The sequence below is a fragment of the Clostridium sp. 7_2_43FAA genome, assembly GCF_000158375.2.
GTDB classification, from domain to species: domain Bacteria; phylum Bacillota; class Clostridia; order Clostridiales; family Clostridiaceae; genus Clostridium; species Clostridium tertium.
Genome location: NZ_JH815222.1, coordinates 303649 through 418991, shown reverse-complemented (window position 1 = coordinate 418991; position 115343 = coordinate 303649). Strand labels below are relative to the sequence as shown.

At 27.3% G+C, this 115343-nt stretch carries 108 protein-coding genes and 1 other annotated feature (2 of these 109 only partly in view); of the genes, 15 read left to right on the top strand and 93 right to left on the bottom strand.

Features of this window, described 5'->3' with window-relative positions; all coding sequences use genetic code 11:
- From yidA to CSBG_RS03455, 20 genes are all read right to left on the bottom strand, one after another.
- Positions 1 to 485, bottom strand: the 5' portion of a protein-coding gene (gene yidA / locus CSBG_RS03545) for a sugar-phosphatase (protein ID WP_008677141.1). Its footprint begins 328 nt before the window's first position; only the first 485 of its 813 coding nucleotides appear in the window; its start codon is at positions 483 to 485; the stop codon falls past the left edge of the window.
- 100 nt (positions 486 to 585) lie between these two features.
- On the bottom strand, positions 586 to 855 hold the full coding sequence (locus CSBG_RS03540) for an ATP cone domain-containing protein (protein ID WP_008677140.1): 270 nt from the start codon (positions 853 to 855) through the stop codon (positions 586 to 588).
- Positions 856 to 901: 46 nt separating this feature from the next.
- Positions 902 to 1471 (bottom strand): EAL domain-containing protein, encoded by a 570-nt coding sequence (locus CSBG_RS17660; RefSeq protein WP_051005274.1) that lies wholly within the window; start codon positions 1469 to 1471, stop codon positions 902 to 904.
- Positions 1472 to 1517: 46 nt separating this feature from the next.
- Positions 1518 to 1895 (bottom strand): GGDEF domain-containing protein, encoded by a 378-nt coding sequence (locus CSBG_RS17655; protein ID WP_271845689.1) that lies wholly within the window; start codon positions 1893 to 1895, stop codon positions 1518 to 1520.
- Positions 1896 to 1911: 16 nt separating this feature from the next.
- Positions 1912 to 2391, bottom strand: coding sequence for a PAS domain S-box protein (locus tag CSBG_RS03530; protein ID WP_035284979.1), 480 nt, complete (start codon positions 2389 to 2391; stop codon positions 1912 to 1914).
- A gap of 5 nt (positions 2392 to 2396) precedes the next feature.
- Complete coding sequence (locus tag CSBG_RS03525) at positions 2397 to 2696, bottom strand: hypothetical protein (RefSeq protein WP_035284977.1); 300 nt, start codon at positions 2694 to 2696, stop codon at positions 2397 to 2399.
- A gap of 248 nt (positions 2697 to 2944) precedes the next feature.
- Entirely contained in the window at positions 2945 to 4390 is a 1446-nt protein-coding gene (locus CSBG_RS03520; RefSeq protein WP_008677138.1) for a DEAD/DEAH box helicase, read from the bottom strand.
- Positions 4391 to 4683: 293 nt separating this feature from the next.
- Positions 4684 to 5286 carry an HAD family phosphatase gene (locus CSBG_RS03515; RefSeq protein ID WP_008677136.1) on the bottom strand — a complete coding sequence of 201 codons (603 nt, stop codon included), beginning with the start codon at positions 5284 to 5286 and terminating at the stop codon, positions 4684 to 4686.
- 85 nt (positions 5287 to 5371) lie between these two features.
- Positions 5372 to 7033 carry a multicopper oxidase gene (locus CSBG_RS03510; protein ID WP_008677135.1) on the bottom strand — a complete coding sequence of 554 codons (1662 nt, stop codon included), beginning with the start codon at positions 7031 to 7033 and terminating at the stop codon, positions 5372 to 5374.
- An 83-nt stretch (positions 7034 to 7116) separates the two neighbouring features.
- Positions 7117 to 7617 carry a DedA family protein gene (locus CSBG_RS03505; RefSeq protein ID WP_008677133.1) on the bottom strand — a complete coding sequence of 167 codons (501 nt, stop codon included), beginning with the start codon at positions 7615 to 7617 and terminating at the stop codon, positions 7117 to 7119.
- 109 nt (positions 7618 to 7726) lie between these two features.
- The gene (locus tag CSBG_RS03500; protein WP_035284973.1) at positions 7727 to 8764 is read right to left on the bottom strand and encodes a M42 family metallopeptidase; all 1038 of its coding nucleotides are present in this window, start codon (positions 8762 to 8764) and stop codon (positions 7727 to 7729) included.
- A 371-nt stretch (positions 8765 to 9135) separates the two neighbouring features.
- On the bottom strand, positions 9136 to 11445 hold the full coding sequence (gene gshAB / locus CSBG_RS03495; protein ID WP_008677128.1) for a bifunctional glutamate--cysteine ligase GshA/glutathione synthetase GshB: 2310 nt from the start codon (positions 11443 to 11445) through the stop codon (positions 9136 to 9138).
- Complete coding sequence (locus CSBG_RS03490) at positions 11429 to 12757, bottom strand: MATE family efflux transporter (protein ID WP_008677126.1); 1329 nt, start codon at positions 12755 to 12757, stop codon at positions 11429 to 11431. Before CSBG_RS03490 ends, gshAB begins: the two co-directional genes overlap by 17 nt.
- 20 nt (positions 12758 to 12777) lie before the next feature.
- The gene (locus tag CSBG_RS03485; protein WP_008677124.1) at positions 12778 to 13101 is read right to left on the bottom strand and encodes a metalloregulator ArsR/SmtB family transcription factor; all 324 of its coding nucleotides are present in this window, start codon (positions 13099 to 13101) and stop codon (positions 12778 to 12780) included.
- Positions 13102 to 13322: 221 nt separating this feature from the next.
- Positions 13323 to 14120, bottom strand: coding sequence for a RelA/SpoT domain-containing protein (locus CSBG_RS03480; protein WP_008677122.1), 798 nt, complete (start codon positions 14118 to 14120; stop codon positions 13323 to 13325).
- Between the two features lie 45 nt (positions 14121 to 14165).
- A complete protein-coding gene (locus tag CSBG_RS03475; protein WP_008677120.1) occupies positions 14166 to 16199 on the bottom strand; it encodes a YgiQ family radical SAM protein in 2034 nt (677 codons plus the stop codon).
- Positions 16200 to 16537: 338 nt separating this feature from the next.
- Positions 16538 to 17332, bottom strand: a complete 795-nt coding sequence (locus CSBG_RS03470; protein WP_035284968.1) for an ABC transporter permease — start codon at positions 17330 to 17332, stop codon at positions 16538 to 16540.
- Positions 17313 to 18212 carry an ABC transporter ATP-binding protein gene (locus tag CSBG_RS03465; RefSeq protein ID WP_008677118.1) on the bottom strand — a complete coding sequence of 300 codons (900 nt, stop codon included), beginning with the start codon at positions 18210 to 18212 and terminating at the stop codon, positions 17313 to 17315. The genes CSBG_RS03470 and CSBG_RS03465 overlap by 20 nt, the downstream gene beginning before the upstream one ends.
- A gap of 103 nt (positions 18213 to 18315) precedes the next feature.
- The gene (locus tag CSBG_RS03460; protein ID WP_008677117.1) at positions 18316 to 19869 is read right to left on the bottom strand and encodes a HAMP domain-containing sensor histidine kinase; all 1554 of its coding nucleotides are present in this window, start codon (positions 19867 to 19869) and stop codon (positions 18316 to 18318) included.
- Entirely contained in the window at positions 19869 to 20537 is a 669-nt protein-coding gene (locus CSBG_RS03455) for a response regulator transcription factor (protein WP_008677116.1), read from the bottom strand. Before CSBG_RS03455 ends, CSBG_RS03460 begins: the two co-directional genes overlap by 1 nt.
- A 420-nt stretch (positions 20538 to 20957) precedes the next feature.
- Here CSBG_RS03455 and CSBG_RS18450 point away from each other — a divergent pair, with 420 nt between their 5' ends.
- Entirely contained in the window at positions 20958 to 21113 is a 156-nt protein-coding gene (locus CSBG_RS18450) for a hypothetical protein (RefSeq protein ID WP_008677115.1), read from the top strand.
- A 78-nt stretch (positions 21114 to 21191) separates the two neighbouring features.
- On the opposite strand, the gene CSBG_RS03450 is transcribed toward CSBG_RS18450, so the two are convergent.
- The 15 genes from CSBG_RS03450 to CSBG_RS03380 all read right to left on the bottom strand — a co-directional run bounded on the left by CSBG_RS03450 (position 21192) and on the right by CSBG_RS03380 (position 41936).
- Positions 21192 to 22526: an MATE family efflux transporter gene (locus tag CSBG_RS03450; RefSeq protein ID WP_035285616.1), complete on the bottom strand. Its 1335-nt coding sequence runs from the start codon at positions 22524 to 22526 to the stop codon at positions 21192 to 21194.
- A 197-nt stretch (positions 22527 to 22723) separates the two neighbouring features.
- A complete protein-coding gene (locus CSBG_RS17650; protein WP_008677113.1) occupies positions 22724 to 23422 on the bottom strand; it encodes a hypothetical protein in 699 nt (232 codons plus the stop codon).
- A gap of 207 nt (positions 23423 to 23629) precedes the next feature.
- Positions 23630 to 25315 (bottom strand): FUSC family protein, encoded by a 1686-nt coding sequence (locus CSBG_RS03440; RefSeq protein ID WP_008677112.1) that lies wholly within the window; start codon positions 25313 to 25315, stop codon positions 23630 to 23632.
- A gap of 274 nt (positions 25316 to 25589) precedes the next feature.
- The gene (locus tag CSBG_RS03435; RefSeq protein ID WP_008677111.1) at positions 25590 to 28472 is read right to left on the bottom strand and encodes a VWA domain-containing protein; all 2883 of its coding nucleotides are present in this window, start codon (positions 28470 to 28472) and stop codon (positions 25590 to 25592) included.
- Between the two features lie 14 nt (positions 28473 to 28486).
- Positions 28487 to 30274 carry a BatA and WFA domain-containing protein gene (locus CSBG_RS03430; RefSeq protein WP_008677110.1) on the bottom strand — a complete coding sequence of 596 codons (1788 nt, stop codon included), beginning with the start codon at positions 30272 to 30274 and terminating at the stop codon, positions 28487 to 28489.
- A 12-nt stretch (positions 30275 to 30286) separates the two neighbouring features.
- Complete coding sequence (locus CSBG_RS03425) at positions 30287 to 31171, bottom strand: DUF58 domain-containing protein (RefSeq protein WP_008677109.1); 885 nt, start codon at positions 31169 to 31171, stop codon at positions 30287 to 30289.
- Positions 31172 to 31174: 3 nt separating this feature from the next.
- On the bottom strand, positions 31175 to 32158 hold the full coding sequence (locus tag CSBG_RS03420) for a MoxR family ATPase (RefSeq protein ID WP_008677106.1): 984 nt from the start codon (positions 32156 to 32158) through the stop codon (positions 31175 to 31177).
- Between the two features lie 12 nt (positions 32159 to 32170).
- Complete coding sequence (locus CSBG_RS03415) at positions 32171 to 33718, bottom strand: hypothetical protein (protein ID WP_008677104.1); 1548 nt, start codon at positions 33716 to 33718, stop codon at positions 32171 to 32173.
- 4 nt (positions 33719 to 33722) lie between these two features.
- A complete protein-coding gene (locus tag CSBG_RS03410; protein ID WP_008677102.1) occupies positions 33723 to 34616 on the bottom strand; it encodes an ABC transporter permease subunit in 894 nt (297 codons plus the stop codon).
- Between the two features lie 14 nt (positions 34617 to 34630).
- Complete coding sequence (locus CSBG_RS03405; protein ID WP_008677100.1) at positions 34631 to 35554, bottom strand: ABC transporter ATP-binding protein; 924 nt, start codon at positions 35552 to 35554, stop codon at positions 34631 to 34633.
- Positions 35554 to 37962: a hypothetical protein gene (locus tag CSBG_RS03400; RefSeq protein WP_008677097.1), complete on the bottom strand. Its 2409-nt coding sequence runs from the start codon at positions 37960 to 37962 to the stop codon at positions 35554 to 35556. Before CSBG_RS03400 ends, CSBG_RS03405 begins: the two co-directional genes overlap by 1 nt.
- A gap of 352 nt (positions 37963 to 38314) precedes the next feature.
- The gene (locus CSBG_RS03395) at positions 38315 to 38533 is read right to left on the bottom strand and encodes a hypothetical protein (RefSeq protein ID WP_008677094.1); all 219 of its coding nucleotides are present in this window, start codon (positions 38531 to 38533) and stop codon (positions 38315 to 38317) included.
- A 159-nt stretch (positions 38534 to 38692) separates the two neighbouring features.
- Positions 38693 to 39400: a hypothetical protein gene (locus CSBG_RS03390; RefSeq protein ID WP_008677092.1), complete on the bottom strand. Its 708-nt coding sequence runs from the start codon at positions 39398 to 39400 to the stop codon at positions 38693 to 38695.
- 620 nt (positions 39401 to 40020) lie between these two features.
- Positions 40021 to 40938, bottom strand: a complete 918-nt coding sequence (locus CSBG_RS03385; RefSeq protein WP_008677088.1) for a DUF2935 domain-containing protein — start codon at positions 40936 to 40938, stop codon at positions 40021 to 40023.
- 185 nt (positions 40939 to 41123) lie between these two features.
- Positions 41124 to 41936, bottom strand: coding sequence for an arginine deiminase family protein (locus CSBG_RS03380; protein WP_008677087.1), 813 nt, complete (start codon positions 41934 to 41936; stop codon positions 41124 to 41126).
- A 186-nt stretch (positions 41937 to 42122) separates the two neighbouring features.
- On the opposite strand from CSBG_RS03380, the gene CSBG_RS03375 reads away from it, so the two are divergent.
- Positions 42123 to 42944: an alpha/beta hydrolase gene (locus tag CSBG_RS03375; RefSeq protein WP_008677085.1), complete on the top strand. Its 822-nt coding sequence runs from the start codon at positions 42123 to 42125 to the stop codon at positions 42942 to 42944.
- 92 nt (positions 42945 to 43036) lie between these two features.
- Here CSBG_RS03375 and CSBG_RS03370 read toward each other — a convergent pair whose 3' ends face one another.
- Positions 43037 to 43861 (bottom strand): MerR family transcriptional regulator, encoded by an 825-nt coding sequence (locus CSBG_RS03370; protein ID WP_008677083.1) that lies wholly within the window; start codon positions 43859 to 43861, stop codon positions 43037 to 43039.
- An 89-nt stretch (positions 43862 to 43950) separates the two neighbouring features.
- Here CSBG_RS03370 and CSBG_RS03365 point away from each other — a divergent pair, with 89 nt between their 5' ends.
- On the top strand, positions 43951 to 45303 hold the full coding sequence (locus CSBG_RS03365; RefSeq protein WP_008677079.1) for an MATE family efflux transporter: 1353 nt from the start codon (positions 43951 to 43953) through the stop codon (positions 45301 to 45303).
- Positions 45304 to 45377: 74 nt separating this feature from the next.
- Here the strand turns inward: CSBG_RS03365 and CSBG_RS03360 are convergent, their stop codons facing one another.
- The 5 genes from CSBG_RS03360 to CSBG_RS03340 all read right to left on the bottom strand — a co-directional run bounded on the left by CSBG_RS03360 (position 45378) and on the right by CSBG_RS03340 (position 50246).
- A complete protein-coding gene (locus CSBG_RS03360; protein ID WP_008677078.1) occupies positions 45378 to 46103 on the bottom strand; it encodes a glycerophosphodiester phosphodiesterase in 726 nt (241 codons plus the stop codon).
- Between the two features lie 17 nt (positions 46104 to 46120).
- Complete coding sequence (locus tag CSBG_RS03355) at positions 46121 to 46552, bottom strand: DUF2809 domain-containing protein (RefSeq protein WP_008677076.1); 432 nt, start codon at positions 46550 to 46552, stop codon at positions 46121 to 46123.
- On the bottom strand, positions 46549 to 47649 hold the full coding sequence (locus tag CSBG_RS03350; protein ID WP_008677074.1) for a peptidase S41: 1101 nt from the start codon (positions 47647 to 47649) through the stop codon (positions 46549 to 46551). Before CSBG_RS03350 ends, CSBG_RS03355 begins: the two co-directional genes overlap by 4 nt.
- Before the next feature lie 273 nt (positions 47650 to 47922).
- Positions 47923 to 49398, bottom strand: a complete 1476-nt coding sequence (locus CSBG_RS03345; RefSeq protein ID WP_008677072.1) for a multicopper oxidase domain-containing protein — start codon at positions 49396 to 49398, stop codon at positions 47923 to 47925.
- Between the two features lie 230 nt (positions 49399 to 49628).
- Positions 49629 to 50246: a superoxide dismutase gene (locus tag CSBG_RS03340; protein WP_008677070.1), complete on the bottom strand. Its 618-nt coding sequence runs from the start codon at positions 50244 to 50246 to the stop codon at positions 49629 to 49631.
- Between the two features lie 347 nt (positions 50247 to 50593).
- Between CSBG_RS03340 and CSBG_RS03335 the strand changes: the two genes are divergently transcribed.
- Entirely contained in the window at positions 50594 to 52360 is a 1767-nt protein-coding gene (locus tag CSBG_RS03335) for a sulfite exporter TauE/SafE family protein (RefSeq protein ID WP_008677068.1), read from the top strand.
- 201 nt (positions 52361 to 52561) lie between these two features.
- On the opposite strand, the gene CSBG_RS03330 is transcribed toward CSBG_RS03335, so the two are convergent.
- The 11 genes from CSBG_RS03330 to CSBG_RS03280 all read right to left on the bottom strand — a co-directional run bounded on the left by CSBG_RS03330 (position 52562) and on the right by CSBG_RS03280 (position 60549).
- On the bottom strand, positions 52562 to 53935 hold the full coding sequence (locus CSBG_RS03330; protein ID WP_008677066.1) for an ATP-binding protein: 1374 nt from the start codon (positions 53933 to 53935) through the stop codon (positions 52562 to 52564).
- A complete protein-coding gene (locus CSBG_RS03325) occupies positions 53936 to 54619 on the bottom strand; it encodes a response regulator transcription factor (RefSeq protein WP_008677064.1) in 684 nt (227 codons plus the stop codon).
- Positions 54620 to 54699: 80 nt separating this feature from the next.
- On the bottom strand, positions 54700 to 55089 hold the full coding sequence (locus tag CSBG_RS03320; RefSeq protein ID WP_008677062.1) for a zinc-ribbon domain-containing protein: 390 nt from the start codon (positions 55087 to 55089) through the stop codon (positions 54700 to 54702).
- A gap of 281 nt (positions 55090 to 55370) precedes the next feature.
- Positions 55371 to 55568 (bottom strand): hypothetical protein, encoded by a 198-nt coding sequence (locus tag CSBG_RS03315; protein ID WP_008677058.1) that lies wholly within the window; start codon positions 55566 to 55568, stop codon positions 55371 to 55373.
- Between the two features lie 242 nt (positions 55569 to 55810).
- Complete coding sequence (locus CSBG_RS03310; protein ID WP_008677056.1) at positions 55811 to 55984, bottom strand: (2Fe-2S)-binding protein; 174 nt, start codon at positions 55982 to 55984, stop codon at positions 55811 to 55813.
- A gap of 285 nt (positions 55985 to 56269) precedes the next feature.
- A complete protein-coding gene (locus tag CSBG_RS03305; RefSeq protein WP_008677054.1) occupies positions 56270 to 56800 on the bottom strand; it encodes a 2-oxoacid:acceptor oxidoreductase family protein in 531 nt (176 codons plus the stop codon).
- Position 56801: 1 nt separating this feature from the next.
- On the bottom strand, positions 56802 to 57551 hold the full coding sequence (locus tag CSBG_RS03300; RefSeq protein WP_008677053.1) for a thiamine pyrophosphate-dependent enzyme: 750 nt from the start codon (positions 57549 to 57551) through the stop codon (positions 56802 to 56804).
- 1 nt (position 57552) lies between these two features.
- On the bottom strand, positions 57553 to 58620 hold the full coding sequence (gene vorB / locus CSBG_RS03295; RefSeq protein WP_008677051.1) for a 3-methyl-2-oxobutanoate dehydrogenase subunit VorB: 1068 nt from the start codon (positions 58618 to 58620) through the stop codon (positions 57553 to 57555).
- Positions 58621 to 58630: 10 nt separating this feature from the next.
- Positions 58631 to 58840: a 4Fe-4S dicluster domain-containing protein gene (locus CSBG_RS03290; RefSeq protein ID WP_008677049.1), complete on the bottom strand. Its 210-nt coding sequence runs from the start codon at positions 58838 to 58840 to the stop codon at positions 58631 to 58633.
- Positions 58841 to 58854: 14 nt separating this feature from the next.
- Complete coding sequence (locus tag CSBG_RS03285; protein ID WP_008677047.1) at positions 58855 to 59520, bottom strand: hypothetical protein; 666 nt, start codon at positions 59518 to 59520, stop codon at positions 58855 to 58857.
- 114 nt (positions 59521 to 59634) lie between these two features.
- A complete protein-coding gene (locus tag CSBG_RS03280; RefSeq protein ID WP_008677045.1) occupies positions 59635 to 60549 on the bottom strand; it encodes an AEC family transporter in 915 nt (304 codons plus the stop codon).
- Between the two features lie 537 nt (positions 60550 to 61086).
- On the opposite strand from CSBG_RS03280, the gene CSBG_RS03275 reads away from it, so the two are divergent.
- Complete coding sequence (locus tag CSBG_RS03275; protein ID WP_008677042.1) at positions 61087 to 61665, top strand: manganese efflux pump MntP family protein; 579 nt, start codon at positions 61087 to 61089, stop codon at positions 61663 to 61665.
- Between the two features lie 174 nt (positions 61666 to 61839).
- On the opposite strand, the gene CSBG_RS03270 is transcribed toward CSBG_RS03275, so the two are convergent.
- The 5 genes from CSBG_RS03270 to treC all read right to left on the bottom strand — a co-directional run bounded on the left by CSBG_RS03270 (position 61840) and on the right by treC (position 66195).
- The gene (locus CSBG_RS03270) at positions 61840 to 62367 is read right to left on the bottom strand and encodes a putative immunity protein (protein WP_008677040.1); all 528 of its coding nucleotides are present in this window, start codon (positions 62365 to 62367) and stop codon (positions 61840 to 61842) included.
- A gap of 62 nt (positions 62368 to 62429) precedes the next feature.
- Positions 62430 to 62840, bottom strand: coding sequence for a peptide deformylase (locus CSBG_RS03265; RefSeq protein ID WP_008677038.1), 411 nt, complete (start codon positions 62838 to 62840; stop codon positions 62430 to 62432).
- Between the two features lie 161 nt (positions 62841 to 63001).
- A complete protein-coding gene (locus tag CSBG_RS03260) occupies positions 63002 to 63298 on the bottom strand; it encodes a DUF3784 domain-containing protein (protein WP_268875678.1) in 297 nt (98 codons plus the stop codon).
- 383 nt (positions 63299 to 63681) lie between these two features.
- Positions 63682 to 64512: an ROK family glucokinase gene (locus tag CSBG_RS03255; RefSeq protein WP_008677034.1), complete on the bottom strand. Its 831-nt coding sequence runs from the start codon at positions 64510 to 64512 to the stop codon at positions 63682 to 63684.
- A 33-nt stretch (positions 64513 to 64545) separates the two neighbouring features.
- Entirely contained in the window at positions 64546 to 66195 is a 1650-nt protein-coding gene (treC, locus tag CSBG_RS03250) for an alpha,alpha-phosphotrehalase (RefSeq protein ID WP_008677032.1), read from the bottom strand.
- 423 nt (positions 66196 to 66618) lie between these two features.
- Between treC and CSBG_RS03245 the strand changes: the two genes are divergently transcribed.
- Positions 66619 to 68310, top strand: a complete 1692-nt coding sequence (locus CSBG_RS03245; RefSeq protein WP_235840769.1) for a trehalase family glycosidase — start codon at positions 66619 to 66621, stop codon at positions 68308 to 68310.
- 99 nt (positions 68311 to 68409) lie between these two features.
- Here CSBG_RS03245 and CSBG_RS03240 read toward each other — a convergent pair whose 3' ends face one another.
- Together CSBG_RS03240 and CSBG_RS03235 are read right to left on the bottom strand one after the other, a co-directional pair.
- Complete coding sequence (locus tag CSBG_RS03240; RefSeq protein WP_008677027.1) at positions 68410 to 69135, bottom strand: UTRA domain-containing protein; 726 nt, start codon at positions 69133 to 69135, stop codon at positions 68410 to 68412.
- Positions 69136 to 69233: 98 nt separating this feature from the next.
- Positions 69234 to 70652 (bottom strand): PTS transporter subunit EIIC, encoded by a 1419-nt coding sequence (locus tag CSBG_RS03235; RefSeq protein ID WP_008677024.1) that lies wholly within the window; start codon positions 70650 to 70652, stop codon positions 69234 to 69236.
- A gap of 564 nt (positions 70653 to 71216) precedes the next feature.
- Between CSBG_RS03235 and CSBG_RS03230 the strand changes: the two genes are divergently transcribed.
- Complete coding sequence (locus CSBG_RS03230; RefSeq protein WP_008677022.1) at positions 71217 to 71792, top strand: hypothetical protein; 576 nt, start codon at positions 71217 to 71219, stop codon at positions 71790 to 71792.
- Between the two features lie 370 nt (positions 71793 to 72162).
- Here the strand turns inward: CSBG_RS03230 and CSBG_RS03225 are convergent, their stop codons facing one another.
- From CSBG_RS03225 to CSBG_RS03185, 9 genes are all read right to left on the bottom strand, one after another.
- Positions 72163 to 72459 carry a prenyltransferase gene (locus CSBG_RS03225; protein ID WP_008677021.1) on the bottom strand — a complete coding sequence of 99 codons (297 nt, stop codon included), beginning with the start codon at positions 72457 to 72459 and terminating at the stop codon, positions 72163 to 72165.
- 867 nt (positions 72460 to 73326) lie between these two features.
- Positions 73327 to 74220 carry an AraC family transcriptional regulator gene (locus CSBG_RS03220; RefSeq protein ID WP_008677018.1) on the bottom strand — a complete coding sequence of 298 codons (894 nt, stop codon included), beginning with the start codon at positions 74218 to 74220 and terminating at the stop codon, positions 73327 to 73329.
- A gap of 217 nt (positions 74221 to 74437) precedes the next feature.
- The gene (locus tag CSBG_RS03215) at positions 74438 to 75280 is read right to left on the bottom strand and encodes an aldo/keto reductase (RefSeq protein WP_008677015.1); all 843 of its coding nucleotides are present in this window, start codon (positions 75278 to 75280) and stop codon (positions 74438 to 74440) included.
- 427 nt (positions 75281 to 75707) lie between these two features.
- Positions 75708 to 76565 carry a GNAT family N-acetyltransferase gene (locus CSBG_RS03210; protein WP_008677014.1) on the bottom strand — a complete coding sequence of 286 codons (858 nt, stop codon included), beginning with the start codon at positions 76563 to 76565 and terminating at the stop codon, positions 75708 to 75710.
- Positions 76565 to 77326 (bottom strand): DUF2087 domain-containing protein, encoded by a 762-nt coding sequence (locus tag CSBG_RS03205; RefSeq protein WP_008677012.1) that lies wholly within the window; start codon positions 77324 to 77326, stop codon positions 76565 to 76567. The genes CSBG_RS03210 and CSBG_RS03205 overlap by 1 nt, the downstream gene beginning before the upstream one ends.
- A 164-nt stretch (positions 77327 to 77490) precedes the next feature.
- The gene (locus CSBG_RS03200; RefSeq protein ID WP_008677009.1) at positions 77491 to 78309 is read right to left on the bottom strand and encodes an ABC transporter permease subunit; all 819 of its coding nucleotides are present in this window, start codon (positions 78307 to 78309) and stop codon (positions 77491 to 77493) included.
- Complete coding sequence (locus CSBG_RS03195; protein WP_008677007.1) at positions 78309 to 79190, bottom strand: ABC transporter ATP-binding protein; 882 nt, start codon at positions 79188 to 79190, stop codon at positions 78309 to 78311. The genes CSBG_RS03200 and CSBG_RS03195 overlap by 1 nt, the downstream gene beginning before the upstream one ends.
- A gap of 11 nt (positions 79191 to 79201) precedes the next feature.
- Positions 79202 to 79633: a DUF3021 family protein gene (locus CSBG_RS03190; protein ID WP_008677004.1), complete on the bottom strand. Its 432-nt coding sequence runs from the start codon at positions 79631 to 79633 to the stop codon at positions 79202 to 79204.
- A gap of 14 nt (positions 79634 to 79647) precedes the next feature.
- Positions 79648 to 80085, bottom strand: a complete 438-nt coding sequence (locus CSBG_RS03185; RefSeq protein WP_008677003.1) for a LytTR family DNA-binding domain-containing protein — start codon at positions 80083 to 80085, stop codon at positions 79648 to 79650.
- Positions 80086 to 80452: 367 nt separating this feature from the next.
- Between CSBG_RS03185 and CSBG_RS03180 the strand changes: the two genes are divergently transcribed.
- Entirely contained in the window at positions 80453 to 81805 is a 1353-nt protein-coding gene (locus tag CSBG_RS03180; RefSeq protein WP_008677001.1) for a [Fe-Fe] hydrogenase large subunit C-terminal domain-containing protein, read from the top strand.
- Positions 81806 to 81916: 111 nt separating this feature from the next.
- Positions 81917 to 82396, top strand: coding sequence for a flavodoxin family protein (locus CSBG_RS03175; RefSeq protein WP_008676999.1), 480 nt, complete (start codon positions 81917 to 81919; stop codon positions 82394 to 82396).
- Positions 82397 to 82519: 123 nt separating this feature from the next.
- Here the strand turns inward: CSBG_RS03175 and CSBG_RS03170 are convergent, their stop codons facing one another.
- A complete protein-coding gene (locus tag CSBG_RS03170; protein WP_008676996.1) occupies positions 82520 to 84445 on the bottom strand; it encodes a glycosyltransferase in 1926 nt (641 codons plus the stop codon).
- Positions 84446 to 84642: 197 nt separating this feature from the next.
- On the opposite strand from CSBG_RS03170, the gene CSBG_RS03165 reads away from it, so the two are divergent.
- Entirely contained in the window at positions 84643 to 85644 is a 1002-nt protein-coding gene (locus tag CSBG_RS03165; RefSeq protein WP_008676994.1) for a glycosyltransferase, read from the top strand.
- A gap of 128 nt (positions 85645 to 85772) precedes the next feature.
- On the opposite strand, the gene CSBG_RS03160 is transcribed toward CSBG_RS03165, so the two are convergent.
- A complete protein-coding gene (locus CSBG_RS03160) occupies positions 85773 to 86021 on the bottom strand; it encodes a TIGR04540 family protein (protein ID WP_008676993.1) in 249 nt (82 codons plus the stop codon).
- A 286-nt stretch (positions 86022 to 86307) separates the two neighbouring features.
- Between CSBG_RS03160 and ahpC the strand changes: the two genes are divergently transcribed.
- Both ahpC and trxB read left to right on the top strand, forming a co-directional pair.
- Positions 86308 to 86871: an alkyl hydroperoxide reductase subunit C gene (gene ahpC, locus CSBG_RS03155; RefSeq protein ID WP_008676992.1), complete on the top strand. Its 564-nt coding sequence runs from the start codon at positions 86308 to 86310 to the stop codon at positions 86869 to 86871.
- A 145-nt stretch (positions 86872 to 87016) separates the two neighbouring features.
- Positions 87017 to 88687 (top strand): thioredoxin-disulfide reductase, encoded by a 1671-nt coding sequence (gene trxB, locus CSBG_RS03150; RefSeq protein WP_008676991.1) that lies wholly within the window; start codon positions 87017 to 87019, stop codon positions 88685 to 88687.
- 224 nt (positions 88688 to 88911) lie between these two features.
- Here the strand turns inward: trxB and CSBG_RS03145 are convergent, their stop codons facing one another.
- From CSBG_RS03145 to CSBG_RS03110, 9 genes are all read right to left on the bottom strand, one after another.
- A complete protein-coding gene (locus CSBG_RS03145) occupies positions 88912 to 90213 on the bottom strand; it encodes a dicarboxylate/amino acid:cation symporter (protein ID WP_008676990.1) in 1302 nt (433 codons plus the stop codon).
- 249 nt (positions 90214 to 90462) lie between these two features.
- Positions 90463 to 90703 (bottom strand) — a binding site (T-box leader).
- 141 nt (positions 90704 to 90844) lie between these two features.
- The gene (locus tag CSBG_RS03140) at positions 90845 to 91894 is read right to left on the bottom strand and encodes a galactose ABC transporter substrate-binding protein (RefSeq protein WP_008676988.1); all 1050 of its coding nucleotides are present in this window, start codon (positions 91892 to 91894) and stop codon (positions 90845 to 90847) included.
- A 28-nt stretch (positions 91895 to 91922) separates the two neighbouring features.
- The gene (locus tag CSBG_RS03135) at positions 91923 to 92894 is read right to left on the bottom strand and encodes a substrate-binding domain-containing protein (RefSeq protein WP_008676985.1); all 972 of its coding nucleotides are present in this window, start codon (positions 92892 to 92894) and stop codon (positions 91923 to 91925) included.
- The gene (locus CSBG_RS03130; RefSeq protein ID WP_008676982.1) at positions 92891 to 94684 is read right to left on the bottom strand and encodes a sensor histidine kinase; all 1794 of its coding nucleotides are present in this window, start codon (positions 94682 to 94684) and stop codon (positions 92891 to 92893) included. The genes CSBG_RS03135 and CSBG_RS03130 overlap by 4 nt, the downstream gene beginning before the upstream one ends.
- A 10-nt stretch (positions 94685 to 94694) precedes the next feature.
- On the bottom strand, positions 94695 to 96305 hold the full coding sequence (locus tag CSBG_RS03125; RefSeq protein WP_035284954.1) for a response regulator: 1611 nt from the start codon (positions 96303 to 96305) through the stop codon (positions 94695 to 94697).
- Between the two features lie 380 nt (positions 96306 to 96685).
- Positions 96686 to 96850 carry a hypothetical protein gene (locus tag CSBG_RS18440; protein ID WP_008676978.1) on the bottom strand — a complete coding sequence of 55 codons (165 nt, stop codon included), beginning with the start codon at positions 96848 to 96850 and terminating at the stop codon, positions 96686 to 96688.
- A 22-nt stretch (positions 96851 to 96872) separates the two neighbouring features.
- Positions 96873 to 97895 carry a galactose/methyl galactoside ABC transporter permease MglC gene (gene mglC / locus CSBG_RS03120; protein ID WP_008676977.1) on the bottom strand — a complete coding sequence of 341 codons (1023 nt, stop codon included), beginning with the start codon at positions 97893 to 97895 and terminating at the stop codon, positions 96873 to 96875.
- A gap of 16 nt (positions 97896 to 97911) precedes the next feature.
- Positions 97912 to 99411, bottom strand: a complete 1500-nt coding sequence (gene mglA, locus CSBG_RS03115) for a galactose/methyl galactoside ABC transporter ATP-binding protein MglA (protein WP_008676975.1) — start codon at positions 99409 to 99411, stop codon at positions 97912 to 97914.
- A gap of 85 nt (positions 99412 to 99496) precedes the next feature.
- Positions 99497 to 100543 (bottom strand): galactose ABC transporter substrate-binding protein, encoded by a 1047-nt coding sequence (locus tag CSBG_RS03110; RefSeq protein WP_008676973.1) that lies wholly within the window; start codon positions 100541 to 100543, stop codon positions 99497 to 99499.
- Between the two features lie 214 nt (positions 100544 to 100757).
- On the opposite strand from CSBG_RS03110, the gene CSBG_RS03105 reads away from it, so the two are divergent.
- The 3 genes from CSBG_RS03105 to CSBG_RS03095 all read left to right on the top strand — a co-directional run bounded on the left by CSBG_RS03105 (position 100758) and on the right by CSBG_RS03095 (position 103111).
- On the top strand, positions 100758 to 101660 hold the full coding sequence (locus CSBG_RS03105; protein WP_008676971.1) for a prenyltransferase: 903 nt from the start codon (positions 100758 to 100760) through the stop codon (positions 101658 to 101660).
- 93 nt (positions 101661 to 101753) lie between these two features.
- Entirely contained in the window at positions 101754 to 102323 is a 570-nt protein-coding gene (locus tag CSBG_RS03100; RefSeq protein WP_008676968.1) for a LemA family protein, read from the top strand.
- 2 nt (positions 102324 to 102325) lie between these two features.
- Positions 102326 to 103111 (top strand): TPM domain-containing protein, encoded by a 786-nt coding sequence (locus tag CSBG_RS03095; RefSeq protein WP_008676967.1) that lies wholly within the window; start codon positions 102326 to 102328, stop codon positions 103109 to 103111.
- A gap of 95 nt (positions 103112 to 103206) precedes the next feature.
- Here CSBG_RS03095 and CSBG_RS03090 read toward each other — a convergent pair whose 3' ends face one another.
- The 14 genes from CSBG_RS03090 to CSBG_RS03025 all read right to left on the bottom strand — a co-directional run.
- Positions 103207 to 104373: an AI-2E family transporter gene (locus CSBG_RS03090; RefSeq protein ID WP_008676965.1), complete on the bottom strand. Its 1167-nt coding sequence runs from the start codon at positions 104371 to 104373 to the stop codon at positions 103207 to 103209.
- Between the two features lie 246 nt (positions 104374 to 104619).
- Positions 104620 to 105420 (bottom strand): zinc transporter ZupT, encoded by an 801-nt coding sequence (gene zupT, locus CSBG_RS03085; RefSeq protein WP_008676963.1) that lies wholly within the window; start codon positions 105418 to 105420, stop codon positions 104620 to 104622.
- 61 nt (positions 105421 to 105481) lie between these two features.
- Positions 105482 to 106249 carry a TIGR02206 family membrane protein gene (locus CSBG_RS03080; protein WP_008676962.1) on the bottom strand — a complete coding sequence of 256 codons (768 nt, stop codon included), beginning with the start codon at positions 106247 to 106249 and terminating at the stop codon, positions 105482 to 105484.
- A 115-nt stretch (positions 106250 to 106364) separates the two neighbouring features.
- The gene (locus CSBG_RS17645; RefSeq protein ID WP_008676961.1) at positions 106365 to 107051 is read right to left on the bottom strand and encodes a hypothetical protein; all 687 of its coding nucleotides are present in this window, start codon (positions 107049 to 107051) and stop codon (positions 106365 to 106367) included.
- Positions 107052 to 107173: 122 nt separating this feature from the next.
- Positions 107174 to 107404: a hypothetical protein gene (locus CSBG_RS03070; RefSeq protein ID WP_008676960.1), complete on the bottom strand. Its 231-nt coding sequence runs from the start codon at positions 107402 to 107404 to the stop codon at positions 107174 to 107176.
- Between the two features lie 120 nt (positions 107405 to 107524).
- On the bottom strand, positions 107525 to 107761 hold the full coding sequence (locus tag CSBG_RS03065) for a DUF1292 domain-containing protein (RefSeq protein ID WP_008676959.1): 237 nt from the start codon (positions 107759 to 107761) through the stop codon (positions 107525 to 107527).
- A 77-nt stretch (positions 107762 to 107838) separates the two neighbouring features.
- The gene (locus CSBG_RS03060) at positions 107839 to 108279 is read right to left on the bottom strand and encodes a hypothetical protein (protein ID WP_008676958.1); all 441 of its coding nucleotides are present in this window, start codon (positions 108277 to 108279) and stop codon (positions 107839 to 107841) included.
- A 71-nt stretch (positions 108280 to 108350) separates the two neighbouring features.
- Positions 108351 to 109679: a hemolysin family protein gene (locus CSBG_RS03055; protein ID WP_008676957.1), complete on the bottom strand. Its 1329-nt coding sequence runs from the start codon at positions 109677 to 109679 to the stop codon at positions 108351 to 108353.
- 221 nt (positions 109680 to 109900) lie between these two features.
- Positions 109901 to 110332 (bottom strand): Fe-S cluster assembly sulfur transfer protein SufU, encoded by a 432-nt coding sequence (sufU, locus tag CSBG_RS03050; RefSeq protein ID WP_008676955.1) that lies wholly within the window; start codon positions 110330 to 110332, stop codon positions 109901 to 109903.
- A 5-nt stretch (positions 110333 to 110337) separates the two neighbouring features.
- Positions 110338 to 111567 (bottom strand): cysteine desulfurase, encoded by a 1230-nt coding sequence (locus CSBG_RS03045; protein WP_008676953.1) that lies wholly within the window; start codon positions 111565 to 111567, stop codon positions 110338 to 110340.
- Positions 111560 to 112666, bottom strand: coding sequence for a Fe-S cluster assembly protein SufD (sufD, locus tag CSBG_RS03040; RefSeq protein WP_008676952.1), 1107 nt, complete (start codon positions 112664 to 112666; stop codon positions 111560 to 111562). Before sufD ends, CSBG_RS03045 begins: the two co-directional genes overlap by 8 nt.
- Complete coding sequence (gene sufB, locus CSBG_RS03035; protein ID WP_008676951.1) at positions 112666 to 114075, bottom strand: Fe-S cluster assembly protein SufB; 1410 nt, start codon at positions 114073 to 114075, stop codon at positions 112666 to 112668. Before sufB ends, sufD begins: the two co-directional genes overlap by 1 nt.
- Positions 114076 to 114091: 16 nt before the next feature.
- The gene (gene sufC, locus CSBG_RS03030) at positions 114092 to 114844 is read right to left on the bottom strand and encodes a Fe-S cluster assembly ATPase SufC (protein WP_008676950.1); all 753 of its coding nucleotides are present in this window, start codon (positions 114842 to 114844) and stop codon (positions 114092 to 114094) included.
- Positions 114845 to 115083: 239 nt separating this feature from the next.
- On the bottom strand, positions 115084 to 115343 hold the 3' portion of the coding sequence (locus CSBG_RS03025; protein ID WP_008676949.1) for an HsmA family protein. The gene runs 133 nt beyond the window's last position; only the last 260 of its 393 coding nucleotides appear in the window; the start codon falls outside the window, past its right edge; its stop codon occupies positions 115084 to 115086.

The window sequence follows — 115343 nt, the reverse complement described above, 5'->3', positions numbered from 1 at the left end:
CCTAATATCTCAGGTTCATCTATCATCATGATTTTTATCATAACTTCATCATCTGCTATAGAATCTATATTCATTTCATGAATTTCTATATTATTAATTTGAGCTTCTACTTCTGTATATTTGCTACTTTTAGGAGTAATTAATCCTTTCTTTTCCCAGAAAGCATGAATATTTACACCTAACTCATCACTTAAATTTTTTAAGTAATGTAAATCAGCACCATTTAATGCTACTTTATTTATTGCTTCTTTATTTTTTGTTTTTTGAACTAGAGCTCCATTATAGCTAAGCACATAATCTTTTTCTGTTAACATATCTAATTCTTCTAAATATCTTGAAACACCTTCTATTGGCCTTCCAGTTGCTAAAACTACTGTAACTCCCTTGTCTCTTGCTTCTTGGATAGCTTTCTTAGTTCTGTCAGATATACTTTTATCTTCTCTAAGTAAAGTTCCATCCATATCCATAGCTACTAACTTATACATTTGTAATCCTCCGTTTATAATTAAAGTTAATTGAATTATATCATAACAATAACTATAAATGAATTTATTATATTCATCTTAAATTCTTCTCTGTTATATTTTATTTATCAAATTCAACATAAGCCCTTAAAATAGAATTAAAACCATCTCTTTTTAAAATTTCAAAAATTGTACCTATTACTTCATAACTAGAAGTAACTAAGGAATCTTTTCTAACCTTTAATAATACTTTTTCAACATCATTTACTAGTATGTTTAAATCTGATTCGTTTACCATTGTTCCAGAATCTCTTGCAGCATTTTCTATACTAGTTTTAACTTTTCTAATATTAAATTTTTCAATTCTTCCATCTTTTTTTACTATATTCATAAAGAACCTTCTTTCTATAATAAATTAATTTTAACTTAATTAAAACTTAAATTAAATTTGTCACTGCTACTTCTTTAAAACAAGTTTCTATATTATTAATATTTAATATAAGTTTATAAAAATCATTTAAATTCAAAGGTTTACTTATATAATATCCTTGAATTTTATCATACTCTATATTTTTAAGTAATTCAAACTGATTTTTCATTTCAACTCCTTCACAAACAACATCTAAACCTAAAGTATGTGCTAAGTTAATTAGAGTTTTAATAATAGCAAATGTTTTTTTGTCATTTTCTACACTTATCAGTAAACTTCTATCTATCTTTAGAGTATCTAATGGTAAAGTTTTTATATAATTAAAAGAAGAATATCCTACTCCAAAGTCATCTAAAGCTATATTAAAGCCAAGTTTTCTTAATTTATTTAATATCTTTACAGTAGACTCAATTTTATCTATTATTTCATCTTCAGTAATTTCTATCTTTATGAAATTAGGATTTACATTACTTTCATTTACTATACTCATAACTCTTTCTAAAAAGTTAATTTGCTTTAAAGCAGTATATGATATATTTACCGAAACTTTAAAATCTTCTTCAGTTAAGCTTCTCATTTTTTCACAAAATTCACATGATTCTTTTAATACAAATTCATCTATCCTAATTATATCCCCATTTTTTAGCTAATGGTATAAATTTTGTTGGTGAAATTATTCCAGTAGGACTAATCCATCTACTTTCGAGATTTAAATCTTCTAACATTTCTTCTGAAAATATCTTATATTTATTTCCACCTTCTTGTTTTCCTTTATACATAGATATGTCAGCATACTTTAATAAAGTAAATACATCTTCAGCATGATCTGGATAGGAGCTTATTCCTATACTTGCTTTTAAACTAAAATTATATTTATTAAATTGAATATTTTTATTTAAAAGTTTTAATGTCTCCTCTGCTATGTCATTTATATTATCTAAATAACTTTCTCCTCTTTTAACCACTATAAATTCATCTCCGCCTAGTCTACCAACAGTTATATCATCAGAATATAAATCAATTTGTCAAAGTATCATAATTAGCTAAATAAGTCATATCCTCAGAATATTTTTTTATCTCGGTAACATCGTTTACTATTATTGAAAAATATCCCTTATTAAGTGAGTACACCGATACAACTCCCCACTTATCATCTACTATGTTTATCTCTTGTGCAATACACTCTGATTTTGAATCCTTTATTCTTGTTAGAATTTCTAATATTTTATCTTTGTCTCTAGAAAAATTTTGATATATATCAGATAATTTATTATTTATGATATCTTCCTGTGAAAGACCTAATAGCTCTGTCCCAGCAAAATTAACATCTATAATAACTCCATCTATATACTCTCCTTCATTATTCATTATTTCTTTTAAATGGAAAAATGAATTAGACATTGCATTTAATATATTTGTATAATTTTTTTCCTCTTCCTGCAAATGAATTTCTGTATTTATAAGCTTATCTAATACTATATTGATTTCATCATCCAACTTACTTATTTCATCATCTTTAAAATTATTATTTTTTTATCTGTTGTTCTTATCAATTTTCCCATGGATTTTTCTATTAATTCTAATCTTTTTATTATGTTTTTATTAAAAAACATATAAAGTCCTATATTTATTAATGTTAATAAGAGTAATATTAAAAATAGTGTTAATCTATAATTTATAATTATTTCTGCTGAATTTTCCTTTAGTTTATAAACTATAAATATGAATATTGCACTAATAATAATTGATAGTAATAATGTGGAATAGAATAACAGTGTTGCTATTTTTCTCGAAAGCTTCAATTTGTTCACATCCCAATTCATTATTTTTTCTTACTATAATTATACAATTTTTCGTGTATACCATTCAAGTTTTTTAAATTTATATTTAAAGATATTAGATACAACTTATTTAATTAAAACTATATTAGATTTTTAATAAATTACAAATACCATTGATTCTAATATAAAATAAAGGAATGACTCGTAAAGGCTTTTTAAACTTTTACAAATCATTCCTTTATATACATAAATATTAAGAATTATATCTTTTAATTTTTAGCTTTGCTTAACTTAGCAACTTTTCCCTTTAATCTTATTTCCTTATATCTTTTTAATATTAAATTACCTTTACCATTTAAAATATCAACAAAAGAATGCCCATCTTGAACATCTATTATTCCAATATCTTCTCCTGTTAATTCTTCTAAATTACTAAAGGCACCTACTATATCAATATTTCTTATTTTCTTCTTTTTTCCTGCTGTTATATGTATCTTAGTAACTTCGTTGTGAATATTCTTCTTAACATTTGTTTTATTATTATAATCATTTTTTTGACTTTCAAAAAATCTTTTTCTTCCTTCTATTATTTCTTCATATTCGAGAAGATTAGCTTCTTCTATACTGTAATTTATATATTCTTCGATTTCATTTAAAAATCTTCTTTCTCCTTTAGATACTAAAGATATTGCAAGTCCTTTTTTATCGCCTCTTCCACTTCTTCCTATTCTATGTACATAACTTTCTTTTTCAATTGGAACTTCATAATTGAATACATTAGTTATATGGTTTATATGTATTCCCCTTGCTGCAACATCAGTAGCTACAAGTACTTTAAATTCTTTATTTTTGAAATTCTCCATAGTTGCTAATCTATCTTTTTGATCCATATCTCCATGTAATTCCTTAACACTAATTTTTTCTTTCTTCAATAAAGAACTTAAATTTCTAACTGAATCCTTAGTATTACAGAAAATTATTGCTGATTCATCTGTAAATGCATAAAGTGATTTTAATAAATACTTAAACTTTTCTTCTCTATCTACATTAAAATATTTTTCAGAAATTTTATCTCTGTTAAATACCTTTGATCTTATATTAAGTACAGTTGGATTATTCATATAATTTGAATATAATCCCTCTATCTCCTTTGGAATTGTAGCTGAAAATAATGCTGTATTTTTTGATTGTGGTAGCTTATCTAATACATCTGTAATTTGATCTATAAATCCCATATTTAGCATTTTATCAGCTTCATCTATTATTACAAAATCTATGTCATTTATATCTAAATTTCCTCTTTCAATATGATCTATAACCCTTCCAGGAGTTCCACATACTATATGTACTCTTTGTTTTAACTCTCTTATTTGTTCATTAAAAGGCTGTTTTCCAAAAATGGCCGCACACCTAACTTTTTTCAATCTCCCTATATTTGATATATCTTCTTTTACTTGAATTGCAAGTTCTCTTGTTGGGACTAATATTAAAGCTTTCACCTTATTTTCTTCCACATTTACTAATTCACATAAAGGAATACCAAAGCTTGCTGTTTTTCCACTTCCTGTTTGAGATTTTACTACTAAATCCTTTTTATCTAATATATATGGAATAACTTCTTGTTGAACTTCAGATGGCTTTTCAAATCCTAAATTCTTTAATGCTTTAAGAATTTCTTCACTTAAATTCATATTCTCAAATTTATCTATCTTCATTAAAATACCTCACTTTTTTTAATACTGTTATTTAAATATATTTCCTAATAAACCTATTTACTGTTATTAAATAGTATTATTTATTTTACCCCATAGCACTAATTTTAACAATGCTAGTTATTTATAATAAGATGTTTTAAAAACAACCTAAAAAAAGTAAGTACATATAGTTTTTACTATTTCATTACTTTTCTCCTAATAAACGTAAATTTATATAATTACTTTAAACTAAAGAAATAAAAAATAGAAACTATTCTTAAAAGTAACTTTAAATATAGTTTCTATCTTTCCTATTAAATATTTATATTTAAATTCTTTAAATCACTTCTCAGTTTTTCTGGAGTTTCAAATAATAAAGTATTAATACTAAGTTTCTCTGCTCCCTCTATGTTTAATTTTGTATCATCAATAAATATAGATTCTTCTGCTATTAAATTATATCTTTTTAATATTAGCTTATATATTTCTTCTTCAGGCTTAATCAACTTTTCTTCGTAAGATACTACCCCACCATCAAATAGCTCAAAAAAATTATTTTTCCTTCTCACATCTTTAAAAGCTAAATCATGAAAATTAGATAAATAAAATATCTTATATCCATTATTCTTTAAATCTTTTAGAATTTCTATAGTTTCTTCAATAGGTTTTAATATATTATACCAATCTTCAAAAACTAATTTAATATCATCTCCATACTTACTATTTCTATCAATTATTTTATTAATTGCTTCATTTTCTGTTATAGTACCTCTATCTAACATAACCCATTCTTCACTTTGAAAAATTTCTCTATATAAATCCTCTATTTTTTCCTCTGTTATCTTTTCTTTTAAATATTCTTTTGGATTAAAACTTAATAATACATTTCCAATATCAAAAATTATATTTGTATACATATATCCTCCCATTATCTTTACTTTATAAAAAACAGTAGATAGATACTCTACCTACTGTCCAATTATTTTAGATAACATTATTATATCATTTTACACAATTACATTCTACAACTTTTAAAGGTCTCATCATTTCATAGTCTTCATGCTCTAAGAAATGACAATGCCATACATAATTACCTGCATAACCTTTAAATTGCATTATAATTCTAGTTACTTTTCCTGCCTCAGAATCTACTGTATCTTTGAATCCTCTTTCATAATCATGAGGCTCTTCTTTTGGTCCAGTATAAATTACTTCACCTGTATTATTATAAGCCTCAACATCAAAAGGCCTTCTCCAAAGAATTTTAAATTGAATTAAATGGATGTGAATTGGATGAGGCACAGGCATTGGGTTTATTAAATTCCATATTTCAATACTATCAAGTTCAGGTTTCTCAGTAACAGGATCACTCCAAGTCATATTATCAATCATAAGCATAGGCCTACCATAACGATCAGTCATAGCTCCAAAAGATACTTTTCTTTTTCTTCTTACTAAACCTTTATTTAGTGGGTGTACCACTCTAAGAGTACTTGGAACAACGCTTGTATCTTCGCCTTGTAATGGCTTTACAACATTAAATCTCATAATCATATTAGTTCCTGATATATCAGCATTAGTATCGTCATTCATTAATATGATTCTTTCTCCAACATGTTGTGAAAAATCTATTATAATATCAATTCTTTCAGCTGGCATTAACTTAAATGATGTTAGGTTAACAGGTTCTTCTATTAATCCTCCATCAGTACCTATTTGAATAAATTCTTCATTATTAGAAAGTCTCATAATATATTGACGTCTATTTGAAGCATTTAAAATTCTGAATCTATACTTACGAGGCTCAACATCTAAATACGGCCAAACTTTACCATTTACTACTATTGTATCCCCAAAGAATCCAGGTACTATTGACGGAAATACACTAACTGGAAATGGTGGAACAGCTGGATAAAATAATTCTCCTTCTTCAGTAAAGGATTTATCTTGTACTAAAAGAGGAACTTCATATTTCCCCTTAGGCAAATTTAATCTTTCTTCTAATAAATCTCTAAGGATATAAAAACCTGCAAGACCTGCATATACATTTAATCTTGTTTGTCCCATGGCATGATCATGATACCATAGTGTAGTCCCTGATTGATAATTTGTATATTCGTAAACTTTTCTAGTAAACTCAGGTCCTGTAACTTTAAATCCATTAGTGAACCAAGCTTCTGGATGTCCATCACTACTACTTTCAACCTTTGCTCCGTGTAAATGAACAACAGTTTTACCTTCTGGGTCATCTACTGTTCCATGCAAGGTTGTATCATAAGGTAAAAAATGCTTATCAGGCAATTTATTATCCCACAATACATGGGTACTTATATTCTTAAATGCCTCTATTGTTGGACCAGGATATAATCCATTATATCCCCATATCTTGGTTGGTGGAAAATATGATGAAAAATAATGTTCTGCTTCTTTCATGGTAATATGATAATGTTTTTCATTATCTTTATACTCATTATTAGGGTCATCTATAGGCTTTGCTGTTTCAGGAATCAGCAATTTATCTATGAATTTTGGAATTGTAAAAGGATCAGAAGGATTAACTATAAAACATATATTATCATTACAACACTTTACTTCTACTTTATCTTCTGCATTTTCTTCTAGCTCAATTTTCGAAGCTTTTTCATTTGGTTCGCTTGAAACCATATATCTCACTCCTTAAGCTAATTTATAATATAATATATTCACTCTTATGTAAAATGTTCTTTTTATAGTAACCTTTTATTTCTTTACATAAACCAACTTCCAAAAGCATATCCTGCATATATGAATACTGCATTCCATATTGCTATACCAATAGTTGAATAAATAGAAAAATTTATTATATTCATTCTAAACATTCCAGCAACGAAAGGTATTAAAGTTCTTCCTACTGGAATTAGTCTAGTTATTAAAACTCCCTTGTCCCCATAATTTTCTATGTAAAAGCATACCTTATCAATAGATTTCCGAGCCTTTGGAAACTTATTGTATACCTTAGTTAGTATTGGTTTTCCAAACCAATAAGATATACCAAATAAAACGTAGCTTGCTAACGCACCTGCCAAAACAGATATTGCTAATGCTACAAAAAAGTTAATTCCTGACTTTGCCACAGCTATCCCTATAGCTGGCATTATTATAGCAGCTCCTAATCCTGGAAAATTTAAGTATTCTAAAAATATAATTATAAATAAAAATATTAAGCCATATCTTGCAAAATATTCTATTACTATTTGAATATTATCCATTTCATCTACACTCCAAGCTATATATGTTGATGACTTTTATTTTACCCTATCTTTCTTAAAATTAAATATTGTTTTCCTTAATTTTTACTTAATTATACTTTTATATTATTTAGTTCATTAAATATGCTACAAGTAACTTTATTGTATTTTCTAATCCTTCATAGTGTGTTCTTTCCATTCCATGTGATGCATGAACCCCTGGTCCTATAAGTGCTCCCCTTATATCATTTCCTCCTCTTAAGGCAGCTCCTACATCTGATCCATACATTGGATAAATGTCTACTGCATATTTTATATCATTTGTTTTAGCCAATTCTATAAGAGATGTAACCATATTATAATCATAAGGTCCACCGGAGTCTTTCGCACAAATTGATACATCATATTCAGTACAACTTAAATCATCTCCAATACATCCCATATCTACTGCTATCATTTCAGTTATATCCTTTGGAATATATGAGGCTCCATGCCCAACTTCCTCATATATAGAAATAAATAACTTTGTTGTGTACTTAGGGGTTATTTTTTCTCTATTAAAGATTTCTAATAATCCCATTAATGCAGCTACACTACCTTTATCATCTATAAATCTTGATTTTATAAATCCACTTTCAGTTATTGTTGTTTTAGGATCTATAAAAATAAAATCTCCAGGACATATTCCAAGCTCTTCTACATCCTTTTTTGAAAGCACCTTTTCATCAATTCTAACTTCCATATTTTCTGGATCACGTTTCTTTTCCTTACTATCCGGATAAACATGAGCTGCTGGACTTGTACTTAAAAATGTTCCTGTATATATTCTTCCATCTCTAGTTCTTATCTTACAATATTCACTATCTAAAGTTGGGGGAATTGGACCTCCTAACAAAGTGAACTTTAGTGTTCCATTATTAGTAATAGACCTAACCATTGCTCCTAATGTATCTACATGAGCTGCAAGTCCTATAACTTTATCATTACTTTTTCCTGGTATTGTTATTATTCCACATCCCTTGTTTGTTGTTTCAAACTTATATCCAAAACTCTTTGAAATTTCCTCAATCACCTTAATAATATCGAAACAAAATCCTGTTGGACTATCAAACTCCAATATTCTTTTAGCAGTATTTAATACGTATTCTTTATTAATACTATATTTCATCATTATCACTCCTCATTCCTTTTATATCGCTTAAATCTATCATTTAAACCTTGGCGATATAAAGTAAAATAAATATTCTCTATCCGTTTATTTTACTATATTTTCTTATTGTATTTCCATATTTATATAATATTTATACATACTTTCTCTTTCTAATATTACCATTAATCTATTTAATATTATTCTTTAATATATCTATTCTTATATACATTACTCAAAGACCAACAATCTATAGGTATCCATTAATGAAATATTTTGCAGTTGTCAAAGTAATCTACAATAGATAGTTGATATTTTTGTAAATGTAACAAAATAAATAAAAGAACTTCTCTACAACAATTTAGTTAAGAAAAGTTCTTTTTATTTGATATCTATTTATTTAATAATTCAAGAGTATTTAGTATTTCCTTTGCAATTTCTCTTTCTTCTCCTTTATAAGGATATGAATGTATATGAATAGCAGGATTAAAATTAAGTTCAATTATTGCATAGCTTGTGTTCTCATCATTGTAATCCTCTAACATCATATCGACTCCACAAATATTAGCACCAACTGCCTTTGCTGATTCAATAGCTATATCTTTAAACTTTTGTGGTATTAAATCTGTATAATCTATACTGTCTCCACCTGTACTAATATTGGAGTTTTCTCTTAGATATACAATTTCACCTTCATTAGGAATATAGTCAAAGTCTTTTCCTTCTTGTTTTAAGAATAACTTTGCATGATCATCTAAATTTATTTTTTCTAATGGAGTTTTATAGCCCTTTCCTCTAAGTGAACTTTTATTTTTTTCTTCAACAAGTTCTTTAATTGTACTTTTGCCATTTCCAATAACATTTGCTGGCACTCTATGAAGAATTCCAGGCACTTTATCTCCTATTACTAAAAATCTATATTCTTTTCCTTTAATAAATTCTTCAACTAAAACTGTGTTGTCACTTGCAAAAGCTATTTCAAAAGCCTCTTTGATATCTTCTTCCTTTGCTCCATCCTTAAATATTGATATACCAATTCCGAAGTTAGTTGACTTTGGTTTTACTACTATAGGTTTATCAACAAATTTTTTAATATTTTCTATAGCATCTTCTAAAGAAAAGAACTCAAAACCACTTGGAACTTTTATATTATTTCTATTTAAAATTTCCTTTGTAACAACTTTATTTTCCATCATTAAAACTGTTATATAGCTATCTTTTGAAGTTTTAGTTGCTTGCTTTACATATTCAATATGATTACCTTTCTTTAATGAAATAAAGTTTTCACTTCTATCTATTACATCAACCTTTATTCCTCTTTTCATAGCTTCCTTCATCAATATTTGAGTTGAAAGCTCTAAATCTTCAAATCCTTCTAATTTAAATCTATTTTTATAAGCATCTTCTCGATATTCTTTAGCTAATTTTAAATGACTTTCTATAAATCCTTCTTCCTTTACCATTTCAGAAATTCTGGCCGCATAAGTTAATTTAGGATCTAATACTTTTTCTATCATGCTATTAATTATTTCTTCTTTTCCTAAACATAGCTCATTATTCATATTTTTAATTTCATTTAATATTTGAATAGCCCAATCATTTTTAGATATAGTTTTCCCATCTTTATATAAAGTTACATCCATTTGTCCATACATAGAAATTATATTTTGATTATTTTGAGCTTCTTCTTGCCAGTTCTTATAATCACTTTCTTCTTTAACAAGTAAGTATATAGTAAATATATTTATAAAGTTTAAATCATCTAATGATATTCCAGCCTTATTAAATGGATTTATATCTATACTTCTTATCTCAAGATAATTTATACCATCATCTAATAATGAATCTAAAAATCTAGTGTTATCTATTGCTTTTAGTCTTATTTGTGTATATAACTCTTTATGACTATCTATAAGCTTATCATCTATAAATCTATATACGCTTGAAACATAATCCTTAACTGAAGTATATTCTGGATATAAATCTATAGGATTCTTATATCCACATTCACTATTTCTATAAGATATGGCTCCATCATTAGTAAAACTATCAGTTGCTATCTTATTTAAATCTACTACACATTTTTCTCCAAATGTCTTATGCATAATAGTTGTTCCACCTAGAAGATATATAAGTAACCATCTGTATCTTAAATAATTTCTAACTACCTTTAAATAGATATTATCTCTAAAGTCTCTGTAACTTTCTTCTTTTCCAAGAACTCTATATAAATCTTTTATTAATTCTTCATTAAAAGAAAAATTATAATGTATTCCAGATATTAATTGTTTTTTTCCACCATACTTTTTTAAAAGTTTTTTTCTATAATCACTTGCTCCTTTGCCAGTACCGCACTTACCATAATCTGCAACAGGAATTAAATCATCCTCTGGAATGTCGCATGGCATAGATTGTGGCCAAAGATATTCATCTTTAAGTTCTAATGCTGTTATATCATAAAGAGAATTTAAAAAGCTATAAACCTCTTCTAAAGTATTTAAAGTTGGTGTTATGAGCTCAATTTGACTTTCTGAAAAATCAGTAGTTATATATGGATGACTTATCTTGCATTCAAATACTTCTGGATGCTTAGTTAAAGCTAATTCACCATTTTCATTTACTCTTAATGTCTCACGCTCTACTCCAAAATTTCCTCTTAATAATTTATTTCTATATTCAAGTGATTTAATCACATTTAACATCTTTATACTCCTTCCATATGCTAAATTTATAAATGATATAGGCTGTAGAACCTTTTAAAATACTTGATATTGATATTCCCCACCATATTCCACTTACTCCTATATATCTTGTAAGCACTAATGCTAGTGGAATTCTAAGTATAGTAAAAATTATACTTATAAGCGCTGGTATTTTAGGAACTCCAAGCCCTGTAAACACACCGTTAGATATCATTTCTATAGTTGCAAATATTTGTGAAAATCCTATTATTCTTAAATAATCACTTGCAATTACAATAGTATTATTTTCTCTAATAAATATCTTTACTAATACCTCTGGAACAAATATAAATATTATACTTACAAATAAAGCATAAATCATACCTATTCCTATTGCAGTATTATATCCTTTGTTTATTCTGGTATACTTTTTAGCTCCGTAATTTTGTCCAACAAAACCAGCAATAGCTCCATTTAATCCACCTACAACCATATAAACTATAGATTCTATTTGTAGACCTATTTTTTGAGCTGCTATTGCATCTGAACCAAATACTCCTATTAATCTAGCTAAAATTATATTTACTAAAGTAAATAATACTCTTTGAAAAGACATAGGAAGTCCTAAAATAGTTATTTCTTTAATCTTCTTATAATCCAATCCATTTCTAAAATTAATACTAAATAAGTTCCTTGCCTTTATTATAAATAATATAAACATAATTCCATTTGCTATTAATGTTCCAAGAGCAGCACCTGTAACTCCTAGATCCATACCATATATAAATAGAGGATCTAAAATCATATTTATAACTACTCCTATTGCACTTATATTAAGAGCACTTTTATTAACACCAAAACTATTAAAAATTCTGATATATAATGTATTGAAAAATGAAAAGAAAAGCATTGGCGAACTTATAGCTAAATATATATATGCTTGTTTTTCAACTATAGTATTACCTAAATTTAAAAACTGTATAAAGTTCTTTCCAAGAAAGATTAATACTAAACAATATATTAAGCTGACAGCTCCATTTAATATTACTCCATTAGATATATACTCTTCTACCGCCTTATTATCTTTTTTCCCTATAGAGTGTGCAACCTTTATTCCTGTCCCTATGATAACAAAAGCATTAATTGAATATCCAAGTCCAATAAAAAAGCTAGAAGATCCTATACTCGCTACTGCATCACTACCTAATCCCCCTACCCATAACATATCTATTAAGTTATAGGTAAATTGTAATAGAGAACTACCTATTATAGGTATTGCTAAGGTTATTAATACCTTTAACACATTACCTTTAGTTAAATCAACCTTTTTCATATTTCTCTCCATATTAAAAATTATTCATTCTTATCAATGCACTTTGAACTACATATACATCTTTGATTGTTAGTTAAAATACTATTCAAAAATCTCATAAGTTCGTCACATGATTCTACATCCAAACTATAATACATCCATGTTCCTTCTTTTCTACATTTCACTACTCCACAATCCATCAAAACCTTCATATGATGTGATAATGTTGGTTGGGTAAAATGAAAATTTTCTAAGATTATACAAGCACATTTTTCACCTGTAGATAACATATCTACTATCTTAACTCTATTTATTTCACCTAGTGCTTTAAATATTTTTATATTCTTCTCATAGTTTTTAATCATTACACCCTCCTTACATAGACAAGTATCTATATATAATTTATATAATATATAGATAGTTATCTATTTACAACACATTTAAATATAGATTATTATCTATGTTTAGTCAATATATAATCTGTAATATCTTGCGAAGCAAAATGGTGAAAGAATGAAAAAATTAAGAAAAAAATCTTCTTCTATTTCAAAAAAGGCAGATTTGAATTATTAAATCTGCCTCTTTTCTATTTTAAACTTTTTAATCTTTCTATTTCTTCCTGTTGCTTTTTTATCACATTTAAAAATTCTTCTTCTTTATTAAACCATTCTTTACTTAAATCATTTATCAAAGAAGCCATTTCATCCGCACTTCCTGCAATTCTATTAAATAAAAGAAGATTTGATTTTAGGATTTCAGGTATCTCAACATGAGAATATCTAAGTCTATGATCTATTTCTCCATATCCTTCTTCGAATATTGTTCTTACTTGAATTTCAGCTATAACTTTTTCGTTAGTTGGATAAAATTCTACTAAGTAGTGAACTGACCTATATCCTGATATTCTTGATCTAACCTCAATATCTAATTCTTCAAACTTCTTAGTATTATCTCCTTCTCTAACATTTGCAGTAACCTCTATAACCTTCCAAGTCTTAGTGATAAATTCATGAATATCCTGCCACTGATCTTTAAATATATGTATAACTCTAATTCCAATTAAATCATTTATTTCATTTTTATAATTATCTAAAGTAAATTGAAAGTCTTCACCATATTTTAATTTTCTATCTTCAGTTTTTCTTATGATTTTTTCAATTAATCTATCTGGATCTTTTATCCTTGATTTCACTGAATGAATCATTGGCTGAGAACGTAAAATATTAGATATAAAGTCTGCTTGATTCTCATAAGAAACTTCATAATCTACAAAATCATTATAAATATCTTTTAAAACTTCGATGTCTATATTATTTTCTTTTATTATCTCTTCTACCTGTGGATATTTTAATATGAATTCATCTATCCTAAAACTCTTTTTCATTTACTTCTTCCCCTTTAGCTATAGGATTATTGTAGTAGTTTAATTTTATCTACCTTTTCTACTATTGCTCTTGCTACTTCTTGACTTTGGTCCTTTACCTTTAAAATCTCCAAATTTTTCTTTTGCCGCACCTTTGTTATTTATAGACTTTGAATTTGATTTACTATTCATTTTTGAAGCTGACTTTGAAGAAGATTTTGACTTAGAGCCTTGTTTACCTCTATTAGAACTTCCCCTTGCTATTGCTTCTTCCTTTTTCATCTTAGCCATATATCTATCAGCTTTTGATTTTATTAAGCATTTAGGACCATTCCCTATTAAGTCTTCTCTTCCTGCTTTGACTAAAGCATCATGAACTAAGTTATAGTTCTTAGGATTTTTAAATTGAAGAAGTGCTCTTTGCATAGCTTTTTCTTCTCTTGTCTTTGGAATATATACTTCTTTACCAGTTATAGGATCTACTCCTGTATAGAACATAGCTGTTGATAATGTTCCTGGTGTTGGATAAAAGTCTTGAACTTGCTCTGGCTGATATTTTGTATCTCTTAAATATTCAGCTAATTCTATAGCTTCATTTAATCCACTACCTGGATGACTTGACATTAGGTATGGAATTAAATATTGTTCTTTACCTAATTGCTTGTTAATCTTAAAGAACTTTTCTCTAAATCTATCATAAGTATCACCTGAAGGCTTACCCATATATTTTAAAGTATTAGCTGCAACATGCTCTGGAGCAACTTTTAATTGTCCACTAACATGATGTTCAACAAGTTCTCTAAAGAAAGTATCATCTTTATCTGCCATTATATAATCATATCTTAATCCTGAACGAACAAAGGCTTTCTTTACTTTAGGAAGCTTTCTTATTTTTCTAAGTAATCCTAAGAATTCACTATGATCTACTATTAAGTTTTTACATGGCTTTGGAGTTAAACATTGCTTACTCTTACATGCACCTATAGTTAACTGAGTTTTACAAGCTGGTTTTCTAAAGTTTGCTGTTGGACCTCCAACATCATGTATATATCCCTTAAAATCTTTAAGATTAGTTATTTCAACAGCCTCATCTAATATAGATGATTCACTTCTACTTTGAACTGCTCTTCCTTGATGGAATGTAATTGCACAAAATGAACAGTTACCAAAACATCCTCTTGAGCTTACTATACTAAACTTAACTTCTTCTAAAGCTGCAATTCCACCAAATTCATCATATATAGGATGACATTCTTTAGTGTATGGAAGTGCATAAACCTTATCTAACTCTTCTCTTGTAAGAGGCATTTCTGGTGTATTACAAACTACATATCTATCTCCATGTTTTTGTACAAGAACTTTCCCTCTTACAGGATCTTGTTCTTCATATTGTATTTTAAAAGCTTCAGCATATTTCATTTTATCTTTTGTAACTTCTTCTCTTGAAGGTAATAACTTATAATCTCCATAAATTTCATCTAATGAATCTATAGTATATGTAGTTCCATTTACATGTCTTATGTACTTTGCTTCAAACCCATCATTTAAAGCATTTGCAACTTCTACAATTTGCTTTTCACTCATCCCATATGTTATAAGATCTGCTCCACTATCTATAAGTATTGAATTTCTTACATTATTATCCCAATAATCATAGTGAGCTAATCTTCTTAAACTTGCTTCAAGTCCACCTATAACAATATTTATATTTTTATAAGCTTCTCTTATTTTATTACAATAAACTATTGTGGCTCTATCTGGTCTTGCTCCCATTTTTCCACCAGGAGTATAAAGATCTTTTTCCCTTCTTCTCTTGCTTACAGTATAGTGGTTAACCATAGGGTCCATATTTCCACCATTAACTAAGAAAGCAAGCCTTGGTCTTCCAAGCTTCATAAAATCGTCTGTACTATGCCAATCTGGCTGTGGGATTATACCAACTTTATATCCTGCATCTTCTAATACTCTTGAAATAATTGCTGTTCCAAAACTATGATGATCTATATAGGCATCCCCTGTTACTATAATGAAATCACATTGTTCCCATCCACGTTCTTGCATATCTTCTTTACTGATTGGTAAAAATCTGTTATTTGACATTTAAACACCCACTTTTTTAAAATTGACAATTGATACTTGAAATCTTCGCATTTATCCTCTACATATCAATATTAACATTACGTCTAATGATTATAACATTTTAAAACAATTAAATCATTTATTTTTTCATATTTTATTGATTTACATAATATTACTAGAATTAGCATTTAAATATTGAATTCATAAATAAAAAAAAGTAGATAATTAAAATAATTATCCACCTCCTTTTAAACTTTATTAACATAACTTGTATTTATATCTGTTGAATAAATGTAAATTCTTATAAGTCTATATTTATATTACTATAGGAATATAGTCATTATCTGTAAAAAGTTTCACTACTTACTCACTGAAACTTTATCACCATGACTATATCTAGAATCATGATTTATAGCTAAAAATAAGACTATAAATGCTATTGCAGTAAATAGCACTAAAGATTGTATATATGGCATAAAGTTATAACTCCCACTTTTCCAAAAATCAATAAATTCTCCACATATATAGGTTGTTGGAAATAAATATGCAACCTTCATTAATGGTTCTGGAAAATCCTTTGCTTGAACTCCAAACATTCCACTTAGTATCATTATTGCAAAATATAGTGTCATTGTTATGGCATAGGTTGGACCAAACTTTTTAAAAAATAAAGATATTCCATGAGCTAATGCAAAAAATATTGTAGCAAGAAAATATAATGAAACTATTAAAATCATAGCTGAACTAAAGGATGGAACTTGTACTTTTAATGCTGAAAATGATGCTATTACATAGATAATCAATGCTATTGTCATAAAAATTAAATAAGCTAAAACCTTAGAAACAATAAGTGTTTTTTCACTATATCCAAATAACCTAAACCTAAGAGGGATACTTTTTTCAAGCTCTTGTGAAAACGTTGCTGAATATCCTATAAATACAGTAGCTAATGGAATCATTAAGCTATTACTTATGAAAATACTAGTCATTATAACTTCTCTAAATTCTTCTGGAGCTTTTCCACCAATTATATTTCCTAAAAAAATAGACATAAATATTGGAAATATAACTCCAAATATTACTGCAAATATATTTCCTACTAAATTTCTAAACTCATATTTCACTAAATTATATCTAACTAATTTTGCTTTCAACTTTTTCACCTTCCTCTCTATAAATATCATTTTTATTCTTTGCATTAATACTCATTATTTCTATATCTGAATTACTTCTTTTAAAGCTTATATCTTTTTCAATTAGAAGCTTTGATACTTCTATTTCTTCCTCTATACTCAAACAAGAAATTGCTATTAAGTGCTTTGGTGATTTTATTTTTCTAAAATCCTTTATAATTTTAACATTTTCTTTTGTATTTGATAAAATTATTATTGATTTCCCACAATACTTTTTAAACAACTCTTCTTTATTTCCAAAATCAATAACTCTTCCTCTTTCTAATATTAATATTTTGTTAGTTAATTGCTCTAACTCTTCGTAATAGTGAGATACAATACAAATTGTTGTATTTTTATTTCTATACCATTCTTCAATTTTACTCATTAATTGTTGTCTTGTTTCAAAATCAAGTCCAGAAGTAACTTCATCAAAGAAAACTAAAGGTGTATCTTGAATTAAAACTAGTATTATTGTAAGCCTTTGCTTTTGTCCTCCAGAAAGTACACTATACTTTTTATTTAAACAATCATTAAAATTAAAGAAATTTATTAATTCTTGTAGCTTCTTATTCTTATTAATTCTTGTATCTAAAATAGCTTCTATTATATGCTTCACTGCCATCGTATCTACATAATTATTTCTTTGCATATGTGCAGACATTTGCTCTGGTTTTATATTTGTATTAATAGATCCATTATAGTTAATAAGTCCTAAAATTGATTTTACCAAAGTAGTCTTACCAGCACCATTTGAACCTATTATTCCAATTCTATCCCCTGCTTCAAATTTAATAGGAGATTTTATTAATAAAGCTACTTCTTTTCCATATTTCACTTCTAAATTATTTATAGTAATCATTATTGCTCCCCCTTTTCCCTAACTTCTATACTATAAGTATATTATCCTGGTATGAATTTCCTATGAATTTAATATGCAAATTTTCTGTAGCTTTAATTCATATTTAGATAAAACTTAATATAGCCTCTACTCCATTACTTATATTATTAATTTCTATCTTATATCCTAATAAGTTTGAATAATAATATGCTATATAAAGCCCTAAGCCATTCCCCCTACTTTCTGAATTACTTGATACAAAAGCATCAAATATATTAGGTAAAAGTTCTTCATCTATATGTGATCCGTAATTTATTATTTTTAAACTGTCATCACTTAATATTATTTTTATATCATTTTTTTCACTTGTGTAGTTAATAGCATTAGTAATCAAGTTATCTATAATTTTATACATCAAATGATAATCTGTATCTAAAGTAATGTTATTTATTTTGCTTTCTACATTAATGAATTTTTCTTTTATTTGAATTTCATGTTGATTTATTATTTCATCTATTAAATCCTTTATATCTATCATTTTTTTATTTAAATCTTTATTATTAAGATTTAATATTTCATCAATAATCTTCCTTATTGCTTGAAGTTGAACCTTAACCTTAGGTAAATGCTCTTTAGTATTTTTATATTTACCAACTTCATCTATCATACTTTCAATAAGTAAAAGTGAAGCTGCAACTGGTGTCTTTAATTGATGTGAAGATGCTCTTAAGAATACATCTTGCCTCTTATTTTCAGCAATTAATAATTTATTTTTTTCTTCTAAACTTTTAAAACTTTCATTCAATTTAATATAAAGTTCATTTAATGTATTACCTAAAACTGATATCTCATCTTCTCCCTTAATTTCAATAGGATAAACATTACTTATATTATTATTTTTCATAAACTCAGCATGATTCGCTAGCTTCTTTATCGGAATTATTATTTTTCTTGAAAAATAATATGTTGAAACTAATATTATCAATATAAGTACTGATACTATCATAGGTAAGCTTTGAAATACTATTGATGTGATTTCTTCTATTTTAGGTGTCATTACAGAAAGTAATGATAAAATAATGTCTTCATTACTAATTGTTATAGCGGAATAAAATGTATAATAATTTATACCATCAAAACTATTAAACTCATATATAATAGTATCATCAGAAACAACATTCATCTTGTATGATGACTCATTAAATGGATTCTTATTATTACTTTCAATAAATTTAAATTCCACAGGAAGTTCTTGAATAAAAGTATTTTTATTAAAACTTTTCTTTATAGTGTCAAAAAATTTACTTTCATAATTTTCAACTTCCTTGGCTTCATCAATATTTTTAGTGTAATATCTAACATCATCTAATAGATTTACTAAATCAATATCTTTTATAGTGATTCTAGATGTTCCAAAACTATTTGATGCATATATACTATTACCATCTGATGGTATTCTTACACTTACTGTTCCTGAAGGATTCGGTGAATATATATTATTATAATTTTTATCCTTAATATAATTTTCTTGAATTTTTTTTATAGATTGATAATGACTTTTACTTAAATGATCAATATATAATGAAGGTAACATAACTACAAAATAAATTATTATTAAAGTTACAATTCCTCCTGAAAGTATAAAACTATAGATGAATGTTTTTTTAGATAAATTCATCAAACGACCTCCTTATTAAACTGATACCCTACACCAATTACAGTTTTAATATAATTATGAGGTAACTTTTTTCTTAAGTTTTTAACATGAGCATCTATTATTCTGTCATTTGAGATATAATCTTCATTAAATATTTTCATTATTAATTGTTCTCTATTAAAGACTCTATTAGGCTCTTTCATTAATGTTTGTAATAATAAAAACTCACTTAGAGTTAAATTTAAACTTTGTCCATTATAATAGGCTTGATATGTTTTATCATCTATATAAAATTCATTATTATAATTATCTGATATTTTCTCAGTAAGACTTCTTCTTAAAACAGCTTCAATCCTCTTTAATAGTAATAAAGGTGAGAAAGGCTTAATAACATAATCATCCGTTTTCAAATTAAAAGCCTTAAGTTGTGTTTGTTCATCTCCAAGGGCTGTTAACATAATTGTTGCTATATTATTCTTGCTTTGATTTATATATTCAAGTACTTCTAACCCAGTAATTTTAGGAACCATTATATCTAAAATAGCTAAATTAAAATCCTCTTTCTTTAATTGCTCTATTGCTTCTTCACCATTACATACACAGGTAACTTCATATCCTTGCATCTTCATATATTCAGTTGTAACATCTAATATATTAGGTTCATCTTCTAAAAATAATATCTTAATCATATTCCCTCCGTGTATAAAATAAAATTTATATACAATCATTATACATTATATGGAATAATTCTTATAGGAAAATGCATATATTAAGTTCTCCTTAATTACACCTTCAACGTAGCTCGCCGTAACTTACATATATTTACTTGAAAAGTAAAGCAATTGAATCATCTATTTTTTTGTAAACTTTTATTACAAATCTTATATTTTTTAGCTTTTTGCTATCTAAGTAATAGATAAAAATCTCCTTTCAAAATCTATCAAAAGCAGTAAATTCAATACTTTAAAAAGATATAACGAAACGTGATACCCTTTGCAAATCAAAATATGGATAATATTAAATTTATTTCTTCTTATCTTAATGAACTAATAATTTTTATTAATCTCCTAATACTATAAAGGTAATATTATTTTAGGAGGGAAAAACTTATGAAAAATGATAATAAAAGAACTCATTCAAAAGAAAATGTTCTAAGAAATGGGACAAAAACTCAAAATCAACAAGCAAATAGTTCATATAACTTTACAGTTGAAGAACCAGCTCTTAATGAAAGTGGAGTTGAAGCCAAAAAAAGAGGCTTCTAAAAAAGCTGTCTTACGACAGCTTTTTTTTAATTGATAATGGACAATTAAGGAAAAAACTCCTTACGGAGTTTTTAAAATTCAATTTATTATATCTATAGACTTCATTTTCTTAAAATAATAAATTCCTAGTGGAATTGCTGCTGAAAGCCATGCAACTGGGTCAGCTAAACATATTCCTGTATATCCTATAAAACTAGGTAATGTGAAAGCAACAACTGCTCTTGCTATAAGCTCGAAAGCCCCTGCCATCATTGGCACAAAAGATTCTCCCATACCTTGAAGTGCATTTCTATATATAAATATTAGTCCTAATGGTATAAAGAATATAGCAGAATAGTTAAGACATTCTTGAGCATATGCTAAAATGCTTGCATCTGGATTTTCAATAAATAATCCTACGAAGAATTTACCTCCAAATACTAGTATAATACCTGCAATAATACTTGTAATTACAGATATTTCAGTACATTTCTTTACACCTTCTTTAATACGTATGTAATTTTTTGCTCCTAGGTTTTGTCCACAATATGTTGCCATAGTAACACCAAATGTTATAGCTGGTTGCATTACTATTTGTAATACTTTTGATGCTGCTGTATATGCTGCGATTGCTGAAGAGCCAAAAACATTTAAAGCTCCTTGAACAGTCATAATACCAATAGCTGTTATAGAAAATTGTAGGGCCATTGGTATTCCAATTTTTAAATGCTTTTTGTAAACTCTACTCTTAACTTTAAAGTCTTCCTTTTTCAATCTTAAAATCTTATATTTTTTATAAGTATAAATTATGCATAATAATCCTGAAACTCCTTGGGAAATAATTGTTGCCCATGCAGCTCCAGCTACTCCCATTGAAAAATTAACTATAAATACTATGTCTAAAACTATATTTAATATAGATGCAACTATTAAGAAATATAAAGGAGTTTTACTATCTCCTAGGGCCCTTAATATACCTGCTATTATATTGTAAACTACAGTAGCTATAGTTCCAGCATAAATTATTATTATATAAGCATTTGCATCATCTATTATATTATCTGGAGTATTCATTAAATGAAGCATAGGCTTTGCTAATAAAACACTTACTAAAGTAACTATACCTGTTGCTATTAATGCTAACACTAATGCACTTGCTACAGCCTTTTTCAAACCTTCTTCATCTTTTGCTCCAAATTTTTGAGATACTAAAACAGCAAATCCACTAGTTAAGCCAACAACAAAACCATTTATTAAAAATGACATAGACCCTGTAGATCCAACTGCTGCTAATGCATCTACCCCTATAAACCTACCGACTATGATAGTATCTACCATGCTATAAAATTGTTGAAATATATTTCCTATAAGTAGTGGTATTGAAAATAATAGTATTAATTTAACTGGATTTCCAGTCGTCATATCCTTTGTCATATTTCTTGCCATAACTTTACTAATCTCCTATAAATTTATTCTCGATTATATAGAATACCATCTTTCCTAAGAATTATAAAGCATTTTAAATTTTCTATATAAAATATTTCTTTTATAAACTTTTACATTATGTTAAGTAAATTAAAGTAAGTATTAACTCGATGAGCTAATACTTACTTTAATGCTTAAATATTAAATTATCTTCTACTTCTATGGCGTTTACTGCTTGAAGAACGTCTTCTACCGTTATTTGAGCTTGAATTTGAATTAACATTATTATTCATACCGCCACCATTCATAGCATTAAAAAGCATACCTAATGGATCCATTTGTGAGTTTCCATTATTATTCATATTGCTAGCATTATTATTTGAAGAAGCATTAGTTTGACTGCCTCCACCCATTAACATACTCATTAACTGGTTCATATCTATACTACCATTACCTGAGTTCCCTTGCTGAGCACCTGGATTTGCTCCATTCATTCCCAGTCCATTCATAATCGTTGCCAAAGGATCATTTGCATTATTACTTCTATCATTTCTACTATTGCCATTATTTCTATTATTAGCGTTGCCCATATTTTGATTTGGCATATTCATACCATTTCCGCCCATAAGCATACTTAACAATTGGTTCATACCATTTCCCTGACCATTCATTCCATTACCGGCACCATTCATGCCTCCCATTCCATTCATCAGCATAGATAACGGGTTATTATTGCCTCCATTCATTTGATTTTGGCCACCCATAGGTCCACCCATCATAGAACCTAATAGCATATTCATAAGTGGATTTCCTCCACCTAACCCTCCTAGTGGATTTCCACCTCCACCCATGTTAGGCATTCCGCCTCCCATAAGCCCTCTAAAAAGCATATCCATCATTTGCATATGGTTTTCTCCTATTAAATTATTGTTACTATATAAGTATTTATCTCTATAGCGTTTTGCTACATAAATATAAAATTTAATATTTAATTAATTAAATAATCTAAAAAATAAGAACAACATCTATGTTATATCTTTAAGTTAACATAGATGTTGTTCTCATTTTTATATTTTTCTAAGTCTAAATTCACTAATTAATATACTTTACTTTTATCTACTTCTATCCCTGAAATTTATATAGCTATTATACAGCTCATTTACTTCTTTTCTTTTACTATTAAAAAGCTCTCTTATTTGCATCCTATCATTTTCATTACTTGAAAATTTCATCTTATCTTCAATAAAGCCAGTTATTAAATAAAGATTTCTTATACTATAATCATTATGTTCTTTTGAAATATCTTCTTTCATTTGATTTATTAGTGAATCATATATTTCAACTAAGTATTTATGCATATCTTTAATTTTATATGGCAATATATATTTATTGGCAAGAAGTGTTAGTATCGCTCCTATAATAACAAATAGTACTCTATTAAATACCATCTGAGTAGTTCCTCCAACTATAGCTGCAGAGGCAACGGCAGATACTGTAACACAAATCATTTTTCCTCTATAGTTCTTTGTAAAAGGATCTAAATAACCTGCTAATAATATAATAGCACTTCTAGCAGTTTGATTCTTAACTAATCCAAAAGCTATTAATACTATTAATCCACCAATTAATGTTGCTTTAATTCTATCTTTAACCCTTGTATAAGAAACTTCTGAATAAGGTTGTATTAATGAAAATATAGTAAAGCTCATCCATCTACCTTCTGATAAATTAAGATATTGTGCTAAAAACACTGTAAATGCACCTACTATACCAAGTCTTATTGAATATCTAACCTTTGCTGAATCTATATTGAAATTTCTTTTTAAAACCGTTATTTTATGAAAATGATGTGGAATATCATAATCCTTTTTTACATAATCCTTTTCTTTTTTGCTTAATATATTTATTTCTCTAACTTCTCTTATAAGAATATTTATTAAATCTATAAATTCATTTATATAAGCTTTATCTATTTCATCATTGTATATATGATTTTTAAGAATTTCTATATTACTTGATTCAAAATCTCTATTTTTTATAATTATGACTTCATTATATACATCATCTAATAAGTCTTTATATATGTCTTTATTTTCTAATTCATTTATAGAATCTAATAAGATATTAATTCTCTCTAAAGCCCATAATATATCAGTGCTTATAGTTGCATCATTAGTTAAGTAATATTCATCTACTCTTTTATCAAATATTATACCTTTTAATGAATTTATTAACCCTATAATATTTATATTTTCCTCGTCAAAATTCCTATCTTCTTGTATTGCTTTAATTTTAAGTAAAATATTGTCACTAATACTATCTAATATTCTACTACCAGCTTTAAACACCTTATCCTTATTAAATATAAATTGAATCAACATTATAAAAACAGAGCCAAAAATTAATGATAAAAATCTATTAAACAGTACTTCTCCTTCTGCTGGATAAAATAACATGAAAAAGTATTGAAGTCCAAATGGTACTACTAGAGATCTTTTTAAATTATAACTAAACAAATATCCTATTATAAAAAGTGCTAAGAAGTTAACCAAAATACCTATCCATATATTTTGAATTGCTAAAAATGAAAAAAACAAAGTAAATAAATTTACTGTTAATATTTTTGTAAAGTTCTTAAAAGGTGCTGCTGTTAAATCTTTTTCCATAAATGTTAATGCAGTTGTTATTATTGTTACTCCTACTAAAGTGTTTCCTTCACCAAACAAAGACTTAAAAATAGTAACAAATAGAATTATAGATACAAATATTATTGTGTTTGTTATTATTTTTTTTCTCATAAGCATCCTCTCCTTTTTTACATACAATAAAAAATACTATCACAATAAAATACTAAATTCAATAACGTCTATTTTTTTAACTTTTCTTTAATATTCTCATTAGTAAAAATAATTATTACCTTCTATAAAAAAACATCTAACAATACCTTTTATAGTAAAACTCACGTCCCAATGATTTTATAAATTTCAGTAATATATAAAATAAAGAAGCTGTCGTAGACAGCTCCTTTAATATAAGATATAAATTTTTAAATATGCAATAGCTACTTTATCACTATATCTTCTTTCTATCGCTCTTTTTCTTAAGAAGAGCACTTGTATCTAATGATTCTTTCTTTGGAACTTCTTTCTCTAGATTTTTCTTTGATCTTTTGCTTCCTTTTTCTTTAATTATTTTTCCTTTGTTTTCATTTTCTTTATTTAAATTTTGCTCATCATCTTCAACACTTATTTTAGTGTTAATTTTATTTTTTCCCTTACTATTTTCTGGTGATATGATATTTTCTTTAATAGCTTTCTTTTCTTCTTTTATCTTAACTTCATTATTTTTTATAGAATTAGTATTTTTAGCTATTTTTTCTTTTTTAACTTTATCTTTTCTCTTCTTAAAGAATCTAACTAAATCTATATTTAATCTTCTATAAGCTATATCAAGCATAAATAATAAAATACTTATTACTATTAATGGAGTTGTTAAATTTATCTTTTTATATTCTCTTTGAAGCTTTCCTTCAAAAACTTCTTCTGGCTTGTTTATAAAACTTCCCTTTGTTTCTTTAACTACTACATCTAACTTTTCTCCATTAGTATTAAATTTATATTCATCTGAATATTGAAGAGCAAATGCTCCTTTATAATTATTTTTTACCTCTCCACTTTCCTCTTCTCTTATACTAAAATTATAAAATCCTAATGAGTCTAGTGGAATACTAGCTTCAAATTTTCCTGGTTCAACTTGGCTTAATTCGAATTCCCCTTCTTCGCCATTTTCTCCATTGTATATCCCTTTAACCTTTGCATCCTTAGATATCTTATCATTGTAAAATTCTACTTTTGCTTCATTTCCTTCTTGGCTAATATTAAGCTTTCCTTCTTCGCCATACTTTGGAATAGTAAAGTAAACCATATTTTTTATAAGTTGTGGTCCATACTCCCAAGCTAAATAGTTTTTACTCCATTGTCCACTAACATCTGATGTAAAACTTACTGTTCTCCCTATTCCATATTGCATAGCTGCAAGTATTGGTTCGTCATGATTAGAGCTTAATATTTCAACTGCATTTTCTTTTATAGATGTTCCTATATATCCAAGTAAACTTGGGATTCCATCTGATGTTCTTACTCCTGCTAATATTTCATGGTTACTTAATATCTTAGGAGTAAATTCTTCATTTATTATATATGTCCCTGCTGATAAAAGAACTTCCTTTGCAAATATTCTAGGAATATCAGTATATATATCTGTATAATAACTTCTTCCTTTTCCTATTGAAGCCAGTTGATTTAAAAGACCTGCATTAGCCCCTTCACCAACTGCCACTGTTGAAAGAGTAATATTATTATCAATAAAGTTTTGAAGAAGAGTAGCATAATTATCTAATCCATATCCATCTTGACCATCAGTTAATAATATTGTGTGCTTTATTTTAGCACTACTTTGCATTTGCATATTATAACCTTGTTCAAGAGCAGGATAAATTGATGTTCCTCCTCTTATTTGAATCCCTGAAATAAGTTCCTTTATAGCTTCTTTATCTCCAACCTTTTGCAATGGTACAACCTCATCATAAGTATCATCAAAGGCTATTACTGATATTTCATCTACTTCTCTTAAGTTTTCTAATGCCTTCATTGCAGCTTCCTTAGCTAAAGTTAACTTACTAACTCCACCACCTTCAGCACTCATACTACCTGATTTATCTATTATTAAGTTGATACTTATTGCAGGAACTTCATTTTTTCCTCTCTTATCCATATAAACAGGCAATACTTTTTCAAGTGAAGTATCTTTATATCCTCCAAGAGCATAAGAATCTTCACCGCCAAAAGTTATTAATCCACCACCATAGTCTTTTACATAAGCTTCTATATTATCCATAAAGCCATTGCTCAAATCATCTCTATGGACATCATTTAAAACTATTGATTTATATTCTAATAATTCATTTAAAGTACTTGGTGATGCACTTGGAGCTATTTTTTTAATATTAGCACCTGAATTTGATAATATTCCTTCTAAAGCTTCCGAATCGCCTTTAACTCCATTAATAAGAAGAATATTAGGCTTATCCATTACGTTTGTAAAAGTACTAAATTCATTATTAACTTTATTTGTATCTCCCTCTGCTTCTACTAAAACTCTATAGCCCTTAAATCCACCTGAGCTTTGCTTATCTTTAAATACAAAGGAGTTCTTTCCTTTTTGTATTTGTACCTGCTGCTCACCTACTTTATTTCTTCCTGAAAATAATGTAAGCTTTGCCTTTGTTGCATAATTTGATTTTATATCAATAGAAACCGAAAACTCCTCTCCTACTGATATATTATCTGGTACCTTAACATTATCAACGTAAATTTCTTCGCCTTTTTCTCCTGTAATTTTATATACTTTAAAATCTATTTTTTGTTCATTTATTAATGGTGTAGACTTTAATATATCACCTTGATTTTCTTCACCATCGGTTATTAAGACTATTCTTTTAGACCCACCTCTTTCAAATAATCCTAAAGCACTTTCTACTGCTTCTTGAATATTTGTTGCTGTAACCACTGGCTTTTCGTCTATAGATTTATATTCCTTTTTCTTATTTAGAACTTTATCAATTTTTGAATTATCTCCAAATAAAACTACTCCAGCTTTATTTCCTCTTGGCATTGACTCTATAGCTGTAGATATAAAATCTTTCCCTGATTCTTCAAAGTCACTTGCACTCTCTGATACATCCAATAAGAATACAGTTGATATATTTCTACCTTTTAAATTTATAGTTATATTTCCAAATGCTAATATTAAAAGCGTAAAAACTACTATTCTACTTATAAATATTGCAATTTCATTTTTACTCCATGGTTTATATTTTTTAAAGCTATAATACATAAAGGCAAAAATTATTGGAATCAATATTAAAAAGTATAAATTTCCTATTTCTATTTTCATCTCTTCTTTGCCTCCTAATTTCCTCTCTTATACATAATCCATTCAAAAGCTACTACTGAAATAGCTAATATTACAAGTAATGGAGAAAGATTTAAACCTCTTTTCAAATCAGCCTTTGCATCACTTATATTTTCACTTTCACCAATATTATTTATATTAGTGTTACTTTCCTTTTCTGATGGAAAGTTAACTGAAAATAATTCTTTTTCTTCTAAAACATTTAGCTTATAAATCCCAAGTTCACTCTCTTCTTTTATCTCATCACCTGATTTTATTTCTAATGTATTTCCACTTGGATATGTTAAAGTAATATTATTATCTAAGGATACACCTTTAGCTATTATTTTTTCTCCAGCTTTAAAGTTGCTTTTATACACCATTCCACTTGATATTAAATTTTCTCCTAATTCATACATTAATACAGGAAATTCCTTTTTAAGTGCAAAATCACTATTGTGAAGATCAAAAGATAAAGCAGCTATTTTTCTTCCATCAACTTCTCCCTTAAAACCTATATAATTATCATCTATATTTAAAAAACCTCTTCCGTAATAAGGAATTTCTATTGCATTATACTTAGCAGCAGTAAATGTTGTATCTTCTAAGTACTTTGAAAGTTCTCCTATAACAGCTTTAGCCTCTCCCCCTTCGCCACCTGAAACAACATTAAAGAATTCATTTGAAGCTGGATTAATAAATAGTATGCTTCCTTTCGATGGCATTATATCAGGAGTAATATTATCAAATACATATAAATCATATGCATCTGCACTTGTTAAGTTTGATGCATCATTAGTCTTATATACTTCTATATTTTCAATACTACCAAAGGCTCTTTCTAAAAATACATTTTGTTCTGTAACTATAAGAACCTTATTTACCTTTTTCTTTCCTACAACATGGCTATAAGTGTTGTCCCCTAAAATCATATCTTTTCTAGATAATTCTCCCTTTAAGACTTCACCATTTATTTTAGGTAAATCAAAAGTTAATGTTTTATTTTCTCCTTCTTGTAATTGCAAGCTTTCAACAGCAGCAAGTTCTTCTCCATCATAAAGCGAAAAATCTCCTTCATAAACTCCTGTTCCTCTATTTGTTATAGTTGCTATAACTCTTACCTTATCCTCTAGGAATTTATGAGATACATTGTCTACAGATGCATTTACCCCTGAATTTGCTAATGATACAACCTTTCCATTTACATCACCTAACGAAAGTTCTTTATCTGTAAAAGCTATAACTTCATATTCTTCTTCAATTCCTTGGCCTATTGCCTTTATAAATGATAAAGTATCATTTATATCTCCAGTATTATAGCTTTGAGATATTGAATCAATTATTTCATTAGAAACTTCTTTATTAAAATCTCCATTTTGAAGTAAGTTACTACTTCCATCAAAGCTTATTATAAAAGTATTAGTATCATCCTTTGTTGATTGTAAAAACTCCTTAGCAAGGGCTTTGCTTTCATCAAGCCTAGTATTATTTCCATATTCAGCACTCATGCTTGCAGTATTATCTAATACTAAAATAATATTTTTATAACTTTTACCTCCAAAGTTTAAAAAAGGTCTCATTAAACTAAAAATAAGTAAAAGTAATATTATTATTTGTAAAAGTAACATAATATTTTTTCTTAGCTTTTCCCATGGAGTATTCGCTCTAGTATTTTTATAAACTTCATTCCACAAAAGTGTTGAAGATATAACCTCTTCTTTATACTTTCTTTTTAATATATAAAGCATTATTAAAAGAGGAATTGTTATTAATAAGAATAAGGGCCATAAATTTGTAAATCCCATAACATAATCCTCCTAATACAATACTCTTTTCTTGCTAAACTCACCTAATATTATCTCTTCTATTTCCATAGATGAATTTACACTTATAAATTTACCACCATATTTTCTTGTAATATCCTCAATAGATTTTTTATAAGATTTTAAAGTATTTTTATACTCTTTTATCAAACTTGGAGTTAAGCTCATTTTTACATTTTCTCCTGTTTCGCTATCTATAAAGGTAATTTCATTATTAAACTCTGGATCAATTTCTTCATTTGATAATATTTGAACTAGTATTATATCTTGCTTTTTAAAAGCTAAATACTTAAGAGCATCTTCTAAATCTTTTAATCCATCATTATTTAAAAAATCAGATATCACTACAGATACACCTCTAGGAGTTAATGGTCTCTTTTTTATACTACTTGTAAGATCTGTTTTACCATCAAATTCAATATTTTCTAACTCTTTTAATATCCTTTGAAAGGCTTTGTTTCCAGCTGCTGATTTTATACTTTGTATATCACCATTATCCATAGTACTTATATTTACTCTATCTAGATTATTTAAGGCAATATAGCTTAGAGCAGCAACAACTTTCAATGCTGTATCTTTTTTGTTTTCATTTCCATAATCCATTGACTTACTTTTATCAACAAAGAAATTAAAAACACCTTCTCTTTCTTCCATAAAAACCTTTATAAAAAACTTATCAAATCTACCATATGCATTCCAATCTATTCGTCTAAAATCATCTCCTGGAGCATATTCTCTATAATCAGAAAACTCTACAGAAACTCCTTTTGCTTTTGACTTTCTTCCTCCTTGTGTTCCTGAGGAAAGCTTAAAATTTATATTCATATTTATTTTATTTAGCTTTTTAAAAAAGTCCTCATTAAATATCCTTTCACTCATTTTTTACACAACCTTTAAATCTTCTAGTATCTTATCTATAATACTTTCTTCTGTTAAACCTTCTGTTATAGCATCAAAATTTAGTATTATTCTGTGCCTTAAAACTGGATAAGCTAAAGCCTTAATATCGTCAAATGATACATTTAATCTACCTTCCATAACAGCTCTTACTTTTGCCCCGCTAATAATACCTTGTGCAGCTCTTGGACTTGCTCCTGCCTCTACATATCTCTTAACAAACTCTGAAGCTTCTGGAATTTCTGGATGAGTTGCTAATATAAGCTTTAATGCAAATTCTTTAACTGCTTCTGCAAGTTTTATTTCTCTAATTGCTTCTCTTATCTTTAATATTTCATCACCTTCAAGTACAGCATCAATTTGAACTTTATTATTAGTTAATGTTAAATCCATAATTTCTTTAAGCTCTTGAAGATTTGGAAAATCTACATTTAACTTAAATAAGAATCTATCTAATTGTGCTTCTGGAAGTGGATATGTTCCTTCTTGTTCTATTGGATTTTGAGTTGCAAGCACCATAAATGGTTTTGCCATTTCATAAGTTGTCTTACCAACTGTTACTGTTTTTTCTCCCATAGCTTCAAGTAAAGCAGATTGAGTTTTAGGAGTTGCTCTATTTATTTCATCTGCTAATAGTAAATTTGTAAATACAGGTCCTTTTTCAAATTTAAATAAAGTTTTATCATTTTCTTTAACTACTATATTTGTTCCAACTACATCTGCTGGCATCAAGTCTGGTGTAAACTGTATTCTAGAAAAACTTAAGTTTAATACCTTTCCAATTGTCTTTACTAATTGAGTTTTTCCCATTCCAGGCATACCTTCTAAAAGCACATTACCATCTGCAAAAATAGCAATTAAAACATTTCTGATTATATCTTTTTGTCCTATTATCCCTTTTGATATTTCTTCTTCGCATATTCTTATTTTCTCTGAAACTTCTATAATTTCTTTTTCACTTATTTCCATCTTTCTCACCTCTTAGTTTAATCCTTCAAAATAATCCTTTATAAGATCTTTTAAACTTTCTGGAAGATTACTATTATTTGCACCTTCTAATGCACTGTTAGTATAATCTCCTATTACCTTATCGTAATTTATTTTATTTCCATCTAAATTAAATCCATTTTCAGTTTCTATAGTTTGGGAATTTCCCTCTTGATTTTTATTTCCAGTTAGATTTTCATCATTTCCTACTTCTCTTCCAGGGATATATATTTGCTCCCCTCCTTTATTTTCTAAATCATTTTCTGTACCTTCATTACTTCCCATATTCCAGCCAGTTCCACTTCCATTTCCGCTTCCGTTTCCACTTCCACTACCTGATCCATTTCCTTCGCCTTGTCCTTCGCCCTCTCCTTGACCTTGACCTTCGCCTTCACCTTCGCCTTCTCCTTCTTTATCTCCAGGCTTCTTTCCACTACTATTATTTTGTGAATTTTGAATAGCCTCCTTTAAACTTTCTGCATCAAGCTTTCCATCTAAAACTGAATTTGAAGCTTCACTTAAGGCCTCTGAAAGATTTTCATCGCTTACACTATTAGCAGCATTTGCAAGAGCTTTTGATAAATTATTCAGCTCACTACTGCTCATATTTCCCAGGGATTTTTTTAAGTATCCTAAAGCCTTTTCTAATTTTTCTTTATCCTTAGACAATATTGCATCTGCAATCTCTTTACCTTCCTTCTTTTTCATAAGCTCATTAGTCAATTTATTTAAGTCTTTCTTTGCGCCTTCTTCTTTATCTTTATTAAACTCATCTAATAAATTCTTCTGAGTCTTTTCTATAGCAGATTTACTTTTATCATTCTTTGCTTCATTCTTTTTATCTTCTAGCTTCTTTTCCATTCTTTCTAAAGTTTTATTTACATCAAGCTTCTTTTCGCTTTCCTTTAACTCCTTCTTTGCATCTTCTAATATCTTTTTTATAGCTTCTTTTTCTTCTTCAGTTAATTCTTCTGATTTTTCAACTAACTTCTTTTCTTCTTCGATTTTTTTAATAAATTCCTGTTGATATTTATTAAATTCTCTAATTGAATTAGCTTCTTTTTTAGCTGAAGTATCTATAAATGAAGTCATAAAACACATTATTATTAATCCTAAAACCATAAATATTTGCTTTTTATCTACAGTTATTTTTAAATTATCTTTTATCCTAAAATTTTTAATAAAAGATACAGTATCTTTCTTTTGAGCAATTGAAATATTATCTTCTTCATTTATTAATTCTAAAGATGTTGTAACTCTTTCATTTAATCCTTTTGAATCAACTATTAAAGCAACACTTTTTTTACCAGGTGCTTTTATAAATCCATATATTATTATTGAAATTAATCCTAAAGCTAAAACACTAAGAGAAACTTCTTCTACATATGGAAATGTTATAAATAAAGATATTAATAATAAGCATAAGATTAAGCATAGTAGGTATTTTAAACCTACTATGCTCAAGTTTATTATGAAGTTCGCCCTAATTCTTTTTGATGCCTTTTTTATAAAGGTTAATATTTCATTATTTAAAGAATTCATAGCTTTACTCCTTTACTTTATTCTTTGTCTTAATCTTTACCTTCTTATTTCTTTTTCTATTTAGTGGATTTAACCTTCTAGCTGCTAAATATAAGAATATAAAAGTTAATATTCCTTGAATTCCTATAGAAATATATTCAGCATATTTTGAAATTCCTATTTCTGTAAGCATATAAAGAAAATCATTTCCAAGTCCTACTTGATTTGAAAGCATGCTTCCAAAACCAACTGCTGGGCTTAAGTATACTATAGGTGATATTGTTGGAGGTGTAGTAATTGGACCTCCACTTAACCTCAACATAGTAATAATAAAAATTACATAAGCTATAACTATAGTACCTACAAATATAAATAATACTATTGCATAGGTTAAAGCTGTTGCAACTTTTGATGTCTTAGCATATGTTGAAACAAATACTCCTATTGCCCCAACAAATATTGTATTAATAATAAATGATAATATAAGCACTAATATATTACTTATTTTCACTCCACCAATTAAAGCACAAATTGCATATAAAGGTATCGTACATACTATTAACATTATTACCTTAAGTGATGATGCTAATAGCTTACCAATTATTATTTGAAATGGACTTAATCTAGTTGATAGCAGTATATCTAATGTTTGCTTTTCTCTTTCTGAACATATTGAAGTTGCTGTTAATGATGGTACTATAAACATTAAAAGTACAGCTTGAGCAAATGCCATACCTATATAAAGTATTATTGAGCCTTGCATATTCAATCCACTTGCATAAATCTCATTACTATAAATATTGTAAAATAATAATGTTCCTGCTGATAAAATAGCTATATAAATAAGCAACATAATTGTAAATCTAGGCGTTCTTACAGTTAATCTGCTCTCATTTCTTAAAACTGGATTCAATCTCATTTTAACTCCCCCCTCTAATTATCATCCTCTGTAATTTGTATAAATACATCTTCTAAATTACCAACTGCTTTAGCAAAACCTATTACTGATACATCTTGTGTAACTAAAGCCTTTAATATTTCCTTAGCTTCCTTTTCGCCTCCTGCTACACTAGCTGTAACCTTGTTTCCATCTAATGAAATTTCCTTAACATCTGGTATTTGTTTTAGAACCTCTATTGCTTTTTCTGGATCTTCCATAACAGTTATATTAATAGGGGCTGTACCTGAAGCTCTAAGCATAACTTCTTCAACAGTTCCTTCACATACTATAGATCCATTTTTAATTATTCCAATCCTAGTACATATTTCTCCAAGTTCAGAAAGTATATGAGAAGAAACTATGATTGTCTTTCCCATTTCCTTAAGATTTTTTAATATTCCCTTCATCTCAAATCTTGCTCTTGGATCCATACCTGAAGCCGGCTCATCCAATATTAACAACTCTGGATTATGAACTAAGCACCTTGCTAAACATAACCTTTGTTTCATACCTCTTGATAACCCATCTACATTTGCATCCCACTTATCTTGTAGATTAACAAGTTCTAGTAAATCCATAGATAACTTTCTAGCTTCTTCACCAACAATACCATATATTGAAGCATAAAATTCTAAGTATTCTATAGCTCTTAAATTATCATAAACACCAAAAAAGTCTGGCATATATCCTATTTTATCTTTTAATTCTTTATTATTTTTTATTGCATCTATTCCATCTACATAAACTTCACCACTATCTGGGGAAAGTAATCCAGAAACTATTTTCATGGTAGTGCTTTTTCCTGCTCCATTTGGACCTATAAATCCAAATATCTCACCTTTTTCTATTTCTAGGTTTAATCCATTTAAAGCTTTAAAGTTACCATAAGATTTTTCAAGGTTCTTTATAACTAGCATTATTTTTCCCTCCCCTTAACAGTTATTCGTGGAACCATTGATTGACCTTTCATCTCATCAACAGTTACCTTTATTTTCATAGTATTATTTTCAATATAGTTTTCAATATCCTTTATCTTTTCAAAACCTTGAGATAATGTTATCTTTTCATAATCACTAGTTTTATAATTATATATAAACTTCTCTCCATTTTCTCCACCATTATAACCATATCTATCAACACCAGACTTTACTATAACTTCTGTTACAGCAATGTTATCATCAATTTTATAGTCAAATATAATATCACCTTGACCATATATATATCCACTATATTCATCTAAATGAACATTTGAAGATGAGTTAACTGAATCAACTTTATATGAGAAGAATCCATCAGGGAAGTTTAAAGTTCCATCTTTACTCTTAAAATCAATATCTACATCTTGGATTATTGCTGTTGTATCGAATTTTGATATAGACTTTTTACCAAAATCTATTCCGTATTCTATAGATAAATCAGTAATGGCAATAAGTTTTATTTCTTTATTTATATATAATTCATCAGAAACCGACGCTAATAAACTTGATGTTCTTAAAATATTTTTATACTCTTCAGTCTTTAACTTTTCTTTATCATTCCATCTTGCATCATAATATTTTTGATTCAAGGTATCTGAATAAGCTTGAAGTCCAGCTCCTCCAGATGTAGCTGCTCCTTCTATCGCCTTTTCCTCACCTTTAGGTAACTCTCCAAGGTCCCATACATTTTGTCCTGCAACTAAAATTAATTTATTTATATTTTTATCTAAATTGTTTTTTACAACTCCATTTAAATTCCCATCAGATAAATTAAAGTTTGAATCAATCTTAGGAATAACTTGTTCCTTGCCTATAACTTCAAAAGTTTTCATATCTAATGCATCGCTATCAGCAAATGTAAAATAAGAATTATTTCCCTTATAGGTTGTTTTTACTCTTAATCTATCTTTTATTTCTTCTTCTGGATTACCATAATAGTGCGTATCTTGTGTAATATAGTTCATAGTTACATCTTCTGGCTTTTCTATAATTACATCTTCCTTATATTTTGTTCCTATCCCTATATATCCCTTTGCTAATCCTTTGCCATCCTTATCTACTGAAACTATATTGTTTTGATTTAAAATTACATCATTAACTCTTGTTGATGAACCCATAAAATAAATAACTAAGGCAAATACAATTGATATTGCTGGAATAGCTATCCAAGTTAAATCTCTTTTATTTAACTTCTTTAAAACTATATAAAGTACAACACCTATAATTAATGCATATAAACCAAATACTACTATTAATGACTTAGTTCCTACTATTTCATTTATCGGGATACTTTGCATAAGCTCTCTTGCTCTGTAATACCCCTGTCCCATATATCCACCATTCATATTCTTATCAAAAATACCATTTGCTGCATCTGTAAGAATTAGACTTAAGAATTTACTTGCATCTTTTGATGATATTAATGGTTCTAGCCCTAAATCAAAAGTTGTTATTAGTATTTCACCTCTACCTTTTTCGATAGAATAAACTAATGGCTTTTCTGATGTCCCATTTTTAATTTTTGCATCTTTAACTTCTAAATTAGAAGTTATAAGTTTTAAATTATCTTCTACTAAAGTTAAATTTTCTTCTTTAACCCCATTAGATTTTACTTGTAAAAAGTCTTTATCAATACTTCCTATGGTTTTTGATTCATTAGCACCTGCACCTAATATTAAAGTTCCACCTTTATTAATCCATGAATTTATTGCATCATACTGCTCTTTTTTTAAATTAGACATATTATAGTTATTTATTATAATTGCATCTAATCCATCTATGTTTAAATTATTTTCTCCTATTATGTTTTCATCAAGATATACGTTTTCAATTGTTCCTTCAAATCCTCTACTTGAATCAAACTTTACATTACCAATATATCCAAGCGAAGTAGCATCATCAGTTAAAACTCCTGTAAATAAATTTGTTTCTGTTACTCTTCCATTTGATATTAATGTCTTCTTTTGAGATAAAACTTTTCCATCTTCAACAATATTAACTGTCATTTTACTTGAATTTTCTAATACCTTTACAGGTATTGTAACTTTACTTATTTCACCTTTAGTTAATGAAACTTCTTTACTATAAGCATCATAAGTTCCCATATTGGAACTAGCTACTCTTACTTCTATTTCACCTATAAAATCTCTTTCTAAGCTATTAACTTCTACTGTTACAGGTATATATTTCATAGCTCTATACTTACCTTGAATTCCATAACTAACTTTTATTTCGTAAGCTTCTGATTCGCTAGTTTTAGCATTTACTGTTATATTAGTAAAAGAAAAACTTATAACTATTAAAGCTATAAAAGTACTTATCATACTCTTTTTTAAAAATGACTTCATTACTATTCCCCCTAGGTTACATATTTTTAATCATATGTCTTAATTGTATCCTAATTAATATAACTTTCTCTTAACAATTTCTTAAAATTTTCTTATTTTTAACATATACTGTAAAATATAACCATTATATAAACTTATTATCTAAAATCTCAAAAATAATTACTATACACATATTTATATTCCATATTAAATTTCTAAAATATCATCTTTTGCTTATGGATATATTCATTTAATACTTCCCCATTAAATCTTAGAAATTATATAATAATGTATTTTAAAAATTTTTTTATTATTTCTCCACAAAAAAACAATCTCTACCATACCTTAGAGATTATTTTAATTTTATATATTTTTATTTTCTATATCTTTCTTCCAACTTATTTATATCTTCTTTATTATCTACCCATTCTTCCATATATCCGCAATTACAACATAAATATCTTGAAATATTTACAGTACCATTTAGAAACCCTGCTGGAATATTATTCCCCGTTCCATATATACCAGTTTCACCAGGTATTCTTAAGATTTTCTCACCGTTACATTTAGGACATATCTTTTTATTTTCCATAGCTTAAGACTCCTTTTAAATTTATTTATGTAATATTTATCTCAATATACAAACATAAAACCATTTATAAAAACTGATAGAATAAATCTATTAATTAAACTTTTTCTATAAAACTCATATATATATATATATTCTAAAAATTATTTAATATTAATTTAGTTAATTGCTAATATTAAATAACTCATACATATCATTTTTTCTGTCTTCATGAAAATCTATTGTATAAATATCAAGGTATGTCTTTTCTACATTTCTAATAATATCCTTTTCTAAAAGAACATTATTTACTTTAATCAAATTTTTTAAATCATAATTGTCTCCAAATACTCCGTTTGTAATATTAACTTTATATCCATCATTAAAATGAATTTTATAATAAAAACTCGGATATTTTCTATTTCTCCACTTTATTCCTATATCTCCTTCTTTTATATCAGAATAGCTATATTCCTTTTCTAAAGACTTTATAATATTATGTTTTTTAATTTTATTTTCATAAAAGATCGTATATTTATTTAAGCTATAAATAAAAAACAATATTAAAGAAATCAAAATAGAATAAAAAATTCTAGAACATAATTTATTTTTTCTTTTACAAATTATATCCCTTGTCCTTATTTTTATCTTTATTTTGAAGTAAATCATTACTAATATTATTGCTGGAATTAATAAACATACTATATTATCAAATATCTTCGTTGTTATTAATAAATAGTTGTCATTAAATGCTTTAATAAAACTTTCAATTAAATAAGATACTCCAATAAAATGTAAAACAAATATTATTACTATTAAAATAAAAATCCCTAGTCTCTTAAAAAATTCTCCTATTGATCTTGCTTCAAAAAGCCAATTGTATTGATACATAAATAGCTCCTATTTAAAATTCATTATACTTTCTATTTCCTACTTAAAATTAAATAAATAAAAATACTCATACTTACTGAATATGTAATACTTCTAATTATTGTAGCAGAAATGCTTTCTCTTCCGAAAAGAATTTTAATTATAATATCAACTAAAACTAGGACTACAACTAAAAAGAATATTAATAATCTATTTTTACAACATTCTTCATCCTATTATAATTTACCATAACTGTGAAAAACACTAATGAACTTATCGCAACACTTACCACATATCGAATCAAAATGTTAAGATCTATCATTACCTCACTTGCCTCTTCTGAAACAATTTAATTATTTAATAATATAAAAATATTTACTAATAATCTAATACTTAATAATTAGAATTGATTTTCTTCTCGTTAATTATATATATTTATTTTAAAAGAACTTTTAATTATTGTAAATACTTACATATATTCAACAAATTAAATATAACTATATATATTTACATTTAATTTACACATTGATTTCTTATAATTAAAATAACCACCCAAACAGGTGGTTACTCTAATATATTCACATATAATTTTCTTATTGCCTCTTCTTATGTATGTCAATTTTTATTAAAATCAACTTCAATTAAATCCTATTTTCATAACTTTTAAGTAATCTTATATAATGATTTGCTTCTCTTAATACATGATCAGCCATAAGTGGAAGCATCATGGATTTTATTTTACACTCATCAATTCCTTCTGTACCTGATTTTTTAAAATCTCTAAAATTAATAGTTTCTGTTAATGTATTATCAGTAACTCCTAACATTCCTGTAGAATCCATATCCATAGTACTTTGAATTAAATCATTATATACCTTTACAAATTCATCTGCTGTTCTTATTAGTTTTCCTTCAGAAGGGTCTAATAATCCTCTTATAAAAGAAGCATGTTCAAGCATAATATGGTCCCAAAACAACTCAGCATCCTTAATATTTTTTTCTTCAATATCTTGATCATTTTCCAAAGAATAAACATATGAACGATATAATTTTGCTTCATGTATTAAGTGATCTAAAAATGTAGGATAACTTGCCGTAAATATATTACATGCTAGTACTTCATTTAAAACCTTTGTTTTAAAATCTATTAAGCAATCAAGTAATTTTATAGCCATACTATTAAGCCTCTTCACAGAACTTTTTGTCTTATTATCATAATCTTTATGATTTTTTCCCTGTAGTTTTGTCTCTATAATTGTTATTTTAGAATTTATTTCTATACCAGTATAATGTTCTGTTTTTCTTTCTGTACTTAAAGTGTAATCAGTATAAAGTTCTCCTGAATCTAATACCTCTTCTCTAATTCTTCCATGACTTAATTTTATAGTATCTAATAAAAGTTTTTCAAATTGTAGTTTATAGTTATCAGCTTCTTTAGCAAGCTTAACATTTTTAGGGGTAAATCCAGCCTCTAAAAAAATAGCATGCTCTTTCATAATTCGTGCATAAAATAAATGTAATTCTAAAGATAAAAAAATATATCTTTTACGTGCTAGCATGTCTTTTCCTCCATAAGAATTTTATTATAGTATATTTATAAAATTCATTTTATGTTCATACTAAGAAATTAATTTCATAAAGTAATCTTTATATGCTTAATTTTGTATAGAATTAATGCTAGTAATATATTAAAAATCTAATATACTACTAGCATTAATTCAAATATAAAACCCTAAACCCTATATTATTCTCTTAAATCAAATATGCACGAACACCCTAAACTTCCTTGACTTTTCATAATTTCACTGTATTCTATAAATTCCACTTCATAGCCTTTTTCTATAAGCATTTCAGTTACAGATTTATTACTGCTTAATAGCTTCTTATTTCCTAAATATACATAATTAGTTGCTAAGTCATCTGCATCTTTCTTAGATATTTCATATAAATTATTTATATATTTTTCTATTATCTTTTTATCATAAACATAAGGTGATATAACTGCACTTCCTTTATCTAGGGTATTGAAAACACAATCTAAATGTATTTTACTAGTATCAAAATTAACTGGAATAACTTTAGTATTATTTTTCATATTAATTAAAACTTCTTGAAGCTCATTGACAGCCTGGATAGATGTTCTGCTACTAATTCCAACAAAAATAACATCTTGATACTTTATAACATCCCCGCCCTCTATATTATTCTTCATTTCATAATATTTTATATTATTATCTTTTACAAACTTCATAAAACTCTCAGTTTCAATTTTTCTCTCTTTTTCTTTCATCTTACTTACAAAAAGCAAATCATCAATTACAAAACCAATATCTTGAGTAAAGACTTGTTGAGTAGCATTTTTATTTATATCTATAAAATATAGCTTTATATTATTTTTACTTAATGCATTTATAAAGTTATTATACTGACTATAAAGCAAATCATAGTTTATTTTGTTATAATATTCATTGCTTTTATCTATTATTTTAAAGTTTACTGGGTAACATAATATACAAGATTTTAATTCATCACTTTGGCAATAATTATATATTTTCATCTCTTAACTCCTATACATATAATATTATATATTTATAATTTCAATATAATCTTTATAATATTCACTTATGCAAAGGTCTAATAAAAGATTTTTTAATGTACTTTATATTTGATTAGTTTTAATTATTAACAGGATTCTTTATACTCGAATATATTAATAGGGATAAATTATATATAGGAGACCTTTATGAAATATTTTGTTAAAACAAGTGATAATTCTAGAATTGCTGTGGAAGACTTAAATTCTGAAGCAGAGAAGACCATATTATTTATACATGGATGGCCATTAAATCATAGTGTGTACGAGTATCAATTAAACTTCTTTCCTTCTAATGGATACAGATGTGTTGCTATCGACTTAAGAGGATATGGTGATTCTGATAGACCTTACAACGGATATGATTATAATACAATGGCCGCAGACATAAAAAAAGTAATAGACGTTCTTAAATTAAATGATATAACTTTAGTTGGACACTCTATGGGTGGTGCAATATCCATAAGATATATGTCTAATTATAATGGTCATGGTGTATCTAATCTTTGTTTAATAGGTGCTGCTGCACCTAGCTGGGTCAAAACAAGAGAAGTTCCTTATGGATATACAGATGCGGAAGTTACTACGTTTATAAATGCCTCTCTTAATGATAGGCCTAAATTCATTAGCGGTATTTCTGATTTATTTTTCTACCAATATGTATCTCAACCTCTTTTAAACTGGTTTAACAACATAGCCCTATCTGCTTCACCATGGGCTACTACTCAAGGACTAATTAGCCTAAAAAATGAAAGACTCTTTAATGATATCCCTAAAATAAAAGTTCCTACACTAATTTTACATGGAATACACGATAAAGTTTGTCCTTATGAATTTGCTGAGTATTTAGATGAAAATATTGAAATTTCTATATTGATACCTTTGAAAGGAAGTGGTCATGCTGCCTTTATTGAAGAAAAAGATATAGTAAATGATACTCTTCTTAAATTTATGGAAAACAAGCTAAAGTAATGATAATAAATCTATCTCACAATATATAATTTTTAATAGGAGCTGTTTTAAGTCAGCTCCATTAAATTTTATAAGTTCAAATATTTTTATAATTAGTTTTTATCAACTTTTATTGAAATTTTAATAACAAAGTCATCACCAATACTACTAGCTATTTCATCTATTAATACTTCTTCATAAGAATACCCATTAATTCTTAAATTATTTTCTTCTATATATTTTATCATTTTCTCATAAACCTTATAAACTTTATCATAATATCCATGTGAATATCCTACTAAATAAAGCCCTTTTGGCTTTAAAACTAAATCTTTATATTTTTTCTTTTCTATTACCTTACTAAAATAATAACTATATTTATCAAATCTTCTATTAATTAAATTTTCTTTATTTATAATTGATCCTACTGGATATCCATAATCCAAATCATTATCAATACAGTATTTTATATGTTCTGTATATGTTTCAATATCATAGTCATCTTCCGTTTCATTTACTGGATTGCTTAATACTATATACTCTTCCTCTTTTTCTTCTAAAACTAACTCACTTGTGGAATTAATTCCAACTTCTATTAAGTTTAATTTTACTTCTAAAAGTTTTTGAATCCTTTTAAGGTTATGTATTTCTTTTTCAACTTGCTCTTTTTCATATTTTAATAATTGTAATGTGTTTTCCGGATTTCTTTTATCTAAAAATTTTTTAATTTCTTTTAATGGCATACCAATTTCCTTTAATACTGATATTACATTAAAAACTTCCAACTGATATTTTGAATAATATCTATATCCATTACTCATAACCTTTTCTGGCTTAAATAAATCTATATCATCGTAATGAAAAAGAGTTTTCTTTTTTATTCCACAAAGCTCTGCAAATTCTCCAGTTGTATAATATTTTTTGAAATCTCCTTTCATAAATAGTAAACCTCCTATTGACTATTCCCTTACTGGATACTTTATTATAAGAAAAGAAAAAAATCAATTAAGATTTAGGAGTGTTAGATATGAATAATTCACTTGGAAAGGAAGTTACCTTTTTAAGTCTTATAAAATTTACTTTACCAACAATTATAATGATGGTATTCTTTTCTCTTTATACAATTATTGATGGTATATTTGTTTCTAGGTATATTGGATCAAATGCTCTTTCTGCAATAAATATAGTATACCCTGTTATTTGCATATTAATAGGAATAAGTGTCATGATGGCCACAGGTGGAAGTGCTATTGTGGCAAAATTTATGGGAGAAGCTAAAGATAAAGAAGCAAGAGAAAGCTTCACTCTTATAACAATAACTTCAATAATATTTGGACTAATAATAGCTATATTTTCTTTAATATTTATAAAGCAAATCATTTATTTACTGGGATCGACTGATAGTTTATATGAAAATTCTCATACTTACTTATTTACAATGTTACTTTTTACTCCCGTAATTATACTTAAAATGCTTTTTGATTATTTCTTAATTACAGCTGGTAATCCGAACTTAGGTTTATTAAGTGCAATCATAGGAGGGGTAACAAATATTATTTTAGATTATGTACTTATTGTCCCTCTAAATATGGGACTTGTTGGAGCTGCATTAGCAACATGTATTGGTTATTCACTTCCATCAATAATTGGAATTATATATTTCTTTAATAAAAAGAATACTTTACATTTTGTTAAACCTAAATTTAATTTTAAAACAATATTATATAGCTGTAGCAATGGTTCTTCAGAAATGGTAACTCAAATATCATCTGCTGTTACAACATTTTTATATAATATAATAATGATAAAACTTTTAGGTGAAAATGGAGTTGCATCTATAACTATAGTTTTATATGCTCAATTTTTATTAGTTTCTGCTTATATAGGATTTACTTCTGGAGTATCACCGCGCATAAGTTATAATTTTGGTAGTGAAAATAAGCAACAACTTTATAAGATAATTAAATATAGTTATATATTTATAATGTTATTTTCAATATCTACTTTTATAATTTCAAAATACTTGTCACCATTATTAATTTCTATATTTGCTGGAAATGGAACTGAACTTTATGATATTACATTAAATGGATTTAACTTATTTCAAATAAGTTTCTTATTATGCGGAGTAAATATTTTTACATCTGGAATGTTTACTGCTTTTTCTAATGGTAAAGTATCTGCTTTACTTTCACTTTTAAGAACATTTATATTCTTATCTAGTGGCATAATATTTTTACCATCATTAATAGGTGTAAATGGTGTTTGGCTTGCAGTTCCTCTTGCTGAAATTATGACTTTAGTATTTTCTTTATTTTATATTTATAAATATAAAAATATATATGGTTACAGCTATAAATATTTTAAAGTCTATGCTTAAAGAAAAAAGTTAAATTAATCCACAATGTATTATAAAATAGTCACATATTGTAAGATTGATTTAACTTTTTCTTTTTATATTTCTTCTTTTAATATTTCACTTAATAACTCTGGATAATCGGTAAATAATCCATCTGCTTTATTTTTAATAAGTAATCTCATATATATTGGCATATTAACAGTATATATATTAACTTTCAAATTATTTTCATGTGCTTCTTCAATTAGTTCTCTTGATACAAATCTTAAATCTGGATGAATTGCATCTACATCTAACTCTTTTGCATACTTAATTACATCTTCAATTGGTTTATCATATAATATTCCTGTCTTTATACTACTATCCAAGCTTTTAACTATTTTTATTGAATTATGATTAAAGCTTGATAAAATTATTTGATTATTTAATTTATACTCATTTTTTAAGCTAATTACATCTTCTTCAATTCCCTTATAATGAATCTCATCTGTTTTTAATTCTATATTTAATGTTATATCTTTACCATTTATTAATCCTAGTACTTCCTCTAATGTTGGTATGTTACACTCTCTATTATCTCTAAATAACTTTTTTCTATTTTTAAGTTTTCTTAATTCATTAAGAGTAAGATCCTTAACTAATCCTTTTCCTAAGTAAGTACGCTCTACATCTTCATCATGAATTACAACAAGTTTATTATCTTTTGTCTTATGCACATCTATTTCTAGTCCATTTGCACCTGATTTAATTCCTTCCTTTAATGCAAGTATTGTATTTTCTGGGTAATCAAAGCTTGCTCCTCTATGTGCAAAATTTATCATAATTCTCCTCCCTTATATTAATTAAATTTTTTTCTAAATATCAATTTATCTATTATTATTCCTATAAATATCCCAACAGTATAACAAATTAAATCAGAAAATAAAAATCCACGCCCTAATATTAATGCTCCTATTAAAGTGTTTCTTATTTTATTAATCCATTCTCCTTGGTATAGCTGTGAAATTTCTATTCCATAAGAAAATATTAAGGAGAATATTGTAATCTTTCTTATATTAAATCTATTAAATAAAAATGCTAATCCTAAATAAACCATAGTTGCCCACAATGTATCCCCTGCATACTTACCTATAAAACTAGGTAAATAATTAATATATTTTCTTGAGACTAATCCAAAACACATTGTAGTTAAAGTTAATAATAAATAAATTATTCTACTTCTGCCAAAATTACATTCTTTATTTTTAAGCAAAGTTCCAAGCTTTCTCATTTTATATAATCCTCTATTTTTCTATAAACTATTTCTTCTGGATATAACGCCATAACTGAATCATCATCTATTAACTTGTAATATTTCGTTGAGTAAGTAACAATAAATTTACTGTTTGGTAATTCAAATTTTAATATTTCACCATAACAGTTAGGTTTTCCTCCTGATGGCTCTCCTACTAGCTTTGCATTAGTTTCATTTATAAATTCATAGACATTTAAAAGGGCTGATGAAAAAGTTCTTCTACCAATTATGACTTTTAAATTTTCACGTTTATTTATATAATTATTTGTTTTTATAAAATCTATAAGCGGTCTAATTAATCTAGAATCACCTCCAAGATTATCACTTAAATCCAATGTTAGTCTTTCAATAGAATTTTTATTAATATACTCAACTACATCATTTATCTTTTGACTTAATTTTATATCTCCATCTTCTCTACATGAATTATACTTTATATATATTTCTTTTGAATCTATCAAATGTTCATACCAAAAGTTTTCAAATTCATTTTTTGCATATATAGGTAATTTATATTCTTCTGTATATATCAATTCCTCTAAGGATACAGTCTCTGCATTACATTCAAAATCATTTACTTTAATCTTGACTTTATCTACTGAATCTATTAATAATAATCCATAAAGTACATCAGCTGCTTGAATATATTTCATGCTCTGCTCTTTAAATAAAAATTCATTTTCATAGGAGATTATTTCTTTTAGTTCTTCTATAATTTCATATATTGATATATTCTCAATTGAGCTTACCTTTTTATACAACAAATTTTTATACTTTTCAGTAGTCTTTATTATATAAATTTCATCATTAAACCAATAAAACTTAAATGGTAAATACTTTTTTACTGGAAAAATGATAGAAGTATGTGCATCCTTTACTGATGCAACAATTCTACTTAACTCAACCTTCATATCATCGTAATCTAAATTATTTACTATTGATTTTAAATAATTTATTTTTTCTTCAAACTCATCTCTTGATATATGAAAAAATAAATTTTTATGTCTTTTTATTAAGTTTTCTTTTAAATAATCTATATCTTCAAACCATTTTTCTTCCCATGTATTACTCATTATAGCTCCTTTATTTTATTAAGTTTATTATATTAGTTATTATAAATTACTTTTTACTATATTTTTTATAATAAATTTAATTTATATCCTATTATTTACTATATCATTATTAAAGAATAAAGAGACGCATTTATTTCAACTAAACTTTTACTAGTTAGTTAAATAATCACGTCTCTTTCTTTTTAAGATTATCTACTTAGTTAAACCTTAATAATATTAATCTTTTTAATACCTATAAAAATAAAATATTTCTAATATAATTTTATTCTATTCTTATTCTATTTTTATTTGCCCCATCATACCTTCTTCTTCATGTTCTAGTATGTGACAATGATACATATATGTTCCTATATCATTAAACCTTACTATAAGTTTTACTTCTTCGTCAGGATTAATAAATACAGTATCTTTCCATCCCATTTCTTCTGGTAAAGGCTCTTTGCCATTCCTTGTTAGAACTTGAAATTGTGTTCCATGTATATGAAACGGATGTCCCATAGAATGCATCATTGTGGCTGGATTTGTAATTGTCCAAATTTCTGTTTCTCCGTATTTACCTACTTCATTTATTATATCCATATCAAACTCTTCACCATTTATGGATACCATATGTCCCATTCCTCTAAGCTCAAACCTTCTTTCTTTAGTTACATTTTCTTTTGTCATTCTATTTATGGTAGTTAAGCTATTAGGTATTTCATTTTTATCTTCTACTTTTTCATTAATATTAAATGTCATTATGTTTTTGTTATCACTTTTTAATTCTATTTTAGTTCCAACTTCATACTTTGAAAAATCAACTATTATCTCTGCTCTTTCCCCAGGTGATAAAAAAATACTACTTTGTTTTATTGGAGCTTCTAAAAAACCTCCATCTGAAGCAATTTGATAAAATTCATTTTTATTACTTAAACTCAACTCAAAGTTGCTTGAATTAGCACCATTTACTATTCTAAATCTAACTTTTTCAGTTTTAACTTCTAAAGTTGGATCAATTGAACCATTAATAATTATTGTATTGCCTACTGCTCCATCCATCATATTTGTATCATATATAAAGCTTCCATCTTTATTAAAGCTTCTATCTTGAATAACTAATGGTATATCATTTACTCCATATTCCTTAGGGATGTTTAAACTTTTAGATACTTCATCTTCAATATAAAATAGCCCTGCTAATCCCTTATAAACTTGTGTTGCTGTACTTCCAATAAAATGTGGATGATACCATAAAGTTGCTGCTGGCTGATTTATAGTAAAGCTTGGCTCCCAAGCATCTCCTGGTTGTATTCCTTGATGAGGTCCACCATCATTTTTACCATCTACCTCTAATCCATGCCAATGAAGAGTTGTTGCTTCCTTCAATTTATTATTAACATGTATATTTACTTTTTCACCTTTATTCACTTTTATTACTGGGCCTAAAAAACTTCCATTATAACCCATAGTTTCTGTTTCTTTATTACCTATTAAGTTAGTTTTTCCTTCTTGTGGCTCTAATGTAAATTCAGCTATATTCTCATCTGGATTTGTATCCTCTAAAAGTTCTGGTATTGGTAATTTATTTTTATCCTTATCTAGCTTCTTAGCCTCATCTATCTGATTATTATTAGTTATATTAGTTTCTTCTTTTCCATTTGTGTTTTTCATTAAAAATCCTTTAATAGGATTCTGCAATAAAGCATATATGATTACTATTGCTAAGGCAACGAATCCTACTATTATATATTTACTACTTTTCTTATTCATCTTACTTCTCCTATAAGTATTAATTATTATTTAATATTTATTATAAATAATTATTATGTGGAAATTATGTAGATACTTATATGTCATATATTCATATAAAAAACTTGTGGTTAAAAGTGAATTAAAAGCACACCAAATTTAATTGCTCCTTAATAGTAAAAGTTTTATTTTTTACTATTAATCAACATATCAAATAATGATGTGCTTTTTATTAAATATTAATTTAAATATTAGATGTTATGACAATCCTCATAAAGGCCTTCAACTTTTTCCCAGTCTATTACATTCCATATATTTTTAGCATAATCAGCTCTTAAGTTCTTATATTTTAAATAATAAGCATGTTCCCATACATCTATTGTTAAAATTGGAATAAGGTTATCCATAACTGGTGAGTTTTGATTAGCTCTCTTTACTATTGATAACTTTCCATCTTTATCTTTAACTAAGAATCCATATCCTGATCCAAATTGAGATATAGCTGCATTTGTTAATTCTTCTTTTAGCTTTTCTACGCTACCAAAAGTTTTATTTATTTCTTCAAGTAATTTTCCTTCTGGAGCTTTCTTTGGAGTTGGAGAAAGTACTGAGAAATATAAATTATGATTGGATACTCCACCACCATTATTTACTACTGCTGGTCTTATTTCTTCTGGTAAATCCTCTATATCTTTTATTAATTGATCTAAAGTCTTTCCTTTTGTATATTCTTCATAGCCTTCTAAAGCTTTATTTAAGTTAGTTTCATATGTTTGAAGATGCTTTCCATAATGTGTTTTTACTGTTTCTTCATCTATATATGGTTCTAATGCATCAAATGCATATGGTAAATTAATTTTGTTGTACATAGTTTATCTCTCCTTTATTTATGTTCCTACTATTATTTGATATATAATACAAACTAATTAATTATAAGTAAATATACTGAATCTTATATATCAAATATAATTTACCCTTATTTTGTAATTATTATGTATAGATTGTTAGTTATTATAATTCCTTTATTTATTATTTTTTATTATTTTCTTTAATATTAAATCTATTTTTTAACTATACCTCTAACAAATGCTTACGCTTATATACAATTAAACTAAATAAAAAGAACACTTTTAGAGACTTATAAGAATGATTATCTTCATAAAAATAACACAATTATTTCATATACTTTTTTTAACTAGTAATTAGGAGGATATCTATGGGTATTAACAGAGAAAAAATTAAAGTTTATGAAATGACTTGTACATCATGTGAAAAAAGAATTGAAAACACTGTGAAAAAAATTAATGGCGTAATAAGCGCCAAAGCAAACTATACTAAGGAAACTCTAGAAATTGAATATGATACTGACCTATGCAATCTAGATGAAATAAAAAAAGCTATAAATAAAGCTGGATATTCTACTGAAGCTTCAAGCAATTTGGGAACTATAGGAATACTTGTAATAATATTTATTATATTAATTCTTGGATTCAGAACTAGTGGTTTTGATATGGAATCAAAACTTAGTAATGCTTCATATGCTTTTCTTTTTATAGTTGGTATATTTACTTCCATTCACTGTGTAGGAATGTGTGGCGGCATAATGCTTTCTCAAAGCTTATCTTTTGCTAAAGAAAGCAAATCGAAACTTGAATCAATAACCCCTTCCTTATTATATAATATTGGTAGAGTTATCTCTTATACTATTTTAGGTGGAATAATTGGTGGGATAGGTTCAGTATTTTCATTATCAATTACTGCAAAAGCATTCATTCAAATATTTGCAGGGATATTCATGGTTATAATGGGTTTAAACATATCAGGCTTTAAATTTTTTAGAAAGTTTAGCATAAGAATTCCAAACTTTCTATCTCAATATAAAAGAAAATTTAATTCACCTTTTATTGTAGGACTTTTAAATGGATTTATGCCTTGCGGTCCACTACAAACTATGCAGCTTTTTGCTCTTGGTACAGGAAGTGCATTTAAAGGTGCTTTATCAATGTTTATATTTGCTTTAGGTACCGTTCCTCTAATGCTTACTTTTGGCGCAATTTCTGGTTTCTTAAGTAAAGGTTACACTAAAAAGCTTCTTAAACTTAGTGGCGTTCTTATTATAGTTTTAGGAGTAATAATGGGTAATAGAGGTTTAGCTCTTTCTGGAATAAATATAAATCCATTAGGTTTTATGATGAAAGGCTCTTATGCATCAAATGCTAGCACTGATTCATCTAAAGCAGTTATTGAAGATGGAGTTCAAATTATAAATATGACTGCTAATAATAATGGATATAGTCCTAATGTATTTTATGTTCAAAAGGGTATACCTGTTAAGTGGGTAATTAATGGTGAAAGCCTTAACTATTGTAATAATTCAGTAGTAGCTAACTCATTAAATATTCAGCAAAAACTTAAAAGTGGAGAAAATGTAATTGAATTTATACCAAATGATAAGGATATAAATTTCAGCTGTTGGATGGGAATGATTAGAGGCGTAATTAAAGTTGTAGATGACTTAGCTTCAGTTGATACATCTAAATACGATCCTTCACTTCCTAGTGCAAGTAATGGACCTAGTTGTTGTGCTGTTCCACTAAATAATTCTCCATCTTATCCAGAAACTTTAATTACAACTTCAAAAGTAACTGAAAAATTCCAAACAGCTATTATTAATGGCGTAGGTAACGAATTCCAACCATTAATATTAGTTGCAAAAAGTAATCTAGACTTTAATCTTACAATAGACTTAACTAATTATACTAATTATGAAGGGGAATATATAATATCCAGTGTTAAAGATGGAAGCACAGTAAGCTCCTTTATTGGACAGAAAGGAATATTTGAAATTCCATTAAACTTAGCTTCTACTGGAGGATATGCAATAACAAAAAATGATGAAATTCTTGGTATAATTGAAGCAGTTGATGATATGGATAATGCTGATTATGATGGAATTGTAAATAAATATCTTCGTTTTAATTAAATATTTTTAAGCTAATAATTATATATTGAGTGAATATATAATTATCAAAGGGGGGCGCGTTTAGCGCCCCCCCCCTTTGTATATTACTAAATCTAGCAATTATAATAACTTTCTAATATTAATATATGCAATATAAAAATATTTTTAAATATATTCTTCTAATAAATAGAAAATTTATAAAGCATTCCATTATTTAAAGTCCTAAATTCTTAAATTATCAAAAACAATCCTAAATGTTGTACCTATGCCCTCATTTGATTCTACTTCTATATTCGCACAATGTAAACTTAATATTCTCTTTACTATAGTTAACCCTATACCATTGCCTTCTATTTTTTGACGACTTTTATCTCCTCTATATAATCTTTCAAATATAAATGGCAAATCCTCTTCCTTTATTCCTATTCCTGTATCTATAACTTCTACTATAATTTTATTATTATCTTTATATAAATTAATACTTACACTTCCTTCATTCTCTGTAAACTTAATTGCATTAGTTATTAAGTTTATAAATACTTGTCTTAACTGATCCTTGTCTCCAGGAATAATGTAAGTTTCATCTTTTTCTATACTATAATTAATTTTTATATTTTTACTCTTAGCTTCTAAATAAAAATCTTCAGCTAATTCAATAATAAATTCATCTAATAAAATATTCTCAAATTCTAAATTTATACTTTCATCTTCAAATTCTTTTAATACATCCAAGTTATTTAATAACTTTCCAAATCTTATTACTTCATCATTTAAAGATGATAATCTTTGATTAGATACTGGGAAAATCCCATCTATCATTGCTTCAAGGTTATTTTGTAAAACATTAAGAGGTGTCCTTATTTCATGGGATATATCTGACACAAGTCTCTTCCTTAACATATCCTGATTTTTTAACTTCTTACCTAATATATTTATACTTTCTCTTAATTCTTCAATTTCTTCAATATCACTTTTTGCATTGGACTTTGCTGCAAAATCTCCTCTTGAAAGTCTTTTAGATATGATTGCTATCTTTTTAATAGGAATTGATAATTGCTTTGATATATACAAACTTATTATGATTATAATTAATAATGTAAATATACCACTTAATACAATACTTTTATTTATGGATGATTTAAATTCCAAGTCCTCTTCTGTCAATAGCACCGAAGAATACTGCCCAACTTCTACATTACCTACAATTTCTCCATCTACAACTATATCAAAATTTTTAGTAACATATACACCACTTTCTTCTGTATTCATGCCATTAAAATGACTAGTATCTCTTATATCTGATGGATCCATTCCCCAAACTACTTTTCCATTAGCATCCTTTAGAGTTAAACAATAATTACTCATATAAGCTTCATGCATTATCTCAACAGCAGAGTTTTTAGTCCATTTTTTATCCCTTTTATAAACTTCTTCAAAGTACGAAACTATTCTCTCATTTCTTTTATCTTGAATATCTATCATATACTTATTAAATTTAGTATTAATGGTGATATTAACAAATAATATGATTAATATAATTGCTGATATAGATGATACTAAAAATGATATACTAAGTTTTTTTCTAATACTCTGCATTTATATATCACCACCAAATTTATATCCAACTTTTGTAACTGTTATTATATACTTCGGATTCTTAGTATCTTCCTCAATTTTCTTTCTTATATTCTTTATATGTACATCTATAGTCCTATCATATCCATCAAAATCAATACCAAACACAATTTCAATTAATTGTTCCCTAGATAAAACTTTTCCTTTATTAATTAATAATGTATATAAAATATCAAATTCACTTGGTGTAAATGATATTTCTTCGCCTCTAAGCTCTACTATTCTCTTTTCATAATCTATCTTTAATATTCCATCATTAAAAATATCACTTATTTTTTCACTTGTATTTATTCTTCTAAATAAAGCATTTACCCTTGCCGTAAGTTCTCTTGGGCTAAAGGGTTTAATTAAATATTCATCTGCTCCAATGTCTAAACCAACAATTCTATCGTTTAAACTAGCTTTTGACGTTAACATAAATATATATACATCAGAAGTTCTTCTTATAATTTTACATATCTCTTCTCCATCTATATCTGGTAGCATCAAATCTAAAATAACTAGCTGAAAATCTATTTCCTTATAAACTTCTAATGCTTCCATTCCAGAGTTACATACACTTACATTATATTTATCTTTTTCTAAATATGCCTTTAGTACATTAGCCACACTTTCCTCATCTTCTATTATTAAAATATTACTCATGCTCTACCTCCTTATTTCAATATTTAGTCATATAAACTTTAACAAATTATTTTGAAGGTATTATGAAGATGCTTTAAATACTATTTGATTTCATGTCCGCAATATGGACAATATTTATATTCTGAATCAACTACCTTACCACAACTTTTACAAACACTATTTATATTATAATCATAACCATAATTATTATTAATTTCATGTAAGTCCCAATATGTTATATCTATATTTTCCCCTCTTTCTATCACCTTCCCCTTTTCCTTAGAAATAGAAAATATCTTCTTGCAACTTCCACATTCTACATAGTATTTTTCATTCCATTTGAAAATAGGTATAAAAAAGAAATGGAAAAATTCATAATGCTTTATTATTCTTGCCATACTTAATCTATTACAACTCTTACATGTTAAGTTATTTATTATTTTGACTTCTTTTTCTTTGTTTTCTATTCCAAAAATCCCTATAAAGAACATAACTCTTCTCCTTTATACAACACTTAGCTTATTATATTTGTTTTATAATATTTATTTTATCATCTTTAAAATAAATAAGAAGTCAGAATTCATAATAACTCTAACTTCTTATCAAAAATAATATTTATTTATACTCATATTAACGCTTATAGTATTGTTTCTATTGTGATTCTTTTCACTTATTACTAAAATCCTTGCTTCCATAGGAGCTTCAATCACATTATATATCATTTAATAGTCTCCTCTATGACTTTATTATTATTTTAGTATAACTACAACTCCTATTTCCCATTATTATCAAAACTATATCTTATCTTTTTCCATGTATCATAAATATCTTTTTCTATTTCTCTTGTTAATTCTTTCTTTTCTTCTTCAGTATAAAAAATTGAATTGTTTATGTTTTGCTTTTTATAAAATAAGTTTCTTATTGACTTATTCAAGCTACAATGTTTATTTATGTCTATACTAGCAACCATATTCTCACCTCCTTAAATTATATTCTACTACTATCATAAGATGATTTATTGTCAATTTCGTTACAAATTATTCTAACTTTAGCATATTTAATGAAATCTTAAGAATTACAGTAAGGATATACCATTTTATAAGTCCATTATTTTAATTTCTAATCTAAAATGATTTATCATACAATTTTATATTTTAAATTAAAGGAGCTGTTCACTAATTAATTAGTGTGACAGCTCCTTTAAATATATTTTTATTTATTTTCCTCTATTAGTGCTTCTATTTTACCTCTGCATCTACTTGCACCGCAAAATCCTGTTCCTGCACCTGTTGCTTCTTGAATTTTTTCAAATGTATCAGCACCATCTTTAATAGCTTGAACTATTACGTCCTTTGATACACCCTTACAAAGACAAATTATATCCATATTATCCACCTCTTTATAACTATATATGTTTCAATTAATAATCTACATAATTAAACCTAATAGTATTAAATATTTATCATACTTATTTAATAAAAATGCCGAAATTGAAATCATATATTATTTTTTATATAAGCTACCAAAATAATAACTTTGATTATATAATAACAATTATTCTGGTATTATACAATTATAATTTTTATTGTAACCTATATATTATAATTAATATTATCTTCAAAAGTTGGATTTTTATTATAAAATCGAAGCCTTTGTAGTATTTACCATTATCTATAAATGCATCTTTGCACCTAATTCTATTGCTGATTTATTTAATTCATAATATTCTTTTTTACCATGAATTCTAATAGAGCTTAAAACATCTTCTATAGTAATAATCTTTAATTTTTTAATTAAGAAACCAAGTAATATCATATTTGCATTTCTTTTATCTCCAAGCTCTTCTGCTTTTGATTCAGCATTTATCTTATATACTTCTATATCACCAAAATCAGTTTCATCTTTTACCATATCTGAATCTATTATTAAAGTACCATTATCCTTCATTGATTTACTGAATTTATCTAAAGATGGCTTATTCATAACAACAACTATATCTGCTTCTGATATAACAGGAGATCCAACTTCTTCATCAGAAATTATAACTGAACAATTTGCTGTTCCACCTCTCATTTCAGGACCATAAGATGGTAGCCATGAAACATTGAATCCCTTATCCATTGCTGCATAAGCTAGAAACTTACCCGCAGTTAATATTCCTTGCCCACCAAAACCTGCAAATATAATTTCTTTTTTTATCATTCTAATTGTCCTCCTTCTTTAAATCCTTTTTAACACCTAAAGGATAATATGGAATCATATTTTCTCTAAGCCACTTTAAAGAATCAATTGGAGATAAGCCCCAATTAGTTGGACATGTAGATAAAACTTCTATAAATGAATATCCGAGTCCTTTTATTGAATTATCAAAAGCTTTTTTAATTGCTTTTTTAGCTTTTGTTAAATTTGCTATATTATCTACACTTACCCTTTCAACATAACATGCACCATCTAAAGTAGATATCATTTCTGATACTCTTATTGGGTAACCCTGAACCTTAACATCTCTTCCATATGGAGATGTCTCTGTAATTTGTCCTTCCAAACTTGTAGGTGCCATTTGCCCACCTGTCATACCATATATGCAATTGTTTACAAAAATAGTTACAATATTTTCTCCTCTTGCTGCTGCATGAACAACTTCTCCGGTTCCTATTGCTATTAAGTCTCCATCTCCTTGATAAGTAAAAACTGCTTTATCTGGGTTAGCTCTTTTAATACCTGTAGCAACTGCTGGAGCTCTTCCATGTGCTGCTTGAAACATATCACAAGCAAAATAATCATATGCAAGTACAGAGCATCCAACTGATGCAACTCCTATAGTTTTATCTAATATTTCTAATTCCTCTATTACTTCTCCAACTAGCTTATGAATTATTCCATGAGTACACCCCGGACAATAATGTGTAGGTACATCTAAAAGCACCTTTGTTGGCTGATAAACAATTCCCATATTACATACCTCCAATAATAGATTTTATATATTTGTATATCTCATCTACTGTTGGTATCATTCCGCCTGTCCTACCATAAAATCTAACTTCTTCTTTTCCATTTACAGAAAGCTTAACGTCTTCAACCATTTGTCCACAATTCATTTCTACAGATAAATATCCATGTTTACTTTTGCCTAAAGTCTTAGTAAAGGCTTCATTAGGAAATGGCCAAGTAGTTATAGGTCTTATTAACCCTAAGTTTATCCCTTCCTTTTTTGCAATGCTTATAACACTTTTGCATATTCTTGCTGTTATACCATAAGAAACTAATATTAAATCACAAGATTCTTCACAATTATATAATTCATATTTAACTTGATTTTCTTTTATTATCTTATATTTTTCTTGAAGCTCCATATTAAGTCCTTCAAGTCTTTCTGGATTTAACTCTAATGAATTTATTATATTATGTTTACTTCTCTTTCCTAAACCGTTGGCAGCCCAAGTTTTTTCTGGTAATTCTCTTTTTATATTCTCTTTAAATTCAACACCTTCCATCATTTGTCCAAGCATTCCATCAGCCATTATCATTACAGGTGTTCTATATAAATCGCTTACATCAAATGCCTCGCAAATTAAATCTATCATTTCTTGAATAGATGCTGGAGCATAAACTGGCACATTAAAATCTCCATGCCCTAAACCTTTATTTACAAATAAATAATCTGATTGAGCAGGTTGTATTCCTCCAAGTCCTGGCCCACATCTGACTACATCAACTATCACACAAGGTACTTGTGCTGCTGCTAAATATGAAATTCCTTCTGTCATTAAGCTTATTCCAGGGCTAGATGATGAAGTCATACACCTAACTCCAGTTCCTCCACAGCCATATACCATATTAATAGCTGCAATTTCACTTTCTGCTTGCAAAAAGACTCCTTTAACCTTTGGCATATTTTTTGCCATATATGCTATTAATTCAGTTTGAGGAGTTATAGGATATCCAAAAAAGCATTTACATCCAGCTCTAATAGCTGCTTCTGCTATAGCTTCATTACCTTTCATTAAGAACTTTTCACCCATAGTTATCCTCCTATCTTTCAATTGTTATTACACAATCAGGACAAATTTTTCCACAAGATGCACAAGCTATACATTGTGCTATAAGATCTTCCTCTATTCCAGCTGGATGATATCCCTTGCTATTAAAATTTTCTTTAAAGCCTATAATTTTTTTAGGACATATATTTATACAATGCCCACACCCTTTACACCTTTCCTCTTTAAATATAACCTTAGCCATTTAATTCCTCCTCATTATTCCCAAGGCATGTCCATATATAATTCTATAGGTAATATTTCTCCATTAACTTTATCCTTTATTACCTTTTCAAATTTTTTGGTACACACAGTGTATTTGTAAGGAATGCTTAAAAACTTAGATAACTCCAAAGATTCAATATCTCCTTTCAATATATGTTTAGATTCTGTTTCCTTCATCATGTGAGTATTTGATATTATATCAGTAACTTTTAATCTACTTGCTGGTTCTATGGATTTTAGATATTTACTTGCCATTCTACAACTTAAGGTTTCTGATCTTGAATTATTTAAAACATAATACATTGAATAGTCTTCATCTTCAAAATACTTATTATATACTCCCAGAACCTTTGCCCCTACATCATCTCCACCAATATCCAATATAACTTCATATGATTTATCATTAAATACAGATAAAATTTCTCCTGATAGCACCATTAGCTCCGCATTAACTAAATCCTTTCTTGTGCTTATAACTCTTATCTTGTAATCACTTTCTAAAGTTTCTTTAATATCTCTTACACAAAAATAAGGATTTATTGTATCCATATCAACTAATGCTACCTTTTTACCTTCCTTAGCCATTTTAATAGCATAATTAATTGCAACTTCTGTCTTACCACTACCAAAGTGTCCAGTAAATATCTTAATCCTACTCACACTAACACTCCCCATTAAACATTCTTACTAAAAGTATACTTTATATTGCATTTATTATGCAATTAAAAGTGCTATAACAAAATTGACATTTTCAAATTTGTTGTAGCACTCTTTTTATAATCCTATTACTTTTACTATTACAGGAATAGTTATTATTGATAATAACGTTGTTACAAACACTACTATCGCCCCATATTCCTTTTCTTTATCAAAATCAGCTGCAAATATTGATGTCATAGCTGCTGCTGGCATAGCTTGAATAACTATAATAGTATCTATTACACTTGAATTATCTTTTATAATTAATTTAATCATATAAATAGCAAGTGGTATTACTATTAATTTTATTAAGGCTCCATAATAAACTGATGCTTCTTTAAATATAGATTTAATTTTAACCTTTGATAATATACTTCCAACTATAATCATCGATATTGGTGCAGTCATATCTCCTACTATCTTAGTTGTATCTAAAATAGATGCTGGTAACTTTATATTAAATATCATTATAGGTATTCCAATATATACTGCAATTATTGAAGGATTTAATAATACCTTTTTTATATTTTCTTTTGATAACTTATCTGAAAATATCATTACTCCATATGTCCATAAAAAAATTGTAAAAACCATATTAAATATAGATGTATAAACTACTCCCTCTGCTCCAAATATACTATTTATAATTGGAAATCCAATAAATCCACAGTTAGAAAAGAAATTTGCAAAATGTAATATCTTCTTCTTTTCTCCTTTTAAAGGCTTTAATAAAATATAAGATATTATTCCACCCAAAATCATAAATAAAATGCTATATATAAATGCAGTTATTATATTTCTTCCCATTCCTTCATCAAAAGAAAAGCTAAACGAATTTATAACTAATAGTGGTAATGTGATTTCTAATAATATTCTTCTTAAACCTTTGTTAACATCATCATTTATTATATGTTTTTTAGTTCCATAAACACCTATTAAAATAATTAAAAACAATGCTATTATTTTATTAAAAACTATAATCCTATCCACCCCCTAAACTATCATTTCATCTTATTATATACAATTTATTTATCTAAGGACTACTTTATCTTTATAAAACTTGCAAATATGATTCTATACTTTTCTACTAATAAAGATATTTCTTTATTGTTTATTTAATCATAGTTTAGTTATTATAAAAGTTAAAATCTATTTACTTATTACAGATTTTAATTTATTAATTAATTTTCTACTTTTTAAAAATAAATTGAAAAATTAAATTAATTGTTGATATATTACTTATAATTTGGTAATATATATGCTGAAATAAATATATAATATTTAATGTAATATAATTTTTAAGTATAAGGGAGTAGTTAGCTCTATTTTAGAATGAGTTACTAAGTCAACATATTGAACATAGTTCTGGCTTAGTATTGAATAACGAGACTTATGCGTAGCTTTGCTACGTATAAGTCTTTTTTATTTGTTTATTATTTTATTTGCTTATCATCTATAAAAGTCAATAAAATCCTAAATATTAATTTGGATTTTACAATAAATTCTATAATAAAGGAGTTACATATTATGGGTTTCTTTTCAATTTTTATGACAGGAATAGGCTTGTCCATGGATGCCTTTGCTGTTTCTTTAGCTAAAGGTATTTGCTTAAAAGAAGATGAATTTAAATACTCTTTTAGAGTTGCATTATTCTTTGGTGGATTTCAAGCCTTAATGCCTCTAATCGGTTGGTGGGCTGGTAGATATTTTGAAAGCTATATAAAGTCTTTTGATCATTGGATAGCTTTTATACTACTTGGAATTATAGGTGGAAAAATGTTAATAGAATCTATTAAAGAGATTCGTGGTGGAGAGAAAGAGCTAGCTTTAGAATGCGAAAGAGATGAATTTTCTTATAAGAAGCTAACTATATTAGCTATTGCAACTAGTATCGATGCCTTAGCAATTGGAGTTAGTTTTGCATTTCTAAGTGTTAGTATTGTTCCTTCTGTAATAATAATAGGAATAACTACTTTTGTATTAAGTTTTTTTGCAGTTTTTCTTGGGAAAAAGCTTGGAGAGTATGTCCAAAATTATGCTGAAATAATCGGTGGAGTTATTTTAATAGGTATAGGAATTAAGATATTATTTGAACATTTGATGTAAAATATATCAGAGTATAGCTTTTTCTGCTAATTATGAAAATATGATAATTTAAAATTATATGTAAGAAATCAAAGGGGTATCACGTTTCGTGATACCCCTAAACATAGAATTTTTTATATTTAAATTTATTAACTTCTAGATAAATTGAATTTCTTGTTTTTTCATATACTACATTCAGCAATACCAATTTATTTTTGCTGGATTTGGCTCATCTATTATAGCTACTTTACGTAAAGCCTCCTCCATATTTTTGCACTCTCTTGCTGCAATTTCCTCATAAACATCACTATCAGCATTAACACCAATAGATGTATATGCTATTGCAGCAGCACCATAAAAAGCAAGTCCTAAAGAACTCGTTACAGTGTTAATTGTTGCAGTTGTTGCTCCAATTGCTCTAGCTGAAGCTTGTGCAGCTGGATTTCCTTCTGCTTCTCTTGCTGCTATTTGAACTTCCTTAATAATTTTCTTTGCCTCTGTTAATTTCATATTCCCTTCTAACCATTCATCAACTGCATTCAATGCATTTTTTAAACGTGTATCCTCTGGATAATCTTTTTCATAAATAAGTAAAATATGCTCCCTTGCATAGTCATTGCACCATTTTACGATTGTATTTTTACTTTGTGTTTCTATTAATCTCATAAGAGAAACAATATATGGTGAATCTGCTTTTCCAAGCATTTTTCTTACTTTAGCCATAATAACTCCTTTTTCTTAAATACCTTTTAATTTAATGATCTCATAATATGTAATTTTATTTCTTAAATTATTATGCCTTCAAAATGGTCTATTTCATGCTGAATAACCTGTGCAGTAAATCCAGTGAATGTCTGTTTATGCTTTTTAAAATTCCTATCAAGATATTCTACCTCAATTGCTTCATATCTCATTGTTTTTCTGAAGCCACTTAAAGATAAACAGCTTTCTTCTGCTTCATAAACTTTATCTTTCTTTACTATAACCGGATTTACCATAGGAACTATTATATCACCTATACTAAATACCAGTATACGTTTTTTAACTCCTATCATATTAGCGGCCATACCAACACACTGCTCTAAATTTGCCCTTAACGTATCCACTAAATCATCAATAACCGCTACATCTGCTTTTGTTGCATATTCCGATTTCTGTCCTAAGAATAATATATCTTTTACAATTGGTCTTATCATCTTTATTCCCACCTTTTTAATCACATTCTTTAAAGATATAAGTTTGTTAAGAAACCCATCTCCTTTTTATCACTTAGCATAATTTTATAGCAAAGTTTATGTTTGGAACATAAACCATTTAATCTATATCTTATTTAAATGAATAACGTAAATAAGATACATTATTCAAATTGATTCTTTGATTTTTTGAAAATTATATCTACGGAAGATAAAACTATTATAACAAGTATGTTAATTCCAAGTACTGTTATAAAAATATAAATAAACCATTCAGATAACTTATTTCTCATAAGTGAAATAATAATTAAAAAAATATCAATAATTCCAAAACATATTCCTATAACTCGGCTTAACTTCTTATATTTTTCTTTTTCTTCTCTTTTTGTAGTACCATATACTTCTATAAGTGAACTTCCTTTGCCCATAAAAAATATAACAGTCAGAAAGGCAAATACTATAGCTAGTATATATACTATTTCAATCGGTACAGTAATTTTTATAACGGTACATCCCCTTAAAAATTCTTATTAAACTATTTAGTATTATAATACAATTTTAATGTAAATTATATATTTAATTATCAGATATTAGTAAAAATCTAATCCATTTATTATACGATTCTCCGTAATAGTAGTAAGTGAAATCTTTTATATAAAAAGAATGACAGTAGATAGCTTTGCATATAATCAAATCTATCTACTGTCTCCGTTCAATAATCTATATATAGTAACATATTTTAAAATAATAATTTTGCTGCTCCATAAATCCCAGCATCATTATCAAGTTTAGCCAATTTAAATTCAACTTTCCTTACAGAATGAAATGCATATATTTCATAATTTTATTTTACAGTTTCAAGCAGTAATTCTCCTGCCTTAGATACACCGCCTCCAATAACAAATACTTCTGGATCTAATATACACGCAATATTTGCTAAAGCTCTTCCTAAAATTTCTCCAAACTTGTTGATTACTTTTAATGCTAGTCCATCTTCTAATTTTGCCGCATCGAAAATATCTTTAGCCGAAAGTTTTTCTTTATCTATTAATATTGATTCTAATGTTGTATCCAGAATCAATTTTTTTGCTATATTTACTATTCCTGTTGCTGATGCATATTGTTCTAAACAGCCTTTTTTCCCACATCCACAACTTTCAGTTTCTTCTTTACATACATTAATATGCCCAATTTCTCCAGCCGAACCATTAACGCCAGGTAATAGCATTCCATCTATAATAATTCCTCCACCGACGCCAGTTCCTAATGTTATCATAATAATATTTTTATAACCTTCTCCGCCTCCTTTCCACATTTCTCCTAGGGCAGCAACATTTGCATCATTTCCAGCTTTTACAGGTAGTTTAATTAACTCACTTAAATTTTTTTCTATATTAAATACTTTCCAGCCTAAATTCACACAATTTTTAACTATTCCATCATTATTAATAGGTCCTGGTACTCCTAGACCTATCCCCTCTACCATTGATTTATCAATATTTTTCTCTTCTAGCTTATCTTCAATAGATTTCACTATGTCAGGCAGAATATATTTGCCACCTTCATGTTTTCTAGTTGTAATCTCCCACTTTTCTACTAAATCTGCCTTTGGTGTAAACAAACCTAATTTAACTGTTGTTCCTCCAATGTCTACTCCTATTAAATAACTTTTCATAAAAATTCACCTCGATAAGTTCAGTTAATTAAATTAATTTATAAAAGCTATAGATTCATATGGTTTTAAAACCATCTTAGATTCTAATTTTCTATTTTCATAATTAGTAATAACACATTTATAATTTTCAACATAATCAATATCCAATGCTACTTCAACTTCCTTGTCATAAAAGTTGTTTATACTTATCAATGTTTTCTCATTATATTCTCTCTTATAAGCAAACACTGATTCACTATCTTCTAATATTGGTATATATTTCCCATATGCAATACAATCATATTTTTTCCTTAATGATATTAACTTTTTGTAATGATATAAAATAGAACTTTCATCTTTTATACTTTCTTCAACATTTATTTTTTTATAATTATTTATTACACTCAGCCAAGGCTTACCATTACTAAATCCTGCATTTTCTAAACTATTCCATTGCATTGGAGTTCTTGAGTTATCTCTTGAACGTTCTTGTAAAGCTAAATATATTTCTTCTTCACTCATACCCTCTTCTTTTAAAATATTGAAATAGTTTATACTTTCCACATCTACATATTGATTAATATCTGTAAAATATGCATTTGTCATACCTATTTCTTCACCTTGATAAATATAAGGTGTTCCTCTTAATAAGTGTATCATTGTCGCTAACATTTTAGCTGATTCTTTATGATATTTCCTATCATCGCCAAATCTAGAAACTATACGTGGCTGATCATGATTACACCAGAATACAGCATTCCAACCATTTCCTTCTTCCATTCCTATTTGCCATTCATTTAATAATCTTTTTAACTTTGAAAAATCACATTCTTGTAACCCCCACTTATTTTGATTTTTATAATCTACTTTTAAATGATGAAAATTAAAACACATAGATAATTCTTTTTCTTCAGGATTTGAATATCTTATACAATTATCTATACTAGTTGAGGACATTTCTCCTACTGTTAGCATATTATTATCTATCATGCCACTATCCCCAGCCAATTCCTTTAATAATTCATGAACCCTATGGCCATCCGTATAGAATCTTCTACCATCCCCTTCCGTATCATCTTCAAATACTTCAGGTTTAGATATTAAGTTAACTACATCAAATCTGAATCCCTTTATTCCCTTTTCCATCCAAAATCCTAATATTTTTTTCAGTTCTGCTCTTACATTAGGATTTTCCCAATTTAAATCTGCTTGAGTTTTATCAAATAAATGTAAGTAATACTCATCAAATTTTTCTATATACTCCCATGCAGATCCACCAAATTTTGATATCCAATTGGTAGGAGCCGATCCATCAGCCTTAGGCTTCTTAAAAATGTAAAAATCTTTATAATATTGATCACCTTCCAAAGCTTTCTGAAACCATATATGTTCTGTAGATGTATGATTAAACACCATATCATACATTAATCCTATTTCTCTTTTGTTAGCTTCTTTTATTAATTCATCAAGATCATCCATCGTCCCGTATATAGGATCTATATTATAGTAATCAGCTACATCATAGCCATTATCATTTTGTGGTGAAACAAAAAATGGAGTAATCCATAAATAATCTACTCCTAGAAATTTTAAATAATCCAATTTTTCAGTTATTCCTCTTAAATCTCCTGTTCCATTATTTGTAGTATCCTTAAATGATTTAGGATATATTTGATATACCGTGCTTTTTTTAAAGTCTAACATACTCCTCACTCCCAGCTTATTTTTCTCTTGTACTATTTTTAGTATCTAAAAATTCTAAGTCTTATTTAGTACAATAGTGTATATGTTAATCTAATAATAGACCTTCCGCAAACTTGTTTGAACAACTTCATTGTATCACAGTATAATTCATTGTCAATATATTTATAAGACTATATTTAATGCTTTCCCCCCAGTAATAAAACTTAATTTTTTATCGCTATTTATATAGAAAAAAAGTCTTTGAATGTATCTAACAATATGTAAAGTCTTAAGTATATCTTTATATTTACCACTAACAGTTGATTTTTTTTTATCATTAAAGTATAATAAATCCTAACTTGTATAAACAAGTTTATTATTCTTGAAAGGATTGGTAGATAAATGAATATTATAAATACTCCTTTTAGTTATTTCGGATCTTATATGTCGATTAAATATGAAAATTCTAATCCATCAAATACTGGATTATTTTTAAAATCTTTAAGAGCAAAATCACGTGGTCACATGAATGTATTAAAAATCATACCATTAAAAAATAATACACCTATTGAATATACTTATTCTGCAGATTACTCTAGCATAATTTTAAGCTTTGATGGTGGAGAAATATCAATCTGTTTCGATACTGATTCAAGAATATTGTTATATGGTAAAGGTGCTGACGTAGGTTTAAGATTAGACACCCAACCAGTTTATAACTTTGAATTTAACTATTATTTAGGAACTGAGGGTAATGAATATTCAATTATTAACAGTTATAAAAACTTAACTAAATTTTTAGTTTTTGCCCCATCTGGAAAAGTAAATTTAACACAAAATATTTTATATGATGATACAGGAAGCACAAGCGAATCTGAAAACGTATCATTTATAGATATAACTTCAAGTAATGCTGAAGACTTTAAATGTGTAATTCAAGATATTCCAACTCATACAGCACTTCCATTTTATAAGGAATATGACTTCGAAGAATGTCGTGCTAATAGCCAAAAAGCTTTCGAAAGCTTTTGTGCACTTCAACCTGTAGTTGATGAAAAATATGCTAAAAGTCTTTTATATGCATCTTATATAAATTGGTCTTCTACTGTTAAACCTGAAGGATATTTAAGAAGATATACAATGTTTGCTTCTAATAATTACTTTTTAGGAGCGTGGAGTTGGGATCATTGCTTCAATGCTTTAGGATTAGCTGGCGTTGATAACAATTTAGCCTTTGATCAAATGGAAGTATTATATGATTATCAAGATGAACTTGGTCAAATTCCTGGTTCAGTAAGTGACTCAACCCTTAGATGGAATTTTACTAAACCTGCTGTTCAGGGATTATTCTATAGTAAGATGATGAAAAAAATGGACTTTACAAAAGAACAATTAGAATCAATCTATAGTCACGTAGAAAAACAAGTACTTTTCTATGAAAAGTATAAAGATTCTAATAATGATGGAATTATTGAATATACCCATGGTAATGATTCTGGTCAAGATAATAGTACTGTTTTTAAGGATGCTATTATAATTGATTCTCCAGACTTAACAGCATTCTTAATCAAATCCATGGACACACTTTCTGATATTGCTAAAAAATTAAATAATGAAGAAGGAAGGCTTTATTGGAATAATAGAGCTGATGAGCTAACAAAGAAATTTATTGATTATTTTATAGTTGATAATCTTCCTGTTGCTCGTGCAACTAGAACTGGTGAAATAATTCACAGTAATGCTCTTCTTCCACTTATGTCTATAGTTTTAGGTAAGAGATTACCTGATGAGATACGAAAATCTATGATAGATTTATTAAGTAGTAAGAAATATCTAACTGATTGGGGCATTGCTTCTGAAGCTATTGATAGTGACTTATATCAAGACGATGCATATTGGCGTGGTCCTATATGGGCTCCAACTACTCTACTATTAGTAGAAGCCTTTGAAGATTGTGGTGAAACTGAATTAGCTATGGATATAGCTAGAAAATATTGTAATCTTATTAATAAAAGTGGATGTGCAGAAAACTACAATGCAATAACCGGTGAAGCTTTAAGAGATAAATCATTTACTTGGACTGCAAGCACATTTATATACTTAGCTTCTAAATTATATAAATACGAAAATAAATAAACCAATTATCTACTAAAAGCATATCATAAATTACACCTTATTAAATATGATATTTTTCAACAAACTGAAAGGAACTATTTAAAATAGTTCCTTTCTTTTCTATCTTTTTATTCTTTGAGATTGATCATAAAATACAAACTTCTCTGGTACATGTCTAGATTCTGTAAACTCAAACATTACTCCATTAGCATTATATGTATAGTTATTAACTGTAATGACACAATTATATCCATTTAAGTCTAAAAACTGTTCATCTAACTTAGTAGCCATTTTCCCTGTGATCATTCTTTTTGTAGTAATAATATTTTCTTTTAATTCATTTTCCATATATTCATAAATTGAAGTTTCAGCTATCTCTTTAGTAAGACCTTTAGCTATACTTTTTAGAAAATAGTTATGATCTAATATTAAAGGTTTTCCTTCTATAAATCTTAACCTTTGAATATAATATACTTCCTCTCCAACAGGTAGTGATGTCTTCTTACTTACTTTCTCATCTATTACTAATTCTTCAAAATGTATAACTATAGTTTTATTTTCCATTTTATTTCTAATAGCCGATTCCTTAAATGTTTCTGTATAATCTAAAAGGAACTCTGATTTCTTGTATGGTTTATATATTATTACAACGCCCTTACCTTTTATACTTTGAACATAACCTTTTGATGCAAGTTCAGAAATTGCTCTTCTAATAGTATTTCTTGAACAACTATACTCTTCTATTAATGTATATTCAGATGGCATTAATTGTTGGTATCCGTATGTTTCATTTTCAATTTTAGCTTTTAAATCTTTATATATTTCATAATATTTAATTTGTGACATATCCCTATCTCCATATTATAAATTTTACTTTACTATAATAATATAATAGTTTGCTATTATAAACAATAAAAAAGGGGAATTGCTTCCCCTTTTATTAATTATACTTCGTCTTCTACATCTATAAACTTTTTACTTCTTGATAATATAACTGTTAATCCAACTGTTATTACAAAAGTAATAGCCATTCCAGTAAAGTAAATTCCCCATTGTTCTGGATATACTGATAAGAATGAGAATATTCCTCCAACTCCTACTGATGTTGCTTTTATATTGTTGTATGCTAAGAATGCACTTCCTGCAGCACTTCCTAACATAACTGCTATAAACGGATATTTAAATCTAAGATTTACTCCATATATAGCTGGTTCAGTTATACCTAACCATGCAGATATAGTTGAAGTAACTGCTATACTCTTAGATTTTTTGTTCTTAAGTATAAAGAACATTGTTAATGCAGCTGTTCCCATAGCTAATGTAACCGTTTCTCCAATTGGCCATAGTGTTACGTATCCTAATGTACCTGCCATTTGTAGATTAACACCTAAGAATAAGTGATGCATACCTGTTATTATAAGTGGTGGATTTATAAGTCCATATACAGCTCCTGCTAAAACTGGTGCTACATCAAACAAATTAACTACTCCATCTGTTATTAAGTTTGCTCCTGCCATTGTAATAGGTCCTATTGCCATAAAAGTTACTAATCCAGTAAATAGTACTGCTAATGGTGAAACTAAAACTAATTGTATTGTATCTGGTAATATTCTTTTTAAGAAGTTCTCAGTCTTTGCAATAATAAATGCAGCAATTAATACAGGTACAACTTGTCCTTGATATCCAACTTGTGCTACTTCTAATCCAAATATGTTCCATACTGGTGCAGCATCTGGGTTAGCAGCATAATCATATGCTGACATTAATTGTGGATGTACTAATACAAGCCCTAAAACTATACCTAGTACTGGATTCCCACCAAACTTTTTAACTGCAGACCATCCAATTAATGCTGGTAAGAAAGTAAATGCCGTATTTGCTATTAAATTTATAATACCTACAATTCCTGAAATTCCTGGATAAGCTTCTAATACTGATTGTTCAAAGAATATCCCCGGGTTAGATAACATATTATTTAATCCCATTAATAAACCAGATGCTACTATAGCTGGTAAAATCTGAATAAATATATCAGCTAATATCCTTACTCCTCTTTGAAGAATATTATTGTTTTTATTTGTAATCTCTTTAACTTCTTCTCTAGAAACCTCTTTAGCACCTGTTTGTACTACAAATTCCTTGTACACCTTTTCAACAAGGCCAGGTCCAATTATTATTTGAAATTGTCCACTAGAATCAAAGCAACCTTTCACTATTTCTAATTTCTCTAATTCTTTAACATTAACTAACTTTTTATCGTTTAATATAATACGTAAGCGCGTTACACAATGTGTTGCACTATTAACGTTTTCTTTTCCACCAACTAATTTAATAATTTGTGAAACATTTCCTTTAATATCCACTTTGCATCCCCTCCTCATTAGATGTTTAAACAAGTCTCTTGTTTGAACATCTATAGAATATCACTTATTGATATCGATGTCAATATTTTTTTGTTTAAACAAGTGCAAATTGAAATAAACACCTTTAACCGTTTTCATATAGTGATATTAGCTACTTATAAAATACTTTCAATTACTTCTATTGGATATCATTTTAAATCTTTCATTTATTTCTATGAAATATTTCTTAGTACTCTTTCCATATCCTATATATCATCATTTTCACAAAATCTTCTATTAATCTTATATCAACAAACTTTTTCATCTTTAATAATTGTATAAAAAACTACGCTTTTCATTATATATAATTTCTCATAATCTTCTAACATAGCTAACACAAAAATATGATATTTTAACTATCCCCAGATTTATCTTTAATGAAAATATATATAGGCTTCATTATTTATTCTTCTTACTAAATTCTTTAAACTTTTAAAATCACTATTATTAGGTAACATTACTTATAGATACTAATATAATATTAATGATGATGTTTATACCAATATCAATATAAAGGAGTACTATATGTATAATAACCAATTCTTCTCTTATCCCTATCGCATGGATCAATCTGATTATCTCTCCTTCAATTCAATGTGGAGAAACACAGTACAAAAATTTGCAGCCCTTAGTGGTACCGTTACAATGATTGAAGACTTTTACACAGGTCAAGATGATGCATCAACAGGATGTTATAAATTAATATCGATAGAAACAGTTGACATGGGACCTGTAAAATTTATAATTTCTCCAGAAACTTATTTTGTAAATCATGTAGTTATTGATGTAGGAGACGATGTAACTGGATTTTACGATGCAAATGCACCTGTTATACTTATTTACCCTCCACAATATCGTGCAATTGTTATGGCTAGAAACACAGGAGCTGAAAATGTTACTGTAGACTATTTTAATAATCAACTTTTAAGTAACGATGGAAATTTACAACTACTCATTGGCTCATCTACAGAAGTAATTTTAACAAATGATCAGATTTTTAATATGTACCCTGGAAATAGAAACCTAATTGTTGTTTATGGACCTACAACCTTTAGCATCCCTGCCCAAACTACTCCATATAAAATCATTGTTCTTTGTTAAATCAAAATATGTTATATTAATTCACATAATTTATTTACATCACAACCTTTCTAAAAATGGGATTACCTTTAAATTCTAAAAAATTTAATAAAGGCTTCCCGTTTTTTTGATAGAAGTTACATGATGGGTAATCTCTTTTTCATTCTTATCCCAAATTACTACTTATTGGTTAAATATTTTTTTAATATTTATTTAATTGAAATTATAAAATAAGCCAATGATACTTATTAATATCATTAGCTTACTTTTAATATCCTAAAAATTTTATTTAATTTTAGCTTTACTTAATTACATAACCAATTAATATGTTGCTACATATATTGCATTAATTATTACAAAATTCTTTACGGATAATACAAAGGTATCTTTTTTAGATTGTAGTTTTAAAAATGCTATTATGCAACCAGAGTGATACTACAGGTAATAATTTTGTTGCTACTCCTATAACTATAGAAACAACTCCAGTATAATATGTAATTTTATAAACTTGCAATGCTCTTTCTTTACCTATATATATCGGTAATGTGTATCTTTTATTTTCTAAATCATCTTCCATATCACAAATATTATTAGCCAACATTATATTAGATATTTCTAAATTAATTATACTTTGATCATATATATGAATATAAACAACTAAAAATGTAAGTAAAAATCCTTGTGTCATTCCTGAAAAAATCTCTCCAAAGGGAGTTCTTGATATAGGAATAGGTCCAAATGAATATAAATTTTCACTAATTTAAAGAAACTGCTAATTTCCACTTGTTGTTCCCCAATTTTATCTTATAGCTGATTAAATTTTCCTATAATAATTTATTATATTTTTCTTAAAATAACTGGTTTTTACTAGTCATTTTTATTTTCTAAATAGTCTTTTTCATTTCTAAGTGTTAGTATTATCACTTCTATAGTAATAGGATTAACCAATTTTGTATTAAGCTTTTTCTGTTGATTATAAAAATATGATGATTTTAAATTATATGTGGGAAATTAAAAGCAAAGAAAAAAGTGCTCCATCCTCTCAATATTAGCACTTTTTCTAAGATTCATATATTTTTCTTCTTTTTCCATAGTACTATATACTTTTATAAGGGAACTTCCTTTACCTGTCAAAAATATAATAGTCAGAACAGCAAATACTATAATCAGTATATATACTATTTCAATCGGTGCAGTAATCTTTATAATAAAACACCTCCTTAAATAAGATTCCTATTACTACAATATTAAAAATTATTATACATATAATTAATTTACATAAAAAAGTTTCAATTAATTTAATTACATTTATAATGCGATAATATAATACTATTCATAAGGGTTTTATCTTTTCATCTTCACTTGAATAACTAATATCTATAATTATTACTACTACTTAAAGCTAAAAATACTCTTACCTATGTTTCCAAGGTAAGAGTATTTAATATTATACTATATATTTAAAATTTCTATCATTATAAAGTAACCTACATCATTTATATAACGATTCTTCTTAACTACTTTAAACGAGTTTCTTAAGTTTTTACATGAAAATTTATACCCTCTTTTTTAATACTGGTACATAAATATCCATTACAGTACCTATAGTTGGATGGCACCTTTCATCATAGTATTCAAAGTCTAATTTTGTTTCATCAAATACATATCCACTATCTTTAAACCATTCTTCAAATATATATTTCCATGTTTGTTTAATTACATTTGCAAATTCATTATTTTCAATTTCTGTACTTGTATTAACTGGGGGAGTTGTAAATACAGCATAAGTTGCTTCTGGAACCTCTACTGTAATCATATCATCAGTAGCATCATTAAAATCATTGACTATAACACCAAGCATATAAGTTGCTTCTCCGTTATCCTCACTTGATGGAATACATAATCCCACTTCACCGTGTTTTGGTGGATTTAATATTTGATACATTTTGCTTTCTAAATTTTCGCCATCATAATTAATCCAAAAAGAAGCTACATCTTTTGTATAATTTCCATTAGTTATATTAGTTTTTATACCATAACCTGCAACCTTAAAAGTAGGTTTTTCAATGATAGTTGGCTTCATAAAATCCCCTCCAAATTTTAGTATTAACTCCTTTTCTAAATTTCTATCCATACGCTTTAAATACTGCGTAGGACTAAACCCAAATTCTTTTTTGAAAGCTTTAGAAAAACCATTATGAGTTTGAAATCCATACTCTAAAGCTATATCTATTATTTTCTTATCATCAAACAAATCCTCTGCTGCTAATGAAAGTCTTCTTTTCTTTACATACTCCATTAAAGTTATCCCTTTGTTAATATTAAACACCCTTGAAAAATGAAATGTAGAATAACCACACTCATTAGCTATTAATTCTGGTGATAATTCATTTTTAATATTTTTTTCAATGTAATCAATACATAGTGCTATTGCATCATTATAATTCAAATTCTCACCGCCCCTTTCCCCACGTGGTAACTATAGTATAACATCACAAATATAATAAAACTGTTCCTAATTTGCTAAAATTAAACTATAAAAAATAGTTAGTAATACATATTTATATTACTAACTATTTTTTATAATAATTAATTCGATCTAGTAAATTATCTTTTCATATTCATAATTTTTTAATAGGATATAAAATTCATATTTTATATTATTATTAATCTAATTCAGCAAAAATTTCTACAACATCAGGATCATAATAAGAGAAAAAAGCACTTTTTGCTTTATCTAATTTTACAATCTTCTTCATATCATAATCATCTAGTTTAAAATCAAATATATTAAAATTCTCAATCATTCTTTCTTTATGAACAGACTTAGGAATAACAATAACACCTCTTTGAATTAAATATTTTAATGCAACTTGAGCTATAGATTTATTATATTTATCTCCTACTTCTCTTAGGGTTTTGTTTGTAAATATATTATTTCTTCCTTCTGCAAATGGTGCCCAAGATTCAATTTGCACCCCATATTTATCCATAATTTCTTTAGCCCTTACTTGCTGATTAAATGGATGTGTTTCAACTTGATTAATTGCTGGAACTACCTCATTAAATTTAATAAGATCTACTAATCTATCTGGATAAAAATTACTTACTCCTATGGCTCTTATATTACCACCCTTATACATTTCCTCCATAGCTCTATATGTGCCATAATAATCATTGAAAGGTTCATGTATTAATACTAAATCCAAATATTCTAGCTGAAGCTTTTTAAGTGATTCCTCTATAGAAGTTTGCGCCTTTTCATATCCAGCGTTTGATATCCATACTTTAGTTGTAATAAATAATTCTTCTCTTGGAACGTTACACTTCTTAATCGCTCTTCCTACAGCCTCTTCATTACCATATGTCTGAGCAGTATCAATTAAACGATATCCCACTTCAATTGCATCTAATACACATCTCTCACATTCCTTCAAGTCTTCAATTTGATAAACTCCATATCCTAAAATAGGCATTTTCACCCCATTATTTAATGTTACATATTTCATATACTCTCCTATTTCCATGAACTATTTTTCATATATTTATTACTACTATTTTCTATTATTATTTATACCATATTAAAGTTTATTTTTATATTTAAGAACACACTTTTCATGCTATTGAATACTTACTCTAGCTCAGCTACATAATCCTTGTCCCTATTACATGAATCAATCTGTTTATCTCTCCTTCAATCAAATGTAAAGAAAAACAGTATAAAAATTTCAACCTTTAGTGACAAAGTTAGAATGATTTAAGTAGTCGAAGAAGTAACAGAGTTTTACTGTTAAATCAAAATGTATTATATTAGTGCATACAATTTATTTACATAATAGCCTTTCTGAAAAATAGGATTGCCTTCAAAACAACTATTTCTGAAAGCAATTTTCACAAACTTTAAAGGAGGTCGCGTTTCGCGACTCCCCTTTAAATTTACATTAATTCTATCCAATCACTTAGTTTATTATAAACCTTAAATCCTCTTTTCTTATACATTTCATAAGCAATACTATTCTTTTCTATTACTGTTAAACAAATTTCTTCTACTTGCTTTTCATTTAAAAATTGTATTGCTGTTTCTAATATTTTTTTACCATAGCCCTTTCCCCTATATTCTTTTATTAATCCTATATCAAAGAAAGCTTTTTTATCTTTAATAATAGTATTTAAAAAGCCTATACTTTCACCCTTATCTAATACAATAAAATAATCTTCATTATCATTTTTATTTTTCAAATAGCTTTTTGCCTCTTCTATTTCTATATAAGTTCCGTGAGGCATATCCATAAAAGACTTATTATATACATCAACATATTCCTCGATATTTTCCTTTGATAACCTAATCTTATCTAACACATCATTTACTTTTTCTCTATTGCTTAGAACCATATTAAAAGATGAGTAACTTCTTTTTAGTCCAATATCTTGTGCTAACTTAAGCAAATTATCACTTCTTATTCCAAGTAAAACTTTCTTGGCATTATATTTATTAGCAAACACTAATGAATTATTAATTAATTCTCTCAATATTTTTTTATTATAATTTGGACAAACTACTTTATTTATATAGATAGTTTCTAATTTATCTACAACCTCTAGTATAACCGCCACCTTACCTACTACTTCATTCTCATCAAAATAAAATAATATACCTTCACTATAATTACATATTTTATCCGTAAGTTCTTTTTCAATTTGGGATAATGATAAATCAGTATTTTCATTTTCCTTTATAAATTCTAATGCTAAAATTTTTTCATCATTATTTAACTCTAAAAAATTCTTTATCATTATTCCTTCACCCAATATTCACTACAATCTTTAGACCTATCTAGGAATCCATATTGAATTAAAGCTCTTCTTATTGTTACATAGTCCTCATATATTCTTTTTAATACTCTATTTATTTCTTTTTCAGAATATTTCTTTCCAACATTAAAGTTTTTAGTTATTTCTTCTAATAATATAATCTTCTTCTTTTCTTTAGATGGATAGCTTTTTAATGCCCCATTTTCATCTACATAAGTTTCTATTACCTTAATTTTTTCTTCCTTTGTTATATTAAATCTATCATCTAAGGTTGTTGCTCCTTTGTGTGCATCACAAATAACATCTTCTTCTAACATATTTATATCTTTATTTGTTTCTTTAACAAGTAAATTCATAGTTGCTAAAAATAGCTTAGCTTGCTTTTCTTTTTCTCTTAATTTATACCTATGATTTCTAATAGTAGAATTTGCAATACCTAACTTTGCTGCTATTTCTTTATCATTAAGTCCTAAAGCTATTAATTCAATTACTGCTTTTTGAGATGACGATATTCCTGTATAAAGTGAATTCATATTTAATAGATAACTTAACATAGAATTATGCTTTTCTTTTATATGAAGCTGAGCAGCCTTTTTTGCATCATATAAATTACCACCTATTTCGTATATTCTTCCTTTAATAAATATTTCTTCACACACTATACATTTTATATATTCTTCCGTTTCTACTAGTCCTTTTTCTATTTCATCTATAGACGCTCTCCAAAAAAACTCATTATCCATAACTACCTCCGCCATATTTTCTTAATTAAATTTTACAACCTATTTTATAATTTGTCTATATATAAATAAACTTTATCCAATTTTGTTTGCATTTAATTTTAATAACATTTAATTGTATGAAAAAGGACAGGTTGTAATTTTTAAATTACAACCTGTCCTTTATTTTAATTTATATTCATATCTTTCTTTTTATAAATAACACTAGCAGCAATTAATGATATTATAATAAGTAAAAATCCAATTAAAACAAATTTTAATTCAAATCCATCCTTTATTATATTTGATGGAATTACCCATTCATATGGAGAAAAATATTTTATAAATGAAAACTCTTCTTTTAGCTTAGATATGATACCAATTATATATGTCATAAAAAATAAACTAACTCCTAAACTAGTTGCCATTTTCCCTTTCTTTAAAATTGTTGATATAGCTATCCCAATTGCCATAAATATATATCCTAAAAAGGCCATTCCAATAAACACACTTTTTATATTCATCATAAGATCCATTGTATTTAATTCATTTGGCTTAACTGCAATAGATATACCTATTGTAGAAACTCCAATAACAATTATGAATATACAAAAGTACACAACCCTTGATGATATCTTACTCCAAAGAATTTTACTCCTTGATACTGGTTTAGAATATAAGAATTCTATTGTACCTTCGCTCTCCTCTTCTATTATAGAATTAATTCCAAGCATTGCACCATAAATTCCACAAGCCATTGCAATATATTGAAGACAATATCCAAGAAAATCATTTATATTGCTAAAATCAGTAGTACTTGAAAAATTAAAGGTTTCTAAAATAGCTGGTGGAAGTGAATCTAATTTTGCACCTACTAATTCTTGCATTCCCATATCCTTCATACTTGGGAATAATGCCATAAAAAAAACTATAATTGCAGAAGTTCCTATACTCCAATATATTAATGATTTTATATTTCTTTTAAATTCAAACTTAAATATATTCATTACTTATTCTCTCCTTCATAATAGTTTAAAAAGGCTTCTTCTAATTTAACATCTTCAATTAATAGCTTGTCTAGATTGTATTTAGATAATAAACTTATTAACTCATTTATATTTCCTTTATATATAAACTCAATTTCTTCATCAATATATTTAAAGCTTTCTGATATCTTCTCAATTTCCTTTATATTTATATCATTAGATCTTAAAATTATCCTTTTTCCTAAATCTCTATTCATTTTATTTAAATCTAATATGTCAATTATTTCTCCCTCTTTTATAACCGCAACTCTATCACAAAATTTCTCTATTTCAGAAAGATTATGTGATGATAAAAATATAGTCTTCCCTTTTGCTTTTTCCTTTAACAATATATTAAATAATTTTTGTTGAATTAATGGATCTAACCCATTTGTTGGCTCATCTAAAATTACTATCTTAGGATTGCTTAAAAGAGCTTGAACTATAGCTACCTTCTTTTTATTTCCAAGACTAAGTTCTTCAATTTTCTTATCTAGTTCAACTTCTAATTCACTACAAAGTTCATTTAAATACTGATCATCATAATAATCAAAAAATGAAGCTGCATAATTTAATATATCTTTTACTTTAACATCTGAATAATATCTAACTTCACTTGGTACATAACTTGTAAATTCCTTAATAAGCTTGCTTTCACTTACAATATCTTTTCCTAATATCTTAGCACTACCTGATGTAGGAAAAATAAAATTAAGCAAAGTTTTTATTGTCGTTGACTTTCCTGCTCCATTTGGCCCTATAAAACCATATATTTCTCCTTCTTTAATTTCTAAATTTACATTTTTTATTCCCCTGCTTTTTCCATAACTTTTTGTTAAATTAGTTATATTTATAGCTTCCATTTTTACACCACCTATAAATTCTCTTTATATTTTAATAATTTGTCATTGAACCTTTCTCCTGTTATTTTTTTATAAACATAAAAATTCAAAGTTACAAGTATAAAGTATGCTGTATATATTATGAAAAATATCTTAAAAGATATTCCCCATAGTTCTATCCAATTAAAATATTTAATGAAGATACTTAAAACTCCTAAAAGTATTAAATAATGTGATATTGTTTTTGTTTTTATTGATATCTTAGATAAAAACTTTTCATTATATAAAATAAATTGAATTAATCCAACTATGATCGCTAATAAGATAAATTCCCATAATAACTCTAAAGGCATTATCTTATTTTCAATAAAAAAACTTACTACTCCATAGGTTAATATTATCATCGTAAAGAATAATCCTATTAAAGCTTTTACTTCATATCCTATATTATAAAAATTCTTCATTATATCCCCACCTTTTAATAATCTAATTTTGCTTTAAGTATAGGTACATATTGTCTAGAAACTATTAACTTTTCCTTATTTTCAAGCAAAACCTCTACTCTTCCACCAATTACAGTGTTTATAACTGAAATTTTAGATATATTTATTATTGTTGATTTAGATGCTCTAAAAAAATGATATGCTGAAAACTTATCTTCAATTTCATAAAGTCTAAGATTACTTTCATATACCTCTTTCTTGGTATATATAAATGTCCTTTTGTCAACAGATTCAAAATATAATACATTTTCTGGTTTTATAATATGTACTTTACTATCTTTAACACCAGTAATTATATTTTCATCTTCCCTTAACTTTTCAATTATTTTCACTATATTATCATCAATAACCTTACAATTTATCACTATTTCAACTTCATTATTATTTTCATCTTGATTAATTATTACCTTCATAATATCTCCTCTTAGACTCTTATAATCAAATACTACTATTTTTAATAAATATATCAATATAATTTTACTAAGATGCATTATTTAAATACTAAGTTACACTTTAAATATTTTGCGAAGCAAAATAGTGAAGAATGAAATAGTTAATAGGGAAAAAGTTAAGGAGAAAATCCTTACAGGATTTTTTTTAATAAAAGGTGCTTTGCACTTATAGATTAAATTTTGCGTAGCAAAATATCCTAAGCTTTTCACTCTTTCACTCCTAACTTTTCACTAATAAATTGCTTCGCAATTTATAACTTTTGAGTATTAATAATTAGTAAATTATATATACTAAACTATAGAAAATTAATTATTTGGAGGTATATAAATGCATAATAAATACAATGATCTTTTTGATACTTTAGTAAGATCTTATTACGAAGGCAACTTTGATGAAACGCTTTCTAGAATTATGGTCTGTCATGAAATTTCACCTCAGGAAACATTTAAAATTATTACATCACTTTGTGGGGTTTCTATAGATTTTGATAACAACTATGTTTATAACATAAAAAAAGCAATTACAAATTATGCTGTTAACAAAAGATTTATAGAAAAGTTAGATAGCTGTAGTATTGATTGTAAACAAGATGCAAATAAAAAATTTAATTGTCAAGCAAGTTGTCCATTTGATGCAATTTTATATGATGGTGATAATAAATCTACATATATAAATTATGATTCATGTGTTGGTTGCGGCTTATGCATAGATGCTTGTAAGGATGGTAAAATTTTAGATAAAGTTGACTTTATTCCTATATTAGATTTAATTAAAAACAATAAGATAGTTATAGCTGCAGTTGCTCCTGCCATCATGGGGCAATTTGGTGAAGATGTATCTATGGATCAACTACGTGCTGCTTTTATTAAAATGGGCTTTACTGATATGATTGAAGTTGCTTTTGCGGCTGATATGATTACTATTAAAGAAGCTGTTGAATTTAACCATCATGTTAATAGTCCTAATGATTTAATGATAACTTCATGTTGTTGTCCTATGTGGGTTGGAATGCTAAAAAAAGTCTATAAAGAACTAGTTCCAGATTTATCTCCATCTGTTTCTCCTATGATTGGAGCTGGAAGAGTTATAAAAAAATTAAATCCAGATGCTAAAGTTGTTTTTATAGGTCCATGTATAGCTAAAAAGGCTGAAGCAAAAGAACCTGACTTAGCAGGAGATATTGATTTTGTTCTAACCTTTCAAGAAATAGATAATATTTTTAAAGCTTTTGAAATTAATCCTAATGAACTTCAAGGAATTCCTTCTAAAGATTATGCATCAAGAGGCGGTAGATTATACGCTCGTACAGGTGGAGTTTCCATTGCAGTTGGCGAAGCTGTTGCTGAGTTATACCCTGAAAAATCTAAGCTATTTAGCTCTGTCAGAGCTGAAGGAGTAAGAGAATGTAAAGAAGTATTAAATAAGGCTTTAAATGGTGAAATTAAAGCAAACTTTGTTGAAGGCATGGGCTGTATTGGTGGATGTGTTGGTGGTCCTAAAGCCATTATCCCTAAAGAGCAAGGAAAAATCGCTGTAGATAACTTTGCTTATCATTCTCCAATAAAGGTAGCAACTCATAGTACTACTATGGATAATGTTTTAGAAAAACTTAATATAACATCTTTGCATGACTTTGAAGATGATACTAAGACAGCAATATTCCATAGAGATTTTAAATAAAAAATTAGTAGCTCTACAATTTTAAATATGGCATTATACATGCACAATAATTATTATATAGTATTTATTCTATAATAATTTAACTATTCTAGCATATGATAAGGAGACACAATGAAATATTCAATAGTTTTTAGCAGTGTAACTGGTAATACAAAAAAATTATCAGAAACAATCAAAAATAAAGTTGATGATTGTTATTTTGGGAAACCTTGTAATGAAGCACTTGATGCAGATGTTATATTTGTAGGGTTTTGGACAATAGGAAACTCTTGTGGATCAGATATTAAAACATTTATAGAGAAACTTTCTGGCAAGAAGGTATTTATATTTGGAACTGCTGGGTATGATAATACAAAAAAATACTTTAGCGGAATTTTAGATAGCGTAAAGGATTTAATCCCTCAATCTAATACTATTATAGGAACATATATGTGCCAAGGTAAGGTATCAGATGCTATTCAAAATAAGATAAAAGAAGCTACTCCTGAAAAATTTGAAGCAATTAAAGATAATCTTGTAGAATCATTAAACCACCCAAATGAAAATGATATAAAATTATTAATATCTGAAATTGATAAAATAAACTTATAATGTATTAATTTTTAATTCAAGAGGCTGTAATTTTACATTAAATATCTTTCTGTGACAGCCTCTTATATATTGTATATTAAAATATAACCTATAATAAAGAAACTTATATTTATTAATTGCTCACTATTCTTCCCACTTTTTTAAATTTGGATTTTTATCTAATATAGAATAATACTGTGCAAGAATTCCAAACTTTCCTTCTGGATCTAACTTCATATATCTTTCAAACTTTTCTTCTCTATCCTGTAATCTAGACCATCCGTAATGCTTTAATCGTAAGTTACTTAACTCATATGCTAAGTTATTACAATTATATGGCATCCTTCCACAATGTTGAGGTGTTTCTCTAAACAAATATTTATAATTTTCTTGATATCTTATCATAAATAATCTATAAACGTTATGAGCATTCCATAAACTATCTTCTCTATAATGCTCTTCATCCCAGAAATCATATAGTCTAAACATATAACCATCTACTTCAGTATTCTTCATTAAATCTCTTACACTATATTTAAATTTATTTTCAAATATCTCATCAGCATCTAAAAATATTATCCAATCAGGATTAATCTTCATAGTTTCTTCCCACTGTTGCTTCCTTAAGATAACCTCATTTCTAAATTTTGAATCTTTATTTTTTACTAAGGTATATGGTATATCGACTAGCACTTCTTTTATTATTCCAACAGTATTATCAGTACTCCCATCATCAATTATAACTGCATTATCAATATATTGTTTAGCATCTTCTAACACTCTTTTTAAAAATCTATTTTCTTCATTTTTAACTACCATTGATAAAGTTAGCTTATTATCTTCTTCTTTTACTTTCCTTACCAAAGGCTTATTTGCAAGTTCCATTTTACCCTCAAATATCCATTTAACTACTTTATAATTTTTATCTTTATCCATCTGTAAAATAAATCTACTTTTATTTTCTTCATAATAACTATAGTTATTTCTATATCCTGATTCACTATAAATAACTTTAATAACTATTTCATTAACGTCATCAGTAAATGCTGTTCTATGTCTTATTATATTTATTTTATTTGTTATTCTTTCTTCTAATACTATCCTTCTATCTATTATTAACCCTATTTTCAATCTAGCTTTTTCTTCTTCTCCAAAATACTCTAGATAATTTAAAGGGATATCTTCCTTATAACTATAGCTTCCAATCCCTTCTAAAGCTATCTTCAATATATCATATGCCTTCTCACTATATATTTGAAAATCTCTAATACTGTTTGATGCTTTATATTGACTTACTTTGTCTAAATCCTCATCTCTATATATATGATGAGCAGGATAATAAGTATCTACATATAATTGAATACCAAGTACAGCTGCTCTTATACAGAAGTGCCTATCTTCACCCCAAAAGGAAACATTATAAATAGGATTAAAATTTACTCCTTTTGAAAGTGCTTCTTTTGATATTAAAGTACATGCTCCAAGACCTCCAACCTTATATGTCCCTGGTTTTCTCAGCATATTAATAAAATCTGCTGTTCTTTTTATAACTTCACTTTCACGTAATCTTTCTCCATGTTCAAAATCATATAAAGTGTACATATCCTTTAGCCAAACTTGTGGCTGCTCATAGCTATTTGGTTTCCATCTTGTCCAAAATATATTTGAAACTATTTCTTTATTCAATGATACCAGTCTCTTTAATGTTTTAGGATTCATTACTAAATCAGAATCTACAAGGAAAAGATAATCATAATCTTCTTTTAAAGCTTTTTCTATTATAGTGTTTTTAAAGTTTGATACTTTTCTTATTAAATCGTTTGACCATCTATGAGTATAATCATCACATATATATAAGAATGTATTTTCTTCACTTTTTAAAATAGTAACTTTCTCTATATCTTCTTTAAACTTATTTAAGATTAATGAAGATTCTTCTATATTATTATCATCAATAAAACAATATTCAATATATAAATTTTCTAAATCTAATTCTTTTAATGATAGAAGGAATTCTTTTAAAATGAAAGGCTTTTGATGAATAGGACTCCCAATTAAAATTCTAATCATTGACTTCCTCCAATTATTTATCTTAATACAATATAGTCTATTCCTACTTATCATATTATGCTTATTTTTAATAAAATAACCTTTAATAAGTAGTTTTAAGTAGAATTTGATAGTAATATCTATTTTTCTATTATTAGCATATTTTATTGATTATCATATTCTATAATAAAGCCATTTTGTTTGGAGGTAACTTTTCTTTGGATACTTTAAGCGTTTGTATTATAGCTAGAAATGAAGAGGCAAACTTAACTAGATGTCTTAAAAATATAAAAAGTATTGCTGATGAAATAATTTTAATTGACACCGGATCCACTGATAATACTATTAATATCGCCCAAGAATTCAATGCAAAGATAATAAAGTTTCCATGGAATGATAACTTTAGCTCTGCAAGAAATAAGGCATTAGAAATTGCATCTAAAGATTGGATTTTATACATTGATTGTGATGAGTCATTGGACAATAGTCAAGTATCTGAATTAAAAGATATGCTAAATGATTCTTTATATTTAGGATTTAGATTGAAACTTATAAATATAATAGATAATAAACCTTATAAAGGTGAATATTTACTTAGGATTATTAGAAATAACTCTGGATTTTATTTTTCTGGAAAGCTAAATGAAAAACTTAATAATTCTTTATATAATGATTCGTATTTAAATAAAATTTTTAATTTAGAATTTTTATTATATAACTTTGGATATGATTATAGTAAAAAGCAATTAGTAGATAGATGTAATAGAAATCTTTCAATATATTTATCCTATGATGATGAGGAAAAAAATTATTTATATTACTATAACATTGCAAATGAATATTTCCTTTTAAATAAATATAATATAGCAATAGACAACTATATTAAAGCAATTAAACTAAATGATAACTATTATATAAATAGCTATATTTCTTTTTTAATTGTAAAAACTTATTATAAAGCAAAAAAATATAAAAATGCAATTCTTAACGGCGAAAGCTATGTATTTAAAAATGATGCTTTTAGGGAAATTTATTTATTAATTAGTTTATGTTATAAGAAATTAAATAATCTAGAAAAATCAAGAGAAAATCTAAAATTATATCTAGAGCTTTATAATGAAAACTTTCCATATTGTTTTAGCTTAGATTATATAAACTTTAAAAACTTTATTCCAGAAATGCTTGGCTTTAATTTAGAAAACTTAAAAAAGCTTAATTAAAAAAGAAGGATAAGTATTTCTACTTGTCCTTCTTGTCAATTTTTAATTATAAATAATAAGATTATTAGTGGAACCATTTAAAGTTTTACAAATATAAATTATTAAATAATAGCTTTATTAGGTTATTATCACCTTTTTTTCTTTAAAATTTGTTCTAATACATTTAATCTTGTTTTCCCCAAAATTTGTTTTGGTTTCTTAGCTATTTCATCATCTTTATAGAATTTAGCCTTATTAGCTTCTATTACCATAAATATTTTTTCTTCTAAAGCTTCATCCTCTATATTACCTTCAAAATAATCGTCTATGTAGTCTCTTAACGCATAGCTAAGTTCTTCCTGATTTTTATAATATAATCTAATTCCACCCTTGTTCAAGAAATTATCCTCCCTAAAAATCTACTTTTTAAAATCCACTTTTTATATATATTTTATACTAAATAATCCTTTAAAACAATATGTATTAAAATTCTTAATTTTTATTTAATTATTATGTGTAAATATTATTCTCATTTTGGAAATAATACTATATTTTTCTGTATAATTGCAACAAAAAATCAAATGATAAAAATTATCAATTATTTTAAAATATCTATTGACATTTTATTAAATAATAATTATTATTAATACATAGTAACTTTTAAAAACGAGGAGGAAAAAATTTATGTCATTAATAGGAAGAAAAATCGAAGAATTTAAAGTTCAAGCTTACCACAATGGTAACTTTAAGGAAATATCAAAGGAAGATGTTTTAGGTAAATGGTCAATCTTCTTCTTCTACCCAGCAGACTTTACATTTGTTTGCCCAACTGAATTAGGAGACTTAGCTGATCATTATGAAGAATTCAAAAAAATTGGTGCTGAAATATACTCAGTATCTGAAGATACTCACTTTGTTCACAAAGCATGGGCTGATGCAACAGAAACAATAGGAAAAATTCAATACCCAATGTTAGCTGACCCTACTGGAAAGCTAGCAAGAATGTTTGAAGTTCTTATTGAAGAAGAAGGTTTAGCTTTAAGAGGAACATTCATAGTTAATCCAGAAGGAGAAATCCAAGCTTATGAAGTTCACCAAAACGGAATTGGAAGAAATGCAGAAGAATTATTAAGAAAAGTTCAAGCTGCTCAATTCGTAGCTGAACATGGCGATCAAGTTTGCCCTGCAAACTGGACTCCAGGTGAAGAAACTTTAGTACCAAGCTTAGATTTAGTTGGTAAACTTTAATATAAAACATAAGGAGGGTTATTCTCTCCTCACTATATATTAATCATACATTAAAAAATTAGCGAGGCAACTCGCTATTTTTTTAATAAACTAATCAATAATTATTATTATTTAATAATAGAATTGAAATCTTAAGGAGGAATTTATGAATAAAATATACGATTTAATTATAATTGGTGGTGGTCCTGCTGGTTTATCTGCTGGTTTATATGCTGGCAGAGCAAGACTTAATACTTTAATAATTGAAAAAGAACATACTGGTGGTCAAATTAATAGTACTGCTGAAATTGTAAACTATCCTGGTATTGTAAAAACAACTGGCCCTAATTTAACTTCAGATATGAGAACTCAAGCTGAAAACTTCGGTGTTAAATTCCAAACAGCTGATGTAATTGATGTTGATCTTTCTGGAGACGTAAAAATTATCAAAACAAATAATGGTGAAATCCAAGGTAGAGCTATAATTATAGCAACAGGTGCTTCACCAAGAAAATTAGGTTTCCCAGGAGAAATCGAATACGGTGGTAGAGGTGTTGCTTACTGTGCTACTTGCGATGGAGAATTCTTTAAGGACTTAGAAGTTCTTGTAATAGGCGCAGGTTATGCTGCTGCTGAAGAAGCCATCTACTTAACTAGGTTTGCTAAAAAAGTAATTATAGTTGCAAGAGAACCTGAGTTTACTTGTGCTAAATCTATAGGTGATAAGGTAAAGGCTAATAAAAATATAGAAATAAGATTTAATACTGAAGTTGTAGAAGCTATTGGTGATGATGTTTTAAGATCTGTAAAGCTTATTAATAATGTTACTAATGAAAGATCAGAATACTTCCCTCCTAAAGAAGATGGAACATTTGGTATCTTTGTATTTGTTGGTTATGAACCACAAACTAAAGTATTTAAAGATAAGATAGAAATGGATAGATACGGATATATCTTAACAAATGAAAATATGGAAACTAATATTAAAGGTGTTTATGCCGCTGGTGACTTAAGACCTAAGCTATTAAGACAAGTTGTAACAGCTGTAGCTGATGGTGCTATTGCAGCAACAGATGCTGAAAGATATGTTGCATCTGAAAAAGAAAGACTTGGAATAATTGAAGAAGAAGTTATTGAAGAAAAAGTGGAAAATAAAAATGAAGTACCTACTTCTAATAATAAGGCTTTATCTGGAAGAAGTAATTTATTAAACGACACTTTAAGAAACCAATTAAAAGGTATATTATCTAAAATAGAAAATAACATTTCATTAGTATCAATAGTTGATGAAAGTAACAAAAAATCAATTGAATTAAGAGATTTAGTTTTAGATATATCTGATTTGAGTGATAAAATTTCTGCTGTAATCTATAAAAAAGGTGAAAACCTTGAAATGGAATCTAAAATTCATGCAGATAAATATCCTGTAGTTGCTTTATTAAATAAAGATAGTAACTACAGTGGAGTTAAATTCCATGGAGTTCCTGGAGGACATGAATTAAATTCATTCATATTAGCTATTTATAATTTAGCTGGTCCAGGTCAAGCACTAAATGAAGATTTACTAAATGAAATTAAATCACTGTCACTGGATAAGAAAACTAACATTAAAGTTGCAGTATCTCTTTCCTGCCATGTTTGTCCTGAAGTTGTAACTGCCGCTCAAAGAATAGCTATAGAAAATCCTAATATAGAAACAGAAATGCTAGATTTATCAAACTTCAAAGATATTAAAGATAAGCATAAAATAATGAGTGTTCCAGCCTTGATAATAAACGATTCTAAAGTTTATTTTGGTGGTAAGAAACTTGAAGATATAGTTCAATTACTTAAATAATAAATATTATTTTTTTAAAGGTATTGCAGAAGATAACAATTATCTATGTGGTACCTATTTTTTTATAAATAATAACCCCTTCCACTAACCAAAATCTATGATATATATATATAATTCTAAAATATATTTTTAACTATTTAATTTTAAAAATATATAGCCCCATTAAACTCTTTATTTTTAGTTTAATAGGGCTAAAACTTATTTCAGAATCTATTTTTAGCTAATTATTTAGATTCAAGTGCTACATGGGCACTTCCTTTTCTTTTTTCGGTTTCATCAACCACTAAAGCTGCTACTGCAGAACCTGTAACATTAGTTGCTGTTCTCATCATATCGATTATAGCATCTACAGCCATTACCATTGCCATACCTTCTATAGGTAATCCTAAAGTTGATAAAACAACTGTTGTTGACATAGTTGCTGCTCCAGGAACTCCCGCTATACCTATTGAAGATATAACTGTTGTTAATACTATTAAGAAATAATGATACATAGTCATATCCACATTAAATACATTTGCTACAAAAATTGCAACTATTGCTGGATATAATCCACCACAAGCATTCATTCCAATAGTTGATCCAAGTGGTGCTACAAAGCTTGCTATATTTTCAGAAACTTTAGCATTTTCTACTAAACTCTTAATTGTTACAGGCAATGTTCCATAACTACTTTGACTTGTAAAAGCTATAACTTGAGCTGGAAAAATATCCTTAAAGAACTTTAATGGATTTTTTCTTGCAACAAATGCTATTAAAGGAGTATGGACTAAGACAATTTGTAATATACAAGCTATATATACTGCTAATATAACATTAATTAATGATTTTATCGTATCCATACCATTTGTAGCTGCAGCTGTTGTAATTAATGCAAATACTCCATATGGTATAAATTTCAATACTATTCTTGTTATACTTAATACCAATTCATAAGTTGATAAAATGAAATCTTTAAATGGCTTAACCTTCTCTGGATTTTTATTATCTTCAATTACTAAAGCTATTGCTATGAAAAGTGAAAATATTACTATTGGAATTATTTGATTATTAACAACTGATGCCACTGGATTGGATGGTAAAAAGTCTAATAATACCTTTGAAAATGATGGTATTTCCCTAGCTTTAAAACCTTCTGCTCCTACAAAGCTTAACCCTTGTCCTAATTTAAAGATCTTACCAATAATAATTCCTATTATTGCTGCTACACCTGTTGTACCAAGTAATATTCCTAGTGTTTTAATACCAATTGATTTTAAAGTATCTAAATTTTTAAGTCTAATTATACTTGTTATTATTGATACCATAACTAAAGGAACTACTATCATTTTTATTAATGATATATACCCTTTTCCTACTACTTCAAGGAACTTAATATTTTCTTTAAATATTGCACCTAGTATTAACCCTATTGTTAATGCAGTTAACGTTGAATAAGAAAACTTTCCTGTTTTTGATTTTACTAAATAAATTATATAAAGTGCTGCTATTGATAATATAATAGCTAATATTAAATTAATATTCATTTTGTATCCTCCTAATATTTAGTTTAGATGATTTAATATTTAGTTAAATATTTATTTGCTGGCCTGCAAATTTCTTAAGATAATTCTTTAAATATTGTATTTTTAAAATTTTATCTAATAAGTTGATTTTAGATTATCTATACAAGCATTCATATCTTCTAATTAATCTATGAATAGTTTATACACTAATTAATAAATATATTAATTAAATCTGTTGTATAAATAAAAAAAACCTACTACCACTGTTTGCACAGAGGCAGAAGGTAAACTTCCACGGTTCCACTCTGATTAGATATAATCAAATATCCATCTCTTTTTAGGTACTTATAATACCTTATCTCTATAATGGGAGAACCCATAAGCCCCTACTTATCATATTCAGGCCTTCGACTCCAAGGTGCACTTCATTAATAAAATTATGGGTTATCTCAGCAACTAACCTTCTCTGTTATAATTATTATTAATTACTTTTCCTCTTCATAATCTTTAATTCATATCGGATTACTATGATTTAATTATAGCATTATTTTATCTATTGTCAATATATTAATTATATATTTAATTTATATATTTATAAGGTATTTTTAACTAAAATGAAAAGGCTGTCGCAGACAGCCCTTTAATGTAAAATTTACTTTTCATTCTCCATATACAAGTCTACATTGCTTTTAGTTACTTTTGTATGTGGTACTTTTATATATTTATTATTTTCAAGCTCCTCTATATCTTGTATATCATTTCCTTTTGCTAATGCTATTGCAATATCAAATATTGCTTGAGCTTGAGCTTTAGAATCACTAATAACAGTACCAATCATTTCACCCTTTTTAACTGATTCCATTGCTTCCTTTATACCATCTATCCCAACAACTGTAGGTTTTTTAGTAAATACATCGCTAGAATTAATTGCATGTATAGCACCAAGTGCCATTACATCATTATTGCTAAATACAACTTCAATTTTATCTCCGAACTCTTTAATCCATTGATTCATTTTACTTATAGCTTGATCACTTTGCCAATTAGCACTGTCATCTGCTAGTTTTTCTAGTTGAACTCCTTTTTCAGTAATAGACTTTATACAATATTCTGTCCTTATTGAAGAATCTTGATGTCCTGGTTCTCCTTCAAGCATTACATATTGAATCTTATTATCTTTATTCTTATCTACTATATCCTTTTTGGAAAGCCATTCATCAAGTACTATCTCTGCTTGTAATCTTGCAGATTGTTCGGCTTGTGCTCCAACATAATATAGCTTATCCCATCTATTCATATCCTCTTCTACTGGTTCTCTATTAAAAAATATTAATGGAATATCTGCTGATTTAGCTTTATCAATTATAGTTGATGCTGCTGTTCTATCTACTAAATTTACACATATAACATCATAATCTTGATTTATAAACTTATCCACTTGATTTCCTTGATTTATCGTACTTCCTTTTGCATCAACAAAGTCAAGTATTATTTTTGATTTATCAACACTTTCATTTTCTTTAACTATTTCTTCTAAATTCTTACTGATTGTAGATATGAAAGTATCATCTTGCTTATAAAGTGTTACCCCTATTTTAATTTCTTTTTTAAATTTAATATTGCTTTCTTTATTACAGCCTACAATAAGAGTAGATATTAGCATTAAGCTAAAAATATTAATTATTCTTTTACCCTTTTTCACCCTAACCTCCTATAAAGCATTAAATTTATCACCTTACAAAGGGAAATAACATCCTTTGATTTTCTTTAGAGTACATATTTCTACTATTGATTATAGTTGATGTTATTATGCTATCATCAATTGATTTTTCTTCAATTTGTGAAACAGAAGCCTTTACACTTAAATATCCAACATTAAATTCATTTTGCATAGCTATTGAATTTATTACATTTTCTTCAATTAAAGATATTATTAAGCTTGTACTACCTGTCCCATATAATTCAACATTATATTTTAAATTGTTAGTACTTAATACATACTTCTTAGCTTTTCCTATACTCTCTAAAATATTTGGCTCAAATGTAATTATTACATCAGTTTCATTATTCTCTATAATTTCTCTAACTTTATTATAAAGTTGTACTTCATCCCTTGGTAATTCTAAGAATTCATAAGTATTTTTACTTTTCTCTATTTCATCTACAAATCCTAAATATCTTTCATTTATGCTACTACAGTTTAAATCACTTTTTATAATAGAAACTTTACTTCTCGTATTTCCATTTCTCACTATTTCCTCTGCTAGACTCTGCCCCAATTCATAATTATCGCATGATATATATGGTATATTTTGCTTAGTTTCTATATTAGATTCAAATAAAACTACAGGTACCTTTTTTCTCACGTTCTCTATAGTACTTGCCATAGCATTATAATCTGTTGGAGATATAAGTATTGCATCTGTGCCATCATTTAATTCTCTCTCTATTAATTCAGTTTGCTCCTTAATACTATTTTCCTCTAAAAGTGTTAAAAATCTTATATTTACGTTCATCTCAGAAGCTGCTTGCTCCATCCCCTCTTTTATTATCCTCCACCCTTCACTATTTTTCCCTCTAATTATTACTGAAAAATTATAAACCTTAACGTCCTTTTTTTTACCTTCATTTAATAATACTAAAAAGGAAGAAATAAGCATTATAAATAAAATTATGAAAACTAATTTCTTTTTTATCTTCACTTTTTATCCTCCTTAATACTATAAAAATCTATAGATGGCATATGAATTCTTATTGTGGTACCTTCATCAGGTTCACTATATATCTCTAATCCATAACTATCTCCAAAGTATAATTTTATTCTCTCATGAACGTTTCTAAGTCCTATTCCTGAACCTTTCTTTTGAACTCCATTTTCATTAGTTAGTAATTTATCTGCAACCTCTTGAGGCATTCCAAGCCCATTATCAATAATATCTATATATAATTCATCATTCTTCAAATAAGCTTGTACGAGAATATCTCCATCACCACTCATATATTCCATACCATGATAAATAGCATTTTCAATCAGTGGCTGAATTATTAACTTAATACTAGTGAGATTTAAAACCTCTTCTTCTGCTTTAATATCATAAGTAAACTTATTTTTATAACGTATATTTTGTATTGTTAAGTAATATCTAGCATGCTCTAACTCATCCTTAACAGTTATTACATTTTTACCCTTGCTCAAACTTATTCTAAAAAATCTTGCTAGGGCTGTAACCATTACTATAGCACCATCATAATTTTCATTTTCTATCATCCATATAATAGAATCTAAAGTATTATATAAAAAATGTGGATTTATTTGCGCTTGCAATGCATTTAATTCACTTTTTCGCTTTGCCTCTTGTTCATTCATTATATTTTCCATTAACATATTCATTTGTTTTACCATTGATTTAATTGCTTTTCCTAAATGTTGAATTTCATAAGAACCACTTTCTGATATATTTAAATTAACTACTCCGTTTTCAAATTCGTTAACTGACTTTTCTAATTCTTTTATAGGATTTGCTATTCTTGATGATACAAACATATTTATTGAAATTAATGTAAATATAGCAAAAAACATCATAAATATAGCAAATACCCTAATTTCATAATAATCAGCTGTAATATCTGTCATTGGTGATATAGCAACTATCTTCCATCCAGTATATCCAACTGTTTTCACTGTTACTAATCTTTTATCACCTTCAAATTTTTCGACGTGATTCCCATCCTCATATTTTGCTGCTTCATAATTATTTTCTTTTATTAAATCAGAATATATTAATTGCTGTCTTGGGTGATATATTATTTCTCCATCTCTATCTATAAGATAAACATATCCATTTTTCCCCATATCAACATTTTTACATATTTGTTCTATACCACTAAAGTTCATATCTACTAAAAGAACTCCACCATTAATTCTACCACTTTCAGTAATTTCAACTGCTCTACTTAAAGATACTACCCAAGTGTATTTATAATTAGGATCATAAAATAAATTTTGCACATGTGGAGTAGAAAAATGTAAATTTTCTCTCTTGCTTATTGCACTTTGAAACCATTCACTTTCTCTAGGGTCAATGTTATTTTTTAATTGTTGTAATGGATACGAAGCTATTACTTCACCATAATCCGAAAATAAGCTAATACTTATTAAATAATCTTTATTGGCTTCATAAATTAAGTCCATTTCTTTATCTATATTTTCATCTGATAAATCTGTTTTCTTTATAGCTCTATAATATATAGTATCTGATATCTTCATCATTTTTCTTAAGTAGCTATCTAAGTTTAAGTTTACTTGCTCTAATATAGATTTATTATTTTTTAAAACCATTTCTTCTGTTGAGTTAGTAAATCTTAAGTAAAGAGCTCCACCTACAACTATCATTCCAATAACAGCTACTATTGTAAAAGATATAGATATTATATATTGAATACTAGCTTTTTTATAATAACCGATTATTTTACTCTTAATAGAATTTAGCATATTAACTCACTCAGTTCTTTCTATATCTTGATGGCGCTATTCCAAATTTCTTTTTAAATACATAACTAAAATAATTTGCTTCTTGATATCCTACCTTTGTAGCAATCATATATGTTTTATCATCAGTAGTATTTAGTAATTTCACAGCTTCTTCTAGTCGTACTGAAGTAAGATAGTTTACAAAGCTCATATCAGTTTCCTTTTTAAATATAGTAGAAAAATAAGTTGGACTCACATGTAATTCTGAGCATAATTTTTCAACTGATATTTCAAAATCATTGTAATTTTCCTTTATATAACTTTTGGCCTTTTCCACTAAAAGCATTGAGGAATTAACACGTTCCTTCTTTATAAGCTTATTCAGTTTAATAGACTTATTTATAAACCATCCTTTTATTTCTTCTATAGAATCTAAACGGTCTAATCCCATATAACAATTAAAATTTTCACCAAATACGTCGTTAATTTCTATATTATATGTTTGCGTTAACTTAAGCATAGATGTCAGTATCTCCATTATATAAATTCTATACTTTTCCAATGGTATACAAGATTCTTCAACTACTTTAAATATACCATTTACAACTTCTTGTATTTCACTCTCTGTAGATAATTTTATAGTATTTAAAAATTTAACTTCATCTTGCTCATCAAATTGTAATTGAATTGAATTGTCTGGTTCAACATCATCAATATATATAGTTTTTCCATTACCCAATATCGGTCTATAATTTAATGCACTTTGAGCTGTGCTATAAGAAAATCTTATTTTTGATATATCATCACATATCCTACCTACCCCTGCAGATATAGTACCTCCAAATACACATTCAAAAACTTTACAAACTTCATTTAACCCTTTTATAAAGTTCATTATGTTATCCTTTTCATTGAAACTATTCAAAACTACAACCTTATCTAAATATGGAAAACTTATAAACTTGCAATAATTCTCCATCGTTTCATCTACTATATTTTTTATTGATATAGATAATAAACCAATATCATTTTGTAATTCTAAATCTTCTTCATTAGAGCTTATATTTCCATCAACACCTATTATTGCAACTGATAGATACTTTTCTATAAAATCTAATCCTAACTTTTTCTCATCTTCTATCCACTTTTCTCTAGTTATTCTTCCTTCTAAGGCTCCAATAAGAAACTGCTCTCTTATTACAGGAATACTTTCTACATAATGATTCCTTAATGTTTCCACATTTCTTTTTGCATCATATTCCTTGTCCAATTTTTCTTTTAATCTCTTTAGAACTTCTATAAGCTCAATTGAATTAATTGGCTTTAAAACATACTCAACTACATTTATCTTTATTGCCTTATGTGCATATTCCAAATCATCAGAGCCAGAAAAAATTATTATTTTTGTAGAAGGCATTATATCCGTAACTTTTCTACCTAACTCTAACCCATCCATAAAAGGCATTTTTATATCTGTCATTATTACATCTGGATGCAACTTTTCTGCCATTTCTAAAGCATCTTGTCCATTTTCAGCATCACCTACAACAATAAATCCATGTTCTTCCCAATTAATTTTTTTTATAACTCCAAGTCTTATCTCCTCTTCATCATCTACAATCATCAGTTTATATAACCCCATAAATAATCCTCCTATATAAAAACTATAAGTTTCTAAAAGAATAAATTTGATTATCAGTATCTCTTTAGCAATAGTTTTAATAATTATAATTTTAAATCCCATTTATACCTATTTAATAATTATTATACCTAAGATTAATATAACACCTTATACAAATAATTAAATATGTATACACATTTTTATAATTTCAACTCCTATATAACAAAATCAAATTTACATTTTCAAAAAAATTGGTAATTTAAAGTTAAACCTGAATTTTCTAAATCTTAAAATTAATTATAACATATTTTTGTAATAATTTTCATGTAAATATTCTCAAACAACAAAATAGGATGAGCTATGTTTATTCTCATCCTATTTCTATGATTAATATTATATTTTTATACTAATGCTCCTATTATCAATGATAATGCTAATAATACAAATAATACTGCAATAACTCTATCCATTGTTTTAACTGATACATCTAAATTGCCATATAATGTATCCCTCATATTTTTCTTAGGAACTTCATCTACTTTTTCCTTTACAGCTTCATTTTCCATTTAACATCATTTCCTTTTTAAATTATTTTTTAGCTATATATTTTCTTACGTCTAATGAAACAGCTACTATTATTATTAAACCTCTTATTATATATTGCCAATAAGCATTTACTCCAATGAAGTTTAATCCATAGTTTATAACTTGAAGTAATACAGTACCTATAAGAACTCCTGGGATTGTACCAATACCACCTGTAAAGGATACCCCACCAACAACACAAGCTGAAATTGCATCTAATTCATAATTAAATCCGGTACTTGTTGTTGTAGATCCTGCTCTAGCTGCTTCTAGGAATCCAGCTAATCCATAAAGTACACCTGATATTACAAATATAATCATAATATTCTTAACTAAGTTAACACCTGAAACTGCTGCTGCTTCTGGATTTCCCCCAATAGCAAACATATTTTTACCAAGCTTTGTTTTATTCCATACAAACCACATAATAGCTGCAACTATTGCAAGATAGAATACTAAATATGGAATTTCCACACTACCTAACTTTAAGTAACCATTAACGAATCTTGTATATCTTTCATCTAAGTTAGCAACAGGTTGAGCTCCTAGTGGAGGTCTATCAATATATAAACATGATGCTCCATAAGCTATAAGTTGAGTACCCAAAGTAATAATAAATGCATGGACCTTGAGCTTCGCCACCCCGAATCCATTTATTGCACCAAATATACCACCTATAACTATTGCTAAAAGCATTGGTAATATTAGTGGTAATGCTGGTAGATCTGGATACATTCTAGCAGCATATGTTGTTGATTGTAATAATGATGCTGATATTATAGCTGTAAAGCCTAATATACGTCCTGCTGAAAGGTCTGTACCTTGAAGTACTATAAGTCCTGCTACCCCTAATGCAAGGATACCACGTGTTGATGCTTGACTTAAAATATTAGTAAAATTCTTCAATGAAAGGAACCCTGGTTCCTTTATAACAAAGAACACTATCATTATAAACAATACTATATATAGTGCATAATTTAGTAGGAAATTTTGTAAAGACTCTTTATTAAATTTAACTTTGTTCATAAGTTACACCTCTATCCTAAATATATTTAGCAGCCATAGCCATAATATCTTCTTGTGACAATTTATCTGCCTCACCTATCCCTGCTACTCTTCCGTTTGACATTACAAGTATTCTATCACATATTCCTAATAATTCTGGCATTTCAGAGGATACAACTATAACCCCTTTGCCTTTATTAGCTAAATCTATAATAAGTTGATAAATTTCATATTTAGCTCCAACATCTATTCCTCTTGTTGGCTCATCCAATAGTAGTATTTCTGGATTAGTTAAAAGCCATCTTCCTATGATTACTTTTTGTTGGTTACCTCCTGAAAGAGTTCTAATAGCCGTCTTTTGACTTGGAGTTTTTACCTTCATACTATCTATTGTCCATTTAGTATCTTCAGTCATCTTTTTATTATCTAATACACCAAATTTACTATATCCATCTATATTAGCAATCATTGTATTAAATTTTATATCAAGTTGTCCAAATATTCCTGTTGATCTACGTTCTTCTGTCAACAATGCAAATCCATTTTTTATTGCTCTTCTTGAATCTGTATTTTCAACTTTCTTACCATGTAATATTACTTCGCCTTCATTATGACGAGCTATTCCAAATATAGTTTCTAATAATTCCGTTCTTTTTGATCCAACAAGTCCAGCAACCCCTAAAATTTCTCCTTTTTTAAGTTCAAAAGATACATCCTTTATAGATGGTTGATATGTACCAGTTAGATTTTTCACTTCTAATATTACCTCTCCTGGCTTATTTGTCTTTGGTGGGAATCTATTAGTTAAATCACGACCAACCATTAACTTAATTATTTTATCAGTTGTAAGATCTTTTGCAGGAATTGTATCTATCCATTTACCATCACGCATTATTGTAACGTCATCGGAAATTTCAAGAATCTCCTCCATTTTATGAGAAATATATATAATACCGCAGCCTTTAGCCTTTAATTTATTAATTATTCTAAATAAATGCTTAACTTCTTCTGTAGTTAATGATGATGTTGGTTCATCTAAAACTAGTATTTTTGCATTGTATGAAACTGCTTTTGCAATTTCAACCATTTGTCTTTGCGAAACAGATAATTTTGCCATTTTAACCTTTGGATTAACATCTATTTCAAGTTCATCTAATATTTTTTTAGTTTCTTCATACATTACTTTTTCGCTTACAATTCCAGCATTTCCTGGATATCTTCCAAGCCATATATTATCCATAACATTTCTTTGTAAAACTTGGTTTAATTCTTGGTGAACCATAGCAACGCCATTATCCATTGCTTGCTTTGGATTAGAAAACTTGCTTTTTTCACCATCTATTAAAATTTCTCCACCATCTTCAATATAAACACCGAATAAACATTTCATTAAAGTAGATTTACCTGCTCCATTTTCACCCATTAAAGCATGTACAGTTCCTGGTCTTACTTTTAATTGGACATTATCTAGCGCTTTAACCCCTGGAAATTCTTTACATATATCTGTCATTTCAAGAACATATTTTGTATCTGCCATAACTTACTTCACCACTTTTCTATTATTTATTAAACTGCATAGTGAAAATACACTATGCAGTTTAGAGGAAATTTATTTGTTTATATTATTTAACATATTCTTGATATGGAATACGTACAGCAACTCCTGTATCATCAAATTTATATGAAGTACCTTCTACAGCACTCTTTCCACCAGCTAAGTTCATTCCAGTTTCATATAATGCTTTTGCCATTCCTTCTGCATCTTGAAGAACTGATCCTAACATAAATCCTTTTCCAATTAAGTCTTGTGCTGCTGCTGTAGCATCAACACCTACAACTGGGATAGTTTTTGCAGCATCACCATTGTTATAACCTTGAGCTTGTAATGCAGCTATAGCACCTTGAGCCATACCATCATTATTAGCAATTACAGCTTCAATCTTGTCACCAAATTTTGAGAACCATGCTTCAGTAGCATTTTGTGCTAATGCTTGGTCCCAGTTACAAACTTGAAGTGCTAATTCTTCTGTCTTAACTCCTTTATCATTTAAAGTTGAAACAGAATATTGAGTTCTTGCAACTGCTTCTGGATTATCAGGTTCACCTTTTAGCATTACATATTGTAATACTCCATCTCCATTCTTATCTATAGCAGCTTTATCTTTTTCCCATACCTTTGACAGTATTTCTCCTTGCATAACTCCAGCTTCTTTTGCATTTGTTCCAACAAATATAGCCTTGTCATATGCCTTTATTGAATCTGCTGATGGTTCTCTATTGAATAGTACTACAGGTTTCTCTGCAGTTTTAATCTTATCAATTACTGTAGGTGCAGCTCCTGTATCTACTAAGTTAACTAATAAAAGATCTACATCTTTTTGAAGTAATGTATCTATACTGTCATTTTGAGTAGCTTGGTCACCTTTTCCATCATAGAAAGTGAACTCAACTTTATCTGGATTTTCAGATTGTATTTTTTCTAAACTTTGACGAACTGTAGAAATATAAGTATCATCGAATTTGTATAAACATACTCCAACCTTAACCTTGTCTCCTTTTGAAGTATCTCCACCATTAGAACCTCCACTATTTCCACCACAGCCAACTAATGAAGCTGTAACCATAACAGTAGCCATTGTCATTGTAAGTAATTTTTTAACCTTTTTCATATTAACCCTCCACCTTTTATAAAATCGTTAACACTTAATTGATTTCGTTTACATCTATTATTATAAATTTATCTTGTAATAACTTCCATACGAAAAACTTAACACTTCTATCGAAATTCTTAGATAATAATTTTATATATATTTTAATAATTTGAAAGAACTATCCTTTTATGATAAAATTTAAAATTGCAATTAAATATATGAGGTGATTAACGTGGATATAGAGTATCTATCGAAATTTATTAAGGATTCTTGGAAAGCATTCCGTCCCTTTTCATTAACATTAGCAATTGGATCTACCACTCTTGGTATTATTGCAGCTGATAAAATGGGATATATTAATTGGGCTAGTAATAATGATATTTTTTTGGTTATCATAATAACAGTAGCTGGGCTTCTAGCTCAATCAGGAGCTAACCTAGTAAATGATTATTTTGAAGGAAGTTTTAGATATTATAGGCCAAGCGGTAGAAAAGTTAATTTTTTAGGTGTGACTAGGACTTATTTTGATATTTATGTTTTTCTTTGGGCAATGTGCTGTTTTGCATTAGCTTCTTTAATTGGATTATATCTTATATACATAACTGATTTTAAAATGTTTATTATAGGTTTGATAGGAATATTTGGTGCTTACGCTTATACAGGAGAACCCTTTGTATTTAAAAGAAAAGGTCTCGGAGTTCCAATTTCTTTTATAACCATGGGTCCTCTAATGGTATTAGGTGCATCTTATCCTTTTACTAAATCTATAAGCATATACCCTATACTACTTTCATTACCTGCTTCATTTCTTATTCCAGCGCTAATGATAAGTAATGAAATGAGAGATTTTAAAAGAGATGCTAATTTAAGTCTTGGAACGTTAAGTGTTAGGATTGGTAGTAAATATAGTACATATATCTATAGATTTTTAGTTTTTGGTTCATATTTTTTAACTTTAATATATGTTATATCAGGATTTTATCCTATTACTTCTTTATTAGTATTTTTAACATTTCCAATAGCACTAAAAGCTCATAGATCAGTTTGTAAATTTGAAAAGCTTGGAATCCCTTATACAAATAATTTACATTGGACATTTACTCTTATCTTAATATTAGCATTATTTTTAGGATAACTCTTATTAATCCAGATTATAAAGTAAATCTTTAATAATACATCTTCTTTTTACATATAATAATTTATATATAGAAAGGAGATGTATTTTTATATGAAAAAAGGAACAAAAGTATTAATAGCTGTACTTGTAGTTATTGCAATATTAGTCTTTCCTATAATATCTAGCTACAATAATTTAGTATCTCTAGAGCAGCTTGTTAGTACATCAGAATCTAATATAGATACTCAATTACAAAGGAGATCTGACTTGATACCTAATTTAGTTAATACAGTTAAGGGATACGCATCTCAAGAAAAGGATATATTCACTGATATAGCTAATGCTAGAAGTAAACTTTCAGGTGCAGCAAATATATCAGAACAAGCAAATGCAGATAGCCAATTGTCAAATGCTCTTTCTAGATTATTAGTTGTTGTTGAAAGATACCCTGATTTAAAATCTAATCAAAACTTTCAGGACTTAAGTATCCAGCTAGAAGGAACTGAAAATAGAATAGCTGTTGCAAGGCAAGATTATAATACAGCTGTAACTAATTATAATACTAAAAGGAGAAGATTCCCTACTAATATAATTGCTTCATTATTTGGATTTCAAGAAAAACCACTTTATAAAGCAAGTGATGGTGCTAGTGAAGTACCTTCAGTTGATTTCTCCAGATAAATATGAATATTAGTGATAAATTCAAAAAATTTTTAGTATCTTCTCTATTATTAATACTAAGTTTTTCATTGCCAGTTTCAGCAGCTACTAATTATCCTTATCCTACAAATTATAAATATGTAAATGACTATGTAGGTATATTAAAATCAAATGAAATAGAAACAATTATATCATTGGGTAAAGAACTTGAAGATAAAACTGGAGCTCAATCTATTATTGTAATCGTAGATACTACAGATGATATTCCAATTGAAAATTATGCTATAAATTTATTTCGCTCTTGGGGAATTGGACAGAAAAATAAAGATAATGGTTTATTAATTCTAGTTGCTATAAATGATAGAAATTGGCGAGTTGAAGTTGGAAGAGGTTTAGAGGGTGCTATTCCTGATGCTCTTAGCAATAGAGTTATGCAATCTTTAGCTAAGGAGGATTTTAAGGCTGAGAATTATAGCTCTGGCATAATAAAGAGCTATAGTGCTTTTACTGATTTAATTGCTAAAGAATATGGAGTTACTTTAAGCAAATCTTTAAATATATCAATTCCAAAGGAAGCACAAGAAACATCACATAACTTTGTAGGAAATATTTTAATAGTAATAATAGTCATTTCTTTCTTGTTAGATTTATTTTTTAACCGTGGTCGAGTTTCTTCTTCACTACTTCAAATTATCTTTTGGAGCAATATAGGAAGAAGAGGTGGTCCTCGTGGTGGAGGTGGCTCTGGTGGATTTGGAGGTTTTGGCGGAGGCTCTTCTAATGGAGGCGGCTCCTCTGGAAGCTGGTAAATTAGAATCTACTATAATAAATTATTAGATAAAATAGAAAAAATCATGTATATAGAATATTTAATTCCTATATACATGATTTTTTATTTGCTTTTTTATTTCATATATTCCTTTGTCTCTGTTTTTAATCCTTTTTTTCTTAATTTACTTTCTATAAACTCCTTAACTATAGAGTAGAAAATGGCAAATAGAGGAACTCCTATTATCATTCCAACTATACCTAATAATTTTCCTGCAACTAATATAGAAAATAATATCCAAAAAGCTGAGATACCTATTGAATCTCCTAAAATCTTTGGTCCTATTACATTTCCATCTAATTGTTGTATAAATAATATTATTAATAAGAACCATAAAGCTTGAACAGGTGATACAAATAATATTATTATAAATGATGGTATTGCACCTATAAATGGTCCAAAGAAAGGTATTATGTTAGTTATACCAACTATAACTGAAACCAGTATCGTGTATGGCATTTTAAATATAGTTAATATTATAAATGTTAATACTCCTATAATTAAAGAATCTATTATCTTTCCCACAAGAAATCTTCCAAATGTATAGTTACTTCTATCAACTAGTTTTATAATTTCATCTGCATATGATTCCGGAAATAATCCATAAGTTATTTTTTTGCTTAATGCACATAACTTTTCTTTATCTATTAATAAGTATACTGATACTATTATACCTAAAATCACATTCCATATACTTGATGCAACACTTGCTAAAAATCCTCCTAATGCAGGAATTAAATTTGTTGCAAATCTAATTATATAATTAACTAAGCTATTAAAGTTATCTATTAAAACCTGAGAATACTGATCTTCTATATTTAATTTCATTATTATTTCATTTACAAAATTTGTAGTGTTAGTTATATATGAAGGTATATCATTTACTAACCCAACAACACTATCAATTAACTGAGGTAATAAGAATTTAACAAACATACTAATTATAAAAAAAGTAGTTATATAAGAAAATAAAATAGCTAACCCTCTTTTTGATTTTAACTTTATCTTTTTTATGTATTTTGTTTCAAAAACCTTATTTTCATAAAAGTTTAATAAAAAATTTACTATATATGCAATTGAAAATCCAATTATAAATGGCTGCATAACAACTAATATAGAATCTAGCTTATCAGTAAAAATAGTTACTTGCGATATGGCTAAATAAAATAATATAACTGAAATTGCAACTATAAATGAATATATTGCTATGGTTGTGTATTTACTATTCCAATTTACTTTCATTATATACCTCTCTTTACTATAATTTTTTTATGTTAAGACTTTTTAATACAATTATAATGTATTTAGGCTTAAAATTGTCAAATTTAATGAAATTTAATTAATTATTCATTATTATAATATTAATCTCATGTAAAATTATAAGATATGTTACTCATAATCTACACTTTATACTTATATTTTTAATGTATTAATTTTCATAAAACTATAAATGTCAAAAGGGTTGCCTAAAAATAGACAACCTTCTTATTAAATAAATAATAGCAAGCTCACTGCCATTACTATCATTCCTAAAATTAATCCATATATAGATAGGTGATGCTCACCATATTCCTTAGCTGCTGGTAATAATTCATCTAGTGATATAAATACCATTATTCCGGCTACCATAGCAAATATTATTCCGAATGTTAAATCATTAAAGTAATTTCTTAAAAATACATATCCTACAATTGCTCCAATTGGTTCTGACATTCCTGATAAAAAGGAATATATAAATGCTTTTTTCTTATCTCCTGTAGCATAGTAAATTGGTACTGAAACTGATATTCCTTCTGGAATATTATGAATTGCTATAGCTACTGCTATAGGTATTGCTATTTTCATATCTCCTAACGCAGATACAAATGTAGCTAGTCCTTCTGGAAAATTATGAATACCTATTGCTAATGCAGTAAATACTCCTGTTCTTAAAAGTCCACTAGTATTCTTTTCATTACTTCCTTCTGTTGGAAGCGACTTAACTTCATGTGGATTTTCTCCACTAGGTACAAATTTATCTATTATTGCAATTAGAAACATCCCTACAAAAAATGAAATTACAGTTAAATAATTTCCTGATCTTTCTCCTAATGCTAATACTAATGAATCTTTTGCCTTTGGGAATATCTCTATCATTGATACATATATCATAACTCCAGCTGAGAAACCTAAACTTATGGATAAAAACTTCTTATTTGTATTCCTTGCTAAGAACGCTATTAAACTTCCTATACCAGTGGCAAGTCCAGCAAATAATGTTATCAAAAATGCTATTGTTACATTACTCATATTTTACCCTTTCAAATTAATATATTCTATATATTAATTTTACACTAAATGATAATATTTTTCAATTGAAATTATATTTATTTTCTAAATATTCGTAAATGTTTTTCATTTTTTTATTAAAAATTCTTGCTAATATATATATTGCTATTGTATATATTGTTACCAATACCTCTAAATTTATAAAATAATTATATCCTTCCCCTAGAACCTCAAGAATAGTCCCTTTCGCTGCTAAATTTGAATTAAACAATATAAAAAAATAATTAGTATTAAATTTATGATTAAATATTCCAATTATAATACCCATTATCTGTAATAATATATATAATTTTATTACCTTCGATTCCTTTAGATAATATCTATGTATCAATAAAAAGTATATTGGAATTACTATTATTGAAATATGCGATACCATAAACTGATAATATTTAAAGTACATACTTGATAATGACGTATCCATAGATATTAAACTAGCTATTCCCCCTATAGCACCATAACAAATAACAAAGTCATATATTTTTTTACTTCTAGTAAATCCAAGAATAATACATAAAATATTTGCAATATAGCAAAGATGTAGAGGTAAATTATCTACTTCTATTCCATTAATCAACCATGTGATCAAATAATAAAATATAAATATAATTGAAGATAAACCTGTTAATGTATATCTTATTATTTTTTCAACCTTATAATTTTTTCTTATTTCATTTCTATAAACTATTATTAATATTATTATTAATATCATTATTATTATTGGAGCAAATTGCTCACTATTATTCATTTGATAGTTTTTACTTGGTCTTTGCAATATAAAAAAATCTTTCATATATATCTCTCCTCTAATCTATCAATATGTCATCAATAATAAAATAATTCTAAAAAAATAAACCAGTATAGCAAATGCTATACTGGTCTTATTATCCTATTTAAATCAATTTATTTTAACAAGATCTCCAACAACCATTATTATTTGTGTTATTGTTATTTCCTTCGCTTAAACAATTTAAGAATCTCATTACCTCTCTAATTACTTGTTCACGGCCCCTTCTAACTCCAGCCCTAAATCCTCTTTGAAACCCTACTCTGCAACCTTCTCTAAATCCTCTTTCAAATCCTTGTCTAAACCCTTGCCTAAAGCCTTGTCTAAGACCTCTTTCAAAACTAGCTCTTGCTAATTCTTCTGCCCTAGAAACACCACTTCTGAATCCATCTCTAAATCCTTGTGAATAGCCTTCACGTCTTCCTTGCTCTCTCCCCTTACATAATCCGCATCTAAAGCCTCTTCTAAATCCTCGTTCTAGTCCTTCTCTTAATCCTCTTTCAAAACATCGACGACAATTTACTATTCCATTATTATTACCACATGCAGAACGTAATTCTTCATTACTTAGTCCCTCAAGACCTTCTTCACCTTGAAAATCATTATTTAAATTATCGATATTTCTATCAAAATTCGCTAAATCTGCAAAATTATCATTTTCAAAGAATGCATTATTTTCTACTGAATTGTTTTCTACTGGATTATTTCCTATTGAATTTTCTCCTACAAATTGGTTTGCTTCTTCATTTTGAATTCTTCTCATTATTTCTTCAAAATTATCACTATTGAATTCATAATTTGTTTCCATCTTTTTTATCTCCTTGTATAATACTCATAATACATAATATATGAATGGTTTCTCCTTTTGGTTAATACTTTTTATAATATTTACTATTTATCTTATTAGGTATAATAAATAACTTAATAAGCCTATTCATTTAATAATGAATAAACTTCTCTAACAAGTTTTTTTACCCTATCTGGAAGTTTTGATATAGCTTTTTCTCTTTTTTTCTCATCTTCTATTTGTGCTATTCTCATAACTTCTTGTTGAACTCCTGGAATGCTATTAAACTCTGATACTATTCTATTAAACCTATCAGCAAATCTTGGATCTTGCATTTTCGCTTGGAGTTTCATGATTAAATTATAACTATTCATTATTTATTGCTCCTAGAATTATTTTACTTCATCTTATTCATTAACATTTTCATTTGTTACCGCGATTTTTAATTATAAAATAAGCCAGAATAGAATTATCTATTCTGGCTTATTTTATAATTAAAATTTTAAGCTTGAAACTTCCTTAAACATATCTATTTCTTTTTCTGATTCTACTTCACTTAAGCTCTCATTCCAGTTCTTATCAAATTTTATTTTGTATATTTCAATATGTGATTTATCTTTAACTGGTGCCATTGCAACATATTCACTTCCACATATTAATTTTTGTTCTAGTATTGCATAATCTACTTTATTTCCATTTTCATCACTAAAAGACATTATTTTTTCACTCATAATATACACTCCTTTACCTTACTAAATTTATTTTGCTTTAATCTAATAAATTTATTCATATATCGATGAATTTAACTTTATTGAAGCTTTAATAAATATTCTTGCATATCCTTTATTAGTTTCGCATATTCATCTGATACTTCTATTAAACTTTTCTTTAAATGTTCATGTATATCATTGTCTTTTATTAGAAAATCTAAAATAGCTTTAAATCCCATTTCTGTACCTTTAATAGATGTTTGTAATATTTCCTTATCAGTATCTATATTTATTTCCTTAAAACTATTAAAAAGCTCTACTGCTTTGCCCCACATGCCTTCATCATATGTAACTTTAGCACCTAATTCTTCAATTTCTTTTACTACTAAATCTTTATTTTTTTGAACTGTTATTAATACCTTATCTAGAAGTTCTACAACCTTATAATCTATAGCTTTATCTTTTAATTTTGCTATTTCATTTTCTCCCATTATAATTCCTTCTAGTTCCTTATTAAGTTCCTTTATATTTTTATTCATATTTTCACGCTCCTTTATACTATTGTTTATTTTATAAAGGAGCATTATTCATTTTAAATGATTAATTTATTCTATTCTTCATTTAATTCTTCTGTTTTCTTATCTTTATTGTTTATAATTAAATGAATCCTATCGATTCTTCTATCATCTAGTTTTACTAACCTTAATGTTATATTGTCTGATAATACTTCGCAATTTTTAGTTGTAGTTGGAATTTCTCCAAGCTTTTCAATGAAGAATCCCCCTATGGTATCAGCAACTTCTGACTCTAATTCTATATCTAAATAATCATTTAAATCTGATAAAGTCATTAATCCACTGACAACATAATTTTTATCATCTATTTTTTCAACATCTAAGTTATCGTCATACTCATCTAGGATTTCTCCCATTACCTCTTCTATGATATCTTCCATTGTTACTATACCTGAAAAACCACCATACTCATCTATTAAAATAGCTATATAAGCTTTTTTATCTTTTAATTCTTTAAATAAGTCATCTATGCTTTTTGTTTCAATAAAGAAACATGGATCTTTTATTATATCTCTTATTTTTACATTATCTATACCTTTTTCAACAATACTTGCAAATAAATCCTTCATGTGTAATATTCCTATAACATTATCTATTTCATCTTCATATATAGGTATTCTTGAAAAATTTTCATCTAGAATAGTTTTTATACAATCTCTTATATCATCATTTACATCTAGTAAAAATGTTTCTGTTCTTGGTGTCATTATCTTTTTAGCTGTGGTATCATCAAATTCAATTATTCCATCTATCATTTCTCTTTCAACTTGATTTATAGCTCCATTTTCTTCACCGATTTCTATAAGGCTTCTAATTTCTTCTCTAGATATTTGTTCTTCAATTCCTTCTGTTTTAAATCCAAAAATCTTAAGAATAATATTAGTTGAAAATGATAAAAACCATACAAATGGCTTAGTTATTTTTGATATTAGAATTATTGTTTTTATAGAAAACATTGCAACTTTTTCAGAATTTTGAAGTGCTATTCTCTTAGGTACTAATTCTCCAAGAACTAGTGTTAAATATGAAATAGCTAATGTTGTTAAAACTAATGCAATACTTTCGCTATACGGAATATTAACGTCCTTTAATATGTTTGCAAACCCAACTGAAATTGAAGTTGCAGCTGATGCTGATGCAAAGAAACCTGCAAATGTTATTCCAACCTGTATTGTAGATAAAAAATTATTAGGTTCTTTTAATATGTTTCTTAATAGTATTGCTTTCTTATTTCCTTCTTCTGCTAATATGTTTATTTTTGTTTTATTTAATGATACTATTGCCATTTCTGCTGATGCAAAAAATGCATTAACTACTACCAATATTAAAATTAATATAAAACTACTCCCGGGACTTCCTTCCATTTATTTATTCTCCTTAAATTTAAAATATAGTGGAATAATTCTATCATATAAAAGCTTATTCTTTCAAATACGTATTTTTAATGCTACAGATTAAATAGTCTTAATTTTTTTAATTATTGTAAAATACTTATCTATATTGAGCTATATCTTCTAAAAACTAATGATTGTTACATATATCTATAATAAAAGGTTAGGAAATCAAAAGTTTCCTAACCTTTTTATTAGTTTTCTTCACCAAAAGCTTCTTTTAAAGTATGCCATGCAAGAACAGCACATTTTACCCTAGCTGGCATATTTGATATATTCTTTAGAACTATGGCATCTTCTAAATCTTCAAGTTCATCTTCATCATTTATTTCTCTTTTTATCATTCCAATAAATGTTTCCACAAGCTTTAATGCTTCTTCTTTATCTTTACCTTTTATAAGATCGATCATCATTGAAGTTGATGCTTGAGATATTGCACAACCTTGCCCAGTAAATGCTAAATCTTCTATGATATCTCCATTCATCTTTAATTCTAATGTTATTTCATCTCCACAACTTGGATTATGACCCTTTTCAGATAAATCTGGATTGTCTAACTTTCTTCTGTTATGTCTTGAAGTACTGTGCTCCATTATAAGTTCTGTATATATAGCGTTTAAATCCATTAATATTACCTCCATTTTGCAAACATATCATATGTTTGCTTTACTGCTTCTATTAATCTATCAACATCTTCTTTTGTATTATAGAAATATAAACTAGCTCTAGATGTTGAATTTATTCCCATATATCTCATTAGAGGTTGTGCACAGTGATTACCTGCTCTTATACAGACTCCAAAAGTATCAAATATTGAGGCTACATCATGTGGATGAACTCCATCTATTTCAAATGATAAAACTCCGCCTCTTTTCTTAATATCTTTTGGTCCATATATTTTCACATATTCAAGCTTACTCATTTCTTCATATGCATAAGTCATTAGTTCTTTTTCAATTTTTTCTATGTTATCCATACCTATTTCATTTAAGTAATCTATTGCTTTTGATAATCCAACTGCACCTTCAACATTTTGAGTACCTGCTTCAAATTTATATGGTAATACGTTAAATGTAGTTTCTTGCTCATATACATACTCTACCATATCTCCGCCAAACATTAAAGGTGGCATTTTTTCTAGTAGTTCTTTTTTACCGTATAATACACCTATACCCATAGGTGCTAATAGCTTATGGCCTGCAATTACTAAAAAATCTGCATCTATGTCCCTTACATCTACCTTCATATGTGGAACACTTTGTGCCCCATCAACTATAACTATAGCACCTTTTGAATGCGCATATTCAGCAATTTCTTTTACAGGATTTATTGTTCCTAAAGCATTAGATACATGTGTTATACTTACAATCTTTGTTTTTTCAGTAATTTTACTTCTTACTTCTTCTTCTGTAAGTTCACCATTTTCATCAGTGTACATATACTTAAGAATTGCACCTCTAGCTTTTGCTACTTGTTGCCATGGAATTAAATTTGAGTGATGTTCTGCAATTGAAATAACTATTTCATCACCTTCATTTATATAAGTCATTCCATATGACATAGCTAAAAGGTTAAATGATTCTGTTGCATTTTTAGTAAATATTATTTCTTCTCTATATTTTGCATTTATAAATTTTCTAACCTTTTCTCTTGCTTCGTCATAAGCTTCTGTTGCAAGTACACTTAATTCATAAGCACCCCTATGAGGATTTGCATTAGATTGTTCATAATAATTTTTTATTGAATTTATAACAGAAATAGGCTTTTGTGTTGTTGCAGCACTATCTAAATAAACTATTCTCTTTCCATTTCTCTCTTTATTTAATGTAGGAAAATCTTTCAAAAAATCTCTATTATTCATTATCTAAACATTCCTTTATAGAAGCTAATATCGCTTCTCTTATATTCTCATTATCTATTTTGTCTATTATTGGATTAAAGGCTCCTTCTATGATTACTCTTCTAGCATCATTATAGCTTAGGCCTCTACTCATTAAGTAGAATAGTTTTGCTTCATCTATTTTACCTGAAGCTGCTGCATGTTCTCCAGATACATCATCTTCTTCACAAAGTAGTAGCGGAAGAGCTTTTCCCTTAACCTTTGGAGATAGTATCATACAATATTCATCTTCTACTCCAACACTTCTTGAAGCTCCTCTCTTGAAATCAAGAGTTCCTCTGAATATTTTGTTTGCTTCTCCCTTTAAGGCTCCCTTAGTTGTTATTTCTGACTTACTTCTTCTTCCTTTGTGAGTCATAACATAATTCATATCTATAACTTTCTTATCTCCACCTAAGTAAATTGAACTAAGTGTTGATTCAGAATTATCTTCAAGTAAATCACCATGATAATTTGTAATACTATTTTTTCCACCTAAGTCTATTGAAACAAAATCAACTTTACCATTGTATCCAACATCTGAAAGGTTTGAATCTAAATTCATTGTATTTTTGTTTAGCAAGTTTACTTTAACAACTTGAATGTTGCTATTGTTCTTACTAAATATCTTACAGACACCATTATGATATCCTTCACTATCATCTAATGAATTATATTTTATAATTACTTTAGCATTAGAATCTTCTTCAGCAACTATTAGTATATTATCTACTAAAGTCTTGTTTTCATTATCCATATTAAATTCTATAATGATTGGTTCTTGAACCTTAGCATTTTTAGCTATATTGATTACATATCCTTTATTAAAATCAAATTCACCTTGATTTACTATTTCATCTGAAACTCCATAGATAAACTTCTTATTTAATGGAAATACATTTCCCTTATTAAGTTTTTCTATTGTAACTCCCTCTAAATCGCTACCAGTTATTTTATCATTATTAAAACTTCCTATTTCAGGAGCTTTATAATCTCTTAATGTTATATCATTAACATTTAACCAGCTTTTAGTTCTTACAGGAGTCTTATTTAAATTATTGAAATTTAAATTATTATTCATTATCCAATGCTCCCTTCTAATTCAAGCTTAATTAAATTATTCATTTCTACCGCATATTCTAGTGGTAATTCTTTTGATATAGGCTCAACGAATCCTCTTACTATCATTGACTTAGCTTCTTCTTCACTTATTCCTCTACTCATTAGATAGAATATAGCTTCATCACTAATTTTACCTATTTTAGCTTCATGCCCTATTTCAACATCATCATTCATTAAATCTATAACTGGTATAGTATCAGATTTAGATAAATTATCTAACATTAATGATTCACATGATACTACTGACTTTGAGTTATAAGCATTTGCATTTACTCTTACAACTCCTCTATAAGTAGCTGCTCCTCCATTTTTAGAAATAGACTTTGAGTTTATTGTTGAAGAAGTATTTGGCGCTGCATGTATTATTTTTGCTCCAGTATCTAAGTTTTGACCTTTACCAGCAAAAGATACTCCTGTAAATTCTGCTCTTGCACCTTCTCCTTTTAAAATACTCATAGGATAAAGCATTGATATCTTTGATCCAAATGATCCTGATACCCATTCTATTCTTCCGTTCTTTTCAACTATTGCTCTCTTTGTATTTAAGTTAAGCATATTCTTTGACCAGTTTTCTATTGTACTATATCTAAGAGTTGCTCCTTCTTTTACAAATAGTTCAACACATCCTGCATGAAGATTAGTCATGTTATATTTAGGCGCTGAACACCCTTCTATAAAGTGAAGTGTTGCTCCCTCTTCAACTATTATTAAAGTATGCTCAAATTGTCCTGCACCTGGAGAATTTAATCTAAAGTAAGATTGTAGTGGAATATCTACATTTACTCCTTTTGGTACATATACAAATGATCCACCTGACCATACTGCTCCATGAAGTGCAGCAAATTTATGATCACTTGGTGCAACACATTTCATAAAGTATTCTCTAACTATATCTTCGTATTCTTTAACTGCTGTTTCCATGTCTGTATATATTACGCCTTGCTTAACAAGATCTTCTCTTATACTATGATAAACAACTTCTGAATCGTATTGTGCTCCAACTCCAGCTAATGATTTCTTTTCTGCTTCCGGTATTCCTAAAAGATCAAATGTCTTTTTAATATCTTCTGGAACCTCTTCCCAGCTTTCATTAAGCTTTGACTTTGGTCTAACATAGGTAACTATATTATTCATGTCTAACTCATCTAATGATGGTCCCCATGTTGGAAGCTTAATCTTATTATATATATCAAGAGATTTTAATCTAAATTCTCTCATCCATTCTGGTTCTTCTTTTTCTTTAGATATAGTTTCTACGATTTCCTTTGTTAAGCCTTTATCTGCCTTGAAGTCAAATCTGTCTTCATTTTTAACATCATAGACACCTCTATCCATATCATCTACATAGGTCTTCTTCTTTATTTCCAAAGTATTCACCTCCATATTACATTGCTGCTTCTGCTTTAAAAGCTTCATATCCATTTTGTTCTATTTCTTTAGCTAATGTTGCATCTCCAGTTTTAACTATTTTTCCGTTAACTAAAACATGAACATAGTCAGCCTTTAAATTTTCAAGTATTTTTGTATTATGTGTTATTATCAACACTCCATTTTCTTCATTTGCAAACATCTTTATACCTTGTGAAACTATTCTTATAGCATCTACATCTAGACCTGAGTCAGTTTCATCTAATATTGCAAGCTTGGGACTTAGCATAAGCATTTGTAATATTTCATTCTTTTTCTTTTCTCCACCAGAGAAACCTACATTTAAATATCTCTTTGCATATTCATTATCCATTTTTAATTCTTTCATATTATTCTTTAAATCTTTATCAAACTTTAAGAATTTAATTAATTGTCCATCCTTAGCTATTTTAGCGCTTCTTATGAAGTTTTCTACAGTTATACCTGGTACTTCTTCTGGATGTTGGAATGATAAGAATAAGCCTTTCCTTGCTCTTTCATCAGTTTTTAATTCTGTTATATCTTCACCTTCAAATGTAACTTCACCTTCAACTTGCTTGTATTTTGGATGAGCCATTAAAGTATTAGCTAATGTTGATTTCCCAGCACCATTTGGTCCCATTATAACGTGAATCTCACCTTTATTTATTTTTAAATCTAAGCCTTTAAGAATTTCTTTTCCTTCTACAGCCGTTTTTAACCCATTTATATTTAATAAAACATCACTCATATTTACATCTCCTTAATTATGTTTGAATTTATTTTAAGTATATTTAAATTAATCCTTATTGTTTCACTCTGAATTGATTATATCATACTAAATTACTCAGATTTAATCAACTGGTATTTTTTTAAATTTGAACTATATTGTCTAATTATTTACTAATAACTTATATTAGCTTTGTATTTCTAAATATTTTTTACTTTATATAAAAAAAGGAGCTTATTCAAAGGAATAAGCTCCCACTTTTACATCATTCCAATTATCATACCAACTATATATGGTACTAACCATACTAACCATACAGCTATGCTAAACTTATGGAATGTAGCTTTTTTCTTTTCATCATTTTTATATAAAACCCAAGTTGCCCATAAAGCATGAAATAACATTAAAATAATAGCTAAAAGTCCAGTTACACCATGGATCATTTGAGAAACTTCTGAAATTTCTTTTATTCCTTCTTCTGCTATCTTACTCATTGTTAACGTTCCTGTAGTATCAAAAA

Bases quoted from the DNA above. Each gene is read 5' to 3' on its own strand.
- CSBG_RS03180 (WP_008677001.1), top strand. From the start codon at position 80,453: ATGCATAATAAATACAATGATCTTTTTGATACTTTAGTAAGATCTTAT.
- CSBG_RS03430 (WP_008677110.1), bottom strand. From the start codon at position 30,274: ATGGGATTTACAAATTTATGGCCCTTATTCTTATTAATAACAATTCCT.
- CSBG_RS03320 (WP_008677062.1), bottom strand. From the start codon at position 55,089: ATGTTCTTTATAGGGATTTTTGGAATAGAAAACAAAGAAAAAGAAGTC.
- CSBG_RS03170 (WP_008676996.1), bottom strand. From the start codon at position 84,445: ATGATTAGAATTTTAATTGGGAGTCCTATTCATCAAAAGCCTTTCATT.
- CSBG_RS03125 (WP_035284954.1), bottom strand. From the start codon at position 96,305: ATGGGGTTATATAAACTGATGATTGTAGATGATGAAGAGGAGATAAGA.
- CSBG_RS03270 (WP_008677040.1), bottom strand. From the start codon at position 62,367: ATGGCTAAAGTAAGAAAAATGCTTGGAAAAGCAGATTCACCATATATT.
- CSBG_RS03195 (WP_008677007.1), bottom strand. From the start codon at position 79,190: ATGGAAGCTATAAATATAACTAATTTAACAAAAAGTTATGGAAAAAGC.
- CSBG_RS03510 (WP_008677135.1), bottom strand. From the start codon at position 7,033: ATGGTTTCAAGCGAACCAAATGAAAAAGCTTCGAAAATTGAGCTAGAA.
- CSBG_RS03200 (WP_008677009.1), bottom strand. From the start codon at position 78,309: ATGAATATATTTAAGTTTGAATTTAAAAGAAATATAAAATCATTAATA.
- CSBG_RS18440 (WP_008676978.1), bottom strand. From the start codon at position 96,850: ATGGAAAATGAAGCTGTAAAGGAAAAAGTAGATGAAGTTCCTAAGAAA.
- treC (WP_008677032.1), bottom strand. From the start codon at position 66,195: ATGTTAGACTTTAAAAAAAGCACGGTATATCAAATATATCCTAAATCA.
- CSBG_RS03305 (WP_008677054.1), bottom strand. From the start codon at position 56,800: ATGATAAAAAAAGAAATTATATTTGCAGGTTTTGGTGGGCAAGGAATA.
- CSBG_RS03275 (WP_008677042.1), top strand. From the start codon at position 61,087: ATGGGTTTCTTTTCAATTTTTATGACAGGAATAGGCTTGTCCATGGAT.
- CSBG_RS03395 (WP_008677094.1), bottom strand. From the start codon at position 38,533: ATGGAAAATAAAAAGATATGTCCTAAATGTAACGGTGAGAAAATCTTA.
- ahpC (WP_008676992.1), top strand. From the start codon at position 86,308: ATGTCATTAATAGGAAGAAAAATCGAAGAATTTAAAGTTCAAGCTTAC.
- CSBG_RS03090 (WP_008676965.1), bottom strand. From the start codon at position 104,373: ATGAAAGTAAATTGGAATAGTAAATACACAACCATAGCAATATATTCA.
- CSBG_RS03055 (WP_008676957.1), bottom strand. From the start codon at position 109,679: ATGGAAGGAAGTCCCGGGAGTAGTTTTATATTAATTTTAATATTGGTA.
- CSBG_RS03265 (WP_008677038.1), bottom strand. From the start codon at position 62,840: ATGATAAGACCAATTGTAAAAGATATATTATTCTTAGGACAGAAATCG.
- CSBG_RS03345 (WP_008677072.1), bottom strand. From the start codon at position 49,398: ATGAATAAGAAAAGTAGTAAATATATAATAGTAGGATTCGTTGCCTTA.
- CSBG_RS03225 (WP_008677021.1), bottom strand. From the start codon at position 72,459: ATGACACAAGGATTTTTACTTACATTTTTAGTTGTTTATATTCATATA.
- sufC (WP_008676950.1), bottom strand. From the start codon at position 114,844: ATGAGTGATGTTTTATTAAATATAAATGGGTTAAAAACGGCTGTAGAA.
- CSBG_RS03370 (WP_008677083.1), bottom strand. From the start codon at position 43,861: ATGAAAGGAGATTTCAAAAAATATTATACAACTGGAGAATTTGCAGAG.
- CSBG_RS03400 (WP_008677097.1), bottom strand. From the start codon at position 37,962: ATGAAGTCATTTTTAAAAAAGAGTATGATAAGTACTTTTATAGCTTTA.
- CSBG_RS18450 (WP_008677115.1), top strand. From the start codon at position 20,958: ATGAAAAATGATAATAAAAGAACTCATTCAAAAGAAAATGTTCTAAGA.
- CSBG_RS03335 (WP_008677068.1), top strand. From the start codon at position 50,594: ATGGGTATTAACAGAGAAAAAATTAAAGTTTATGAAATGACTTGTACA.
- CSBG_RS03415 (WP_008677104.1), bottom strand. From the start codon at position 33,718: ATGAATTCTTTAAATAATGAAATATTAACCTTTATAAAAAAGGCATCA.
- CSBG_RS03420 (WP_008677106.1), bottom strand. From the start codon at position 32,158: ATGGAAATAAGTGAAAAAGAAATTATAGAAGTTTCAGAGAAAATAAGA.
- CSBG_RS03350 (WP_008677074.1), bottom strand. From the start codon at position 47,649: ATGAGTAATACATGGGAAGAAAAATGGTTTGAAGATATAGATTATTTA.
- mglA (WP_008676975.1), bottom strand. From the start codon at position 99,411: ATGGCAGATACAAAATATGTTCTTGAAATGACAGATATATGTAAAGAA.
- CSBG_RS03185 (WP_008677003.1), bottom strand. From the start codon at position 80,085: ATGAAGGTAATAATTAATCAAGATGAAAATAATAATGAAGTTGAAATA.
- CSBG_RS03390 (WP_008677092.1), bottom strand. From the start codon at position 39,400: ATGTATCAATACAATTGGCTTTTTGAAGCAAGATCAATAGGAGAATTT.
- CSBG_RS17660 (WP_051005274.1), bottom strand. From the start codon at position 1,471: ATGAGAAGCTTAACTGAAGAAGATTTTAAAGTTTCGGTAAATATATCA.
- vorB (WP_008677051.1), bottom strand. From the start codon at position 58,620: ATGGGTGAAAAGTTCTTAATGAAAGGTAATGAAGCTATAGCAGAAGCA.
- CSBG_RS03070 (WP_008676960.1), bottom strand. From the start codon at position 107,404: ATGAATAGTTATAATTTAATCATGAAACTCCAAGCGAAAATGCAAGAT.
- CSBG_RS03460 (WP_008677117.1), bottom strand. From the start codon at position 19,869: ATGAATTTATCTAAAAAAACATTCATCTATAGTTTTATACTTTCAGGA.
- CSBG_RS03440 (WP_008677112.1), bottom strand. From the start codon at position 25,315: ATGAGAAAAAAAATAATAACAAACACAATAATATTTGTATCTATAATT.
- CSBG_RS03130 (WP_008676982.1), bottom strand. From the start codon at position 94,684: ATGCTAAATTCTATTAAGAGTAAAATAATCGGTTATTATAAAAAAGCT.
- CSBG_RS03330 (WP_008677066.1), bottom strand. From the start codon at position 53,935: ATGCAGAGTATTAGAAAAAAACTTAGTATATCATTTTTAGTATCATCT.
- CSBG_RS03215 (WP_008677015.1), bottom strand. From the start codon at position 75,280: ATGAAATATGTAACATTAAATAATGGGGTGAAAATGCCTATTTTAGGA.
- CSBG_RS03230 (WP_008677022.1), top strand. From the start codon at position 71,217: ATGTATAATAACCAATTCTTCTCTTATCCCTATCGCATGGATCAATCT.
- CSBG_RS03095 (WP_008676967.1), top strand. From the start codon at position 102,326: ATGAATATTAGTGATAAATTCAAAAAATTTTTAGTATCTTCTCTATTA.
- CSBG_RS17650 (WP_008677113.1), bottom strand. From the start codon at position 23,422: ATGCAAATGATGGATATGCTTTTTAGAGGGCTTATGGGAGGCGGAATG.
- CSBG_RS03290 (WP_008677049.1), bottom strand. From the start codon at position 58,840: ATGGCTAAGGTTATATTTAAAGAGGAAAGGTGTAAAGGGTGTGGGCAT.
- CSBG_RS03365 (WP_008677079.1), top strand. From the start codon at position 43,951: ATGAATAATTCACTTGGAAAGGAAGTTACCTTTTTAAGTCTTATAAAA.
- CSBG_RS03515 (WP_008677136.1), bottom strand. From the start codon at position 5,286: ATGTATACAAATATAATTTTTGATATTGGAAATGTATTATTAAGTTTT.
- CSBG_RS03325 (WP_008677064.1), bottom strand. From the start codon at position 54,619: ATGAGTAATATTTTAATAATAGAAGATGAGGAAAGTGTGGCTAATGTA.
- CSBG_RS03505 (WP_008677133.1), bottom strand. From the start codon at position 7,617: ATGGATAATATTCAAATAGTAATAGAATATTTTGCAAGATATGGCTTA.
- CSBG_RS03315 (WP_008677058.1), bottom strand. From the start codon at position 55,568: ATGGTTGCTAGTATAGACATAAATAAACATTGTAGCTTGAATAAGTCA.
- CSBG_RS03175 (WP_008676999.1), top strand. From the start codon at position 81,917: ATGAAATATTCAATAGTTTTTAGCAGTGTAACTGGTAATACAAAAAAA.
- CSBG_RS03380 (WP_008677087.1), bottom strand. From the start codon at position 41,936: ATGAAAATATATAATTATTGCCAAAGTGATGAATTAAAATCTTGTATA.
- CSBG_RS03480 (WP_008677122.1), bottom strand. From the start codon at position 14,120: ATGAAAAAGAGTTTTAGGATAGATGAATTCATATTAAAATATCCACAG.
- CSBG_RS03500 (WP_035284973.1), bottom strand. From the start codon at position 8,764: ATGAAATATAGTATTAATAAAGAATACGTATTAAATACTGCTAAAAGA.
- CSBG_RS03240 (WP_008677027.1), bottom strand. From the start codon at position 69,135: ATGTCACAAATTAAATATTATGAAATATATAAAGATTTAAAAGCTAAA.
- sufD (WP_008676952.1), bottom strand. From the start codon at position 112,666: ATGAATAATAATTTAAATTTCAATAATTTAAATAAGACTCCTGTAAGA.
- CSBG_RS03245 (WP_235840769.1), top strand. From the start codon at position 66,619: ATGTCGATTAAATATGAAAATTCTAATCCATCAAATACTGGATTATTT.
- CSBG_RS03065 (WP_008676959.1), bottom strand. From the start codon at position 107,761: ATGAGTGAAAAAATAATGTCTTTTAGTGATGAAAATGGAAATAAAGTA.
- CSBG_RS03385 (WP_008677088.1), bottom strand. From the start codon at position 40,938: ATGCTAGCACGTAAAAGATATATTTTTTTATCTTTAGAATTACATTTA.
- CSBG_RS03210 (WP_008677014.1), bottom strand. From the start codon at position 76,565: ATGATAAAGAATTTTTTAGAGTTAAATAATGATGAAAAAATTTTAGCA.
- CSBG_RS03455 (WP_008677116.1), bottom strand. From the start codon at position 20,537: ATGATTAAGATATTATTTTTAGAAGATGAACCTAATATATTAGATGTT.
- CSBG_RS03450 (WP_035285616.1), bottom strand. From the start codon at position 22,526: ATGACAAAGGATATGACGACTGGAAATCCAGTTAAATTAATACTATTA.
- CSBG_RS03110 (WP_008676973.1), bottom strand. From the start codon at position 100,543: ATGAAAAAGGTTAAAAAATTACTTACAATGACAATGGCTACTGTTATG.
- CSBG_RS03405 (WP_008677100.1), bottom strand. From the start codon at position 35,554: ATGCTAGTTATAAAGAACCTTGAAAAATCTTATGGTAACTTTAAAGCT.
- sufU (WP_008676955.1), bottom strand. From the start codon at position 110,332: ATGGATTTAAACGCTATATATACAGAACTTATAATGGAGCACAGTACT.
- CSBG_RS03340 (WP_008677070.1), bottom strand. From the start codon at position 50,246: ATGTACAACAAAATTAATTTACCATATGCATTTGATGCATTAGAACCA.
- CSBG_RS03255 (WP_008677034.1), bottom strand. From the start codon at position 64,512: ATGAAAAGTTATTTAATAGGAGTAGACATTGGAGGAACAACAGTTAAA.
- CSBG_RS03145 (WP_008676990.1), bottom strand. From the start codon at position 90,213: ATGAATATTAATTTAATATTAGCTATTATATTATCAATAGCAGCACTT.
- CSBG_RS03520 (WP_008677138.1), bottom strand. From the start codon at position 4,390: ATGAAGATAGATAAATTTGAGAATATGAATTTAAGTGAAGAAATTCTT.
- trxB (WP_008676991.1), top strand. From the start codon at position 87,017: ATGAATAAAATATACGATTTAATTATAATTGGTGGTGGTCCTGCTGGT.
- CSBG_RS03410 (WP_008677102.1), bottom strand. From the start codon at position 34,616: ATGAGATTGAATCCAGTTTTAAGAAATGAGAGCAGATTAACTGTAAGA.
- CSBG_RS03360 (WP_008677078.1), bottom strand. From the start codon at position 46,103: ATGATAAATTTTGCACATAGAGGAGCAAGCTTTGATTACCCAGAAAAT.
- CSBG_RS03080 (WP_008676962.1), bottom strand. From the start codon at position 106,249: ATGAAAGATTTTTTTATATTGCAAAGACCAAGTAAAAACTATCAAATG.
- CSBG_RS03300 (WP_008677053.1), bottom strand. From the start codon at position 57,551: ATGGGAATTGTTTATCAGCCAACAAAGGTGCTTTTAGATGTACCTACA.
- CSBG_RS03205 (WP_008677012.1), bottom strand. From the start codon at position 77,326: ATGGATAATGAGTTTTTTTGGAGAGCGTCTATAGATGAAATAGAAAAA.
- CSBG_RS03100 (WP_008676968.1), top strand. From the start codon at position 101,754: ATGAAAAAAGGAACAAAAGTATTAATAGCTGTACTTGTAGTTATTGCA.
- zupT (WP_008676963.1), bottom strand. From the start codon at position 105,420: ATGAGTAATGTAACAATAGCATTTTTGATAACATTATTTGCTGGACTT.
- CSBG_RS03490 (WP_008677126.1), bottom strand. From the start codon at position 12,757: ATGAAAAAGGTTGATTTAACTAAAGGTAATGTGTTAAAGGTATTAATA.
- mglC (WP_008676977.1), bottom strand. From the start codon at position 97,895: ATGAACAAAGTTAAATTTAATAAAGAGTCTTTACAAAATTTCCTACTA.
- CSBG_RS03435 (WP_008677111.1), bottom strand. From the start codon at position 28,472: ATGAAAATAGAAATAGGAAATTTATACTTTTTAATATTGATTCCAATA.
- CSBG_RS03375 (WP_008677085.1), top strand. From the start codon at position 42,123: ATGAAATATTTTGTTAAAACAAGTGATAATTCTAGAATTGCTGTGGAA.
- gshAB (WP_008677128.1), bottom strand. From the start codon at position 11,445: ATGTTAAATGTGATTAAATCACTTGAATATAGAAATAAATTATTAAGA.
- CSBG_RS03045 (WP_008676953.1), bottom strand. From the start codon at position 111,567: ATGAATAATAGAGATTTTTTGAAAGATTTTCCTACATTAAATAAAGAG.
- CSBG_RS03475 (WP_008677120.1), bottom strand. From the start codon at position 16,199: ATGTCAAATAACAGATTTTTACCAATCAGTAAAGAAGATATGCAAGAA.
- CSBG_RS03465 (WP_008677118.1), bottom strand. From the start codon at position 18,212: ATGATTACTATAAATAATTTAGAAGTGAAATATGGAAAAGAAGTAGCT.
- CSBG_RS03310 (WP_008677056.1), bottom strand. From the start codon at position 55,984: ATGGATATAATTTGTCTTTGTAAGGGTGTATCAAAGGACGTAATAGTT.
- CSBG_RS03060 (WP_008676958.1), bottom strand. From the start codon at position 108,279: ATGAATAAAAATATAAAGGAACTTAATAAGGAACTAGAAGGAATTATA.
- CSBG_RS03485 (WP_008677124.1), bottom strand. From the start codon at position 13,101: ATGATTAAAAACTATGAGAAGAATATAAAAATATTTAAAGCACTAGGT.
- CSBG_RS03355 (WP_008677076.1), bottom strand. From the start codon at position 46,552: ATGAGAAAGCTTGGAACTTTGCTTAAAAATAAAGAATGTAATTTTGGC.
- CSBG_RS17645 (WP_008676961.1), bottom strand. From the start codon at position 107,051: ATGGAAACAAATTATGAATTCAATAGTGATAATTTTGAAGAAATAATG.
- CSBG_RS03425 (WP_008677109.1), bottom strand. From the start codon at position 31,171: ATGAGTGAAAGGATATTTAATGAGGACTTTTTTAAAAAGCTAAATAAA.
- CSBG_RS03190 (WP_008677004.1), bottom strand. From the start codon at position 79,633: ATGAAGAATTTTTATAATATAGGATATGAAGTAAAAGCTTTAATAGGA.
- CSBG_RS03540 (WP_008677140.1), bottom strand. From the start codon at position 855: ATGAATATAGTAAAAAAAGATGGAAGAATTGAAAAATTTAATATTAGA.